Source organism: Hymenobacter sp. BT730, assembly GCF_030542105.1.
Classification (GTDB): Bacteria; Bacteroidota; Bacteroidia; order Cytophagales; family Hymenobacteraceae; genus Hymenobacter.
The window spans coordinates 1-115,343 of record NZ_JAUOFB010000004.1 but is presented as its reverse complement, the minus strand read 5'-3'; the positions used below and the strand labels follow the sequence as shown (position 1 = coordinate 115,343).

Annotated in this window: 104 protein-coding genes (1 of these 104 running past the window's edge); 61 read left to right on the top strand and 43 right to left on the bottom strand. The window is 56.1% G+C overall.

The annotated features are described in order from the left end of the window. Positions 1-274: the end of a M20/M25/M40 family metallo-hydrolase gene (locus tag Q4G72_RS13130; RefSeq protein ID WP_303311887.1), read on the top strand. The gene continues 1,091 nt to the left of window position 1, outside the view; only the last 274 of its 1,365 coding nucleotides appear in the window; its start codon lies beyond the left edge, outside the window; the stop codon is at positions 272-274. 174 nt (positions 275-448) lie between these two features. Next, entirely contained in the window at positions 449-1,546 is a 1,098-nt protein-coding gene (locus tag Q4G72_RS13125; RefSeq protein WP_303311886.1) for an AI-2E family transporter, read from the top strand. A 107-nt stretch (positions 1,547-1,653) separates the two neighbouring features. Here the strand turns inward: Q4G72_RS13125 and Q4G72_RS13120 are convergent, their stop codons facing one another. Next, positions 1,654-2,829 (bottom strand): MFS transporter, encoded by a 1,176-nt coding sequence (locus Q4G72_RS13120; RefSeq protein WP_303311885.1) that lies wholly within the window; start codon positions 2,827-2,829, stop codon positions 1,654-1,656. Between the two features lie 221 nt (positions 2,830-3,050). Here Q4G72_RS13120 and Q4G72_RS13115 point away from each other — a divergent pair, with 221 nt between their 5' ends. The 8 genes from Q4G72_RS13115 (at position 3,051) to lysA (ending at position 11,155) form a co-directional block, all read left to right on the top strand. Further along, the gene (locus tag Q4G72_RS13115) at positions 3,051-3,488 is read left to right on the top strand and encodes a GNAT family N-acetyltransferase (RefSeq protein WP_303311884.1); all 438 of its coding nucleotides are present in this window, start codon (positions 3,051-3,053) and stop codon (positions 3,486-3,488) included. Between the two features lies 1 nt (position 3,489). Beyond that, entirely contained in the window at positions 3,490-4,464 is a 975-nt protein-coding gene (locus Q4G72_RS13110; RefSeq protein WP_303311883.1) for an MBL fold metallo-hydrolase, read from the top strand. Between the two features lie 156 nt (positions 4,465-4,620). Further along, on the top strand, positions 4,621-5,163 hold the full coding sequence (locus Q4G72_RS13105) for a hypothetical protein (protein ID WP_303311882.1): 543 nt from the start codon (positions 4,621-4,623) through the stop codon (positions 5,161-5,163). Between the two features lie 24 nt (positions 5,164-5,187). Further along, positions 5,188-7,296 (top strand): glycoside hydrolase family 97 protein, encoded by a 2,109-nt coding sequence (locus tag Q4G72_RS13100; RefSeq protein WP_303311881.1) that lies wholly within the window; start codon positions 5,188-5,190, stop codon positions 7,294-7,296. A 115-nt stretch (positions 7,297-7,411) separates the two neighbouring features. After that, positions 7,412-7,744 carry a GIY-YIG nuclease family protein gene (locus tag Q4G72_RS13095; RefSeq protein ID WP_303311880.1) on the top strand — a complete coding sequence of 111 codons (333 nt, stop codon included), beginning with the start codon at positions 7,412-7,414 and terminating at the stop codon, positions 7,742-7,744. An 83-nt stretch (positions 7,745-7,827) separates the two neighbouring features. Next, positions 7,828-8,184 (top strand): hypothetical protein, encoded by a 357-nt coding sequence (locus Q4G72_RS13090; RefSeq protein WP_303311879.1) that lies wholly within the window; start codon positions 7,828-7,830, stop codon positions 8,182-8,184. Between the two features lie 404 nt (positions 8,185-8,588). Continuing rightward, entirely contained in the window at positions 8,589-9,926 is a 1,338-nt protein-coding gene (locus tag Q4G72_RS13085) for an aspartate kinase (protein WP_303311878.1), read from the top strand. An 83-nt stretch (positions 9,927-10,009) separates the two neighbouring features. Beyond that, positions 10,010-11,155, top strand: coding sequence for a diaminopimelate decarboxylase (gene lysA / locus Q4G72_RS13080; protein WP_303311877.1), 1,146 nt, complete (start codon positions 10,010-10,012; stop codon positions 11,153-11,155). A 110-nt stretch (positions 11,156-11,265) separates the two neighbouring features. Here the strand turns inward: lysA and Q4G72_RS13075 are convergent, their stop codons facing one another. Further along, positions 11,266-12,918: an ArnT family glycosyltransferase gene (locus tag Q4G72_RS13075; protein ID WP_303311876.1), complete on the bottom strand. Its 1,653-nt coding sequence runs from the start codon at positions 12,916-12,918 to the stop codon at positions 11,266-11,268. A 128-nt stretch (positions 12,919-13,046) separates the two neighbouring features. On the opposite strand from Q4G72_RS13075, the gene Q4G72_RS13070 reads away from it, so the two are divergent. From Q4G72_RS13070 to Q4G72_RS13060, 3 genes are all read left to right on the top strand, one after another. Further along, the gene (locus Q4G72_RS13070; protein ID WP_303311875.1) at positions 13,047-13,655 is read left to right on the top strand and encodes a sce7726 family protein; all 609 of its coding nucleotides are present in this window, start codon (positions 13,047-13,049) and stop codon (positions 13,653-13,655) included. Between the two features lie 81 nt (positions 13,656-13,736). After that, the gene (locus tag Q4G72_RS13065) at positions 13,737-15,245 is read left to right on the top strand and encodes an SDR family oxidoreductase (RefSeq protein WP_303311874.1); all 1,509 of its coding nucleotides are present in this window, start codon (positions 13,737-13,739) and stop codon (positions 15,243-15,245) included. 262 nt (positions 15,246-15,507) lie between these two features. Beyond that, positions 15,508-17,346, top strand: coding sequence for a prolipoprotein diacylglyceryl transferase family protein (locus Q4G72_RS13060; RefSeq protein ID WP_303311873.1), 1,839 nt, complete (start codon positions 15,508-15,510; stop codon positions 17,344-17,346). Here Q4G72_RS13060 and Q4G72_RS13055 read toward each other — a convergent pair. From Q4G72_RS13055 to Q4G72_RS13045, 3 genes are read right to left on the bottom strand one after another with little or no spacing between them, the layout of a single operon-like run. After that, on the bottom strand, positions 17,343-17,570 hold the full coding sequence (locus tag Q4G72_RS13055; RefSeq protein ID WP_303311872.1) for a DUF2905 domain-containing protein: 228 nt from the start codon (positions 17,568-17,570) through the stop codon (positions 17,343-17,345). The genes Q4G72_RS13060 and Q4G72_RS13055 overlap by 4 nt on opposite strands. 4 nt (positions 17,571-17,574) lie before the next feature. Beyond that, a complete protein-coding gene (locus Q4G72_RS13050) occupies positions 17,575-17,844 on the bottom strand; it encodes a hypothetical protein (protein ID WP_303311871.1) in 270 nt (89 codons plus the stop codon). A 47-nt stretch (positions 17,845-17,891) separates the two neighbouring features. Then, the gene (locus tag Q4G72_RS13045; RefSeq protein WP_303311870.1) at positions 17,892-20,438 is read right to left on the bottom strand and encodes a type IA DNA topoisomerase; all 2,547 of its coding nucleotides are present in this window, start codon (positions 20,436-20,438) and stop codon (positions 17,892-17,894) included. A 177-nt stretch (positions 20,439-20,615) separates the two neighbouring features. On the opposite strand from Q4G72_RS13045, the gene Q4G72_RS13040 reads away from it, so the two are divergent. Together Q4G72_RS13040 and Q4G72_RS13035 are read left to right on the top strand one after the other, a co-directional pair. Beyond that, complete coding sequence (locus Q4G72_RS13040) at positions 20,616-21,950, top strand: S41 family peptidase (protein WP_303311869.1); 1,335 nt, start codon at positions 20,616-20,618, stop codon at positions 21,948-21,950. 70 nt (positions 21,951-22,020) lie between these two features. Further along, on the top strand, positions 22,021-22,851 hold the full coding sequence (locus Q4G72_RS13035; protein WP_303311868.1) for a DUF1206 domain-containing protein: 831 nt from the start codon (positions 22,021-22,023) through the stop codon (positions 22,849-22,851). Positions 22,852-22,928: 77 nt separating this feature from the next. Here Q4G72_RS13035 and Q4G72_RS13030 read toward each other — a convergent pair whose 3' ends face one another. The 4 genes from Q4G72_RS13030 to Q4G72_RS13015 all read right to left on the bottom strand — a co-directional run bounded on the left by Q4G72_RS13030 (position 22,929) and on the right by Q4G72_RS13015 (position 30,141). Further along, positions 22,929-23,468, bottom strand: coding sequence for a DUF1573 domain-containing protein (locus Q4G72_RS13030; protein WP_303311867.1), 540 nt, complete (start codon positions 23,466-23,468; stop codon positions 22,929-22,931). Positions 23,469-23,657: 189 nt separating this feature from the next. Beyond that, positions 23,658-25,070, bottom strand: coding sequence for an ATP-dependent DNA helicase (locus Q4G72_RS13025; RefSeq protein ID WP_303311866.1), 1,413 nt, complete (start codon positions 25,068-25,070; stop codon positions 23,658-23,660). Between the two features lie 237 nt (positions 25,071-25,307). Beyond that, entirely contained in the window at positions 25,308-29,174 is a 3,867-nt protein-coding gene (locus Q4G72_RS13020; RefSeq protein ID WP_303311864.1) for a M36 family metallopeptidase, read from the bottom strand. A 520-nt stretch (positions 29,175-29,694) separates the two neighbouring features. After that, positions 29,695-30,141, bottom strand: a complete 447-nt coding sequence (locus Q4G72_RS13015; RefSeq protein ID WP_303311863.1) for a PaaI family thioesterase — start codon at positions 30,139-30,141, stop codon at positions 29,695-29,697. A 99-nt stretch (positions 30,142-30,240) separates the two neighbouring features. Here Q4G72_RS13015 and Q4G72_RS13010 point away from each other — a divergent pair, with 99 nt between their 5' ends. The 4 genes from Q4G72_RS13010 to coaD all read left to right on the top strand — a co-directional run bounded on the left by Q4G72_RS13010 (position 30,241) and on the right by coaD (position 32,977). Next, positions 30,241-30,843 carry a DUF4126 domain-containing protein gene (locus Q4G72_RS13010; protein ID WP_303311862.1) on the top strand — a complete coding sequence of 201 codons (603 nt, stop codon included), beginning with the start codon at positions 30,241-30,243 and terminating at the stop codon, positions 30,841-30,843. A 15-nt stretch (positions 30,844-30,858) separates the two neighbouring features. Next, on the top strand, positions 30,859-31,365 hold the full coding sequence (locus Q4G72_RS13005) for an NUDIX domain-containing protein (protein WP_303311861.1): 507 nt from the start codon (positions 30,859-30,861) through the stop codon (positions 31,363-31,365). Positions 31,366-31,528: 163 nt separating this feature from the next. Then, positions 31,529-32,425, top strand: a complete 897-nt coding sequence (locus Q4G72_RS13000; protein ID WP_303311860.1) for a DUF3822 family protein — start codon at positions 31,529-31,531, stop codon at positions 32,423-32,425. A 78-nt stretch (positions 32,426-32,503) separates the two neighbouring features. Then, positions 32,504-32,977, top strand: coding sequence for a pantetheine-phosphate adenylyltransferase (coaD, locus tag Q4G72_RS12995; protein WP_303311859.1), 474 nt, complete (start codon positions 32,504-32,506; stop codon positions 32,975-32,977). Positions 32,978-33,037: 60 nt separating this feature from the next. On the opposite strand, the gene Q4G72_RS12990 is transcribed toward coaD, so the two are convergent. Both Q4G72_RS12990 and Q4G72_RS12985 read right to left on the bottom strand, forming a co-directional pair. Further along, positions 33,038-33,523, bottom strand: coding sequence for a hypothetical protein (locus tag Q4G72_RS12990; protein ID WP_303311858.1), 486 nt, complete (start codon positions 33,521-33,523; stop codon positions 33,038-33,040). 16 nt (positions 33,524-33,539) lie between these two features. After that, on the bottom strand, positions 33,540-34,241 hold the full coding sequence (locus Q4G72_RS12985; RefSeq protein ID WP_303311857.1) for an NUDIX hydrolase: 702 nt from the start codon (positions 34,239-34,241) through the stop codon (positions 33,540-33,542). A 162-nt stretch (positions 34,242-34,403) separates the two neighbouring features. Here Q4G72_RS12985 and Q4G72_RS12980 point away from each other — a divergent pair, with 162 nt between their 5' ends. Continuing rightward, the gene (locus tag Q4G72_RS12980) at positions 34,404-34,910 is read left to right on the top strand and encodes a metallophosphoesterase family protein (protein WP_303311856.1); all 507 of its coding nucleotides are present in this window, start codon (positions 34,404-34,406) and stop codon (positions 34,908-34,910) included. A gap of 83 nt (positions 34,911-34,993) precedes the next feature. Here Q4G72_RS12980 and Q4G72_RS12975 read toward each other — a convergent pair whose 3' ends face one another. Beyond that, positions 34,994-35,296 carry a hypothetical protein gene (locus tag Q4G72_RS12975; RefSeq protein ID WP_303311855.1) on the bottom strand — a complete coding sequence of 101 codons (303 nt, stop codon included), beginning with the start codon at positions 35,294-35,296 and terminating at the stop codon, positions 34,994-34,996. A gap of 97 nt (positions 35,297-35,393) precedes the next feature. Here Q4G72_RS12975 and Q4G72_RS12970 point away from each other — a divergent pair, with 97 nt between their 5' ends. Continuing rightward, positions 35,394-36,413, top strand: a complete 1,020-nt coding sequence (locus Q4G72_RS12970; RefSeq protein WP_303312005.1) for a threonine aldolase family protein — start codon at positions 35,394-35,396, stop codon at positions 36,411-36,413. A gap of 14 nt (positions 36,414-36,427) precedes the next feature. Here the strand turns inward: Q4G72_RS12970 and nhaA are convergent, their stop codons facing one another. Then, positions 36,428-37,600, bottom strand: coding sequence for a Na+/H+ antiporter NhaA (gene nhaA / locus Q4G72_RS12965; RefSeq protein WP_303311854.1), 1,173 nt, complete (start codon positions 37,598-37,600; stop codon positions 36,428-36,430). A gap of 116 nt (positions 37,601-37,716) precedes the next feature. Here nhaA and Q4G72_RS12960 point away from each other — a divergent pair, with 116 nt between their 5' ends. Further along, positions 37,717-38,367 (top strand): metallophosphoesterase family protein, encoded by a 651-nt coding sequence (locus Q4G72_RS12960; RefSeq protein WP_303311853.1) that lies wholly within the window; start codon positions 37,717-37,719, stop codon positions 38,365-38,367. Between the two features lie 15 nt (positions 38,368-38,382). Then, positions 38,383-39,003, top strand: coding sequence for a DNA-3-methyladenine glycosylase family protein (locus Q4G72_RS12955; RefSeq protein ID WP_303311852.1), 621 nt, complete (start codon positions 38,383-38,385; stop codon positions 39,001-39,003). A 19-nt stretch (positions 39,004-39,022) separates the two neighbouring features. On the opposite strand, the gene Q4G72_RS12950 is transcribed toward Q4G72_RS12955, so the two are convergent. After that, positions 39,023-39,214, bottom strand: a complete 192-nt coding sequence (locus tag Q4G72_RS12950; RefSeq protein ID WP_303311851.1) for a hypothetical protein — start codon at positions 39,212-39,214, stop codon at positions 39,023-39,025. Positions 39,215-39,235: 21 nt separating this feature from the next. Beyond that, positions 39,236-40,150, bottom strand: coding sequence for a DUF58 domain-containing protein (locus tag Q4G72_RS12945; protein WP_303311850.1), 915 nt, complete (start codon positions 40,148-40,150; stop codon positions 39,236-39,238). Between the two features lie 265 nt (positions 40,151-40,415). Here Q4G72_RS12945 and Q4G72_RS12940 point away from each other — a divergent pair, with 265 nt between their 5' ends. The 3 genes from Q4G72_RS12940 (at position 40,416) to Q4G72_RS12930 (ending at position 43,064) form a co-directional block, all read left to right on the top strand. Further along, positions 40,416-40,748, top strand: a complete 333-nt coding sequence (locus Q4G72_RS12940) for a DUF3276 family protein (protein WP_121238259.1) — start codon at positions 40,416-40,418, stop codon at positions 40,746-40,748. Between the two features lie 227 nt (positions 40,749-40,975). Further along, positions 40,976-42,076: a redox-regulated ATPase YchF gene (ychF, locus tag Q4G72_RS12935; RefSeq protein WP_303311849.1), complete on the top strand. Its 1,101-nt coding sequence runs from the start codon at positions 40,976-40,978 to the stop codon at positions 42,074-42,076. Between the two features lie 223 nt (positions 42,077-42,299). After that, positions 42,300-43,064: an MlaE family ABC transporter permease gene (locus Q4G72_RS12930; RefSeq protein WP_303311848.1), complete on the top strand. Its 765-nt coding sequence runs from the start codon at positions 42,300-42,302 to the stop codon at positions 43,062-43,064. Between the two features lie 108 nt (positions 43,065-43,172). Here Q4G72_RS12930 and Q4G72_RS12925 read toward each other — a convergent pair whose 3' ends face one another. The 4 genes from Q4G72_RS12925 to Q4G72_RS12910 all read right to left on the bottom strand — a co-directional run bounded on the left by Q4G72_RS12925 (position 43,173) and on the right by Q4G72_RS12910 (position 49,053). Continuing rightward, on the bottom strand, positions 43,173-44,603 hold the full coding sequence (locus tag Q4G72_RS12925; protein WP_303311847.1) for a M48 family metalloprotease: 1,431 nt from the start codon (positions 44,601-44,603) through the stop codon (positions 43,173-43,175). Between the two features lie 120 nt (positions 44,604-44,723). Continuing rightward, entirely contained in the window at positions 44,724-46,187 is a 1,464-nt protein-coding gene (locus Q4G72_RS12920) for a M48 family metalloprotease (RefSeq protein WP_303311846.1), read from the bottom strand. A gap of 127 nt (positions 46,188-46,314) precedes the next feature. Then, entirely contained in the window at positions 46,315-47,643 is a 1,329-nt protein-coding gene (locus Q4G72_RS12915) for a cation:proton antiporter (protein WP_303311845.1), read from the bottom strand. Between the two features lie 84 nt (positions 47,644-47,727). Then, entirely contained in the window at positions 47,728-49,053 is a 1,326-nt protein-coding gene (locus tag Q4G72_RS12910) for a type IX secretion system plug protein (protein ID WP_303311844.1), read from the bottom strand. 490 nt (positions 49,054-49,543) lie between these two features. On the opposite strand from Q4G72_RS12910, the gene Q4G72_RS12905 reads away from it, so the two are divergent. Further along, complete coding sequence (locus tag Q4G72_RS12905) at positions 49,544-49,894, top strand: potassium transporter KefB (RefSeq protein ID WP_303311843.1); 351 nt, start codon at positions 49,544-49,546, stop codon at positions 49,892-49,894. Between the two features lie 117 nt (positions 49,895-50,011). After that, the gene (locus Q4G72_RS12900; protein ID WP_303311842.1) at positions 50,012-50,743 is read left to right on the top strand and encodes a DoxX family protein; all 732 of its coding nucleotides are present in this window, start codon (positions 50,012-50,014) and stop codon (positions 50,741-50,743) included. A gap of 95 nt (positions 50,744-50,838) precedes the next feature. Here the strand turns inward: Q4G72_RS12900 and Q4G72_RS12895 are convergent, their stop codons facing one another. Next, complete coding sequence (locus Q4G72_RS12895; protein WP_303311841.1) at positions 50,839-52,746, bottom strand: ABC-F family ATP-binding cassette domain-containing protein; 1,908 nt, start codon at positions 52,744-52,746, stop codon at positions 50,839-50,841. A gap of 579 nt (positions 52,747-53,325) precedes the next feature. Between Q4G72_RS12895 and Q4G72_RS12890 the strand changes: the two genes are divergently transcribed. Together Q4G72_RS12890 and Q4G72_RS12885 are read left to right on the top strand one after the other, a co-directional pair. Continuing rightward, positions 53,326-53,865, top strand: coding sequence for a hypothetical protein (locus Q4G72_RS12890; protein WP_303311840.1), 540 nt, complete (start codon positions 53,326-53,328; stop codon positions 53,863-53,865). Positions 53,866-53,917: 52 nt separating this feature from the next. Next, on the top strand, positions 53,918-54,151 hold the full coding sequence (locus Q4G72_RS12885) for a hypothetical protein (protein ID WP_303311839.1): 234 nt from the start codon (positions 53,918-53,920) through the stop codon (positions 54,149-54,151). A gap of 100 nt (positions 54,152-54,251) precedes the next feature. Here the strand turns inward: Q4G72_RS12885 and Q4G72_RS12880 are convergent, their stop codons facing one another. From Q4G72_RS12880 to Q4G72_RS12870, 3 genes are all read right to left on the bottom strand, one after another. Further along, positions 54,252-55,883: an amidase gene (locus Q4G72_RS12880; RefSeq protein WP_303311838.1), complete on the bottom strand. Its 1,632-nt coding sequence runs from the start codon at positions 55,881-55,883 to the stop codon at positions 54,252-54,254. Positions 55,884-55,984: 101 nt separating this feature from the next. Beyond that, positions 55,985-56,176 (bottom strand): DUF2256 domain-containing protein, encoded by a 192-nt coding sequence (locus Q4G72_RS12875; protein WP_303311837.1) that lies wholly within the window; start codon positions 56,174-56,176, stop codon positions 55,985-55,987. A 188-nt stretch (positions 56,177-56,364) separates the two neighbouring features. Then, positions 56,365-58,629: an AsmA family protein gene (locus tag Q4G72_RS12870; RefSeq protein ID WP_303311836.1), complete on the bottom strand. Its 2,265-nt coding sequence runs from the start codon at positions 58,627-58,629 to the stop codon at positions 56,365-56,367. Positions 58,630-59,143: 514 nt separating this feature from the next. Between Q4G72_RS12870 and Q4G72_RS12865 the strand changes: the two genes are divergently transcribed. The 3 genes from Q4G72_RS12865 to Q4G72_RS12855 all read left to right on the top strand — a co-directional run bounded on the left by Q4G72_RS12865 (position 59,144) and on the right by Q4G72_RS12855 (position 60,686). Beyond that, positions 59,144-59,710: a 2'-5' RNA ligase family protein gene (locus Q4G72_RS12865; protein WP_303311835.1), complete on the top strand. Its 567-nt coding sequence runs from the start codon at positions 59,144-59,146 to the stop codon at positions 59,708-59,710. A 93-nt stretch (positions 59,711-59,803) separates the two neighbouring features. After that, positions 59,804-60,262: a hypothetical protein gene (locus tag Q4G72_RS12860; RefSeq protein ID WP_303311834.1), complete on the top strand. Its 459-nt coding sequence runs from the start codon at positions 59,804-59,806 to the stop codon at positions 60,260-60,262. Positions 60,263-60,506: 244 nt separating this feature from the next. Then, complete coding sequence (locus tag Q4G72_RS12855) at positions 60,507-60,686, top strand: hypothetical protein (protein ID WP_303311833.1); 180 nt, start codon at positions 60,507-60,509, stop codon at positions 60,684-60,686. A gap of 196 nt (positions 60,687-60,882) precedes the next feature. On the opposite strand, the gene Q4G72_RS12850 is transcribed toward Q4G72_RS12855, so the two are convergent. The 5 genes from Q4G72_RS12850 to Q4G72_RS12830 form a co-directional block, all read right to left on the bottom strand. Continuing rightward, on the bottom strand, positions 60,883-61,854 hold the full coding sequence (locus Q4G72_RS12850) for a deoxyhypusine synthase family protein (protein ID WP_303311832.1): 972 nt from the start codon (positions 61,852-61,854) through the stop codon (positions 60,883-60,885). A gap of 135 nt (positions 61,855-61,989) precedes the next feature. Further along, complete coding sequence (gene hslV, locus Q4G72_RS12845; RefSeq protein ID WP_303311831.1) at positions 61,990-62,526, bottom strand: ATP-dependent protease subunit HslV; 537 nt, start codon at positions 62,524-62,526, stop codon at positions 61,990-61,992. Between the two features lie 183 nt (positions 62,527-62,709). Beyond that, positions 62,710-65,268, bottom strand: a complete 2,559-nt coding sequence (locus tag Q4G72_RS12840) for a TonB-dependent receptor (protein WP_303311830.1) — start codon at positions 65,266-65,268, stop codon at positions 62,710-62,712. Between the two features lie 217 nt (positions 65,269-65,485). Then, the gene (locus Q4G72_RS12835; RefSeq protein WP_303311829.1) at positions 65,486-67,237 is read right to left on the bottom strand and encodes a pyruvate dehydrogenase complex dihydrolipoamide acetyltransferase; all 1,752 of its coding nucleotides are present in this window, start codon (positions 67,235-67,237) and stop codon (positions 65,486-65,488) included. Between the two features lie 144 nt (positions 67,238-67,381). Then, positions 67,382-68,002: a histidine phosphatase family protein gene (locus Q4G72_RS12830; RefSeq protein ID WP_303311828.1), complete on the bottom strand. Its 621-nt coding sequence runs from the start codon at positions 68,000-68,002 to the stop codon at positions 67,382-67,384. A 79-nt stretch (positions 68,003-68,081) separates the two neighbouring features. Between Q4G72_RS12830 and Q4G72_RS12825 the strand changes: the two genes are divergently transcribed. The 11 genes from Q4G72_RS12825 to Q4G72_RS12775 all read left to right on the top strand — a co-directional run bounded on the left by Q4G72_RS12825 (position 68,082) and on the right by Q4G72_RS12775 (position 79,235). Next, entirely contained in the window at positions 68,082-68,525 is a 444-nt protein-coding gene (locus Q4G72_RS12825; RefSeq protein ID WP_303311827.1) for a hotdog fold thioesterase, read from the top strand. Between the two features lie 20 nt (positions 68,526-68,545). After that, positions 68,546-69,751 (top strand): chorismate-binding protein, encoded by a 1,206-nt coding sequence (locus Q4G72_RS12820; RefSeq protein ID WP_303311826.1) that lies wholly within the window; start codon positions 68,546-68,548, stop codon positions 69,749-69,751. A 68-nt stretch (positions 69,752-69,819) separates the two neighbouring features. Further along, positions 69,820-71,697, top strand: coding sequence for a 2-succinyl-5-enolpyruvyl-6-hydroxy-3-cyclohexene-1-carboxylic-acid synthase (gene menD, locus Q4G72_RS12815; protein WP_303311825.1), 1,878 nt, complete (start codon positions 69,820-69,822; stop codon positions 71,695-71,697). Positions 71,698-71,839: 142 nt separating this feature from the next. Further along, positions 71,840-72,664, top strand: a complete 825-nt coding sequence (gene menB / locus Q4G72_RS12810; protein WP_121238304.1) for a 1,4-dihydroxy-2-naphthoyl-CoA synthase — start codon at positions 71,840-71,842, stop codon at positions 72,662-72,664. A gap of 299 nt (positions 72,665-72,963) precedes the next feature. Next, positions 72,964-73,533 (top strand): hypothetical protein, encoded by a 570-nt coding sequence (locus Q4G72_RS12805; RefSeq protein WP_303311824.1) that lies wholly within the window; start codon positions 72,964-72,966, stop codon positions 73,531-73,533. A 96-nt stretch (positions 73,534-73,629) separates the two neighbouring features. Then, the gene (locus Q4G72_RS12800) at positions 73,630-74,169 is read left to right on the top strand and encodes a hypothetical protein (RefSeq protein ID WP_303311823.1); all 540 of its coding nucleotides are present in this window, start codon (positions 73,630-73,632) and stop codon (positions 74,167-74,169) included. A gap of 61 nt (positions 74,170-74,230) precedes the next feature. Then, complete coding sequence (locus Q4G72_RS12795; protein WP_303311822.1) at positions 74,231-74,587, top strand: DUF6370 family protein; 357 nt, start codon at positions 74,231-74,233, stop codon at positions 74,585-74,587. Between the two features lie 59 nt (positions 74,588-74,646). Next, on the top strand, positions 74,647-75,150 hold the full coding sequence (locus Q4G72_RS12790) for a hypothetical protein (RefSeq protein ID WP_303311821.1): 504 nt from the start codon (positions 74,647-74,649) through the stop codon (positions 75,148-75,150). A gap of 273 nt (positions 75,151-75,423) precedes the next feature. Then, positions 75,424-76,557 carry an AMP-binding protein gene (locus Q4G72_RS12785; protein ID WP_303311820.1) on the top strand — a complete coding sequence of 378 codons (1,134 nt, stop codon included), beginning with the start codon at positions 75,424-75,426 and terminating at the stop codon, positions 76,555-76,557. A gap of 91 nt (positions 76,558-76,648) precedes the next feature. Next, a complete protein-coding gene (locus tag Q4G72_RS12780) occupies positions 76,649-78,793 on the top strand; it encodes a dipeptidyl-peptidase 3 family protein (RefSeq protein ID WP_303311819.1) in 2,145 nt (714 codons plus the stop codon). Between the two features lie 67 nt (positions 78,794-78,860). Then, on the top strand, positions 78,861-79,235 hold the full coding sequence (locus Q4G72_RS12775; protein ID WP_303311818.1) for a hypothetical protein: 375 nt from the start codon (positions 78,861-78,863) through the stop codon (positions 79,233-79,235). A gap of 247 nt (positions 79,236-79,482) precedes the next feature. Here the strand turns inward: Q4G72_RS12775 and Q4G72_RS12770 are convergent, their stop codons facing one another. Beyond that, the gene (locus tag Q4G72_RS12770) at positions 79,483-80,154 is read right to left on the bottom strand and encodes a hypothetical protein (protein WP_303311817.1); all 672 of its coding nucleotides are present in this window, start codon (positions 80,152-80,154) and stop codon (positions 79,483-79,485) included. Between the two features lie 178 nt (positions 80,155-80,332). On the opposite strand from Q4G72_RS12770, the gene Q4G72_RS12765 reads away from it, so the two are divergent. The 4 genes from Q4G72_RS12765 (at position 80,333) to Q4G72_RS12750 (ending at position 84,092) form a co-directional block, all read left to right on the top strand. Next, complete coding sequence (locus Q4G72_RS12765; RefSeq protein WP_303311816.1) at positions 80,333-81,178, top strand: hypothetical protein; 846 nt, start codon at positions 80,333-80,335, stop codon at positions 81,176-81,178. A 43-nt stretch (positions 81,179-81,221) separates the two neighbouring features. Then, a complete protein-coding gene (locus Q4G72_RS12760; RefSeq protein ID WP_303311815.1) occupies positions 81,222-82,166 on the top strand; it encodes an alpha/beta fold hydrolase in 945 nt (314 codons plus the stop codon). 121 nt (positions 82,167-82,287) lie between these two features. Beyond that, on the top strand, positions 82,288-83,325 hold the full coding sequence (locus Q4G72_RS12755) for a sensor histidine kinase (protein ID WP_303311814.1): 1,038 nt from the start codon (positions 82,288-82,290) through the stop codon (positions 83,323-83,325). 5 nt (positions 83,326-83,330) lie between these two features. After that, complete coding sequence (locus tag Q4G72_RS12750; protein WP_303311813.1) at positions 83,331-84,092, top strand: LytR/AlgR family response regulator transcription factor; 762 nt, start codon at positions 83,331-83,333, stop codon at positions 84,090-84,092. Positions 84,093-84,101: 9 nt separating this feature from the next. On the opposite strand, the gene Q4G72_RS12745 is transcribed toward Q4G72_RS12750, so the two are convergent. After that, positions 84,102-86,072, bottom strand: coding sequence for a beta-L-arabinofuranosidase domain-containing protein (locus Q4G72_RS12745; RefSeq protein WP_303311812.1), 1,971 nt, complete (start codon positions 86,070-86,072; stop codon positions 84,102-84,104). 163 nt (positions 86,073-86,235) lie between these two features. Continuing rightward, a complete protein-coding gene (locus Q4G72_RS12740) occupies positions 86,236-86,952 on the bottom strand; it encodes an HAD family hydrolase (RefSeq protein WP_303311811.1) in 717 nt (238 codons plus the stop codon). 75 nt (positions 86,953-87,027) lie between these two features. Here Q4G72_RS12740 and Q4G72_RS12735 point away from each other — a divergent pair, with 75 nt between their 5' ends. Continuing rightward, positions 87,028-87,663, top strand: coding sequence for a chloramphenicol acetyltransferase (locus Q4G72_RS12735; protein ID WP_303311810.1), 636 nt, complete (start codon positions 87,028-87,030; stop codon positions 87,661-87,663). A 25-nt stretch (positions 87,664-87,688) separates the two neighbouring features. Here Q4G72_RS12735 and Q4G72_RS12730 read toward each other — a convergent pair whose 3' ends face one another. The 6 genes from Q4G72_RS12730 to Q4G72_RS12705 all read right to left on the bottom strand — a co-directional run bounded on the left by Q4G72_RS12730 (position 87,689) and on the right by Q4G72_RS12705 (position 94,672). Beyond that, the gene (locus Q4G72_RS12730; protein WP_303311809.1) at positions 87,689-88,306 is read right to left on the bottom strand and encodes a hypothetical protein; all 618 of its coding nucleotides are present in this window, start codon (positions 88,304-88,306) and stop codon (positions 87,689-87,691) included. A gap of 80 nt (positions 88,307-88,386) precedes the next feature. After that, the gene (locus tag Q4G72_RS12725; RefSeq protein ID WP_303311808.1) at positions 88,387-89,175 is read right to left on the bottom strand and encodes a LytR/AlgR family response regulator transcription factor; all 789 of its coding nucleotides are present in this window, start codon (positions 89,173-89,175) and stop codon (positions 88,387-88,389) included. 10 nt (positions 89,176-89,185) lie between these two features. Next, positions 89,186-90,274, bottom strand: coding sequence for a sensor histidine kinase (locus tag Q4G72_RS12720; RefSeq protein ID WP_303311807.1), 1,089 nt, complete (start codon positions 90,272-90,274; stop codon positions 89,186-89,188). Positions 90,275-90,483: 209 nt separating this feature from the next. Continuing rightward, positions 90,484-91,197: a hypothetical protein gene (locus Q4G72_RS12715; RefSeq protein ID WP_303311806.1), complete on the bottom strand. Its 714-nt coding sequence runs from the start codon at positions 91,195-91,197 to the stop codon at positions 90,484-90,486. Between the two features lie 139 nt (positions 91,198-91,336). Further along, positions 91,337-93,559 carry a TonB-dependent receptor gene (locus tag Q4G72_RS12710; protein ID WP_303311805.1) on the bottom strand — a complete coding sequence of 741 codons (2,223 nt, stop codon included), beginning with the start codon at positions 93,557-93,559 and terminating at the stop codon, positions 91,337-91,339. A 168-nt stretch (positions 93,560-93,727) separates the two neighbouring features. Then, complete coding sequence (locus Q4G72_RS12705; RefSeq protein WP_303311804.1) at positions 93,728-94,672, bottom strand: polyketide cyclase; 945 nt, start codon at positions 94,670-94,672, stop codon at positions 93,728-93,730. 129 nt (positions 94,673-94,801) lie between these two features. Between Q4G72_RS12705 and Q4G72_RS12700 the strand changes: the two genes are divergently transcribed. The 3 genes from Q4G72_RS12700 to Q4G72_RS12690 all read left to right on the top strand — a co-directional run bounded on the left by Q4G72_RS12700 (position 94,802) and on the right by Q4G72_RS12690 (position 97,076). Beyond that, on the top strand, positions 94,802-95,257 hold the full coding sequence (locus Q4G72_RS12700) for a GNAT family N-acetyltransferase (RefSeq protein WP_303311803.1): 456 nt from the start codon (positions 94,802-94,804) through the stop codon (positions 95,255-95,257). A gap of 121 nt (positions 95,258-95,378) precedes the next feature. Next, positions 95,379-96,677, top strand: coding sequence for a PAS domain-containing protein (locus Q4G72_RS12695; protein ID WP_303311802.1), 1,299 nt, complete (start codon positions 95,379-95,381; stop codon positions 96,675-96,677). A 42-nt stretch (positions 96,678-96,719) separates the two neighbouring features. Next, the gene (locus tag Q4G72_RS12690; RefSeq protein ID WP_303311801.1) at positions 96,720-97,076 is read left to right on the top strand and encodes a histidine kinase; all 357 of its coding nucleotides are present in this window, start codon (positions 96,720-96,722) and stop codon (positions 97,074-97,076) included. Positions 97,077-97,119: 43 nt separating this feature from the next. Here the strand turns inward: Q4G72_RS12690 and Q4G72_RS12685 are convergent, their stop codons facing one another. Further along, positions 97,120-97,332: a hypothetical protein gene (locus Q4G72_RS12685; RefSeq protein WP_054411882.1), complete on the bottom strand. Its 213-nt coding sequence runs from the start codon at positions 97,330-97,332 to the stop codon at positions 97,120-97,122. 128 nt (positions 97,333-97,460) lie between these two features. Between Q4G72_RS12685 and Q4G72_RS12680 the strand changes: the two genes are divergently transcribed. After that, positions 97,461-98,801 carry a YfcC family protein gene (locus tag Q4G72_RS12680; protein ID WP_303311800.1) on the top strand — a complete coding sequence of 447 codons (1,341 nt, stop codon included), beginning with the start codon at positions 97,461-97,463 and terminating at the stop codon, positions 98,799-98,801. 110 nt (positions 98,802-98,911) lie between these two features. Here Q4G72_RS12680 and Q4G72_RS12675 read toward each other — a convergent pair whose 3' ends face one another. Further along, positions 98,912-99,496 (bottom strand): hypothetical protein, encoded by a 585-nt coding sequence (locus Q4G72_RS12675; RefSeq protein ID WP_303311799.1) that lies wholly within the window; start codon positions 99,494-99,496, stop codon positions 98,912-98,914. Positions 99,497-99,624: 128 nt separating this feature from the next. Then, on the bottom strand, positions 99,625-100,026 hold the full coding sequence (locus tag Q4G72_RS12670) for a DUF6960 family protein (protein WP_303311798.1): 402 nt from the start codon (positions 100,024-100,026) through the stop codon (positions 99,625-99,627). 253 nt (positions 100,027-100,279) lie between these two features. Here Q4G72_RS12670 and Q4G72_RS12665 point away from each other — a divergent pair, with 253 nt between their 5' ends. Together Q4G72_RS12665 and Q4G72_RS12660 are read left to right on the top strand one after the other, a co-directional pair. Continuing rightward, positions 100,280-102,100 carry an alpha-amylase family glycosyl hydrolase gene (locus tag Q4G72_RS12665; RefSeq protein ID WP_303311797.1) on the top strand — a complete coding sequence of 607 codons (1,821 nt, stop codon included), beginning with the start codon at positions 100,280-100,282 and terminating at the stop codon, positions 102,098-102,100. Between the two features lie 204 nt (positions 102,101-102,304). Further along, positions 102,305-104,131: a glycosyltransferase gene (locus Q4G72_RS12660; protein WP_502213681.1), complete on the top strand. Its 1,827-nt coding sequence runs from the start codon at positions 102,305-102,307 to the stop codon at positions 104,129-104,131. Here the strand turns inward: Q4G72_RS12660 and Q4G72_RS12655 are convergent. Continuing rightward, positions 104,128-104,622 (bottom strand): hypothetical protein, encoded by a 495-nt coding sequence (locus Q4G72_RS12655; protein WP_303311795.1) that lies wholly within the window; start codon positions 104,620-104,622, stop codon positions 104,128-104,130. The genes Q4G72_RS12660 and Q4G72_RS12655 overlap by 4 nt on opposite strands. Before the next feature lie 323 nt (positions 104,623-104,945). On the opposite strand from Q4G72_RS12655, the gene Q4G72_RS12650 reads away from it, so the two are divergent. The 6 genes from Q4G72_RS12650 (at position 104,946) to trpS (ending at position 109,839) form a co-directional block, all read left to right on the top strand. Further along, positions 104,946-105,788, top strand: a complete 843-nt coding sequence (locus Q4G72_RS12650) for a DUF4198 domain-containing protein (RefSeq protein WP_303311794.1) — start codon at positions 104,946-104,948, stop codon at positions 105,786-105,788. Positions 105,789-105,859: 71 nt separating this feature from the next. Beyond that, a complete protein-coding gene (locus Q4G72_RS12645) occupies positions 105,860-106,234 on the top strand; it encodes an STAS domain-containing protein (protein ID WP_044517066.1) in 375 nt (124 codons plus the stop codon). A gap of 121 nt (positions 106,235-106,355) precedes the next feature. Further along, positions 106,356-107,291, top strand: coding sequence for a ribonuclease Z (locus Q4G72_RS12640; RefSeq protein WP_303311793.1), 936 nt, complete (start codon positions 106,356-106,358; stop codon positions 107,289-107,291). A 75-nt stretch (positions 107,292-107,366) separates the two neighbouring features. Then, positions 107,367-108,134, top strand: coding sequence for a queuosine precursor transporter (locus tag Q4G72_RS12635; protein ID WP_303311792.1), 768 nt, complete (start codon positions 107,367-107,369; stop codon positions 108,132-108,134). A gap of 36 nt (positions 108,135-108,170) precedes the next feature. Next, positions 108,171-108,914 carry a hypothetical protein gene (locus tag Q4G72_RS12630; RefSeq protein ID WP_303311791.1) on the top strand — a complete coding sequence of 248 codons (744 nt, stop codon included), beginning with the start codon at positions 108,171-108,173 and terminating at the stop codon, positions 108,912-108,914. Beyond that, positions 108,862-109,839: a tryptophan--tRNA ligase gene (trpS, locus tag Q4G72_RS12625; RefSeq protein WP_303311790.1), complete on the top strand. Its 978-nt coding sequence runs from the start codon at positions 108,862-108,864 to the stop codon at positions 109,837-109,839. The genes Q4G72_RS12630 and trpS overlap by 53 nt, the downstream gene beginning before the upstream one ends. A gap of 73 nt (positions 109,840-109,912) precedes the next feature. Here the strand turns inward: trpS and Q4G72_RS12620 are convergent, their stop codons facing one another. Further along, positions 109,913-110,794, bottom strand: coding sequence for a hypothetical protein (locus tag Q4G72_RS12620; protein WP_303311789.1), 882 nt, complete (start codon positions 110,792-110,794; stop codon positions 109,913-109,915). Between the two features lie 259 nt (positions 110,795-111,053). Next, on the bottom strand, positions 111,054-115,343 hold a 4,290-nt coding region (locus tag Q4G72_RS12615), incomplete at its 5' end, for a PKD domain-containing protein (protein WP_502213680.1).

Genomic DNA, 115,343 nt, shown 5'->3' with positions numbered 1-115,343 from the left:
GGCGCCTGCCTCTCCGGAAAACGTAGGCGTGCTCACCGCCGACCTCACCAACCGCACCCAGCTGAAATGGGATGCTCCTAAACTGGGTGAGCGGCCAGCGGGTTACTATGTACTGATGCGCGAAACCAGCGCGCCGCAGTGGCAGCAAAAATTCTTCGTAACGGATACCAAAGCCGACCTGCCCCACAGCAAGGATAACTTCATTTTTGGCGTAGTATCCGTGGATGCAGAAGGCCACGAAAGCCTGCCGGCCCTGCCAAAGCCCATTCGGTAAGCCCGCGCCACGAAGGCCCTCTATACCGTGACAGGGCAGCTACGCTCCTACTGCTCTGTTATGGCAGGGGAATACTATCCGTACTGAGTGGTGGAAGGAATTACAACCTTCCGCCGGAACCTGACGATACAAGCCGTACCTCAGGAAAATTTAGCTTCCTGGCAGACTCTCCCTATGCCCGAAAACAACGAGCTTAAGTTCCCGCTCTACGTCAAAGCGCCGCTGGTGATGCTGGGTGTAGCTCTTGTGATTTTCACGCTGCACATTGCCAGCAACATTATTTTTCCGCTGTTCTTCGCGGCCATTCTGGCCATTCTGCTACACCCTGTGGAGCAGTTTCTGCTGCGCTGTGGCGTACCCCGGCTGCTGGCTATTACCCTCACGGTGATTCTGGGCGTGGCCACGCTCGTGGGGCTGCTCTATTTCATTTATGTACAAGCTGCCCAGTTGGGCGCCCAACTCCCGCAGTTTAAAGCCCGGCTCATTCAAACTAGCCTGGAACTGCAGCAATGGCTTGCCTCCCGCTTCGGTATTTCCAATCAGCGCCTGATGGGCTGGCTACGGGAAGCCGGCAGCCGCACTACTACCCTGGCCGGCGGCGCCGTTACAGCCATTTCGGGTTTGTTGGTGGTAGCTACGCTGATTCCCGTTTATATTTTTCTGCTGCTGCTGTATAAGCGTAGGCTGATTGATTTCCTGACCCAGGTGTTTTCCGGGCGGCGGCAGGACACCAATGTGGCCGAGGTGCTGCACGAAAGCAAAGCTACTATTCAGAGCTACATGGTAGGGTTGCTGATTGAAGCCAGCATTGTAGCTACGCTGAATACGGTGGCGCTGCTGATCATTGGTGTGCCCTATGCTCTGCTACTGGGCGTAGTGGGCGCCCTGCTCAATTTTATTCCCTACATCGGGGGACTGGTGGCGGTAGCCCTGCCTATGCTTATGGCCTTTGTAAGCACTGACGGGTACGGCCCGGTAATGGCAGTACTGGGTGCTTACCTGCTGATTCAGTTCATCGACAACCACTACCTGATTCCGCGTATTGTGGCGTCCAAGGTGAAGGTAAACGCGCTGGTGGCCATTGTGGGCGTGCTGGTGGGCAACTCTATTGGCGGGGTGGCGGGCATGTTCCTGGCCCTGCCCGTTATTGCTATCCTGAAAATCATCTTCGACCGGATTGAGCCGCTAAAACCCTGGGGCCTGCTGCTAGGCGACGAAGAAGCCACGCGCGGCCGCCGAAGAAAGCCTCAAGCGCTGATGGAGGAAATGTAGGAAGTGACGGCCGCCAGGCAACCGCAAGCGGCAGAGACGCAACATCTTGCGTCTCTGCCTCATTTTGCCCTGTAAAACAACCTGAAAAGCTAATCAGCTCTGTAAGGCTATCCTTCCATCGGCAACGGCACGGGCTCTAATTCCTCTTTCGTATTGGGCATGCCCACGGCCAAACCACCAATAGCCGCGCCCATTAGCGCCACAAAGGCAAAAGACAGACGAAGGCTGGAAGCCTGAGCCAGAAGCCCAATCATAGGCGGACCGGCCAGAAATCCGAAGAAGCCCACCGTTGAAACCAGGGCCAGCGCAATACCCGGCGACATACCCTTCACGCGCCCTGCCGCACTGTATGTGAGCGGAATAACCGAGGAGGTACCAAAACCTACCAGCAGAAAACCCAGAATGGCCGTGGGCAAACCCGGAAACAGGACCGCCGTGAGCAGCCCCAGGCAAATGAGCGCACTGCTGAGCTGCAGCACGCGCGCCACGCCCAGGTGGCTGGCCAGGTAGTCGGAGCCGAAGCGGCCGAGGGCCATGGTGCTCATAAACGCCACGTAGCCACTGGTAACCCAGGCTTTATCGGCGTGCACTACCTGTTGAAAGTACACCCCGCTCCAATCAAACATACAGCCTTCGCACAACAAACCGAACAGGGCAATAAGGCCGAGCCGGAGCAGGTAGCCATCGGGCATACGCAGTACCAGGCCGGAACCGGCCGCGTGTTCCGTGGAGTGGGGCAAACTGCCCCGCACTACCAGGAGCAGCAGCAGCAACGCGGCGCTGATGGTAGTAAAATGCACCAGGGGCGTTTGTTGCCAACCCACCAGCCACGCGCCTACTACGCCGCCCACAAAGCCGGCTAAGCTCCACAGGCCGTGGAAAGAGCCCATAATAACTTTATCCTTAAAGGATTTTTGCACCTCCAGTGCCTGGGCATTCACAGAGATATTGAGCAGGTTGCCGCCGCTGCCGAAGAGCACCAGACCAGCCGCCAGCGTCCAGGCCGTGGGTGCCCAGCCCAGCAGCGGCAGCGCCAGGGCATACATAGCCGCCGCTATCTGCACCACCCGGCGGCTACCGTAGGTATCAACCAACCAACCTGCCAGCGGAAGCGCGGCCACCGATCCTACCGGCATAGCCAGCAGCAACTGGCCCAGTTGCCCTTCTGAAAGGCCCAGGTGCAAGCGAATATCCGGAATACGGGAAGCCCAGCTGGCAAAGCACAGGCCGCTAAGGAAAAAAAGCGCGCTAACGGCAGCGCGGCTCCGTTGTGGAGAAGTCATACAAATCGAGGTTGCAAGGCCGTGGGAATTTTAGCGAAGCGCCTCTTGGGTTAAAAATCAGCTGCAAGTTACGATGAAGTGCGGCAGGGGTTGTGTGCTGACTCTGTACCGATCCTCAACTAAGCCCGTACTGAGTAACGGAATAACCGGTTTTCAATCGGTGCGTTTGCATACCGCCTCTCCCCGTCCCAACTTACGCCGCTCATTTATTCTTAGCCAGCATGATTTTCCGCGAAGCACAGGTCACTGATATTCCACAGCTAATAACGGTGCGGCTGGCGGTACTTGAAAACCGCCTCTCAAACCCTGATCGGGTGACGGCGCAGGACTATGAGGACTATCTTACCAGGCGCGGCAAAGGCTGGGTGTGTATAGTAGCAGACCAGATAGTAGGTTTCGCCATTGCCGATTTGCAGGACCACAACATCTGGGCGCTGTTCATTCAGCCGGAATTTGCCGGGCGAGGCGTTGGTAAACGGCTGCATGATTTGATGCTGGACTGGTATTTCCACCATACCACCGAAACCGTCTGGCTCAGCACTGGGCCCGGCACCCGCGCCGAGGAATTTTACCGCCGCCAAGGCTGGCAGGAAACCGGCCGGACCCAGAGCGGAGAAGTGCGGTTTGAGATGCATAACTGGCCAACCCATACCTTGTAAGATGAAACTGGCCCTGCGTTTCCCAGCCTGGTTTCTCTTACTTCTGCTGTCTTTTCTTGCACATCAGACCCAGGCCCAGCGCAGTATTCCATATGCTTTTACCGTAGTGCCGCTGGGAGTGAAAGGGGGCATTGATGAAAGTAACCTTTCCGCCTATCTGGTGGCCCCGACGGGCTCTAACGCTTACGCCTGCCTCGATGCGGGCAGCCTGCAGCAGGGCATTGAAAAAGCCATTGCCAACAAGGTCTTCACTACCTCGCCCGATACGGTACTGCGGCAGTACATCCGCGCCTACCTCCTTTCCCACGCCCACCTCGACCATGTGGTCGGCATGCTTCTCCATGCGCCCGATGATGCACCCAAGCCTATTTATGCGCTGCCGGAGTGCATTGCTACGCTGCAGTCCAGCTATTTCAACTGGCAGGCATGGCCGAATTTCGGGAACGAGGGTGCTAAACCGGCCTTAAGCAAATACCATTACCAACGGCTGGTCCCCGGCCAGGAAACTCCTGTGGCTGGCACCAGTATGAGTGTGCGGGCATTCCCATTAAGCCATTCTGCCCCGCACCAGAGTGCGGCCATTTTGCTGAAAAGTCAGGACAGCTACCTGTTGTACCTGGGTGATACAGGCGCCGATAAGCTGGAAAAAACCCACAACTTGCGGGGGCTTTGGCAGACCATTCAGCCGTTGGTGGTTTCCCGCCAACTCAAAGCCATTTTCATAGAGGTTTCTTACCCGAATGAGCAGCCCGCCAATCAGCTTTTCGGCCACCTGACGCCTGCTTTACTGCTGCAGGAACTGGCGGTGCTTGGTCAGCTTACCGGCGCGGAAGCGTTGCGGGGTTTTCCGGTTGTCATTACCCATATCAAACCTACGGCGGGCAATGAAGCAGCTATTAAGAAGCAATTGAATGATGCTAATAAGCTACAGGTGAAGTTTGTGTTTCCGGAGCAGGGGGAGCAGTTGGAGTTTTAGTTCTATGGTTTAATACGACCTTAGAAATCATTTTGAATAACCTTCACTCTGTCACCTGCTGTAACGAACCGGCCCGACGAAATTCGGGTATCACACATTGAGTCAATAGCAATATTTATTTAAAGCAAATCAAAATAAAATATTTTTTAACTACTCATGATATATTCAAAAACCAGAATAATAGCCTTTATATTTCATATAATATTATTAACCATCGGGGTTTTTATCACAATAATATTTTCTGTATTAATTAACGAACATTCATCAACTCAAAAATCGTATTTAGCACCCGCATTATTCTGCCTTTTAGCCGCTGCATTAGCCATATATAGTTTTTTAATTTCTATTAATGCAATTCAAATTGACACCCAAAAAAGTATTACTGTCATCAATAAGTATTTTACAATAAAAACAATTATAAACTCCGGAAATAGCTTAGGCTATAAATCGTATACCCATCAAACAAGATTTAACAGTTATCGAGCATTTTTTTTACAAACTACAGACGGTACACAATACAGCTTTAATGAATTCCAAATAAAAAACTTCGACCTTATTAAGAAAAATCTCTCTGCCATAATTCCCTACAACGAGGACTTAGATAAAAAAATTTGGCTCCCGGGCGACAAAAGCTCAGCTTGGCTTACGGCTGTACTAATAGCCTTTATCCATTTAACAGTGACCATTTTAGGAATTTAGGCTTTGCACAAAATCAACCGAACCATGAGATTTATATATCCTCTTTTTCTTCTTGGGGCATATCTGGCTGAAGTTCCGGCCCAGGCCCAAACCGTCCACTCCCCCTCTAATAAGCTCACGCTGAATTTCCGCCTGAGCCCGAGCGGGGAGCCGACCTACCAGCTGCAATTCGGTACGAAGCCCGTGCTGAAGCCCAGCAAGCTGGGCATGTTGCTGCAGGGCCAGCCGGGCATGGACCAGGGCTTTACCATTGCCCAGACGGATTCCAGTCAGCACGACGATACCTGGACCCCGGTGTGGGGCGAGGTGAAGCAAATCCGCAACCGCTACAAAGAGCTGGCCGTTACGCTGGCGCAGGCGGGCAAAGATGGGCACCGCATGGTGGTGCGCTTCCGCCTCTACAATGACGGTCTGGGCTTCCGCTACGAGTTTCCCGAGCAGCCCGGCCTTACCTACTTCACGGTGCAGCAGGAGAAGACCGAGTTCAACCTCAACGGCAACCACAAAACCTTCTGGATTCCCGGCGACTACGACTCCAATGAGTACGCCTATAAAACCACCCGCCTGAGCGAGATTGATGCCGCCGCCATTACGCCCATCCAGGAAAAATCGGCCCCGGACCGCGTGCAGACGCCGCTCATGATGAAGGCCGACGACGGGCTGTACCTCAACATTCATGAGGCGGCGCTGGTGAACTACCCGGCTATGATGCTGACCGTAAACCGCCAGACCTTCGGGCTCACCAGCACCCTGGTGCCCAGCGCTACCGGCGCCGCGGCCTACCTGCAAACCCCTGAGCACACGCCCTGGCGGACCATTGTGGTGAGCGACAAGGCCCCCGACGTGCTGGCCAGCAAACTCATTCTAAACCTGAACGAGCCCACCAAGCTCACCGACACGGGCTGGATTAAGCCCCAGAAAATGGTGGGCGTGTGGTGGGAGATGCACGTTAATAAATCCAGCTGGAACTACTCCGATACCGGCAACCTCAAGCTGGCCGACACCGACTGGAGCCAGCTGAAGCCCAACGGCCACCACGGCGCTAATACTGCCAACGTGAAGCGCTACATTGATTTCGCCGCCAAACACGGCCTGCAAAGCGTGCTGGTAGAAGGCTGGAACGTGGGCTGGGAAGACTGGGCCGGCAACTGGAAGGAAGAGGTATTCGACTTTGTGACCCCCTACCCCGATTTCAATGTAGCAGAGCTGCAGCAATACGCTACCAGCAAGGGCATTAAGCTCATTATGCACCACGAAACCTCCGGCTCCGTGACCAACTATGAGCGCCGCCAGGATGAGGCATTCCGCTTCATGAAAGCGAATGGCTACGATGCAGTGAAAACCGGCTATGTGGGCCGCATTATCCCACGCGGCGAGCATCACGATGGCCAGTGGATGGTGAACCACTTTAACCGCACCGCCGACCACATGGCCCGCCAGAAGATTATGGTGGATATGCATGAATCGGTGCGGCCCACCGGCCTGCACCGCACCTACCCCAACTGGCTGGCCAATGAGGCGGCCCGAGGCAACGAGTTCAACGCCTGGAGCGAGGGCAACCCGCCCGAGCACGAAACCATTCTGCCCTTCACCCGCCTCATGGGCGGCCCCATGGACTACACGCCCGGCATCTTTCAGATTCAGCTGGAAAGCTGGAACCCCGAGCGGAACAAAGGCCGGCAGGTGCACACCACCCTCACCAAGCAGCTGGCCCTGTACGTGACGATGTACAGCCCCCTGCAAATGGCCGCCGACCTGCCCGAAGCCTACGAAAAGCACCTGGACGCCTTCCAGTTCATTAAAGACGTGCCCGTAGATTGGGACGATACCCGTATCCTGGCCGCCGAGCCCGGCGACTACCTCACCATAGCCCGCCAGGCCAAAGGCAAAGACGAGTGGTACCTGGGCGCCATCACTGATGAAAACGCCCGCAACCAAACCGTGAAGCTGGATTTTCTAAAACCCGGCCAGCGCTACGAAGCCACCATTTACGCCGATGGCAAAGGCGCATCCTGGGACAAAAACCCAATGGCCTACCAGATTCGGAAGATGAAGGTAAACAGCAAATCAGCGCTGAAGCTGCAAATGGCCGCCGGTGGCGGTACGGCCGTGAGTATTAAGCCGGTAAAGTAGCTTAACGCACTAAAATAGAACGTCATGCTGAGCGCAGTCGAAGCATCTCGCATGCTGATGTTGTGGTGCTAATCAATAGTTACCACACTTGCGAGATGCTTCGGCTGCGCTCAGCATGACCTTTTTATATTATCAATACCAAAAAGCAAAGCGTCCTATGTATATCTATATCCTAACAAATCCGATTCGAACCGTGCTCTATATTGGAATGACTAACGACTTGCAACGACGATTGGAAGAGCACAGTTCAGGACTTGGTGAAGCAGGAAAATTTACTGGGCGGTATCAGACTAATCTTTTAGTCTATTTCGAACTGTGCGCTGACCCAATACAGGCTATAGCACGGGAGAAGCAATTGAAGGGATGGGTTCGGGCCAAGAAAGAGGCGTTAATTCAGGATTTCAACCCAACATGGGCGGCAATTGATCCACTTACTTGGGATGGATGATTTGGCACAAAGACGCCACGCAAGATGCTTCGACAAGCTCAGCATGACGTTCTACTTTCACTTTCTATAAGAACTCTTTCCCAATGGTCGAAGTAACCAAAGAAGGAAGTAACATCCTCTTCAATGTGAAAGGCCTGCACAAGCTCTGGGCCTTCAAAAGCCAGCTGCAAATTCCGGCGGAGCATATCCGCAGTGCCCGACAGGATGTGGAAGCGGTGAAGGGTTGGTGGAAAGGTTGGCGCATGCCCGGTACCAGCATTCCGGGCTTATTTAATGCTGGTACTTTCTTCAAGGATGACCGGCGTATTTTTTGGGACGTGTACCACCAGGAAAAGGCCGTGGTTATTGAACTGGAGCACGAGGAGTATGATCAGCTGATTATCGAAGTAGAAAACCCAGCAGCCGTAATTGCTTTGCTTTCAAGCCCACAAACAGTCTAGGCTTCTCCAGATATAAATAGCTTTAATCCTATCCACCTTATTCACCGGGTAGTGCCTGCTAAATATTTTTTCTAGCCGAAAGGCACCGAAATTATTCGCAATGCGTTACTTTCGCCCCGAACACTACTTCCCGCTCCGGGAAGGCTGATTTTCTGCTGATGATTTTTGCCTCGTTCCGTCCTATTTCCATTGCTCTGCTGCTGGCCGCTGCCGGGAGTGTGAGTGCGGACGTCTCAGCAGCAAAGAAGATGGTCAAGAAACACAAGAAATGCCGCCTGGCATGACCGTCGCCCCTGTTCGAAACTCTCTGCCTTGAACTACACGCGCCGGTCCTCCCAGACCGGCGCTTTTTTTGCCCTCATTGGCCTTTCCTTCGTACCTGAGTAAGCACACCAGAATAGCATATGAAAGTTTTAAAGTTTGGCGGTACGTCCGTCGGAACGGCGGAGCGGATGCGCACCGTTGCGGAATTGATTCACGCCAACGAGCCGCGCATTGTGGTGCTGTCGGCTATGTCGGGTACTACCAACGCTTTGGTTACGGTGGCCCGTTTGCTGTATGACGGCGAAGTAACGGCTGCCACGGCCCAAACCGAGATTCTGCGGCAGCACTACCTGATGGTAGCCCGCGAGCTGCTACCCCAGGCTGAGGTGGCCGCGGCCACCATTAGTCAGCTGGATGCCTGCTTCCGGGCTATTTTTGACCTGATGCGAAACCCGCTTACGCCCGTGGGCGAGCGGCTGATTCTGGCCCAGGGCGAGCTGCTGAGCACCCAATTGTTCCACCGCTATGTAACAGATATTCTGGGTCGCGAGGCCGTGCTGCTGCCCGCCCTGGACTTCATGCGCCTGGACAAAGACGAAGAGCCCGACGCCGACTACATTCAGGAGCACCTTACGCAGCTGCTGGCCGAGCATTCTGGTCAGAAGCTGTTCATCACCCAGGGCTACATCTGCCGCAACGCACAGGGGCTCATCGACAACCTCAAGCGCGGCGGCTCCGACTACTCGGCTTCGCTGATTGGCGCGGCGGCCCGCGTGGAGGAAATCCAGATCTGGACTGATATTGATGGCCTGCACAACAACGACCCGCGCGTGGTGAAGGACACGTATCCTATCCGGGAGCTGTCGTTTGATGAAGCGGCCGAGCTGGCTTATTTCGGAGCGAAGATTCTGCACCCCAGCTCCATTCTGCCCGCCCGCCAGCACGGTATTCCGGTGCGTTTGCTGAACACGCTGCAACCCGAGGCGCCTGGCACACTTATCTCGGCCAAAACCGGCTCGGAAGCAATTAAAGCCGTGGCCGCGAAGGACGGTCTGGTAGCCATTAAGGTGCGCAGCAGCCGTATGCTGCTGGCTCACGGCTTCCTGCGTCGGCTGTTTGAAGTATTTGAGCGGTACCGCACGCCTATCGATATGATTACCACCTCGGAAGTGGCTGTGTCGCTCACCATTGATGACTCCACACACCTGCCCGATATCCTGGAGGAGCTGCGCAGCTTTGGCACCGTGGAAACCGATGAAAATCAGACCATTGTTTGCCTGGTCGGCAACCTGATCCAGGAAAATCACGGCGCGGCGTTTAAGGTGTTTGAGGCGCTGCAAAACATTCCGCTGCGTATGATCAGCTACGGCGGCTCGCCCAACAACATCAGCATCCTGATTAATACCCCGGATAAAGTCAGGGCGCTAACCGCCCTGAATGAAGGTCTGTTCCGTCGTAAAGCGGAAGCCTTAGCGTAACCCGCCTTCCCGCGCTGATTTCACTTGTTTCGGCCGGGGTCAGGAAATAGCCCTGACGCCGGCGTACCGCCTCTATTGCTCCAATGGCTTTCACCTTGCCCGCGGGCGTCCTCGACCGCCCCACTCCTTTTTATTACTACGACCTTCACCTGCTGGACCAAACGCTGGCGGCGCTGCAGCGCGCCGCCCGGCCGCGGGGCTTCCAGGTGCACTACGCCCTGAAGGCCAACACCAATGGCCCAGTGCTCGCGCACATTCGGGAGCATGGCCTGGGCGCCGACTGCGTGAGCGGCAACGAGGTACAGCGCGCCCTCTCCGCCGGCTTCAAGCCCGACCATATTGTGTTTGCCGGCGTGGGCAAGTCGGATGCGGAAATGAACCTGGCTCTGGCCGCGGATATATGGTGCTTTAATGCCGAATCAGTGGAAGAGCTGGCGGTGCTGAACGAGCTGGCTGGTGCCCAGAACCGTAAGGCCCGCGTGGCCCTGCGCATTAACCCCAACGTGGATGCCTACACGCACCCGCACATCACCACCGGCCTCGACGCCAACAAGTTCGGCATCAATATTTCCGACTTACCGGCCGTGATTGAGAAGTTTGAAACCCTGACGAATCTGGAGCTGATTGGTCTGCACACGCACGTGGGCTCCCAGATTACCAACCTCACGGTGTTTGAAAAGCTCAGCCACAAGCTGAATGAGCTGCAAACCTGGCTGGAAGACCGGGGCCACTTCCTCCCCCACCTCAACGTGGGCGGCGGCCTCGGCATCGACTACCACGCCCCCGATACCAACCCTATTCCGGAGTTTGAGCGGTATTTCCGGGTGTTTGAAAAATACCTGGTGCGCCGCCCCAACCAGCAGGTGCACGTAGAGCTGGGCCGTTCCGTAGTAGCGCAATGCGGCTCCCTGGTAAGCAAAGTTCTCTTTGTAAAGCGCAGCCAGCAAACCAATTTCGCCATTCTGGATGCCGGCATGACGGAGCTCATCCGTCCGGCTTTGTATGGTAGCTACCACGCCATTCAAAACCTCACCAGCCAGGGCGAGGCCCAGCCCTATGACGTGGTGGGCCCAATCTGTGAGTCCTCGGACACTTTTGGCCGGCAGGTGCTGCTGCCCGAAACCCGCCGCGGGGACATCGTCGTTATCCGCTCCGCGGGGGCGTATGGGGAGGTTATGTCTTCGGGGTATAATCTGCGCGAAAAGGCAGAGGCAGTGTATTCGCTGTAAATCGTGTAGCGGCAGTACAGAAGCACCTTTAAAGCAGTAATCTAAAAAGACGTGTCCTCCGGAGTCAGCTCCGGAGGACACGTCTTTTTAGATTACTGCTTTAGCAGATCCTACCACCATACCGTCCACTTGCCTAGTTGCTCGTGCTGCTGGAAGTAGCGCAGCATCCACTGCCGTTGCGCGGGCAGCTCGCCTTTCACTAAGAGCACCGGCTGGCGCAGGAGCAGGCTGCCCAGATAAGGCTCTTCCGAGGGGTTTTGCAGATTAATCAGGGTCCGTTTCCACGTATCATTCGGCTCAAACTGCGTTTCGCGGCTCAGGTTGTGGTTGCCATCGAAAATAGACACCGGAATGCGCCCCGATTCAAATGCAAGGGAAGGCAGCAGCTCATTATAAACCAACACCTGCCGCTGATCTAAATGCTTGCTGCGCATAAACTCGGCCAGTGGGCGGCTGCCGTTAAAGGCCAGCTCATTCTGCTGCAACAGGGGTTTAGCGGCCAGCAGCAGGGTAATGGTGAACAAGCCAGCAACCAGCAGCATCCGCGGCGCTATCCGCACTTCATCCCAGAGCGTGAGCAACAGCACCATAAGCACCACACCACCGCCCGCCAGGCCGGCCGTAAGCGTACCGGCCTCCAAGGGCAGGCGGCTATCTATGCTGAGAATAGGCAGCAGACAAAGAGTACCTAATAGTAAGCCCCAGAACGCCAGAAAACCCACATACCAACGGTGCAGAACCGCGTCGGTCAGGCGCCCGAGGTAATACACCGTGAGCAGAGCCATACCCGGGAAAATCGGCAGCACGTACAGCAGCAGCTTGGATTTGGAAATCGAGAAGAACACCAGGGGCACCACCACCCAGAAGATAAGGATGTTGCGCCACTGCTGCGGCACCGTGCTCCAGCGGGTGCGTACGGCCTGTGTAATCAGCGCCACAGACCACGGCAAACTGGTAGCCGGGGCCAGTAGCAGGTAAAACCACCACGGCTTCGCCCGGTTAAACGTAGCTGCATTGGCAAAACGGTTTACCGTGTGCTCAAAGAGGAAATACCGCAGGAAAGCCGGGTTTTCGGCCATCAGATACAGATACCAGCTCAGGCCCACCAGCAGAAACACCACTATACCCATAACATGGTGGCGCGTGAAGGGCAGACGGGTCTGCTTCTGTTTGAAATAATGACCGATAACCACCATCAGCGGCAGCACAAAGCCTACCGGCCCTTTCGTGAGGAAAGCCAGCCCCAAACCAATCCAAAACAGATACAGCCAGCGCGCGCCGCCTTTATTGTAATAGCGGAGAATGCCGTAGGCCGAGGCCAGCTCCAGCGTGGCCAGATAGGCATCGGTGGTGACGTTGAGCGCGGAAATAAGAACAACGGGCAGGGTTCCGTAAATAATTGCCGCCGCCAGGGCCCGGGCGCGGTCCTGCTGAAAAAGCAGCAGACCCTGGCCATATACCAGCCAAATCTGCAGCAAAACCGCCAGCACCGGCAGCACGCGCACGCCCAACGCTGTTTCCCCGAACAGCCCCAGTCCGGCGGCGGTCAGCCAGTAGGTTAGCGGGGGCTTATGAAAATGCTGAATCCCCAGCAGGCGCGGGTGCAGCCAGTCCTGACCCACCAGCATTTCGCGGCCAATTTCGGCGTAGCGGGCCTCGCTGCTTTCCAGCGGCCCCCACACGCCCAGCCCTATCAGAAAGGATAACCCCAGGGCAGCCAGAAACAACCAAAGCCAGGTGCGGGAAGTAATGGGCAGCGGCATACGATGAGCAAAAATTAACAACCAAAACGGAGGCGAAGGTAGCGCACCAGGGCATTTCGGGCCGCGCTTTTATTTCCAGAGGCCTTCTAACCGCCGTATCTTGCGGCTTGGTAATGACCTAATTTGTTGTGAACGACCCCGAAATACGCGCCTTATTGTACCCGCTGCTGCAGGGCGGAATGTACGTGGATGAGCTGCCCACCGGCACCACCCGCGCCGATGTGGTGCACATTACCGAGCACTTTATGCACGGCTATGAGTTGAAAGGCGACGCCGACACCCTGCTGCGCGTACCCCGGCAACTGTCCTGCTACAGCCAGGCCTATGATTTCGTTACCTTCGTTATCACGGAAAAGCACATTCTAAAGCTTGTGCCCTTGCTCCCAGAATGGGTGGGTATTCTGGTGGCTTCGGCCGATGGGCTGCAGCTGCACCGCCCGGCCTTGTACAATGCTACCGTGGAACGTCCCGCCGTGGCAGCTTTGTTAAGGCTGGAAGAAATAAAGCAGTTCCTGCTGGCTCGCGGCCTGGCAGGCGTAAGCACCTTGCGCCGCCGCGAAGTATTGAGCTTTCTGCGCACCTCGCAACTGGTACCGCTCTCGGAGCTGGCGAAGCATGTGCGCGAGCGACTGATGGAACGCATGGAAGAACGGCTGGCTTTTCGGGCGGAGCGCAAAGCCGAACGAGAGAAACGCCCTGTCCGCAAGAGCCGGCGCCCGAAGAAGCGCAAGAAGTAGCCCGAAGAAAGCGCGGCAATAAGGCGCTTGAACTATGTGCCAGGCTGCTGGTTAGCAATTTGTTCACTTGCGCGCCTTCCCATGAAAATCCTTCTCACCGGGGCTACCGGCTACATAGGCCAGCGCCTGCTGCCGCTGCTGCAAGCCGCCGGCCACGAGGTAGTATGCCTGGTGCGTGATGCTCGCCGCTTTCAGCTGCCCGCCGCGCAACAGAACAGCGTCACCGTAATTGAAGGCGACCTGCTGAAGCCCGAAACGCTGCATACCTTCCCCACTGACCTAGAGGCGGCGTATTACCTGGTGCACTCCATGAGCGGCCACACCAAGGATTTTTTTCGCGCCGAGCAGCAGTCGGCGGAAAATTTTGCCGCAGCGCTAAACCAGACGGCAGCCCGCCAGATTATCTACCTCTCCGGCATTGCCAACGACCGAGCGTTAAGCACGCACCTTCGCTCCCGCCGGGCGGTAGAAAAGGAGCTGAAAAAGTCGGCGCGGGCGGCGCTTACGGTGCTGCGGGCCAGCATTATTATTGGGTCCGGGTCGGCCTCTTTTGAGATTATCCGGGACCTGGTGGAGAAGCTGCCCATTATGATTACGCCGCGGTGGCTGAACTCGCGCTGCCAGCCCATTGGCATTCGGGACGTCATGTTCTACCTCACTTCGGTGCTAGACAACCAGGCCAGCTTTGGGCGCAGCTTTGATATTGGCGGGCCCGATATACTCACGTACCGGGAAATGCTGCAGGGCCTGGCCGCAGTGCGAGGCTACCGCCGCTACATTATTACCGTGCCGGTGCTTACGCCGCGCTTGTCCTCGTGGTGGCTGTTTCTGGTGACCAGCACTACTTTTTCATTGGCCCAAAGTCTGGTAGAAAGCCTGCGGAACGATACCGTAGCCGACCCCAAACGCAGTATCGAAACCATTATTCCGCATACCTGCATGTCGTACCATGCTGCCCTGCAGCTGGCCTTCCAGCGTATTGAGCAGAATGAGGTACTCAGCAGCTGGAGCGATGCGCTGAGCAGTGGGGTGATGCCCCGCAACTACATGGATCATATTCAGATGCCCCAGCATGGCATCCTGCAGGACCGCCAGACCCTGCGCTTCACCCGCGACCCGGAAGAAGTGCGCCGTAACATCTGGCAGATTGGCGGCGACCGGGGCTGGTACAAAGTAGACTGGCTGTGGCGGGTGCGCGGCCTGTTGGATAAGCTGGCCGGTGGCGTAGGTCTGCGCCGCGGCCGCCGCTCCCCCACCGACCTGCGCGCCGGTGACCCGCTGGACTTCTGGCGCGTGCTGGTCGCCGACCAGGAAGGGCGCCGGTTACTGCTCTACGCCGAAATGAAGCTCCCCGGCGAAGCCTGGCTGCAGTTCCGCATTCTGGATAATGACGACGGCTCTCATACGCTGGAACAGCTGGCGGCCTTCCGCCCCTACGGCCTGGCTGGGCGCCTGTATTGGTTTGCTATGCTTCCCTTCCACGCCGTTATCTTCAAAGGCATGATTGAGAATATTGTGGAATATGAGGCCCCGGCAAAGAAACCACAACCCACACTGAGCGTGGGCATTTCACCATCCGCCAAAGATTAAGCCCATGATTTATTGTGCAGTCTGATGAATAATTAAAGTCTAATTTATTTTATATAAGCATCAATTAGTCATTTATATATAACACAATCTGATATCTGAATGGGGTCTGAAAGGGCGGTCTTTTAGAATAGCAATCAACAGCATCTCCCTTATTATTGATTCGGCTTAACAGCGGGATTTAACGCTTGCAGAACCCTTCTTTCTGGGGTTGCGGCTGCCTGTAAGCTGGTTAAATCTTTGAATCACCGTCTATATTCTATCCATGGGTCCTGTACTCAGCCTGCTGTGGGCTATTCCTGCTAATCCGCATTTCGATTTTTATACCCTGTTCTATGTCCTGGCTTTCACGCTAAACCTAGGTATGCTGATATGGGAGGGGCATCGGCGGGGGTACCCGTTGCGCTCCTGGTTGGTGTTGTTGGCCGTCACTACCCTCATGTTCATTATTGGCACCAAACTACTGGCGTTTTCGGGGGCCGAGTGGCGTGCCCTTCTCTACTCCGGGCACTGGCCGGCTTCTGAGGCGCGAACAGTATTAGGCGGCGCCCTGACCGGCACCCTCACGGTATTGCTCCTGCGCCGGCCTTTTGGTTTTAGCTGGCATGTGTTTGATGCCTTTACGCTACCCATGTGCGCTGCCCTGATGGTACAGTGTGTGGGTTGCCTGCTCACCGGATGCTGCTTTGGGGAGCTGACGCACAGCAGTTGGGGCGTTACCTATCCACCCGATACGCAGCCCTATTTATGGCAGGTTTCGCAGGGGTTGCTTTCGGTCGGGGCTCAGCATTCGTTGCCCGTGCATCCCACGCAGCTCTACACCCTGCTGGCGTGTGCGGCAGTAGGCGGGGTGCTTTTATTGACCCGAAACCGAATCTGGCCGGGCGGCAGCCGCCGGCTTCTGCACATGGGCCTGCTACTGGCGGCCCGGTTTCTGATTGAGTTCTGGCGCAACCCGGCCGGCGAGCAGGTAGGAGCCGCTGAGCATATGCATGGCGGCCTGGTCCTAAAGCAACTCCAATGGGCGCTCTTGCTGTTAGCGCCCCTATTCCTGGCAGGGTGGGCTTTCCTGATTCGCTGTCCGGCCCAACCGGAGCGGGTGCCTGGTAATTCTCCGGTGCGCAACTTATTGGGTGTGGCGGGAATGCTCCTGCTTACTGCCTGGCTGGGGCAGTGGGCCCTCACGTTACCCGAAGTGCTGGTTGTGAAGGCACTCCTGCTGGCGGTGGTCCTTCTGGAAGGTGGCGCCTTGCTGTGGAGCGCGCCACAGGCGGAGCGGCCCTACCGCGTGTCAGTACCGCTAGGGCTTGCCTGCTGCTTGTTTCTACTCACCAGTCAAACCCCTGCCGATTCCGCCCAAGCCACCCGGAAAAGCTATTATACCGTAGTGGCAGCCTGGAGTCAGGGGTCCTTTCAGCGGCAGCAAAACACCTATGGAGGCGGCTGTGGCGGCAACAGTGCGCTACTCCCTTACCAACATGACTACACCACTGGTTCGCTGGATATTTCTAAAACCATAATGCCCGGCTACGATGCTAGCGGGAGCCATAAGGCGGAGAAAACCTTTGGCCTGCGCCTACACCTGGGCAGCGACCAGCAAGTACCCCTGTTCGATGATTCGCTGCAGATTTCGTCCGGAAAAAAACGCACTTCCCTTTATGGCCTAAACCCCTACATGCAAGCCGACCGGCGGTACTTTGGCATGGGACTGGGCTTGATGTTTGGCAATCTGGGCTACCACGAGAAGGAATACGGCGACGAAATAAGCCTGGTAGAAATACAAGGCACCTTACGCCTGGGCCAGCGCCAGTCCGTTTATGCGCAGGCTGACTATAATTTTTTGGGCTATGGCCCCGCCAACCCGCAGCATCGATTAGGGGTAGGCACTGGATTTGGCGGTACCCGTTGGGGCCTGTTAGTAGGGGGCGCGCGAGCTAAACCATATAAGCTATTACCCGGAGCCAGTGGGTGGTCAGGTTTTGCGGAAGCCCGGGGGCAGTTGGCCCCTCACTGGGGAGTAAATGCCTTTGCGCTATTTGGCAATGAGTCCCAGCGCCAGGTAGGTATTCAGGTGAGCCGACGCCTCGGCGAGAAAAGCCGCTAGCCCAGCCGCCGCACCAGCCACATAATAAGGCTGATCAGCAAGCTTACCAGCAGCATAGAAACCAGCGGCACATAGAGCCGAAAGCCCGGCCGCTCCACCCGAATATCACCCGGCAAGCGGCCGAACCAGCTCAGCAGGCTCCCGCCGCCAAGCCAGATAAAGGCACCTACTGCCAGTAGGGCAATGCCCGCTATTATAAAGAATTTACCAAACTGCGGATTCATCGGTTTAATGGATAAAACGCATTAAAAAGACGATACCAACTACGACTGCGGCATAAACGCCTAGCGCCAGCCACTCGGCGCGTTGCTTGAAATCATACGGAAAACGAGTGCGTGCCTGTTGCTGCATCCAGATAGAAGCCACCATGCCACCCGCCGATAAGGCCAAACCAAGACCTTGCGGAATGGCTTTCTGAAACATCAGTAATAAAGCCACCAGCGGTACCAGGCCTACCAGATAGCCAAGCAAACGGGCCGTAAATAAGTTGGAAGGCATCAGGCAAAGTCTAGAAACGCACCTGGTACATTAGGCGCGTTAAGTAGTTAATTTTTTTCGAATACTGGCTCAATCCGCCCTTCGGCCCCTATCTGCAAAGCCGCCTCATAGCGGTTGCCGGTTTTGGAGGAAACGAAGCCCCGAATAACGCCGGTTTTGCCTTTGCGCAGCAGCTGGTTCATCTGCACTTCGCTCAGGGTTTTGCCGCCCCACTCAAAGGGCACGCGGAACTGGCAATCCTCGCGGAAGCGCGAGCAGCCCCAAGCGGCCTTGCCCTTCAGCATCTGGCCAAGGCGGCACACCGGGCACGGAATCTGGCCGGGGTCGGTAGCGGTGGTGGGTTTGCTTTCGGCAGCACGGGCCAGCTCAAAAGTACGTTGGGGCGTGAGGCGAATGGCGGCGTCGAACTTCTGGCCGGCATCATCCAGGAAGCCTTTCATTACGGAGGTACGGCCTTTCTTTAACAGGTCGCCCATTTGTTTGTCCGTAAGCTTCTTGCCCTCGAACTCTGTTGGTAAGCGGAACAGGCAATTCTCCCGGAAGCGTGAGCAGCCAAACGCCGATTTGCCGCGCAGCACGTGGCCGCTGCCGCAGGCCGGGCAAGGGCCCAGCGCTCCGGGAATGGCCGGGGTAGCGGCGGCTTTGGTCGGGTTTGCTTTAGCGGCTGCCCCGGCTTTCTGCCCCGTCAGGTCGGCCAGCTCGGCCTTGTGAATGCTGATGCCGCGGCCGGAACCATCCTGCTTCACCTCCTGCACCATTTCCCGCACCAGGCCTTTCAGCTCGTTCAGGAACAGGTCGGAGTCGAGTTGGCCGCCTTCAATCTGCCGCAGCTTCCGCTCCCACTGCCCCGTCAGCTCTGCCGATTTTAGGGTGGGGTTGCGGATGAGGCCGATGAGCTCTACGCCGGTAGCGGTGGGTACAATGCGCTTTTTCTCGCGCACAATGTAGCCGCGCTTAAACAGCGTTTCAATGATGGCCGCGCGCGTACTGGGACGCCCGATGCCGTTTTCCTTCATGGCCTGGCGCAGCTCTTCGTCATCTACGTTGCGGCCGGCCGTCTCCATGCCGCGCAGCAGCATGGCCTCGGTGTACTCGCGCGGGGGCTGCGTTACTTTCTGGTCGAGGCGGGGCTTGTGCGGGCCGCTTTCCCCCTTCTCAAAAGAAGGCAGCACCGTGTTTACCACGTCATCGTCGCCTTCGGTGGCGGCTTTCGGCGTGGCGGGTGCCTGCTGTTCTTCGGGGTTGCCGTACACCACGCGCCAGCCTGGGTTCAGGATCTGGCGGCCGCGCACCCGGAATGGGTACCCGGCCGCTTCTGCCAGCACCGTGGTATTGGACACTTCACAATCGGGGTAGAAAGCCGCCAGGAAGCGCCGCACGATGATATCGTACACACTCTGCTCAAAGCTTCCCAGCCCTCCCGCACTAGCGCCAGTAGGAATAATGGCGTGGTGATCGGTGACTTTGTTATTGTTGAAGACCTTGGTGCTCTTCTTGATTTTATTGGCCAGCAAGGGCTGCGTAAGGCTGCGATACGCGCCCAGCCCCTGCAGAATACCCGGGATTTTGGCGTACTGGTCATCGGGCAGAAAGGTGGTGTCTACGCGCGGGTAGCTGACAACTTTCTTCTCGTAGAGGCTCTGCACGGTTTTCAGCGTGTCTTCCGCCGAGAGGCCCAGCTGGTTGTTGCACTGCACCTGCAAAGAGGTCAGGTCAAACAAAGAAGGCGGCGTTTCCAGCGCCTTCTTGATTTCTACGCCCGTGACGGTGAGCGGCACATCCTTCACGGCGGCCATGGCCACATCAGCCTCTTCCTGACTCACGAAGTAGCCGCGGGCTTTCAGGCGCGCCTTTTCGTCGGGCTCATCGTCCTCCGCTTTGCCTTTTTTGACGGGCGCTACGTGGCTGAACAGGGTGCCCCGATACTCGGTGCGCAGCACCCAGTAGGGCTCGGGCTTGAAGTTGCGGATTTCGTGGTAGCGGTCTACCAGCAGGGCCAGCGTGGGGGTTTGCACGCGGCCAATGCTGAGCACCTGGCGCTGGCCGGGCGCGTATTTGAGGGTGAACAGGCGCGTGGCATTCAGGCCCAGCAGCCAGTCGCCCACAGCGCGGCTCTTGCCGGCCTGGTAGAGCTTATCGAACTCGCTGCCCTCGCGCAGATTGGCAAAGCCCTGGCGGATGGCTTCTTCCGTCAAAGATGAAATCCAGAGGCGCTTGAAGGGTTTACGGTATTTGGCCTCCATCAGCACCCAGCGCTGAATTACTTCGCCTTCCTGGCCAGCGTCGCCGCAGTTTATCACTTCCTCGGCGGAGGCCAGTAGGTTTTTGATGACGTTGAACTGCCGCACCACGCCGTCGTCGCGGCGCATGAGCTTAATGCCGAATGACTCCGGCAGCATGGGCAAATCATGGATGCTCCAACGCTTCCACTCAGGGCGGTAATCCTCAGGCTCGCGCAGCTGGCAGAAGTGGCCGAACGTCCAGGTCACCTGGTAGCCATTGCCCTCAAAATAGCCATCCATTTTGCGGTTGGCACCCAGCACGTGGGCAATTTCGCGGGCTACGCTAGGTTTTTCGGCAATGCAGACCTTCAAGATCAGTAAGGCAAATAATGAGACAAATAACGCTGATGCTGGTCAGCGAGGAATCAACAAAGATACAGAGAGAAAAAGTCGCTGGCAGTATGCAAAAAGCCACCTTGGGCTATCCTGCTGAGGCTCACAGGCAACCTTTCCCTGCTTCTCTCATCTGTGCTTAAAACTCTGCACTCTATGCTGTTTTCTACTCGTTTTCTGCTGATACTGAGCCTGTTTGGGCTGTTACAACTCCCCGCCTTGGCGCAGCCCAGCTTGACGCCCGCGCAATGGCGGCAGGATTTGCAGATTGCCTTGGATTCTTTTCTGCTGAAAGACCGCACCTTTAGCCCGGCAGCCGCATCGGCTTTTCGCACCCGCCTGACGCAATTGCGGGATTCAGCTGAACTAAAAACCACGCCCCAGCTGCTGGTGGGCCTGGCCAAAGCGCTGGCCCTAAGCGGCAACGGACATACCCGCCTGTATCTGCTACGCAACCGCACCGAACTGCGCCGCTACCCTATTCGGGTATGGTGGTTTCCGGAAGGATTGTACATCGTGAAAACCACGCCGGAACACGCCAGTCTGCTGGGTGCCAGAATAGAGCTGCTGGCTGGCCAAAAGCCTATGCTCCTACGCCGACAAGTGGCTTCCTTGTATGCGGGCAGCCCTACCTGGGCCGATTACATGAGCACCTACACGCTGACGAGTCCGGAAATTCTGCAGGGGCTGGGCCTGGTTGGGGCCGATGGTATGCTGACTATTCAAGTGAAGGACAAGCGCGGCCGCCGCCAGCACCAACAACTGGCGCCGCTGCCTTTTCAACGCACTACACAGCCGACGGAGGCGTGGTGGGATTTGGCCCCCGGCCACCCGGGCCGGGGCGCCACCTGGCAAAGCGCCCTGCCTACTGATACTACCCGCTTGCCCCTCTATTTACGGCGGCCCCAACAGCAATATTGGATGCAATACCTACCGGCCGATAAAACATTGTACGTGCAATACAATCGGGCCGGGAATCAGCCGGGCGTGGCGCCGCTGGATTCGCTACGGCGGCGCGTATTAACGCAGCTACGGCAGCAGCCAGTTTCCAAAGTGGTGGTTGATCTGCGCTTTAACACAGGGGGCAACCTGCTGGTTGGAGCGCCATTTTTTGACGAATTAGCCACGGCATCCAAAAAGCGCGGAGCGAAACTATATGTGCTTAGCGGGCGGGCTACCTTCTCGGCTGCCATTTTTCATGTGGCGCAATTGCGGCTGGATGGGGCTACTGTGGTAGGCGAACCAGCCGGAGATGCTATGGATTTCTGGGCCGAAGGCGGCAACCTGATTCTGCCTAACTCCGGACTGGCACTACATTATGCTAACCGCTTTCACAGCTACTCTCCTACCCCTCATCCAAACCTGCAGCCGGCCGATATCCTGGTGGATATTGCTGCCCCAGATATCACGCCAACCGTGCCCGTACAGGTGCGGGCCAAAGACTACTTTGCCGGCCGGGACCCATTGCTGGAGACTGTCCTGAAACGCTAAGCTACTCCGGCGTACCCCAGAAAGCCTCCCTACGTAAGAGCCATACGCTTCAAGTGGTTCTACTACCGATATGCCTTCTATTTCCTCTCCGGCGGCGGATATTCTGCCCAGCCCTGCCACCAGTATAAAAGCCCTGGCCCGGTATGGGTTTGCCTCCATTGGGTTTGTGTACGTGGTGCTGGGGGTACTCACGGCCATGGCCGCCATTGGCATACGGGGCAGCAATACGCCCAATCAGCAGGAAGTATTTCAGACAATTCAGCGGATGCCGCTGGGCCAACTGTTATTGTGGCTGGTGGCCGTAGGCCTTTTGGGCTATGTAGCCTGGCGGTTTGCTCAGACCCTCCTCGATACGGAGCAAAAAGGCACATCAGCAACCGGATTGGCCTTTCGGGGGTTTTATGCCTTCAGCGGCTTACTATATGCCTTATTAGGAATTTATGCGGCCCGAATGGCCTGGTATGGACACCGCCCGCCAGAGGAGCATACTACTGATTTCCTGCTACACCAGGCCGTTCACCATTTGTATGGCCAACGTCTGCTTGCCTTTACCGGCCTGGTTATTCTCGCGGCCGGGCTTATCCAGCTCTACCGGGCGTGGTCCGGCAAGTTTGATACTGATATTAACCCTTCTCCTTTTACCAGCGCCCAGTGCCGGCTGGTATATCATATGGGGCAAGTAGGTTTTAGCGCCCGGGGCTTGGTGCTCTGCCTTATGGGATACTACTGCTTTCTGGCGGCGCATCATGCCAATGCCAGCGAAATTAAGGATACCGAAGGCTGCTTTCAGGTACTGCAGGACATGGGCCCCGGGGTTTTGGACATAGTGGCGTTGGGGCTGGTAGCATACGGCATATATATGCTGATACAAGCCCGATTCCCTATCCTGCGCGGCCTCTAATCTGGGTACTGATAAATCAAAAAGCCCGCTCGTTGGTACGAGCGGGCTTTTTAGTGGCATGGCTGTCGAATTTCAGCTTATGACTTCTTCTTGTGCTTGGCTTTGATTTTGGCCTCACCCAGCTTGGTTTTCTGCTTGGCATCGGTATCAGCAGCCGTGGTAACATCAGTCTTGGCGGGAGCTGCCGAAGCCTGCGTCATGCTGGCAGCGTCTTTCACCTCTCCTACCAGCGCTACCATGGTGTTGCCGGCCGTGGAATTCGACTCAATGGTCAGCACTTTATTCTGCATGCCCATTTTGCCCGTGCTGTTGAACTTGGCCGTGATGGTGCCGGATTTACCGGGCATTACTGGCTCCCGCGTCCAATCAGGAGTGGTGCAGCCACAGCTAACCCCAATATTGGAGATGATGAGGGGCGCGGTGCCGGTGTTCTTGAATTTAAAAGTGTGGTCTACGATGTCGCCCTGCTTAATAACGCCGAAATCGTACTTCATTTCCTCAAACTGAATCAGCGGGCCGGCCACTTTTTCCTGAGCAGGCGCCGTGGTAGCCGTTTGAGCGTGGGCCGCAAAACCGCCCAGCGTGAGCGACAGAGCCAGAACAAGTACTTTTTTCATGACTGGAGATGGTTAGTGAGGTTGAATAATCAAAAATACAGGTTTTGCCGGGCGGGCCAATTATCCTGCCAATTTTCCGGCGGTTAGTTATTACTTATAAGGTACTGGTTTGTACGCAGCAATGTAACACTGGCAACGGAAGAAACCGTGAGCCTCCGCAACAGTCACCCAATAAGGGGCAATAGTTGCTTACTCCGCCAGCATCTTCGGGTTAAAGTTTAATAGAAAAAGCTGTTCCGAAGCGCGGGTAACGGCGGTGTATAGCCAGCGGGCAAACTCGGAGTTTACCATATCTTCTTTCAGGTAGCCGTGGTCTACGAAAACCGCCTGCCACTGGCCGCCCTGCGCTTTGTGGCAGGTAAGGGCGTAGGCAAACTTCACCTGCAGGGCGTTCAGGAAGGGGTCTTTACGCAGACCGGCGGCCCGGTCCTTCTTCTTTTCCAGGTGAGAGTAATCCGCGTTAATGGCTTGGTAGAGGGCATTGCTACGGTCGGCGGGCAGGGCGGGGCTTTCCGTATGCAGCGTATCCAGCAGCAGCTTTACTTCAATATCGGGCTCGTCGGGGTAGTCTACCAGCCGCACCCGGGCATCGGCAAAGCGGAAGCCGAATTCCTCGGTGCGCCGGATGATTTTGACCACCTGCACGAAGTCACCGTTGGCCAGGAAACCAATTTCAGAGTCCTTGGGCAGCCAGAAATAGTTGTTGCGCACCACCATCAGATAGTCGCCGGATTCAATTTCGTCCTCGGCATCAAAGAGGATGCGGCGGATAAACTGGTTGTACTGATTGGCGTTCTTGTTGGAACGGCAGATAATGGTGGTGTTCTCGTGGCCGAAGTTCTTGTACGCCCAGCGCAGGCCGTCCTCCAGCTTGTCGCCGTTCATCTTGAAGATGTCGGGGTAGCCTTTGGTGTGAAACTGAATGTTGGGCTGCTCCTCGCGCAGCTCCTCCCGCAAGGTGGTGGCATTCATCAGAATCCCGGAAGCCTCGGCCTGGCGCATTACCTGCCGCAGCTCTACGGAGTTAACGGTGGCCCGAAAACGGTGCGCCAGCAGCTCCGGGTCGAGCGCCGGGGAAAGCAACTGGCCCACCGGCGGCAGCTGGGCCGTATCGCCAATAAGCAGCAGGCGGTTGGTGGGCTTCTCAAACACGTAGCCCATCAAATCGTCCAGCAGGCCGTTTTCGCCGAAGGCCTTTTCATCCGATATCATGGAGGCCTCATCCACGATATAAAGCATATCGGCCGTGCGGTTGGGCTGGCGCTGGAATGAGAGCCGCTCGGAAGGCGTGCCGCTGGTTTGGCGGTAGATTTTCTTGTGAATGGTGCTGGCCGCCACGCCCGAATAGGTACCCATTACCTTGGCCGCACGGCCGGTGGGCGCCATGAGGGTGTATTTGCGCTGGCGGCTGTAGAGCCACTGCACCAGGGCACTTACCACGGTGGTTTTGCCGGTACCGGCATAGCCGCGCAGCACAAATACCTTGCGGCCCGGCAGCTCATCACGCAGAAACTCATCCAGCTGAAAAAACAGCGTGGCCTGGTCCTGCGTGGGCTCGTAGGGGAAAAAGTCGCGGACGGAGGGAGTTCTTACAGAGAGCATAGCAGGGAATTCTAGTCAACAAAGTTACGCCGGTTTCAGGTCCGCTGCTTGGTGTAAATCATGGGCTAACACAACAGGCTCAACTTCCGATTATTGAAAGCCTCAAACGGCAGCCCATCAGCATGTTGCTAAAGCGGTATGTACCAACCTGGGGCAGACGAAAAAGGCCCGCTTAATATCAGCGGGCCTTTTCAAATTATCAGCAGAGATACGGCCTGGGCAGCCGCTTCACGGGAATTACTCCCGGACTACCCGCACCATAGTGCCAGAGCCGTTGGGTAGCTGCATCCGCACCAGGTACAAGCCAGCCGGCAGCCGGGCTGCCTGTGGCCAAACTACGGTAGTGCTACCTGCCGCTAACGGCGTTATCGTTTGCTGCATTAATTGCTTACCCGCCGCGTTATGTAGGGTGAGGTAAGCACGGGGCTGGGCCGCCGGTACGCGCAGCTGCAGGCGCAGGCCATCGGTACCGAAGGGGTTAGGCTGAGCTGCCAGCTGCACCATATCCTTGGTTGCCGGGCGGGCCACCGTCCGCACCAGGGAATAGCGGGCTTGCCCATCCCGGTCTACCTGCCGCAAGCGGTAATACAGCAAGCCGCTTGGCTGGTTCTGCGCCAAAGCATCCAGCAGTTGATAGTCGTGGCGGGAAGTGCTGGTACCGGCAGCCTTTACCTGGCCTACGGTGGTCCAGCTATTGATTCCATCCAGGCTACGCTCCACCTCAAACCGGTCAGACTTCTCTTCAAAGGCCGTAGCCCAGGTCAGAAGCGCCCCGGCAGACTGCCAGCGGCCATCAAACTGCATGAGGGTTACGGGTAGGGTTACCGGTGAGGGTGGCGAGAGGAAAGTGGCAATGGAGGTACTGGATACCAGGGAGCTCGTGGACGTATCCGTGAGCTTTACCACCTGGTCGCCACCGCAGCCATTACTTACCTGAATATCATCCACAAACCAGCCTTGGTTGCCTGTACCTCTGTCGCAACGCACCCGGAATCTTACTTTAATGGCTTTACCACTAAATGAGGAAAGGTTAATAACTGACTTGATGAACTTGGAACCATCTGCATTCGCCGGTAATAAACCGGTAAAGCAAGGCTGATTGGGGGCAGCACCATTGGCACTATAGGCAGAATTATAGCCATTGGATATAAAATACGGTGCGGCGTCGGTCCAGGTAGTACCGCTGTTCGAGCTAATCTCTACGGTTCCGCCGTCATAGCCGGACTCGAAGCTATAAAAGTGGTAGAAGGAAAGCGTAGAAGCTGTAGTGGGCGTAAAAGAGCCAGACACCAGACTAAAATCCTTGGATTGTGTTGGTGCGCCGGATGCCCAGGATTTAGTACCGCTATTGGCGTATGTATTGCTGGTGCCCCAGCTAGTACTTCCAGCCTTAGGCGTAGTAAAGGAAGTGGTAGCCGCATCTGCATTCTCATTTACTGCCACAATAGTAGCGCAGCCGGCATCCTTGTCTGTTTGGGCATTGATGCTGAAGCTTAGGCTTTGGTTGATGGCCGTAAACTTTACGTTTGAGAAAGTAACGGTGCTTCCACTCAGCGTACCACCGGTGCTGCTTACATACTGCAGTCCGGCAGGCAGATCATCGGTGAGCTTGTAGGTGCTAGCCGGAACGGCACAGTCACAGGTGGCGGTGAGAGCAATGCTAAAGGAATTTCCGGATAAGGCTTCCGTTGCTTTCTTCAGGTTTACACTAGAAGGCACATTGAATCCGGCCGTCTGGTCGGTGGCACTGGTAGAAAGTCCCTGCTTGGCATCTACACCCATTCCGCGGCGGGCAAAGGCGTTCCAGATGGCACAACGGTGCTTGCCTTTGTAGAGTAATTCGTCAGCTGCCAGGATAGCATCACGCGCATCCAGGAAGCCTGGCTGGCAGGGCTGGAGTTTGAGGCCCTGCACTACCAGTTGCATCGCAATGATGTTACCGGAAGTGCTGGCGCTGTTATAGAGATTAGGCTCAATAGTGCCCTCCTGCTGAATAATGTTCCAGGTCATGTCCCAGAGTGCGGCACACCAGACTTCCCCAATGCTGTGTACTTCCGGATCAATGGCCACATCCGTGTACGTCAGTGGGTTGATGCTCATAGAAGTACTATAGGGATACAACCGGATACCACTACCCGTCACTGGTTGGCCAGAAGCATACGTGCCCATTGGCCGGGACTTTGGCCCATCGGTTAGTTGGGCCGTCTGCCAGTCCGTGGTTAGCATCAGGGCAAAGAAGTCGCTCCAGCCTTCGCCTCCCTCCTCGGCATTGTTGAGGCAGCTGCTATTGGCAGGGCCACCCGTGAGGCGAGTGGAAATGCCGTGGCCATATTCGTGTACGACTACTCCATTGTCCAGGTCACCGTCCAGTTGTGGATCTGTAGCTAAGGGCTTGGGCAGAGTAACCGATACCCCATTAGCCAACTGCCCTACAAGCAGCGCACCATCTTCCTGGGAAACCATGATGGCAGGAATTGTAATTGTATTGTCGGTGCCGCCCATGACGCCCGGCGACCCGGCGACATTGTTGACTACAATAACGGCCTTCGCGCCGGCCGTCTGGGCCTGTTTTACTTTCGTAACAAAGTCACAGTTGCCGCGGTCAATCAGAACAATTTTGCCCGATAAGGCAGCGGCGGATACCGGCGTGGTGCAGGCCTGGTGAGTCACCGGGTTAGTCCCGGCGTCATCAAAGCGTACCACCTGCCCCGAAATGGGACCTTTGTTTACCAGCTTATTGGCGGTGCTGAAGCCGCTTTCCGCCATATAGTAGGAGCCGGCAATAGCCGCTGGCGCCGTTACCTGCAGTTTTGGGGGCGCGGCCGTAAACAGATACATCTGCATACGGCCACTGCTACCATCGTTGGGCGTGCTGAAGTTGGCATTGTCTGTCCCGCTACCATCCTGCGCTTCGGCCAGCACATGGTCGTTGCCGGTTCCGCCGCGGCTCAGGTTGTCTTTCTGAAAGTTGCCGGCGGCTTCAGTAAAGCCATACTGGTACATGATATCATGCGTGATATTGTTCCAATAGAACAGGTTCACTACTGCCGCGCTGCGGTTCGTAGCCGTGGTGGGCGACAGGCTAAAATCGGGAACGTAGTTAAAGGTGAGGGAGGGGGCGCTGGTAGAGGAAGACGCATAGCTGCCGGTTCCCGTAGCGGGCAGGTTATTAGCGTCACTGTCCTCATAGGCCTGCACATTGTTACCCCGGGTATACAGGTAGTTCGTGGTACCGTCAAAATGCCAGCCGTGGGTGGTAGCATTATTACTGCTGCCGGCTTTCAACCAGGGGTTGGTTTCGGTGGCATAGGTATTACCTGCGGGGCTCTCCTTAGGGAAAGGCACCACATAGTAGGTAGAGCCGGTGGTAGTGGGCGGTAACAGCAAGGGCTGAATAAGGGCAGCCGGCAAGGCAGCACCGTACTCCGCGGGCTTGCGCTGGCTGGCCCGGTTGCGCTCATGCACCGTCCAGTTGTCTTTCTCCACAAACGCGCCGGTAGTAGCATCTATGCGCACGTTCCACCAATCCGGGGTGCTGGCTACATCAATGTTAATGTTCCAGGCCAGATGCAGCTGTCCGTTTTTGTCGGGAGCCCACACCAAGCTGGCAACAATGTCGCGCCGGGCCACGTCGCCGCCGGCAAAGGTCTGTTGCTGCTCGGTGCCGCTTGGGCCCGCCAGTGGTGAGGTAGATACCGTACCACTGAGTTCTAATACCTGGATGGCACGTGCTACAGCAGCCCCGGCGGGTATAGTGGGTGCCGTAGGGAGGCTCGTCAACTCGCTGTCTGCGAGAAACTTTCCGGCATGATGTACCAGCTTCTCATCCACGAAAGCCAACGCGGAAATGCGGTTATACACCGGAATGCCTTGGTGTATTTGCTGCACGTGCACATAGTCCAGATGGCTACTGGCATCGGAATGTGCGCTGGAAACCCGTAACTGTGCATTGGTCAGGCCGGAACTGGCCCACTGGGCGCGCGTTTGCATGGCTCTTTTCAGGCCGTCCTGCGCATTCACAGACTGCGCCAAAGTGGCTTGCAGTGGCAGTAACAAACCCAGAGTAAGGGCACTAGTACTTAGTAGAGTAGAGGTTTTACTCATATGCAATAGGTGAAGAGGATGAAGCAGGACAGGTCGAAGGCAGGTACCCAGTAACTTATAGGAACCTACAACAGATGGATGTCAGCCTTATAACTGAAACCCAAGCTCGCAAAGTACAAATTATCATCAAGTATACCCACTACTATATGCCGTCAGCGTAAATAATTATTCCAATAAATGTCCTAATGCTTTATTTAAACACTTTTTGCTCATTCAATTCACTTTAATGAGTATTTCATAAAAATGGCATTGATTATAGATGATAAATCATCATTTACATAGGGTTTAGTATCGATATTATAATTATTTATTACTCATATTTAATATAATAATTACAATAACAAAGGTTGATCATGCGCATATAGATATTTTTATATATTATTATATAATACAATATCCTTTGATTCTGTTAGTCAAAAAACGTCAGAAGCGGCAACAGAAACTTACTGTCCTGTGCCGTTTCTGACGTTTTTTTATCAGAGCCTTATTACGCTAGCCCTGGCTTCCTAGGAAATTTTTCTTATTCCTGCGGTTCAAGCACGGCCATAGTGGCCGATGCCTTGGCTATTAGCAGGTCATCACACCAGACCTCGGCCTCGCAGAAATGCAGGCGGCGGCCTGCTTTCAGCACCCAGCCAATGGCGCGCAGCTTCTCGCCTATACCAGGGTGCAGGTAATTGGTTTTCAGCTCCACCGTTACTAAGCCATGCGTATCCGGAATGAGCGTGACACCGGCAAAGCCGGCCACCAAATCAGCCATGGTAGCGGTAAGTCCGCCGTGCACGAAGCCCTTTTGCTGTTGGTGCTGGCGGTCCAGCGTCAACTCGGCTTCCACGCGGCCGGGCTCGATGCGCGTGAGGTCGGCACCGATGAGGTGCATAAAGTGCTGGCGCTCCAGCTTGCGGCGGATGCGGGTTTCGAGCGACTCTTGTGCGGCCGCTACCGGGGAAGTAAGTTCATCAGACATTAAAGCAAAGATACCGCCTTCTGAAGAGGTGCACCAAATGCGGGAGTTCCGTACCTTTTGGCCGCGGCCGCAACCCAGCGGCACCCTACCTTCTAACCTATGCAACCTACCGATTTCCTGATTCCGGGCGCGCTGGGACTGGCGCTGGCTGCCTGCAGCGGTTTTCGGGTATTTGTGCCCCTGCTGGCAGCCAATGTAGCCTACCTCTCCGGCTACCTCTCCCCTTCCCCGGGGTTTGCCTGGCTGGGCACCTGGGTGGCCTTCGCCGTACTGGCTACTGCCACGCTGGCCGAGATGCTAGCCTACTACGTGCCCGTAGTGGATAATATCCTGGACACCATTACCACCCCCGCTTCCTTTATTGCCGGCACGCTGCTGATGACCTCGGCACTGCCTGAAATGAGCCCGATGGTGCGCTGGGGCCTGGGCGTGTTAGTAGGAGGCGGCGCTGCCGGGCTGGTACAAACCGGCACCGCATTGCTGCGGGCTGGCTCTACCGTTACCACCGGCGGACTGGGTAATCCTCTGCTAGCTACCATCGAAAATATGCTGGCCGTGGTGGGCTCCCTGTTGGGGCTACTGCTGCCGCTAATTATGGCAGGGCTGGCCGTGGTGCTGGTACTCTATCTTGCAGGCCGAATCCGGCGGCGGGTGCGCCGAACTCCCTCGGCGAATACGGCTTCTTCGCCACCGGTTCGCTGATCTTACTTTCTCTCCATGACGCATTCCACTGCTGATTTTTCGGATTCTTTGCTGCAAGCCTATACTGGCCAGGTGCGCGTGCGCGTGGGCGGTTTGTTGGTCCAGAATGGCGCTATTTTACTGGCGGCCCACCGGGGGCTGTTGCCTGCCAACGTCCCTTTTTGGTCACCGCCCGGTGGAGGCTGGGAGTTTGGCGAAACCATTCGGGCATGCCTACGGCGCGAGTTTCAGGAGGAAACCGGCATGAGCGTAGAAGTAGGCCGTTTTCTACATTTGCACGAGTTTATGAACAAAGACTTGCAGGCGCTGGAGCTGTTTTTTGAAGTAAAACCGCTTGACTCTACCGCCGTCCCGCGCCTGGGCTCCGACCCGGAGCATCCTCATGAAGGGCAAATCCTCACTAAGCTGGCTTACTTTACCCCGCGGCAACTGGTTTCTATGCCCGTGGCTCAGGTGCATCCGGTCTTGCGCCTTATTCTTAGCCCCGATGACGTATATATTCCCCTGCAGCTATTCAAATAAAGCAGCTGGCGCTGTACTAAAACCAGCGCGCTGAATGAAAAGCTAATTCCCAGGAATTCAGCCTTAAACACCGCCTGCTCCTGCTCTATCCTCCCGGCCGCACTACAAGGCCCGCGTCTTTCTGTAACTTTAGGGGGCTGATTTTGCCCTACCTGTTTTGCCTGTGTCTGACTCTGTTTCTGCTCCTGCCCTGCCTATTCCTTCACTTTCGGGCATTCTGCCTCGCCTGCGCGACGAAACCCTGGACCCGGACAATCTGACCGCCTATAACCTGTACCTCTCTTTGGGTGCCGCGGGCGTGCGTGTGGGCGTAGCTGATGTGCGCCGCAACAAGTTTGTAGTGCTGGAAGACTATTCCCTGCAACCAGCTACTTCCCTCTCAGGGCAGCTCCAAAGCCTCTCTGCGCAGCATGATTTAGTAGGTCGCACGGGCTGGAACCGGGTACGACTCTCGGTGCAGAACCGGTATTTTACCCTGCTACCCAAGCCTTTGTTCCGGGCCGGAGATGAGGCCGCTTATCTACAACTGCACCACCACCTAGACCCAGCGCACGAGATAGTGCGCAGCTACACGCATGCAGGGCTGGAGATGGTAAATGTATTTGCGGCGGAAAAAAGCCTGACGGAGTGGTTTCAGCGCACCTATCCCACAGGCCAGTTGCTGCACCAAACCAGCGCACTACTGCAGGGCCTGGTACACCAGAGCGACCGGGGCGCCCCCCGCCGCTGCTACCTCAGCATTGGCCACCAAGAGCTCACGGTGGTGGTTATCCGAGACAAACGGCCTGAGTTCTGTAACGTGTTCAGCTTCACTACTCCCGAGGACTTAATTTACTACACCATTCTGGTGATGCAGGAGCTGCAGCTAAACCCCGACCAGGACGCCGTTATGGTGTGGGGCGACCTGCTTCACGATTCGGCTTTGTTTACGGTACTGCGTAAGTATATCCGCAACATTCGTTTCGGCAACCGGCCTTTTGATATCGGCTATAGCTACCGCCTGAATGATGTATTCGAGTACCGGTACTTTGAGCTCTTCAGCCTGCACCTTTGTGAATAATCCTGAAGGATACCGGCTATCCACTTGCTCTGAAAAGCGGATGAGCAGGCCTTCTTCCATTATATTCTTCATTCCAGCGTGACACGCATAGCACTGTTCCCCGGTTCTTTCGACCCTTTTACCAACGGCCACCTGGATGTAGTGCGGCGCGGCACCGCTCTTTTTGACAAGATTATCATTGCTATTGGCAACAACAGTAGCAAAAGCCGCTATCTGCCGGTAGAGCAAATGGCTGCCATGATTTCGGAAGTATTTGCTGATGAGCCGCGGGTGGAGGTACAGGCCTATAAAGGCCTAACGGCCGATTTTGCCCGCGAAACCGGCGCGCGCTTCCTGCTACGCGGACTGCGCAACACCACCGATTTTGAATACGAAAACACTATTGCGCAAGCCAACCGCCACGTGAACCCGGCGCTGGAAACTGTATTTCTAATTACCTCCCCACCGCTGGCTGCTATCAGCAGCACAATAATCCGGGAAATTCACCGGTTTGGCGGCAACGTAGACGACTTTGTGCCTTTCCGGCTACCAGCGCACCCGCAAGAGGCATAATAGCAGGCAGACCCCTAAAATTTACCATAGCCGCTGCTACACTTATAAGTGAGCGGCCTATTACTGTTGATGGGGAATGATGCGCACGCCGCGCACTTTATTGATTTGGCCGGGCTCTGGAATGGAAAGCACAATGTAATGCGAGGCGGTGGGACTCAGGTTGCCCATCCGCATAAGCTCTTCCTCATTAGTACCCATCAGAACAATATCGTTCACCTTGCGGGTGCGGGCGTTAAACGTCACAATCAGGGTAGAGCCTTGCGTCCGGAAGGTGTTAATCCAGCCTTCGCCTTTGGTGGCCTTCAGTTGCGCGGGAGAAGGATCGGCACCAACAATCTCATCGGCGGCTTCCATAGGGGGGCCCAGTTGGCGACGCAGGTAGTCAATGTTGTGCTGCACCAGCTTGGGCAAATCAATGGAAGCCGGCTGAGCCGTCCCGGGCTGCTTTTGCAGGGGCCTTTCCGATTCACTGGAAGTTTGAGACCGGGAACAGGCAGCCAGTAAACCCAGCATTAACCCGGCCAGCAAGAGTGGACGTACGCGCATAGCTGGCCGAGAAAAACTATTTAACGGGTTCTTTTATGGGTTCTGCCACACCGGCCACCTCACTTAGGTAGTGCCGTACCACCAAGGCAATAGAGGCATAGGTATCGGGCAACACGGCCAGCGCTTCCTGAGGCGTCATCCAGCGCACTTCTTCAATGTACTCCTCCGCCTGGGGCTTCATTAGGGAGTCATCTACACAATTCATGATGTACCAGTTGGTTTTCTTCAGCATTTTGTTGCCATTGTAGGCGTACGAATGCCAGGTGCTGGGCAGAGGCTCCCCCAGCTCAACTTTGATATTGCACTCTTCTTCTACCTCGCGCAGGGAGCCCTGAGCCGGATCTTCGTCCTTTTTCAGTTTGCCTTTCGGTAGGTCCCACTTGCCCAGGCGGTAAATCATCAGCACCAGGCCTTCCTTCACTACCAGGCCGCCGGCGGCTTTAGCAATGCGGAACTGGTCTTTGAGGTGCAGAATGAGGCGCTTTTTTTTCCGGGCCAACAGGGTAAGTGAGGTCAGTTTCTTCAGCTTTTTTACCTCCATCAGCCGCAGCAAACGGTCGATAAACGCATCGGTTACGTCGCGCACCAGCACGTCACCTATCAGATCTTTGGAGGTAAATTCGTCCTCCGCGCTCAGGATAAGATCGTAGCGGTGCTTGTACACTTTTTCGCTGGTCTTCTTGATGATCAGCGGAATATCATTGATGAAAACGTTCATCGCGGGGTAATGTGGAGGAGGCAAAAAAATCAAATCGGGCACCAGCGTCCGCTGCAAAACACAGCATAAATATCGTGAAACGGAAATACCGCCGGCCGGGCAAGATACGAGTTGTAACGGGTTACGTTGCCTCGGCGCTCCACAAGTGTTTACCTTGCCGGCATGAAAAAAATCGGCCTTCTCTCCGATACCCATAGCTACCTGGACGAGCGGATTCTATATTATCTGCGGGACTGCGACGAAATATGGCATGCCGGCGACTTCGGCACGGCCGCTGTGGCCGAGGAGCTGGCTACGGTGGCTCCCCTACGGGGCGTATACGGGAACATTGATGGGCGGGACGTGCGCGTGAGCCAGCCCCTGGTACAGGCCTTTGAAATAGAGGGCCTGCGGGTGCTGATGACGCACATTGGCGGCTACCCCGGCCATTATAGCCCGGCAGCCCGGCCCCTGCTCCAGCAACATCGGCCGGGCCTGTTTATCAGCGGGCACTCCCATATTCTAAAAGTGATGCCCGACCCCAAGCTCCACCTGCTACACCTGAACCCGGGCGCGGCTGGGCGGCATGGCTTCCATAAAGTGCGCACGCTGCTGCGGTTTCAGATAGAGGCCGGTCAGGTGCAGCAGTTGCAGGCCGTTGAGCTGGGACCCCGCACTACGGAGCGGTAACAAACGCAAAAAGCGCTTTTCCCAGCTGGGGAAAGCGCTTTTCAACAACTATGTATGCCGACCGACACCGGCGGCGGACTTACTTACAGGGCAATTTCCGGCTTGGGGTGCTCACCTTCCTGACCGTCAGCGTTAACTGGCTTGGTCACAGCTTCAGCATCGTCAAATGCTTCGGCGTTGGCAGCTGCAGTAGCAGTAGCCTTAGCAGTTTTCTCCGACTTGGCAGCAGCTGGCGCGCCAGTACCGCCGTTGAAGCGGGACTTCAGCTCATCCAGGTCCACGTTCTTCAGAACGGGCGTGAGGAGCAGTTGCTTAATGATGCGCTGCTTGTTGTTTTGACGGGCAATGTTCTTGCGGTGCTTCCGCTTCAGTCGGGTGACGCTCATATCCGGGTCGGTTAAAGTCGTTTTAGTAAAGGAGGGGCAAAAGTAAGTCTTATTTTTGAATCCCGAAACCTCCATCCTCAACTCATTAGCTCCTTCCATGATTGATTTACGCTCCGATACCGTTACCCGCCCTACCCCAGCCATGCTGGAAGCCATGTTTCAGGCCCGGGTGGGTGATGATGTATATGAGGAAGACCTCACAGTAAAGGCCCTGGAAGAAACCGCCGCAGCCCGTTTTGGTATGGAGGCCGGTCTGTTCTGCCCCTCTGGCACCATGACCAACCAAATTGCCATCAAAGCCCACACCCAGCCCATGTCGGAGGTTATCTGCGAGCAGACTTCGCATATCTACCTCTGGGAAGTGGGGGGCATTGCTTTTCACTCGGGCGCCTCCGTAGCGCTACTGCCCGGCAACCGGGGCCGCCTCACGGCCGCGCAGGTAGAAGCCGCCATTCGGCCCGATGATAATGTGCATTATCCTATTACCCAGCTTATCTCGCTGGAAAATACCCATAACCGGGGCGGCGGCAGTTGCTACTCGCTTGCAGAAATTGAAGCCATTGCGGAGGTAGCCCGGCGCTATGGCATTCCGCTGCACCTGGACGGCGCCCGAATTTTCAATGCCCTGGTAGCCACCGGACAGGACGCCCGCGAGTACGGCCGACTGTTCGATACCATCTCCGTGTGCCTGTCAAAAGGCTTGGGGGCGCCGGTAGGCTCGGTGCTGCTCGGCAGTCGGGCGTTTATCCATAAAACCAAGCGCATTCGCAAGGTAATGGGCGGCGGTATGCGGCAGGCGGGTTATCTGGCGGCCGCGGGCCTGTATGCCCTGGAAAACAATGTAGAGCGCCTCGCCGATGACCATCGCCGGGCCCGGCAGCTAGGCGAAACCCTGGCCGCCCAGCCTTATGTGGCCGAAGTGCTACCGGTAGAAACCAACCTGGTTATTTTCCGGCTGCAGGATGCGCAGCCCGCTGCTGCTTTTCTGGAGCATCTGAAACAGCACGGTATTATGGCCTCATCCTTTGGCCCACAAATGATTCGTTTTGTGACCCACCTGGATGTGACGGACGAAATGCTGGCCCGCGTTACAGATGCCCTTGGCAGCCTGCGCTAAGCCCTAACTGCCGGCTATTGCCGGGCGGGAGCTAATTCCGTCCCGGCAATAGCCGGCTGCGGGCTGCGCAGCAGAATAAGCGCGCCAACACTGGCCGCCAATACAGAGCCGCACAGCACTGCCAGTTTAGCTATATCCACCAGCTCAGGATGTCGGAAAGAAAGCGTGGCGATAAAAATAGCCATGGTAAAGCCGATTCCGGCTGTAAAGCCCAACCCTAACATCTGCCGCCAGCTGACACCCGTTGGCAGGACGGCCTGCCCGCTACGCACCAGCAGCCAGCAGCTCAGGCCAATTCCGATAGGCTTTCCAAGCACCAAACCCAGCATAATGCCTAACCCCAGTGGCGAAACCAGCTCAAGGCTTATGCCCGGCTGGAGGGCAATGGCTGTATTACACAGGGCAAAAAGCGGCAGAATTCCGTACGTAACGGGTTTATGCAGTTTCTGGTAAAGTCGTTGAATATGGTGGGCTGGAATGACAAAGGCCAGTAGTACGCCCGCTACCGTGGCATGCACTCCCGACTTCAGCATGCAATACCACAACAGAATTCCGAGTATCGCAAAAGCTCCAAGCCAGTCTTTGCGCCAGCGCCCAAGGAGGTATAGTCCTAGCACTAAACCCGCCGCCCCGGCTAAATACAGCAGGTGGAGCTTATCCGTGTAGAAAACGGCAATAACTATAACCGCCAGCAAGTCATCAATAATGGCCAGCGCCGTGAGGAAAACGCGCAAGCCCGCTGGCACCCGTGAGCCCAACAGCGCCAGAATACCCAACGAAAAAGCAATATCCGTAGCCGTGGGAATGGCCCAACCGGTGACGGCCGGTGTACCCCGGGTGAAAAACCAGTGAATGAGGGCTGGTACTGCGGCTCCTCCCACAGCAGCCAACGCAGGCAGCATAGCCTTCCGGGGCACTGCTAGCTCGCCTTCCAGCAATTCATGCTTGATTTCCAGGCCCACCAGCAGGAAGAAGATGGCCATTAGCCCATCATTTATCCAGTGGCTGATAGACTTCTCCAGAAAATCGGGGCCTACCTCCTGCTCCCAGAAGCCGGTATAAGCGGGGCCAGCCGTAGTATTGCTCAGAACCAAAGACAGAATGGTAGCTGCTATTAAGAGTAAGCCGGCCAGGCGGCCGCCTTCTGCCAGAGCCTGCAGCGAAATACCACGCGCAAAAAATTTCATGGCAGCAAAATACTACTCCCTAGGGTAAGCGGGCTGTTAGCAGTAAAACTTCCCTCCGGCCTCCCGTTGGCTTTTCGCTATTGCCATGTGGAATCTTTTCCTTACTTGCCGGCCTGATGAACCTGTTTATTGTGGGCGATGTACACGGCTGCTTCTACACCTTTCTGGAGGTATTGCAGCACTGGAAACCAGCTGAGGAGTTATTGCTTCAGGTAGGTGACCTGGTAGACCGTGGCCATTTTGCACCGGAAACCTTGCAGGTAGCCCTGGAACTCAGCGCCAAGCATCCGGAACAAACCGTTTTTCTGAAAGGAAACCACGAAGCGGCTCTGCTCCAGCATTACGGTCCCGAAGGCCCTCACCCCAGCTGGCTGAGTTGGGGCGGCCGCTCTACCGAGCAGCAGTATCGCAAACATGTGGACTGGCTGGTTCCTCACCTGGAGTGGCTGGCGGAGCGCCCTTTATTCTGGGAAAATGAGCATGTGCTCGTCAGCCACGCGGGCCTGGCCGATACGCCCGACCCCATGAATGAGAATAACCCCGACGGGATTCTCTGGCGCCGGGGGCCGCTGCGCAACATTGGCAAGCTGCAGGTAATTGGCCATACCCCCACCACTGGAGCCCCGGAGTTTTTTACAACCACAAATGTCATGAACATTGACACCGGTGCTTGTTACGGGCGAGGCCTCTCGGCCGTACGCCTAAGCGCAACCGGTCAGCATCTGGATACTATTTTTGTTCCTACTCACCACGCCGATATTGGCTGATTCTATTTGTTGCTGATGGCTGCTTCTGATCCTATCCATCATCTTTCCCAGGCCGACCCCATCCTGGCCGGGCTGATTAAGCAAGGCCGGCCCATCCGGCCCAGTGCCCACGAGGATTTATACCTGGCCCTGCTCAAAGCCATTGTCTCTCAGCAGATTTCCACAAAAGCCGCCGCCGCCATCTGGCGCAAGGTGCAGGCTCTGTTTCCGCCTGATGGCTACCCCGAGCCGGCCGCTATCCTGGCCATGTCGAATGAGGATTTACGGGCGGCGGGAATTTCGCGCCAGAAGGCTGGGTACCTGCGCGCCATTGCTGAGTTTGCCCAACAGGACCAGCTAAGCCATGGCCACCTTAGTCAGCTCAGTGAAGATGCCTTTACCCAGCATCTTACCCAGATAAAAGGCGTAGGCCGCTGGACGGCGCAAATGCTGCAGATGTTTGCCCTGGACCAACCCGATGTATTTCCCGAAGGTGACCTGGGCATTCAGAATGCCATGCGTCGCCACTACGGGCTGGAAGAAACCGGCCGCGCCCTACTCAAGCGCATGACGGAAATTGCCGAAGCCTGGCGCCCACATCGTACTCTGGCCAGTAAGTATTTATGGCAGTCGTTGGATAACGCGCCCGGCTCGTAGCCATGGCGTATTCCCAAATTCAGCCCTGGTCTTCTCCAGCCTTATTGTCGCGGTAGGTTACAAACATGGCCACAAAAATGGAAACGTATGGTAACAGCATTCCCAACAGAAACCACCGCCAGAATGGCCGCCCCTGCGCAATATAAGTAGTTACCAGGGCGCTCAGCACGGTTAGAACAAAGCAGCTGACAATCAGAAAAGTAAGCGACATTCCATCCATAGCGCCTCCTGGTTATTTTACTTTGCCACGCTTCATCATGTAAGCGTACAGCACCTTATCAAACGGCTCCCGGATATCCACCGGCACAAAATCAATCTTAAACTGACCGCAGCGCAGTGCCAGCTCCTGCTCATAGCGCCGCATGGCCGCCTGGTACTGCTCACGCACCTGAGCAGGCTGCAGCTTAATAGTTTCGCCGGTTTCCACATCTTCAAACAGGTAGGGCCGGTCCTGGAAAGCAAAATCCGACTCGGTGGCGCGGTCCATCACGTGAAAGAGCAGGACTTCGTGCTGCTGATGGCGCAGGTGCTGCAGCGCCGCCAAGGCCTGCGTTTGCTCCTCCGGTGCGCGGCCCAGCATATCACTGAAAATAACAACCAACGAGCGTTTTGGAATCTGCTGCGCGATGGTGTGAATGACCCCGGCTACATCGGTGGGGCGGCGCTGCACAGGGCGCTCCAATAGCTGCTGCAGGGTGAGCAGCAACGTATGGCGGTGGGTGCTGGTAGAGCGCACCGGCGTTTGCAGCTCCACCTGGTCGGCGAAGGTGACGAGGCCCACGGCGTCGCGCTGCTTTTGCAGGAGTGTGGCCAGAGCTGCGGCGCACAGCACGGAGAAGCGCAGCTTATCGTGGCCGGGACTGGGGTAGTACATGCTCGGGCTTACATCCAGCAGCAGGTGGCAGCGCAGGTTGGTTTCTTCCTCGTAGCGCTTCACAAAGAGCTTATCGGTGCGGGCAAACACTTTCCAGTCCAGGTGGCGGGTGCTCTCGCCGGGGTTGTAAAGGCGGTGTTCAGAGAATTCGACGGAAAACCCGTGGTAAGGCGACTGATGCAGGCCCGTAATAAAGCCTTCCACCAGTTGCCGGGCCAGAAATTCCAGGTTCTCAAAGGAGCGGACAGCGGCGAGGTCGAGCGGTTGGGCCATAAATGCAGGCATTAAAATCAGTCAAAAGCGAAAGTTACTTGGCCGGGAGAAAGTTTGGCCTACTCCATCAACGCACAAGAAGCACAAAAGCTGCGTTCAAGCCGGGCCAGCCGACTTCTTTCTTCCGTGGCGGTGGTACCTGAATTATAGAACTGCTACCCGACTGGAGAAAAGCGGGCCTTAAAATTTTTATATCTACTGATATGTAGTTACTTTGTCCTGAAATTCAAACATCTTGGAATAAATCAACTATATTGTAGAAACCGTGGAAGACCGTCACGATCAGGAAGAAATCTACTCTCAACGTATTAAGGCCGGCAAGCGCACGTACTTCTTCGACGTGAAAGCTACACGCGGACAGGACTATTATCTCACCATTACGGAGAGCAAACGCAAGCTGCGCGACGACGATACTTTCTCCTACGAGAAACACAAAATCTTCCTATATAAAGAAGATTTCCTCAAGTTCGTAGATGCCTTGCAGGACGCCGTGGACTACGTGCGTGAAGAGCTTCTGACAGAGGAAGAAGTAGCCGAGCTGGACCGTCCCCGTCAGTACGAAGGCGACTCATTCAACCGTAGTGAAGACAACTTCTAGTACCGCAGCCTAGCGAAACACACCTTACTCTCTTTTCATTTGCACAGTGCTTTTGGCGGCGCGCCCGGTTTCTACCGTGGCGCGCCGCTTTGTTAGGCCTTGGCTGCTCGGTGGGCTGTTTTCTAAAACAGGCAGCAAAGCCGCCCAAAACGCCCTACCTTTGCCCCCGAATTAGGTTATCTGCCTGCTTCGCTTATTTGCATTCAAACACTCACACATAAAGAAATATGGGTCTTCGCTGCGGAATCGTCGGTTTGCCGAACGTGGGCAAATCCACGCTGTTCAACGCTCTTTCGAACGCCAAGGCCGAATCGGCCAACTATCCGTTCTGCACCATTGAGCCCAACGTGGGCGTTATTACCGTTCCTGATGAGCGCCTGCAGATTCTGGAAGGCCTGGTGAACCCCAAGCGCGTGCTGCCCACCATTATTGAGTTTGTGGACATTGCCGGCCTGGTGAAAGGTGCTTCCAAAGGCGAAGGACTGGGCAATAAATTTCTGGCTAACATCCGCGAGGTAGATGCCATCATTCACGTGGTGCGCTGCTTTGATGACCCCAACATTGTACACGTGGCGGGTGGTGTAGACCCCGTGTTCGATAAGGACGTTATCGACACGGAGCTGCAGCTGAAGGATCTGGAAAGCATTGATAAGAAGCTGGCCAAATCAGAGCGCAGCGCCAAAGCCGGGGATGCCGTAGCCAAGAAAGAAGTAGTGGTGCTGCAGCGCTTTAAAGCCGCGCTGGAAGCCGGGCAGAACGCCCGCGCTGTAACGGCCAGCGAAGATGAGCTGGAGGCGGTAGCTGATCTGCAGCTGCTCACCATTAAGCCCGTAATCTACGTGGCCAACGTAGATGAGGCCAGCATTGCTACCGATGGCAACAAGCACGTGAATGCTCTGCGGGAGCATGTGAAGGCTGAAAATGCCCAGGTAGTACTGGTTTCGGCTGCCATTGAAGCACAGATTGCGGACATGGAAGACCCCGAGGAAAAAGAAATGTTCCTGGGCGAGTACGGCCTCACGGAGTCCGGCCTCAACAAGCTTATCCGGGCCAGCTACGAGCTGCTGAACCTGATTACCTACTTCACCGCCGGGGTTCAGGAAGTACGCGCCTGGACCATCCACCGTGGCGACAAAGCCCCCGCGGCCGCCGGCGTCATTCACTCCGACTTCGAGAAAGGTTTCATCCGCGCCGAGGTGATTAAGCTGGCCGATTACCAGGAATACAAGACCGAAGTAAAAATCAAGGAAGCCGGTAAGATGGCTGTAGAAGGCAAAGAATACGTGGTGCAGGATGGCGACATTATGCACTTCCGCTTCAACGTGTAGTAACCTTTCGGCAGATTGCCAATGCATAGTACTACAAACGCCCCGCCCGGATACCGAGCGGGGCGTTTGCAGTATATGGGCTGATACGCAACATGCCTGCCTGGTACCGGAGTGCGAATCTTAACTCAGCCTATGTCCCGGCCTGGGTATCTGCCGTATAGAACCTAATGTCATTATAATAGGCTCTGTAACTGCTACTTTACATATTTTTATCCTGGCTCTCATGGCTTTGCCCAAGCATCATTTTCTGGCTGAAACCGGGGGAATGGCCCGCTTTGTGGTGCGCTTTTTCCGCGAGGTGTTCAGCCCGCCCTATGAGTTCCAGGAGTTTCTGTACCAGTGCTATGTGGTAGGCTACCAGTCGCTGCCGCTGGTGGGTGTTACGGGTTTTATCATGGGGCTTGTGCTCACGCTGCGCCTCCACCCTACTATGGTCACGTTTGGAGCAGAGTCATGGATTCCGGCCATGGCCGGGCTCACTATTATCCGCGAAGTGGCGCCTCTGATATCGGCGTTAATGGTAGCCGGTAAAGTCAGCTCAGATATGGGCGCCGAGCTGGGCGCCATGCGCGTTTCAGAGCAGATTGATGCCATGGAAGTGTCCGGCTCCAACCCCTTTAAGTACCTGGTAGTTACGCGGGTACTGGCTACCACCCTGATGCTGCCCATACTTTCCATTCTGGCGGCAGTTATTGGGCTTTATGCCGCTTACCTGGGCGTGAATATGCACACAATAACCCCCCTGCTGATGTTCACGAATGACATTCTAAAGCCCCTCACATTTGGCGACGTGCTGCCGGCTTTACTCAAAACCTTCTTTTTCGGCTTTGCCATTGGCATCATTGGCTGTTATAAGGGCTACTATTGTCAGGAAGGAACGGAGGGCGTAGGCCGGGCAGCCAATTCGGCCGTGGTGGTATCGTCGCTGGTCATTTTTGTGTTGGACTTGCTGGCCGTACAAATCAGTACCCTGCTGGGCTTTAATTAGCAAGCACAGAGTCCGGCGCTGTGTCTCATACCCCTCACTAACAGCTGAGCCCCTGTCGGCCTCAAATTTCTCGAGGTCCACAGGGGCTCCGTTGTTGACAATAGTCTTTTACTTACCCACCACTTTAAACAGCATGCCTGAGGACAGCTTAGTGGAGGTTTGCATGCCGTTCAGGATAGCCATTTCCTCGTAACGCCGGGAAGGAATACCGTTGGCGGCCAGGGCGCTGGCCAGCGTCTGGCTGGCTTTGGCGGTCCGGATGCGGATACGCTCTGGGGCTTTATTGATTTTAGCAGCATCCGTCAGGCGACGAAAGCCTTGGGCCGTGTTCTGGAATGAAGGACCGTAGGTGCCCAAGGTCTGCGGGGCGCACAAGCCGATAAGGGCGTAGATGGTCTGCCCATCCTGAATGAGGTAGCTCAGTGTGCTGGCCGTTACACCCTGCTGCCCTAACTGGTCGCCTTGAATAGCCAGGGCAGGGAAGCTGTTGATAGTGGTGCGGCTGGCCTGCGGCGACTGTAGATTCAGCTGTTTGGCCAGGGCCTGTGCTGCTTCGTCCAAAGAACTGCCTGGGGCCAGGGTCAGAATCTGCACGGCTTTGCCATTGGGCTCGGCCATCTGGAATTGCTGAGGCGTATTTTGGCTTTTCCAGCCGCGTGGTACCGGAAACTGGAGCTTCATTTCGGGATGGTAGAACACGCTGTTTTCTACATAGCCCTGGCGTGGGTCTTCGCCATATACCAGGCCATCGAGGCGACGCAGGTACTGGTTGCGGTTCACGGCCAACTGGCGGCCGCCGACGCTCTGCTTGGCCTGCGCGGCCAGCTTTTTCACCGTACTGTAACGGTCGGCGGAGTTAGGGTGGGTGGAGAGGAACGTAGGGATGCTGGCAGCGCCGCTGGCTTGCTCGGTGCGCTGCAGCGTCTGGAAGAAATCGGCCATGTGGGAGGCATCAAACCCAATTTTAGTCGAGTACTTTACCCCTAACTTATCGGCTTCGGTTTCATCACCGCGGCCATATTTCAGCATGCCCAGGCCTACCACCTGCTGCGCCACACCACCCACCGACTGCATCAGGCGGGGAGCCACGATAGAGCCCAATAGGAACCCAATACCCGCTACTGTGCTGCGGGTTTGCTGCTTCTGGCCATGGTGGGCCGTAATGTGGCCGATTTCGTGCCCTAAAACCCCGGAGAACTGGGCTTCATCATTGAAGTAAGCCAGAATACCGCGCGTGAAATACACGTGGCCATCGGGGGTGGCAAATGCATTGATAACGGGCGAGTCCAGCACGGTGAAGCCTTTTACATCAGCCGGACGGTCGGACACGCGGCCCATGGCCCCGCCCTTTTCGTCCATAAACTGCTGCAGGGCTGTGTTATTAAGCAGGCCAAACATGGCCACAACCTGGGGGTCGGGCTGGGCACCCTGCACCGGGGCGGCCGCATTCACGGTTGAGCCCGTGGTGGAAGAGCTTAACAGCGGCAGAAGTGCCAGCAAAGCACCCACGCTGAGGTTTCGGAAGAGAGACTTTTTCATGGGAGGATAAAATTTAGATCAGGCCGGCAACCGCCGGAACGCCTGCTGCACAGCCGAAAGGCAACATGCAGCAGGGATTTGGCAGGGTATAGACCAATTTCGGGCCAAACCTTATGTAGCCTATTTCTCCACCACTTTAATGAGCGAACCAGCATTTACCTGGTCATTCAGCTGCATGCCGTTGAGAATGGCCATTTCTTCCATGCGCTTTTCAGGCACATTATAAGTGCGCAATGCCGCGGCTAGGCTGCTACGCAGCTTCAGGGTTTTAATGCGCACCCGCTCCGGCTGGCGGTTTAGCTTATCAGGTTCGGTGAGGCGCTGGAAGGCTTCGGCAACGCTCGTGAACTGAGACGCATAGCTGGGGAAATCAGCCGGAGCCGATACGCCAATGAGGGCGAAGATGGTTTTGCCGTCCTGAATGAGGTAAGTGAGTGTGCGCACGCCGGCCACCTGCTGGCCGGTTTGCTGGTCCTGCTGCACCTGGTCGGCTACGAAAGCCAGGGCCGGGAAGCCGTTAACAGTGGTACGCTTAGAATCAGTGGGCTGCAGGCTGAGCTGTTTGGCCAGGGCCTGCGCGGCTTCATCCAGGGAGTTGCCGGGCGCCAGCATCAGCATCTGCATGGCTTTGCCGGCGGGGTCGGCCATCTGGAACTGCTGGGGCGTGTTCTGATACTTCCAGCCCTGGGGCACCGGAAAGCGGAATTTCAGCTCAGGGTGATAGAATACATTGTTTTCGACGAAGCCCTGCTTGGGGTCCTCGCCGTACACAATGCCGTCAATCATGCGCAGGTACTGGTCACGGTTGATAGCCAGCTTGGGGTTGCCATTCTTTTGCTTCCAGTCGGCTGCCAGCTGTTTTACGGTGTTGTAGCGGTCCTCAGGGTTGGGGTGCGTGCTCAGAAAGTCCGGAATGGCCTCGGCGCCGCTTTGCGCCTGCTCGCGGGAAAGGGTCTGGAAAAAGTCGGCCATTTCCGAAGCATCGTAGCCAATTTTGGAGGAATATTCTACGCCCAAGCCGTCCGACTGCCGCTCATCGTCGCGGCCAAACTTCAGAAAGAGCAGCTGCATACCCTGCATAGCCTGCTCGCCAAACTGCGCCAGCTTAGGTGAGGCTATCATGGCCCCCATTAAGCCCACCTGCCCAATAATGGCGCTGGTTTGCTGCTTTGCCGAATGGCGCGCCGTAACGTGGCCGATTTCGTGACCCAACACACCGGCAAACTGCGCCTCGTTGTTGAAATGGGCCATAATGCCGCGGGTGAAGTACACGTAGCCACCAGGAATGGCAAAGGCGTTGATAATGGGCGAATCCACCACCCGGAAGTTATAGGTCAGCTCGGGCCGGTGCGAAATAGCGCCCATCTGCTTGCCTTTTTCATTGATGAATTTCTGCAGCTTATCATCGGGATAAAGCCCGAACTGAGACACAACAGCGGGGTCCGACTGCTGGCCCATGGCCAACTCCTGCCCCTCGGATACCAGCATGACTTCCTTCTTGCCGGTGACGGGATTGGTAGCGCAGGAATTTAGAAACAGAGAGGCCGCGACCGAGCTGCTTAAAAGGAAATGACGAATTTTCATGGAAGGGAGAAATTGTGGGAGGGAAGAGCGGAATAGGGAGCCCGCCGGTGTCAGACCTTCTTATAATGGACAAAGGGCATGCCGTAACGGGTAGCCCTTGCAACGCAACGCCCCGGTAGAGGTTGCGTCAGGCTGGTTTGTGGCTTTGTTCTTCTGCTTTTCCCGCTTCTGCCTGCTCAGCTTCGGCCAAATGCTGCTCTTCCAGCTCTACGGTGGTTGGTCGGCCGTGCCACCGGTCCAGCCAGTTCATGACGGGAGTGGCCAGCATGCCGTGCACGATGATAGATGTAAGGACAGTAAAGCCCGTAATGGCCCACAACTCCCGTATTTGCGGAAAATCTGCCTTTGTGACGGCAAAACCGAGGTAGAAGAACGAGCCAATTCCCCGAATACCGAAGGTGGAAATAACCAGTCGCTCGGGAAAGTTGAGGCGGGAAATCCGGCTGCGCCAAAGCGTGAGCATCCCGCCTAGTGGGCGCAGCATAAACAGGGCAAACAGCCCTAAGGCGGCCCCTTTCCACGTAAGCGGAGCCAAGAGCCCCCGCACCAACGCCCCCCCAAACAAAATGAGAATAACAACGATAAAGAGCCGCTCCAGCTGGTCCGTAAATTCGTGCATCTCGGTATGATACTCGTGGCTTCGCTCGTGGCCCCGCAGGGTAATAGAAGCAATGAAAACGGCCAGAAAACCATACCCGTGCAGCATCTCCGTAACACCATATGCCACCAACGTAACGGATAGCGCCACAAACCCATAGGCATCCGGGTTGATGCGGACACGGTGAGGCAGGTCAAATATCAGATACGAAAGCGCCCGCCCGGCCAGCCAGCCCCCCAGTATGCCAGCACCCAGACGGTAGAGCATATCCATCCAGGCCCAGTGCTGCAACTGCTCTGATAGTGGTGCAATGGAAGGCAGCAGGGCCAGGGCCAGATATACAAACGGGAAGGCCAGGCCATCATTCAGACCAGCTTCGGCGGTGAGGGCAAACCGTACATTGTCTTCCCCACCCTCACCAGGCTTGCCCACCTGCACGTCGCCGGCCAGTACGGGGTCAGTAGGGGCCAGCGTGGCCGCCAGCAATAGCGCCGATGCAGGCAGCAGGCCCGCCAGCCGCCAGGCCACTACCATGAAGCCGGCAATGGACACTATCATGAGGATTAGGACCAGTTGCAGCGGCACACGCCAACGCCAGAACGAAAAGGGCCGATCTATCTTAAGGCCGGTACCGGTGAGAGCCACAATCACGCACATCTCGGTTAGGTGCGTGGTGAAAGAAGCGTAGCGAACGGGGTCCGGATCAGGCAGCCTCAGGGGCAGTGAGTATACCAAAGCCCCCAGCCCGACAAACAGGATAGGGTATGAAAGCGGGTATCTGCGAAGAAGCGAAGGAAGCCAGGCAACAGCCAGAATGGCTACCCCCATTACGACCAACGATAAGTTGTAGAGCGACATAGACTTACACAGGACAGCAAGCGCTATGTACGCAACCCCGTCTGCGGCGGACACTTCCCGCTGCCTCCCTCCTCGCCTGGCACGTTATCGGCGGCCGTTTACAGCAGTGCGCTGGTAGCCGATAAGCAAGTCGGCACGGGAGCCCGGTGGGCGGTAATACACCAGCAGGTCGTATTCATTTTCGGTTTCCTGGTGGCTGCCCTCAAAATAGGCTTCGTTGGGCAGTGCGGCACCGCCTACGGCATAGGAGTAGTTGTAGTACCCCTGTTTCAGCAGCGCGTGGCCGGAGTATTCCTGCTGGGTAGCATCATACGTCAGCTTAAACTCCTCCCGAAGCTGCCAGTCAGACAAAGCGCCCAGCACATAGACCGGGCCCGGGGCCGCCTGCGGGGCCCGCAGGCGGAAGGTAACGTCCAGATAGTCGGCATTGGTGGCACCGTTGCCGTAGTCGCGGCTTTCAAACACGCGCTGGCCGTTTACGTCTTCATATTGGGAATAGGCCTGCTCACGGCGGGTAGCTTCGGGCTGCAACAAGGCAGTGCGGGGCGAGGCATCGGCATTCAGCTTAGCCACCCCTACCCCCAGTGCCCGGTAGCTGCGCAAATCCACAAACCGATACTCGGAAAGGCCAGGAAAAGCGTTTTCAAAGTTGAAGTACTGATAATCGAGTCGGCGCTCCGCATCGCGCACAAAGGTGGGCCGCAGATTGTAATGGGCATTATCCCAACGGAAGTTTTGGCGCAGAACCACTTTTACCTCCTGCGCCGGATTAACCAGATTTACTCCACCGTAGCTAATGCCAAAGTTGAGCTGCTGCATGGTATAGCGCTCCTGCCCTGCGGCCAGGGGTCCGGGCTGCAGGAACGTGCGCACCTGATCTTCATACACCAGCAAACGGCGTGAAAGCAGCGGCGTGCCCGCCCCGTTCTGCACCACCAGCAGGTAGTTGCCGCTCAGCTTCACGCGCGGCACACGCAGCCGGTAGTGAAAGTAGGGCACCTTGGTGTTCACGGAGGTCCGGTAGTCGGTGAGCAAAAACTCGTTGATGTCACTCAGAAACTGAATATCCGTGAGAATAGAAGGCGTCCAGTCCACATTGCAATGCACCAGCCGGGCCGTGAGGCGCTGGCTTTGCTGGCCCAGTACATCAAACTCCAGCATTAAGGGCTGTGCCTGGGTCAGAGACACTACCGCTGGCTCAAAGACCTCCGTAGGCTGCCCCGTAGCCACATAGCACTGCACGGAGCGGACCTCACTGGCGTAGATATAGTCCTGATAGCGCAAGGCTACTTTTGGCGCTTGTACCGGGCTACTCTGGCCTGTACGGGCGGCGTTAGGGTCGGTGATGGGCGTGCCCAGAGGTACGCAGGCGGTGGCGAGCAGCAGCAGAGTAAGGGGCAGAAGGCGCATAGGACGAAGGTAAGGCCGGTTGGGCACTCTTACACTTTCTATAGGAGGCCAGCAGTTGGGCGCCGTTCAGAGTGCACAGCCCACCATAGCGACCCGGCAAGCTAGCGGGCGGAAAAATCCTCTACCATTTTACAAGCCTTACACAGGCTTTGGTATAGCTTTTAAACAGAAATAGTGCAGGTATAGTACTCCGTAAAAGGCCGCCCAACATCTACTGCTCGGGCCATTCTCCTAAGGCACACAGCGTATAAATATTTTTTACCAAGTACTTGATATTACACAAATATTGACTTGCTTTGCATCACAAAGTACTTTTATAACTAGTCCACAGCAAGGTCTATTGGCTGCTCTACCTGCAACCTAGTGGAATGGGGTTGTCTGCTGAAATAGTTGTCCTTACTTGGCTCTTATAGCACCCATTCAAGCCGCTATTTTTTTACACGTACACTTTGCATCTCAAAGCACTTTCAACAACAAAACCTAGGTAACCATGACACCGACAATCAACTCACCAACACAGCCAATCCATCAAGGCTCATTAAGCAAACGGATGCTGCAGGGCGCAGCCATTGCGCTAGTTTGTATCTCGCTATTTATAATTCCTGCTGGGTGGTTCACGCAGGTTGCTAAGCCAGAATGGGGAAAACTCTGGATGATTAAGCCATTCCTAGTTGTGCCCATAGCCGGTGCATTAGGCGGGGTATTTTACTATTTCATGGATCATTTGCGCTATCAGGGCGGCTGGAAAAAAGCATTGGCTTATGTAATAAGCCTGCTTGGCTACCTCGTAGTGCTGTGGCTAGGCACCGTGCTGGGATTGAACGGCACCTGGTGGGATTAGCAATTCTAATTGATTCAAATTGAACACTATGTCTTTGCAAAGACATTTTGCCTGCTATTCAATTTTCAGCTTAATGACTGCATAAAAACACAGGCAAAACCAATATTTTAATCCTGTATGAGTATTTCTGCTACGCTTGACCAACTTCATTTAAAAGCCAGAAAAAATAAATGGCTTTGGTTGTTTTCGATTTTTAATCGAGTAGCACTAGCAGCCGGGTTTTTACCTTCGGGGTTTGTGAAAATAATGGGTGAACGTTTCACTTCATTATCCTCCAACCACCCGATGGGCAATTACTTAGAAGCGCTGCACCATACAGGTTATTATTACACCTTTATTGGAGTTGCGCAAGTAACCGCCGCTATTCTATTATTAATACCCCGCACGGCAACGCTCGGAGCCATCCTCTATTTTCCCATCATTTTAAATATCTGCATTCTGTCCCATGCCGTGCGTTTCGATGGGTCATTACTCACCTCTCCGTTAATGGTTCTGGCAAACCTATACCTACTTTGCTGGGATTACCACAAATTAAAATTCATTTTCCCCTTCAACCATTTCAGAGCAAATACTGAAGTCCCCAAATGGCAGGAACTTGACAGAAAGTTCCCAGTATTCTTCTTCGGAGGCGTAGCCGTAACTTTTTTAATTGTTATTGCGGCCGTTACGAAGGGTTATGATATCAAACCCTATAATACTACTGCAGATTGTTTGCAGCAATTTAAAAGCAGCAGCAACGCCGAAGCTGGCTGTAACTTTTGTGATTGTATCCATAAAGACGGCCGGCCTTTTAATGAATGTCTGGAGAAATACCATCGAGCATCCAGCACCGCAATTGAAAAGCTGTAATAATTTCCAATTGCCGCCATTACCAAGCCGCCCTGCAAGCCATAAAAAAAGCCCCGCTGTTTCCAGCGGAGCTTTTTTTATGGCTTGGTGTTATGTTACATCTCTGCCAGCATTTCCCAACGGTCGTTGAGCTGGGCCAGCTCTTTTTTCACCTGCTCAAACTTGAGGGTGGTGTCTTTCAGCTGGGCGGCGTTCTGGTAAATCTGCGGGTCGGCCAATTGGGCTTCGTACTGGGCCAGCTCCTTTTCCCGCTCATCAATTTTCTTTTCTACCTCGGCCAGCTCGCGCAGGGCTTTTTTCTGGTCGGGTGAGGGGGTTTTGGCGGGCGAAGCGTCCACCTTTTTTTCCTCTTTTGGCGCGGGCTTAGGAGCAGGCGTCAGCAGGCCGGCTTTCTTGGCGGCTTTCTCCCGGTCTTCCATCCACTGCTCCCACTCGGCGTAGGTGCCGGGGTATTCCTTCAGCTGGAAATCCTCGATGTACCAGATTTTGTTGGCCACGTTCTCCACAAAGAAACGGTCGTGGCTGATGACGATGTAGGTGCCCTGATACTGATCCAGCGCCTGGATCAGGATGTTCACCGACTGCATGTCCAGGTGGTTGGTCGGTTCGTCGAGTAGCAGGAAGTTGGCTTCCGAAATCAGGGTTTTGGCCAGGGCCACGCGGCTTTTCTCGCCCCCCGACAGCACCTTGATTTTCTTGTATACCTCGTCGCCAGTGAACAGGAACGAACCCAGCACCGAGCGCAGCTCCATTTCGGAGCGCTTGGAGCCGGCTTCTACCATTTCCTGCAGAATCTCATTCTCAATGCGCAGGCTTTCCAGCTGGTGCTGGGCGTAGAACGACATGATGACGTTGTGGCCCAGCTGGTGGTTGCCGGCAGTAGGCGCCTCCGAGCCGGCCACCAAACGCATAAGGGTAGATTTACCCTTACCGTTGGCGCCGATGAGGGCAATTTTGTCGCCCCGCTCAATGTGCACGTGCGTATCGCGGAAGATGATTTTCTCGCCGTACTTCTTGCTCACGTGCTCCATGCGCAGAATGTGGCGGCCGGGCGTGACGGTGAAGTTGAACTTGATGTTCACCTTGGCGTCGTCGCCGGCCACGTCCTCAATGCGCTCCAGCTTGTCCAGGGCCTTCACGCGGCTTTGGGCCTGCTTGGCTTTGGAGGCTTTGGCTTTGAAACGCTCAATAAACCGCTCGGCCTGCTTAATCTGGGCCTGCTGGTTTTCAAAAGCGCCTTTCTGAATGGCGTTGCGCTCCTCCTTTTCTTCCAGGTAGAAGCTGTAGTTGCCGGCGTAAGGCACCAGCTTGCCGCCCGTTACCTCCACCGTGGTGTTGGTGGTGCGGTCCAGGAATTCCCGGTCGTGGGATACAATAATAACGGCGCCTTCGTAGCCGGCCAGGTAGTTCTCAATCCACTTAATGGAGGGCAAGTCCAAGTGGTTGGTAGGTTCGTCGAGGAGCAGCAAAGAGGGTTGCTGCAGCAGGATTTTAGCCAGCATCACGCGCATGCGCCAGCCGCCGGAGAATAGCTTCAGGGGCTTCTGCAGCTCCTCCGTGGTAAAGCCCAGACCTTCCAGAATTTCTTCGGTGCGGGCCTGCATGGTGTAGCCGCCCAGCGCCTCAAAGCGCTCCTGCAGCGTGGCCAGCTTATCTACCAGGTCGTCGGTGTAGTTGTTTTCGAACTCCAACAGCACCTCGTCAATCTTCTTCTGCACGTCCAGCGCCTCGGCGAAGGCCTGCATGGCCACAATCAGGATGGGCTCGTGCGAGTCGTAGGAGAGCAAATCCTGGTTAAGGAAGCCCAGGCTCACGTCCTTGCTCATGGAAATGCTGCCGCCGTCGGGCTTGTACTCGCCCACCAGAATGCGCAGCAGCGTGGATTTACCCCGGCCGTTCAGCCCAATGAGGCCAATCTTATCCTTGGGCTTAATATGAAGGCTGGCCTTGTCGTACAGGGTACGCGAGCCAAAGTGAAAATCGAGGTCAGAAATGGAAATCATCTACTTTGCGAGGTATCAGGCCGCAAAGGTACGGGTTTGAGGAAGGACATCACTATGGATATCTGCTTCTCGAACTCATTGGCAAGGCAAGAGCCAACTCCAAGCCTATCAACTTTATCCACTAAATCAGCAGTTAAATTTCAGGTTATGGGTTTTTTGAGTGCCCTATTCGATATAGCAGGCCTATTTCTGGAGGTGAGTTCAAGTAATGCCCTTAAATCCTCACCTAAGAAAAATGGGCTACTGTCAGGATGGGGTATTGCCTCGCTAATTTTCCTTATTCTAGAAATACTATTTATGATAGCCAAAGGAGGGTTTTGGGAGAAGCACTATGTTTCAATAGGTACAATGGCTTTGTATTTCTTGCTGGCAGCCCTCCTTTGCGCAACAACTTTCTATGTACTTGTTCGAATGAGGATTATAAGCAGCTTCAGATTCTTGGACTTTATTGCGCTGGTAATTTCTTTATCTCTCTTACTAATGATGACAGCTGCGTTTCTACTACATACGTCTTAATTTCTAAGGATACACCGTTTTATAGACCCCAGCCTGAGCACCATTTCTCCGTACAACTTCCGCATGCATAAATACCTCCTGCCGCTCTCCCTCCTACTCACCTTCGCCAGCTGCCGCTCAACGGAGCAGGAATCCGACAATGGCGGCGCTACGGAAACCGTGCCCGCCGCGGTAAAAGGTGAAGTATCCACCACCGAAACCGTGGGCGAAACCGGCCGCAACCACGCCTACATTAAGCGCTTCTATCAGGATAAGGGCCGTTACTACGTTACCGCCGACTACATCCAGTTTCTGAATGGCGAAGCAGCCATAGCCGCTGCTAAACGCAAAGGCGACGCCGAGCTGACCGTGCAAAACGGCGACTCCGTATACTCGGTCTTCAACGACTACTACATTGTGAACGACGACCCACGCCAGCGCACATTTCCGCTCAGCGAGCAGGCCGTGCTCACCGTTTGGGACCGTACCGCCGACTTGCATCAGAAAACCATTACTGCTGAGCAGCTACAAGCTAAAAGCCCGGAGTTGCTGGCCGCCACGCCCTTTATCATCGAAACAAAGCAAGGAGTAATTATCAGCCTGACGGAGCAGTATATTCCCTAAAGCTGCATCAGCCGTATACAGGGTTTTCTGTCACTCTAAATCCTGTAACATAATGGCTATTACCCCTCCCTTAGTTGAACCAGATGAAAATGAAGACTTCGCGGCTCAGGCTGCTCAAGGCAAACAAGCCGGTAGTGCCGTAGGGCAGTCTTCGGGACGCCCTAGCTACGGAGCCGGCGGCTACGAGCTAAACCTGGACGCAGAAGCCGGTGACGAAGGCGGCTCCGGCAGTGCGGCCTCTACCAATGAGCGCACCAGCCGCGAGGAAACCTCCGATTCGGAATAAGCCTCCTTATTTCACTTTTGCTTTACACACCACCGCCCGGTGACAGCCCTGAAGAAGCTGCCACCGGGCGGTGGTGTGTATACTGGGTCTATGGGCAGCGTTAGCCCATAAATGGCGTTTTAAACTCCGGAGCTACGCGCTTTTTGGAGGCTTGCTCGTAGGCATAAGCCAGAGTCAGCAACGCTGGTTCCTGCCAAGCGCCGGCCACAAACGACAGGCCTACGGGCAGGCCGTGGGCGTGGCCCATGGGCACGGTAATGTGCGGATAGCCCGCCATAGCAGCTGGGGAAGAAAAGCCGGGACCTGGCCAGTAGTCGCCGTTTACCAGGTCGATGCAGGGTGCGGGGGCGTTCGTAATGGCGACGATGGCCGTGAGCTTGTGGTCCCGCATAATGGAATCCAGGGCCTTGCGGGCGCCGTTCTGCGACTTACTGAGCGCGGCTTTGTATTTGGGGCTGTCCAGACCATCCAGCTTTTGCGAGGCTTCCAGAATTTCTTGCTGGAAGTAAGGCATGGACTTGGGCTTGTTTTGCTGGTTAAAAGCAATGACATCGGCCAGGTTTTTAACGGGCGCTCCGGCGGTAGCCAGGTACTTGTTTACGCCATCCTTAAATTCGTAGAGCAGCACGTCATACTCGGCAGCGCCCAGCGGGTCGGTTTGCTTTTGCACCTCTACCTCCACAATGGTGGCACCCTGGGCCTTCAGAAACTCTACGGCCTCTTTCAGAAGCGCTACGGCATCGTTGGTGCCTTCCAGGTGGCTTTTCTCTACGCCGATGCGCTGCCCTTTCAGACCGTTGGCATCCAGGAACTTGGTATAGTCGGGGTGCAGCTTACCGGCGCTTTGCTGGGTAATGGCATCAGCGGGGTCTGGGCCGGCCAGGGCCGAAAGCAGAATAGCCGCGTCGCGCACGGTGCGCGTCATGGGGCCAGCCGTGTCCTGGCTGGCAGAAATGGGTATAATGCCCGTGCGGCTGAGCAGCCCCACGGTAGGCTTAATGCCCACCAGCCCGCTGCAGGAAGACGGCGACACCACGGAGCCGTCGGTTTCCGTGCCTATGGCAACAGCGCACAGATTGGCCGATACCGCCGCACCCGAGCCTGCACTGGAGCCACTGGGCGTACGGTCCAGAATATAAGGGTTTCGCGTCTGGCCGCCTACGCCGCTCCAGCCGCTGGTAGAGCGCGTGGAGCGGAAGTTGGCCCACTCACTCAGGTTGGTTTTGCCAAGAATAACAGCGCCGGCTTCGCGTAGCTTTTTGATGATGAAAGCATCCTGTGCAGCCTTGTTTCCAGCCAGGGCCAGGGCGCCAGCGGTGGTGGGCTGCTGGTCGGCGGTGTTGATGTTGTCTTTCACCAGCACCGGAATACCATGCAGAGGGCCGCGCACTTTCCCGTTTTTACGCTCCTGGTCCAGCTGGTCGGCTATTTTAAGAGCATCGGGGTTGGTTATAAGTACAGAGCGCAGCGTGGGGCCGCTACGGTCAATGGCCTCAATGCGCTTCAGATACAGCTCCGTAATGGCCCGGGAAGTCAGCTTGCCACTACTCATCTTTTCCTGCAGGTCCTGGATAGTAGCTTCCTGCAGCTCGAAAGCTTCAGCCGAGTTATCATCGGCCTTTGTAGCGCCGGTTTTTTCTTCCTTGGCTTCCGGGGCGCAGGCACTGAGGGAGAGAGTAGAAAGGGCCACGCCGGCCAAGCTGCTGTTTCGCAGAAATAGTCTTCGATTCATCGGTGGATTTTTGCTGGTAAGATAGCCCGACCGATGGGACTTTTTCATTGTTTCTGCCGGAATAAAACGAAAAAAAGCGTCCGGAGTACAGCCCTCTGCCGCTAGCCGCTCAGTGGCTTTCCTGCTGCCTCATCCGGTGGCGCTTTGCCGCGGTGACGCTGGCATTTTTCACCACAATATTTCACCTCCTCCCAGCAGTTTCGCCACTTCTTGCGGTAGGTGAACGGGCGGCCACAGGTAGCACATACTTTGGCCGGTAAATCATGCTTGCTCCGGGTTTTGGATCCTGCCATTTCACGCACGTTTTTCACTTATGATCCACAGGAAGCTTCCGGCCGAATCGGGATTTACCAGCATCTATCCTCTGCAGAAGGCAAACAAAACCACTCGCGCAGGTAATCAAGGCCCAATCCATGATGGGACTTAAAACAGGTTCAAAAAGAGCCCGATGCGCTTTAACAAGCAGCACGCTCGTTCCATTTTATTTTCCGCTTTCCAAAGTAACCCGTTTGCTCTCCACTGGCTGCCCTCCCTTCCCAATGGCTGGCATGGTTTCCGGCGCTGGTATGGCTTCACTCATCTTCTTGGCCAGTTTGCCCGGTACGCCTATGCTATTCAGCATGCCACTTACCAGACCTTGCTGCCAGATGGCAAATACTGATACGCGCGGATTGCGCGATGACTGGATGGTGCCGGGCTTCAGCGCCTCCTTGGCCTGCCGGGGGTTATTGTCCCGGATGACCAGCGCATTAGCCACCTTAGAGCCCACTTTGGTTACCAGGGTAGAATGCGCTTCTCCGCCTTTTTGTGATAAGAAAGCCACTTTCAGGTCAGAATAGGCCGCTTTCATGGTACCCTGCACACCTTTTTGGTCTACTGTCATGGCGAAATCTACACGCTGCACGCTGCCGCGGGAGAACCTTAACGAGCGGGACGACTCCGTAATGGAATTCAGAATACTAAACGGAGCCGGCCCAAACGAGCCCTTAATCCAATGACGCCCGTTGGGCTGCAGTAATGGAACATAGGCGGTAGCCCGTACAAAGCTGCGGCGCTGAAACCACGCGCTGGCCTGTGCTACTGCTGGCTGTGCTGCCCGGCGGCTACCAACCAGGGTGTTGATGTTTCGGATGGTGCCATTGAGCTCCGTAATGCTGGTGCGCGAGGGTTTTGGGCTGTTTAATGCCCGGAACACAAAAAACAAATTACCATTCTGCACCTTCAAAAGCCCGATATCAAGGGGCAGTGGCAGCTTCCTGAGATTTTCCGGCGTTACCAGGGAAGGTTTGGGATTAATGGGGTAGCGTCCGTCGCCGGCCAGGTGCAGCAACAGCCGCTGCAAAACCACCTCCCGCACCTGCAGAACTCCCCGATGCTGCAGCGCAGCAAAATCCAGCCCGGTAGCCTGCACCCTAGGAAGCTGCATGGTAATGTGCGACACCTGATGGCCTTTGCGCTGAGACAAAGCCGCCAACGACATAGTAGGTGCCAGCTTGCTTTGGGTAATGGAAAGCCGTTGCTGTGCGGTATTGAGGCGCAGCCCCTGGTACCTCAGCTTGTAGAAGGGTGCATCAATTGCCACGGACCCCGGGCCACTGCTTAGCTGCCAGGCACGGGCATACAGAACCCGGGAAGCCTTCTGAGCGCTGGCCGCATCTATCTGAATATCGGAGCCCTGCAGCCCCAGCTGCTCTACCTGCGGAGCCAGGGCCAGACCGGCCACCCGGACTTTTCCGGCCGATACCACCAGACTTTGCAGCGAAACCTGTTTTAGCCACGGCGCCAGGAGCTGGTGCAGGGCTTGTGGTGCTACCAGCGGGGCTACCACTGCCACCTCAGGATGGGTTAGCCGGAGCGTATCCGCTTGAAACCGCTGCCGGAAGAGGCGGGCAGCCCGCCACCCCGTAAGCCTCAGCTGGGGGAGTTGCAGGGCTAAGCGTGCCGAACGGCTTTGCTGGTTGCTGATAGGCTGAAAAGGATTGATGCGCACGGAATCTACCCGCAGCTCCCGGGTTTGAGAGGAGAACTGAGTACGGGCTATTTGCAGACGGTGGCCAGCTCCCCGGGCCTGCACCCCGGCCAATTGCAGCGCTACGCGGGCAGCATATCCGATGCGCTGGGTATCGGCAGCACCTGCCTGGCTGATCAGGATATCATGCGCCGTAAAGTCGCCTCGCTGCAGGCGTATAGAATCCTGCTGTGCTATCTGGTAGGCGAGTTTTACCCGTTGCACCCCCACATACCTCAGCCGCAACCCGGGCACTCGCGCGGGCAGGTGGGCATACAGCGGCGCTGCCGTCGGCTTTGGGGCAGGCCAGGTAGCCGATTCCAGGCGCACCGCGTCGATTATTAAACTATCAACCGGCACCTCCTGCCGGCGCAACAGCTTCCACAGGTCCACCCCAGCCACGCGCACCCGGCCTACATCCAGTGTAAGCGTGGGGAGTGTACTGGCTACTGCCGGGCGGGTACGAAGCTGAATCCCCTTCATCTCCAGTAAGCCCTGCCACAGGTCAGTGCGCAACTCCCGGATATGCAGCTGATAGCGGCCGTGGGTACGGGAGGCTACCTCCTGTTCTGCCTTACGGCGAAGCCAGGGGTCCAGCGCCAGCAGCAGAATAGCCACTAGCACCGCTACAGTTGTCAGTGCCAACGCCAGCCATTGCCACCAAGCCCATCTGCTGCGGGGTGCTTCCGGTTGGTGCGTGGGTGCGGTTTTCAGAAGTACGGGAGAAGAATCAAACACTTGTCAGATGTCGGACGAGGAGAAGGGAATAGCTAGGATATCATTTGCCGGTAGCTGATACACAACGAAAGGCAAGCCTGAAGGTTTGCACATAGGGTGTTGCGTAAAGGAGAGAGTTTCAGCGCCGGCTCAGGCCGCCAACAGGAGCTTATGAAGCGGAAAGCGTACCCTGCTTGTAAAGCCCGGCCCTATTCGTCACGCCGGAACACCTACCTTAGTAACGCTAGCTGCTCGACTTTCCCCTTCCGGGACCGGAAGCGAGAGAATTCAGGCCTTTTGCCACCCTGACAAAATTTCCTTCTCCAAGAGTTACGCCGGCTCGTAAACAGAGCATGCTCAAGCACGAAAAGAATTTAAAAAATCAGATGCTGGCTTCTCTCTTTTTTGTTCTTTTATCTGATTGTTGAATTTAGTGTATGCTTCAAAGTTAATGGCCGTGTCAGATCCAAGCTCCTGCGAGCCAAGACGTTCTAAACAGGCACCGGCAGTCCCCTCCGCTGCTCCCAACCGCCCAATGCTTGCAATTACCTCGCTGCTCAACCCACAAAGTGCTGCCCGCATCAACAGCATTATAAAAAGCCTGGAGGTAGAGTTTGGGCTGGATGATGTGCAAGCCACCCCCGACCCCCACATTACCTACCAGCTGGCCGGAGTGCGCAAGTTGTCACTGCTGAAAGCAGTGCTGCAGGACGTAGCCCGGCATACGCAGCCCTTTTCCGCCTTCACTACGGGCCTGGGGGTGTTTCCCGGCCCCAACCCGGTTATTTATATCCCGGTGCTGCGCTGCGATGCTCTCAACGACCTGCACCGGCGCATTCTAAAAGCCACCGCGCCCCTTTGCCTGCGCACTGATAAATTCAGTGGGCCCGACTGCTGGCTGCCGCATATTTCCCTGGCTCTGCACGATACTACCCCTGATTTACTGGGGCCTGTGTTGCAGTACCTCAATCAGCAAACCTTTAACCTGCGCCTCACCATTAACAACCTCACCATTCTGCGGCAGGAGGGCGACTTATTTGTGCAGGAGAAAACCTTTTCTTTTGCCGGGCACAAGCAGCAGAAAACCCCACAGCTGTTTTAATACCGAGCGTGGCAGGCAAAATTTACCGGCCCGCTGCGGTAATATGCCCCTCCCCTCCGACCTTTACCCGCTCCAACCACCTTACTTTCCCTTATGTATCAAATCGTACTTCTCCTGCACTCCTGGACGCGCTGGCTGGTGCTCATTTTTGGTCTGATTGCCATTTTCCGCGCTTTCGGTGGCTGGCAGGGTCGCCGTCCCTGGCTAGGGGCCGATAACGGCATGGGTGCCTCCTTTGTGGGCTCTATGCACCTGCAGCTGCTCCTGGGCCTGATTCTGTACCTGACCGGGCCTCTGGGCATGAAAGCTTTTGATGCCGGCAGCGCGGTAATGAAAGACCCCGGCAGCCGCTTCTGGGCAGTAGAGCACTTGGCAGGCATGCTGCTGGCCGTTATCTGCGCGCAGGTAGGTCGTACGCTCTCCAAAAAAGCTACCAACCCCGTTCTGAAGCACAAAAAAGCCTTCACCTGGTTTCTGATAGCGCTACTATTGGTACTGGTTATGATTCCCTGGGGTATATGGAACCCGGCCCGGCCTTTGTTCCGCTTCTAGCCTAGAATAATATTTCATGGCTAACCGGAAAGAGTTCTGCTAGATTTTCCTGGCAGAACTCTTTTTCTTTACAGAGAGTTAGTCTCCAGTTAGAACTTAATAAATATGTTTTATAATATATATTATCCATTTATAGTTATAATGGATGTCCCTATCTTTAACCCCTTCGTATAGATTGGCATACAAGGCAGTCTAACTGCCCCTGTTGTATATTTTCTTCCCTGTCTAAGTCTTATTAACAGCCATGATGATCAAAGCCCGGTATTCACCGGAGGAATTCCAGCAGCGCATGGTTGTTCGAATTAGGGAGCTGGAAGAACATCAGGATGCCCGTCCTTACTCGCTCATGCTGGCGGCCATTCGGCAAAGCCTGCAGGAACTGCAGCGAGAGCCAGTCAGGCAGAATGCCCGCACAAAGTCTTAACCTGAAACGGGTTTTAGATATACAGAGGTCCGCCATAAACATATGGCGGACCTCTGTACGTTTTTGATTGGTTGTTCTGAAGAAAATAAAGACCAGAGGCATGAAGCCATGTCTCTCCGCTAGCTTAAATCGGAAAGTAAAAAGCCCGCCGCTGAATTCAGCGGCGGGCTTTTTACTTAGCAGCTTCAGACAGGAATTACTGCCCCAGTACCATAGCAAACACCAGCGGCGCTACAATAGTAGCGTCCGACTCGATGATAAACTTGGGCGTATCCTGGCCCAATTTACCCCAGGTGATTTTCTCGTTCGGCACGGCGCCGGAGTACGAACCGTAGGAGGTGGTGGAGTCCGAAATCTGGCAGAAGTAGCCCCAAAGCGGCACCGAAGTGCGGCCCAGGTCCTGGTGTAGCATGGGCACTACACAGATGGGGAAGTCACCGGCAATGCCGCCGCCAATCTGGAAGAAGCCTACTTTGCTTTCATCGGTAGCCTGCTGGGTGTACCAGTCGGCCAGGTAAATCATGTACTCGATACCGGTGCGCACGGTGTGCACGTTCTTAATATCACCGCTGATAACGTGGCCAGCGAAGATGTTGCCCAGCGTGGAGTCTTCCCAGCCGGGGCAGATGATGGGCAGGTTTTTCTCAGCGGCAGCCAGCATCCAGCTGTCCTTGGGGTCAATCTGGTAGTACTGCTCCAGCTCACCCGACTTCAGGATCTGGTAGAAGAACTCGTGGGGGAAGTACCGCTCACCGGCCTTATCGGCATTTTCCCAGAACTTCAGTACCGAGTGTTCCAGACGGCGCATAGCCTCTTCCTCCGGAATGCAGGTGTCGGTTACGCGGTTCATGTGGCGCTCCAGCAGGGCCTGCTCGTCGGCAGCGGTCAGGTCGCGGTAGTTAGGTACCCGCTCGTAGAAGTCGTGGGCTACCAGGTTAAAGATATCCTCTTCCAGGTTGGCACCGGTGCAGCTGATGATCTGCACTTTGTCCTGCCGAATCAGCTCGGCCAGTTGAATGCCCATTTCGGCGGTGCTCATGGCGCCGGCCAGGGTAATCATCATCTTGCCACCTTCAGCCAGGTGCTTGTTGTAGCCTTCGGCGGCATCAATCAGGGCAGCAGCGTTGAAATGGCGGTAGTGGTGCTTGAGGAAGTTCGTTACGTTCATCGAATCGTGGGTTTCAGTAGTATTAGGTATGCGGTGTACAATCAAGTTATAGCCCGGAATCGTTCAATACGGGTGCGCTATGTCAAAGATTCTGAATAGCGCACAATTGCGGCTGGGTTGCTCACAAAAGCAGCCTTAGCCAGGCTCCTCAATCATGAGGTTGTGGTTGGTGTAAATGCAGATGTCGGCGGCAATGTGCAGGGCATCTTCTACCATCTGGCGGGCCGTGAGGTGGGGCGCGTGCTTCTTCAGGGCCAGTGCGGCGGCCTGGGCATACATGGCGCCGGAGCCAATGGCGGCCACATCGGAGTCGGGCTCCAGCACGTCGCCGGTACCGGCAATAATGAGCAGCTCGTCTTTATCGGCTACTACCATCATGGCTTCCAGCTTGCGCAGGTACTGGTCTTTGCGCCACTCCTTGGCCAGCTCAATGGCGGCCCGGCGCAGCTGGCCGTTGTAGCTGCCCAGCTTCTCCTCAAACTTATCCAGCAGCATAAAGGCATCGGCGGTGGAGCCGGCAAAACCAGTTACCACTTTGCCATCGTGCAGCTTGCGCACTTTGCGCACGTTGCTCTTGGCCACGTGCTTATCCATGGTTGCCTGGCCGTCGGCGCCCAGGGCAATCTGCCCGTTGTGGCGCACACCCAGCACGGTAGTGGAGCGTATTTTCATATCGGTAGTCAGTTAGCGTTAATCCGTTTTTGCCTCTAGATGCCGGCTGGCAGAAAAATGCTTGTCATCCTGACGAAGGAAGGACCCTATCCCTCACGAGCCACCGACGCCCTAACGCCTTGTTTCGCAGGAATAAGGTCCTTCCTTCGTCAGGATGACAGGTACTTCTATGCTGACACCTACTTAGAAACGGGCCTGCAATTTAGCGAAGTAATACCGACCGTTAGCACCCATTTGCACCGGGTCCCAGGCACCGCCGGTTTCCGTGAGCTGCGGGTTAAACAGCGTAGGGTACTTATTAAACAGGTTGGAGCTGCCTACTGAGAACTGCAGTTTGTTGGTCAGGGCGTAGCTCAGCGTGAGGTCAGTGGTTACGCGGGCCTCATAGTTCATGGGGGCGCCATCCCAGTCAATCAGCTGAACCTTGTCAAAGCGCACAAAGCGCACCAGCGTGCCGAAGCGGCCCAGCTGATAGTCGAAGGTGAGGTTGATTTTGGATTTGGGAGCCGATGCTTTTACGAATGCCTGTTCCCGCGCCCCAAAGAACTCTTCATCGCGCCCAGCCAGTCGACCCGAAGTCCGCACCCGGTCGATGCGCAGGCGGTTGAAGTTAGCGGCCAACGACGAGTTCAGACGGCCCTTGCCTACGGAGGCACTGTGGCTCAATACCACATCCAGGCCCAGCGAGCGGGTATCGGCGGCATTAGCAAAGAACTGGGCCTGCCCCACGTTCAGCGCCTGCAGGTCGGGCCCGATTACTGGGTCATCCGAAGAGAACTGACTGGTCAGTACCACCCGGTCTTCTACCTTGATATAGTAGCCATCCAGCGTCAGGCTGAAGCCCGCACCCAGGCGGCTGGTCAGGCCCAGGCTGGCATTCTTGGAGGTTTCCTGCTTCAGACTGGGAATCCCCAGCTTCTGCGTGACGGCGCTATTGTTGCGGGCAAGCAGCACTTCTATCGGCTCCCCATTAATAAAGTTGGTGAAGGTGGAGTTGAAGTTGATTTGAGCCAGGGAAGGCGCCCGGAAGCCTGTGCTGTATGTGCCACGCAGTGTCAGGAATTCCGTTAGGTTGTAGCGGGTAGCGGCCTTGTAGTTGAAGGTGCTGCCAAAGTCGCTGTAGTTCTCAAAGCGCACGGCTCCGGCCAGCAGCCACTGCGGCGTTACGTTTAGCTCCGCATCTACATAAGCGCCAAAGTTGTCCCGGTCGGCCTTAATTTCATCGGTGGGCTGGAAGCCGGGGAAACCCTGCGAACCACCCGCAACGCCCGATTCGGGGTCATAGTTTTTGTAGGATGCTTCCTCGCCGGCAAACAGCTTGTACCATTCGCGGCGGAACTCGGCCCCGGCGGCCAGGTTAAGGCCGTTCAGCACCGTAGTGTAATTGCGCGAAGCCCCCAGGCTCACTACATCCTGCTGCAGTTGAAAGCCGCCCGCATCAAAGGATTTAGGCGAAGCAGCTCCCAGCGTAGCATTCAGAGTGTTGCGTAGGCCGTAGTGGAAGCGGTTGGAGCCGAAGTTATTGCTCAGATCAAAGTCCCAACCACTTATGGTGGCCCGCACGCCGGCTACCGCCGAGGCATCGTCAATATTACTGGTGATGATGGGGTCGAAACCGTTGGGGTAAATGGCCGGCACGTTGCGGTCATCATCGGCGAAACGCGTCCAGGCATAGGCGTCGCCTTTACGCTTGTTGTAGCCGCCAAACACATACACGTGGGCTTTGTCGCTGAGCGGGAATTTGGAGTTGAGGTAGGCCGAGGTATTGGACACCTCCGGGTCGCCGTACTCACGGCGGGCCAGGCCATCGGGGGCCGGTACCGCGGCGCGTTGGGTATGCTCCCGCTTATTGTAATCTAGCGTGGCGTTGACAAATCCGCCCTTTTCGCCCAGGCCAATACCATAGTTGAGGTTGGCGTTGAAGTTACCGCCGTCGAATTTTTCATCGTCGCGACGGTATTTGGCATCGTAGGCGCCATAGTTTACGCTGGCCGTCAGCTCTTTTACCGAGCTTTTCAGCACGATATTGATAACACCGGCAATGGCATCGGAGCCGTACTGGGCGGCGGCCCCATCACGCAGAATCTCAATCCGCTCAATGCTGGCAGCAGGAATGACGTTGAGGTCGGTGCCGGTATTGCCGCGGCCGCGGGAGCCAAACAGGTTTACCAGCGCCGACTGGTGCTGGCGCTTGCCGTTCACGAGCACCAGGGTCTGGTCGGGGCCCAGGCCGCGCAGGGTGGCAGGGTCTACGTGGTCGGCGCCGTCTGAGCCGGTCTGTCGGTTGGAGTTAAAAGAAGGCGCCACAAATTGCAGCAGCTGGTTTACATCTAGTTGGCCGGTTTTGGTGGTCACTTCCCGCAGGTCAATGATATCTACCGGCGAGGGTGAATCGGTAACGGAGCGGTTCTGGCTGCGGGAGCCCACTACCTGCACGGCACCCAGGCTGGTGGTCGACTCAGCCAGCCGCACACTCAAGGCGCTGCCGGTAGCCTCTACCTCCTGCGTGGCAAAGCCAATGGAGCTCACCTGCAACCGCGGGCTGGCCGTGCGGGCCTGCAGTGAGAAGCGGCCATCGTTTCCGGTGGCAGTGCCGTTGTTTGTGCCCTTTTCTACTACGGTGGCGCCTACTACCGGCCGGCCATTGGTATCGAGCACCTGACCCGTAAGGGCCTGCCCCTGCGCAAAGGCCGATGTAGCACTCACGACGCACATCGTGACAGCAAGTACGTGTTGTTTCATAACTCTTGGTAAGGGATAAAGAGATGGAACCCACAGAAAGCCTATTGCCTCCTGCATCTGCTGGTAAGTATATACTTTTTGTGATGATATATTCTTTTTACAACATATAACTTTTGGTATAAAGCAGCTTAATCAGCTATGAAGTACAAAATACCAGAAACAACAACGCCCCTTCCTGCTGAGCAGAAAGGGGCGTTGTTTATTAGTGTCAATCAACTCAGATAAGCATACGCATGGGGTCTTCCAGCAGGCTTTTCAGCGTTTGCAGGAAGGCCGCGCCGGTAGCGCCATCTACCACGCGGTGGTCACAGCTCAGGGTCACTTTCATGACATTGCCAATAGCCAGCTGACCATCTTTTACCACGGCCGTCTGCTTGATGCCGCCCACGGCCAGGATGCAGGCATCCGGCGGGTTGATGATGGCCGTGAATTCTTCAATGCCGAACATACCCAGGTTGGAGATAGTGAAAGTGCTTCCCTCCCACTCGGCGGGCTGCAGCTTCTTGCTCTTGGCTTTGCCGGCCAGCTCTTTTACTTCGGTTGCAATGGTAGACAGGCCTTTGCCATCGGCGTTGCGTACTACGGGAACCAGCAGACCTTCGTCCACGGCCACGGCCACGCCAATATTCACCACCTTGTTCTGGCGAATTTTGTCGCCCAGCCACGAGGAGTTTACCGCCGGGTGTTGCTTGAGCGCCACGGCGGCGGCTTTGATCACCAGGTCGTTAAACGACAGCTTCACCGGGGAAAGGGTGTTGAGCTGCGTGCGAACTTCCATGGCGCGGTCCATCAGGATTTCCATCGTGAGATAGAAATGCGGTGCTGTAAACAGGCTTTCCGAGAGGCGACGGGCAATTACCTTGCGCATCTGCGAAACCGGTGTGTCGGTGTAAGTGCCTTCGGCTGCCACTGGGGCGGGAGTAGCGGCCGGAGCTGGTGCTGCTGCCGAAGGAGCAGATGGTGCCGGGGCAGGAGCCGCAGCAGGCGCGGCAGCCGGCTGGGCTGCCGGAGCGGCACCGGGCTGGAAGCCTTCAATATCCCGGGAAACGATACGGCCATTGTCGCCGCTGCCTTTCACCTGGTTCAGGTCGATGCCTTTTTCTTTGGCGATGCGCTTAGCCAGTGGCGAAGCCAGCAGGCGGCCGCCGGTAGGGGCAGGTGCCACGGCTACTGCTGAGGATGCGGGGGCGGCGGCAGCCGGAGCGGCGGCAGGAGCTGCTGGCGCGGCTTCAGGAGCTGCCTCAGGGGCCGGGGCAGCGGCCGGAGCCGCACCGCCCGACTGGCCACCCAGCAGGCTTTGAATATCAGCGCCTTCTTCCCCGATAATGGCCAGAATGCCATCTACGGCTACGGCTTCGCCTTCTTTCGGACCAATATAGAGAAGAGTACCGTCGTCGTAGTTTTCCAGCTCCATGGTAGCCTTGTCGGTTTCCACTTCGGCCAGCACGTCACCGGACTTCACTTTATCACCTACTTTTTTCTGCCAGGAGGCAATGGTGCCTTCCGTCATCGTGTCGCTCATTTTCGGCATCCGGATAACGGTAGCCTTTTTACCGTTGCCAGCCGGGGCCGCTGCGGCAGCAGGGGCTGGGGTTGGTGCGGGAGCAGGTGCTGCAGCAGGTGCCGGAGCCGGGGCCGCAGGCGCCGCCGCAACTGGGGCAGCAGCAGCAGCCGGTGCCGGAGCAGCCGCGCCACCCTGAGCGCCGCTCAGCAGGCCGGAAATATCTTCGCCGGCTTTGCCTACAATAGCCAACAGGCCATCTACTGGCACGCCTTCGCCTTCTTTCGGACCGATGTAGAGCAGGGTGCCATCCTCGTAATTCTCCAGCTCCATCGTGGCCTTATCGGTCTCGACTTCTGCCAGAATATCCCCGGACTTAACGGTGTCTCCTACCTTCTTGAGCCACGACGCAATAACCCCTTCGGTCATGGTGTCGCTCATTTTGGGCATTTTTATGATTTCGGCCATCTGCTTCTTCGGTTGAGTTGTGGGGTCAAAATTAGCCCGAAAATCCGGGGGCGCAAACGAGAGTTATTCCCCCATGCTACGCGAAATTTCGCCGGGCAGACGGTTAGGTCCGCCGTTACCCAGCTTTTACCTGCCTGCTAAACGCTATACTGCGTGCAGATGGCGTACGTCCAGAAAGTTGCGAACGGTGAACATGCTGCCCGTGTAGTGCAGCTTATATAGGCACAGGTTGTGGTGCTCAAAGGCATCCATGCAGCCCAAAGGGTAATTTAATAACTGGCAGAGCATCACGCGCATGGCCCGCCCGTGCATGCACACCAGCACGTTTTCTTCCTCGGGCCGGGATTTCAGCAATTCAATAAAGGGGCGCTGACGGGCCGCTACTTCATCGGGGCTTTCACCACCCAGCAGGCGGGCACTGGTCTGGCCCTGTTTCCATTGCTGCAGCACGCCGTGATATTCTTCGTCTTCATCCGGGGTGATGCGCGTACCTTCCCGCTCGCCCCAGCTTATTTCGTTGAGGCCGGCATGTATCTCGTGCGGAATGCCCCGCTGCAGAAAATCATGCACCGATTGATGGGTGCGCTGCAGTGTAGAGGTATATACCTTATCGAAAGGCACGTGCTGATAGGCCGCGAAAAACCGTGCGGCCTGCCGCATGCCGGCCTCATTCAGACTGGAATCTACGCCGCTGCCCTGCACGATGCCGCGCACGTTGAAGTCCGTCTGTCCGTGACGGATAAGGTATATTTTTTTGACGCTCACTTTAGCCCTAGCTTTGCTGTTTGCTACCTCGAAAGTAGGATTTTTAGGGCAAAAAGCGTCCTTTTTGGTTTGTTTCTGCATGGAAAATACTCCTCATTCCCTGGCTAAGCTCAACGAGTGGTGCCAGAATACCCTGGGTGCACACTTGGGCATCGAGCTAACCGCCGTGGGCGAGCGTAGCATTACAGGCCGCATGCCCGTAGACCACCGCACCCACCAGCCCATGGGTTTGCTGCACGGGGGCGCTTCTGTGGCCCTGGCTGAAACCTTAGGCAGCATCGGCGCTTTTCTACAGGTAGACCAGAGCAAAAAAGCCTGCGTAGGCCTGGAAATCAATGCCAATCACCTGAAAGGGGTGCATTCCGGTTTTGTAGTTGGCCACGCTACCGCCCTGCACGTGGGCCGCACTACCCAGGTATGGGAAATCCGGATTACGCACGAAGAAACCGGGGCGTTGGTATGCATCAGCCGAATTACTATGGCGGTGATTGACCTGCCCGCCAAAAAGGAGAAAACCGCGTGAGTAACTCCTCGCAAGGAAATTTGCTGATTTGGCCCAATGCTGAGCTATCTGTAACGGAGCGCCTCCGGCAATTGGTAGGCTTTGCGCTGCACCATAAGCTGCCGGTAGCGCTATGGCGGCTGCCTAATGCCACCGCGCCGCAGCTCTGTTTGAGCTTCTCAGCGGAAGCGGCTTTAACGGGCCTTCCTCCTGCCCTGGAGCCAAATGCGCCGGCGGGCTTTGCTTTTTTTCCCTTCCGCGACTCCGACCATAATCCAGCGCTTTTCCTTCCGGCCGATGTTCTCTATGACACGGCCCGCCCCGACGAGCTGCACCTGACGGACGCCAGCAAGGCAACCTGGCTCACTGATTTTCTGCAGAACTCCGCTACTCCGCCGGCTCTGCTTTCCTGGCCGGTTAGCCCCCAGCCGGCGCCACACGCGGCTACCCAGGAAGAGTATACTGCCCTGGTAGAACGGGGCGTGCGCGCTATTGAAAAAGGCAAAGTGCAGAAAGTGGTATCGTCCAGAGCAGCGCGGTGGCCTTTGCCGGCTGATTTTGATGCCCTGGCGGCTTTTGAAGAGTTGATGGAGCGCTACCCGCGGGCGTTTGTGTCGTTGGTGAGTGCGCCGGGCGCGGGCACCTGGCTGGGCGCCACGCCGGAGGTGTTGGTAGAGCTTACAGCTGATGGCCGCTTCTGCACCATGGCCCTGGCCGGCACCCAGCCACTTCTTCCCGATCATCTGCCCCAGCATGCCATCTGGCGGCAAAAGGAGATTGAGGAGCAGGCCCTGGTAGCCCGCTACATCGTGAGCTGTTTTAAGCAGCTGCGGCTGCGCGAATACGAGGAAACCGGTCCGCGCACCGTAGTGGCCGGCGAGCTGCTGCACCTGCGCACCGATTTTTCCGTGAACCTGCGCGCCGTGCCCTTCCCTACTCTGGCTACCGATATGCTGCGGCTGCTGCACCCCACCTCCGCGGTGGGTGGCATGCCTCGGCAGGCAGCATTGGAGTTTCTGCAAAAGTATGAAGGCTACGACCGGGCGTATTACAGCGGTTTCCTCGGCCCGGTAAACCTACCCGCTCCCGGCGTGGCCCAACTCTTCGTGAACCTGCGCTGTTTTCAGGTGCGCCCTCAGGAAGCTATCCTCTACGCGGGCACCGGCCTTACCATCGACTCCGACCCCGCCCGCGAATGGCAGGAAACGGAGCTGAAGCTGACAACCGCCGGCGCTATTTTGAGTTAATGCTGAGTACTGTTCTGGTTTGGGCGTGCTTCGCTCTACCACTTCAGCATTCATAATTAGAGAGAACTATGCAGTCCGTTTATAACATTGCTGAAATCTGCGCCCGGCACGGCATTACGGATGTGGTTTTGTCGCCGGGCAGCCGGTGCGCGCCGCTTACCATTGCCTTTGCCCGCCACCCCGACATCAGGGTGCGCACGGTGCCGGATGAGCGAGCAGCGGCGTTTATTGGGCTGGGGCTGGCGCAGGCGCAACGGCGGGCCGTAGCGCTGGTATGCACCTCTGGCACGGCTGGTTTAAACTATGCTCCGGCCGTGGCAGAAGCTTATTTTCAGCAGATTCCGCTGGTAGTTTTCACCGCCGACCGCCCGCCGGAATGGATTGACCAGCTGGATGGACAGACCATTCGGCAGAGCAATTTGTACGGGGCCCACGCCAAAGGTGCTTTTGAATTCCCGGCTGATACTTCCCACGCTGATGCCCACTGGCACTCGGAGCGGCTGGTTTCCGAAGCCATTAACCTGGCCCAGCAATTTCCGGCCGGGCCCGTGCAGGTAAATGTGCCGCTGCGGGAGCCTTTTTACCCAAAAGCTGGCGAGCCGCTGCACTTTGATAAAGTGAAGGTGATTCAGGAGCAGGCCGGACAACCTGCCCTTTCTGCCACCGAGCTAGCCACCCTCCGCACCCAGCTGCGCCAAACGCCGAAGATATTGGTAGTAGGCGGCCAGCACCGGCATCAAAACGAGCTTTTGCTGGCCTTGCGCCAGTTTGCCGCCGCATATCAGGTGCCGGTGGTGGGGGATGTTATTGCTAACCTGCACCAACCCGTGGGCCCTACGTATGACCTGCGCGCCGCCCCCATTGGCCGGCAGGACGTATTTCTGGCCGTGCCCGAAAAGGGTTTAAAAGAGGCACTGCGCCCCACGCTGCTCATCACCTTCGGCCAGTCGCTCATATCCAAAGCGCTGAAGCTGTACCTGCGCGAATACGCGCCGCAGCAGCACTGGCACATTCAGGCCGCCGGCCCCGTGGCCGATACCTTCCGCTCCCTTACGCGCATAATTCGGATGGAGCCAGCCGCATTTTTTACAGCTATGCTTTCCGAGCCAGGCGCTGTAGCAGCGTCCGACAAGGACGAGCTGGCACTAGCAAATCCGCACGAAATGCCGGCCGATGCTACCCGCGTAGCGCGGCCCAAAATGCCAACGGGAACCGTGCGCCTAACCTGGCCTAAAGCGGGCTGGGTGTTGGGTGATGACGCAACGGTGCGCAACTCCTTTGCCACACCCTGGCAGAAAGCAGAGGGCTGGGCTACGGGTTTCCTGCAGGATTTCTTTGCCGAGCCGCAGCAGCCATTTAACGAGTTTTCAGCCTTCTACTACACCCTGCGTTTCCTGCCCCAACACACGGCGCTGCATCTGGCTAATAGCATGGCTGTACGCTACGTGAATATTCTGGGGCTGCCCACTACGCAGACTGTGGAAGTGTTTGCCAACCGTGGCACCAGCGGCATTGATGGCTGCACCAGCACAGCCGTAGGCGCTGCCCTGGCCCAGCCGGAGCGCCCGGTGGTGGTGCTTACCGGCGACGTAGCTTTCTTTTACGACCGAAATGCTTTCTGGCAGAACTACCCCACGCCCAATCTGCGGGTGGTCCTCTTCAATAACCACGCGGGCGGCATTTTCCGCCTGATTGACGGCCCACGCCAGCAGCCGGAGTTGGAAGAGTTTTTTGAAACCCATCAACCCCTCACAGCCGAGAATACTGCCCGTGATTTTAACCTGCGTTATTTCACAGCCCGTAGTATAGAGGAGTTGGAATCGGCGCTACCGGTTTTCTTTGCACCCGGAAACAGCGCGGCGCTGCTGGAAATCACTACCGACAGCGCCACTAACGCGGCTTTCTTTGAACACTACCGCGCAGCGGTAAGAACTGCTTTTGCGTAACCTATGCCTTTGTTAATCTGAGCCTGCGAAGGACCTTCTCCCGCTGGAATGAGTTGTGGTTGCGACAGCCGTGCCAGCAGGAAAGGCGTTTCGAAAAGCTCATGATGACAAGCGTTTTTGCATTTTTCTTCAACTTCTATTTATGGCCGAACAACTCACCTGGACTCCCATCAAAGAATTCCGCGAGATTATCTTCTCGCAGGCTGGGGGTATTGCCAAAATCAGTATTAACCGTCCGCACGTGCACAATGCCTTCACGCCCCTCACGGTGCAGGAGATGATTGAGGCCATGGACATCTGCCGCAACCGCACCGATATTGGAGTAATTATCCTCACCGGCGAGGGCGGCAAAGCCTTCTGCTCCGGCGGCGACCAGAGCGTGCGGGGCCACGGCGGCTACGTGGGTGAAGACACCATTCCCCGCCTGAACGTGTTGGATCTGCAAAAGCAGATTCGCTCCATTCCCAAGCCCGTTATTGCCATGGTGGCTGGCTGGGCCATTGGGGGCGGCCACGTGCTGCATGTGGTTTGCGACCTGAGCATTGCTGCCGATAATGCCCGTTTTGGACAGACTGGCCCCAATGTGGGTTCCTTCGATGGTGGTTTTGGTGCTTCTTACCTGGCCCGCGTGGTGGGTCAGAAAAAGGCCCGCGAAATCTGGTTTCTCTGCGACCAGTACGATGCGCAGGAGGCCCTGGACATGGGCTTGGTGAACAAGGTAGTGCCGCTGGATAAGCTGGAAGAAACCACCGTGGCCTGGTGCCACAAAATCCTGCAGAAAAGCCCCTTGGCGCTCCGCATGCTCAAGTCCTCGTTCAACGCGGAATTGGATGGACAGGCCGGTATTCAGGAGTTGGCCGGTAATGCCACACTGCTGTACTACCTCTCCGAGGAGGCCAAAGAAGGTCGCAACGCCTTTGTGGAGAAGCGTAAGCCAGATTTCGACAAGTTTCCTAAGTTCCCATAACCTACTTAGCACTCTATTTAGGAGAGGCCCGCGCAACACAGTTGCGCGGGCCTCTCCTTTTGTAAAATATCATGTTACCTAAGCCGCTAACCAGCAGTTTTGGACAGCTGCTACTCCCTCATTTTATAACCATCCAGCTTTATTACAAACTGATTAATCATCTACTTATCACCCATTTATGTGATTGCGCCCGGTAAGTAAGGCCTCTACTTTTGCAGAGTAATCACGGAGAAACCACTAGGAATACTGACTAAGAGTTACGCCACCTATCGTCCACTATTTAACTACACCCCAAGCAAATGCAAACGCCTCCTTTTGACAATGTAACCGAGTTTCTGGAGCTTTTTGGTGGCCCCATCGCGCTGGTCAGTGCCATTGCCTTCAGCAATGGAGTAGCGTACCGATGGAAAAAAGAGCGCAACCAGCAGGTTCATAAACACATGGCGCCGGTGCTGTATTGGGGTCCTTTGTTTTTGATGACCTGTATGGTAATGCACTGCCTCCGCAACGGCTATGAAACGTATCATTTCATAACCACTGGAATAGCATCGTTCAAATTCTATCACTATTCACTGCAGATGTTTGGGGCGTTTTTATTCTACCAGGCCTATTTACTGCTCCAGGAGTGCCGCCGGTACGTGCAGGGCGACCAACGCTTCAACCTGCGCTTGTACGGGTATATGCTGCTGATTATTGCTACCACGCTGCCTACCTGGATTTTTACCCCCATCGGCCTCGTTCCCACTATCGTGCTAACGCTTACGCTGGTGTTTAGCTTCTTCGTGCACAAATTTTCTTCCCGGAAAGCTGCCGTGACGGAAGAGCCGGTTGTGGAAGAGTTACAACAGGCAGAGGCAGTGCTGGCCTAATTCCTGGTAGTGAGAAGTTACATTTACATTTAACCAGAATATGCTTTGCTAATACAGCCGTAGCTGAATCACTATATTAAGTAAGTACCCAGAAGCATGGGATTTGGCTTCAACCTGTTTGTTCTGTTCATTCTAATTCCACTTAGCCTGGTATTGGCTCTTCTATGGAACATTTCAGGCAAAAGATTCTTTGGAAAAGCACTGGGGCTACTTTGGGGGGGACTAATAGGGTTGATTTTGGCCGGACTGGTTATTCGCCCATTCACAGAGAAAATAGATCTGGCGCAAGAGGATATCTACGGAGACTATGTCATTGACAGAACCAAGTTTCCGGGTAAGCAAGCGGATTGGCAATACAACCATTTCCGCTTTACGCTCAACAGGGATAACGAATTCATTTTTTACCAGACAGAGCAGGAGAAGATTCTCAAAGTCACGAGAGGAACTTTCTCCTTTCTAAATGGGTACCGAAGGCCCCGCATTGTGTTGCAGGTCGCTGAGCCGAGGCATCATATAATTGAGGATACGCCCACTCTTTATCGGGCAATCTGGAGCTTTTATTACGTGTTTCACTCGCCAGAATTTGGCAACGTGTTTTTCACTAAAGCAAAGTGGAAGCCACTGGAAAGCAAGTAAAAAATGCTTCCTTTACTCTGGATTAACGCCTTAGTTAACAACCAACCTGCCGCCGAAAAATATGAAGCACCTTCTCATAGCCACCTTCCTCGTTTTTTCGGCTGCTCTAACCACCCAGGCACAGGATAAAGCCGCTACCACAACTGCTCCAGATAAGAGTAAGAAAGTAATGGTAGTAGAGGCCGCCTGCGGGCAGTGCCGCCTGGGCCTGGAAGGCAAGAGTTGTGACTTGGCCATTCGCATGGATGGCAAGTCCTATTTTGTGGATGGCACTACCATCGATTCGCACGGAGATGCGCATGCAAATGACGGCTTTTGCAACTCTATCCGGAAGGCCAAAGTGCAGGGAAAGCTGGTAGATAACCGGTTTAAGGCAACGTATTTCGAGCTGATGCCAGAGCCCGCCAAAACGAAATAGTAAAGGGGATATAGTACCTGCTTCACTGTCTATTTCTCAGCGCCTCTTCTTAAAGCATCATGGCAGATTATAACGTAACCGCCAACGGCACCCGTGACTTTCAGCTACTGGCTGATGGCAAGCTACTAGGCGCGTTACACTACACGGAATGGTTTTCCCTTAAAGCTGTTTTGAAGCTGACAGATAACTCAACTTTTCAGATTGAGCCCAGGGGAGTTTGGGGAACTACTATCGAGCTAAAAGATCAGCAGACGGTGCTCCTTAACTTCAAGATGCACTGGAATGGCACTATCGTTATTAAGTCCAAATTCAACCGCAAAGCCTTCCTGTTCAAGCAGAAAAGTATGCTCAAAAATACCTTTGTTTTACAAGACAAAGATGAGCAGGAGCTATTAGTAGTGCAGCCCGCTTTTAAATGGAGCTCCTTCAACTACGACTACACCCTCTCTACTACCGAGGAGTTTGAGGTACTTGAAATGAAAGCCTTTCTTCTGCTCACTGCTGTTCACTGTGCTAATTACTATATGACGATGGTAGCGGCTTCTGTTGTCCTAGCAACTTAGTATTCCGGCCCTCATTTTTGAGTAGATAATTCGAATTATGGGATGGTATCAATACAGCTCTTAAACCAAGCGCGCCTCCTGAATCAGGAGGCGCGCTTGGTTTAAGAGCTGTAGTTTTAACTATTGATCCGCCGGCAGTGGAGCGACTAAACAATAAACCGTTTTAACCGGCTCAACGTCAAGCCCCAACAGATTTTTGTTGTCGGATTTGCGGCAGCTTCGTATGCTTTTGCAGTTATAGCTCCGAATATTTGCTCCTCCTTTTACCCATTTATGTCTGCTGCCACGCTCCTCCCCGACTCCCTCCTGCTCAACGGCCGCGAATTCCTATACGCCGATATTCAGCAATACCCCACCAACGTACCCAGCGACCTGAACGGTTATGAAGGCAAGGTGCTGGACTTTTGCCGCCAGTGGCTGAACGGGGCCCAGGAGTTTGGCCTGCGTACCTCCGGCTCCACGGGCAAGCCACAGCTGGTTACCATGTCGCGCCGCCAGCTGGCCGCCTCCGCCAACCGCACCGGCGACTATTTTGACCTGGGCCCCGGTGACCGAATGCTGGTATGCCTGAACTGCGAGTTTGTGGGCGGGCTCATGATGCTGGTGCGGGGCTTTGAGCGCCGTATGCATCTCACCATCGTAGAGCCCCACGCCGACCCGCTGGCGCTGGTGCCCCCTACGGCCCAATTCGACTTTGCTTCCTTCGTGCCCCTGCAGTTGCGCGCTGTGCTGGAAGCCGGCCACGCGCCCCGGCTGGATAAAATGAAAGCCATTCTGGTGGGCGGAGCCACCGTGGAAACCAGTCTGGAAAAAGCCCTGCAAACGCTGAAAGTACCCGTCTACCTCACCTACGGCATGACGGAAACGGCCTCACACATTGCTCTGCGCCGCCTCAATGGCCCCGATGCCTCCCCGTATTACCGGGTACTCTCCGGCATTGGAGTGGGTCAGGATTCCCGTGGCTGCCTCACCGTGCGCGCCGACGTGACGAACGACGTGCTCATCACTACCAACGACCGGGTGCATTTCCTGGAAGAGCACACCTTTGAGTGGCTGGGTCGCGCCGACTTCGTGATTAACTCCGGCGGCGTGAAAGTGCAGGCCGAAAAGGTGGAAAAAGTGCTGGAAGTGGCTCTCCTGGAGCTGGGCATTAGTGGGCGCCGCGCCTTTGTATCCGGCCAACCCGACAGCCGCCTGGGCGAGCAGGTAACAGCCTTTGTGGAAGGCAAACCGCTGCCCGCCGCTCAGGAAAAACAGCTGCTCACGCTGCTCACGGAGCGACTGGACCGCTACGAGCGGCCCCGCGGCATCATATACGCCCCGCAGTTCCGCACCACGGCTTCCGGCAAGCTGGACCGGCTCAGCACTATTCGCTCTTTAAGTCCGGCGCCGCCTTCGCAGCGCTAGGGCCCTAGCTGGTTGTTTTCGGGGCTGGGAATGTGTTGCTTTGCGCTCAGCCAGCAGTCTGTTTGCTTGTTCGTTCTCCCCTTATCCTACTATGTCCCGTCCTCTCCTCTCGGCCGCGGCCTTTTTGGTAGCGGCCCAGCTTAGCGGCTGTGCCAGCTCATCGCCCACCGTTACTACCACCCCAGAAGTTACCGCCGCCCCGGCTACCCCCGCAGACGCGGCCCCCGCTACACCGGCCACGCCTGCAGCCGCTCCTTTCCAGGTAGTAAGCGAGCAGTTTGCTGACCTACGTATCCTGCGTTATGAAGTACCCGGTTTTGAAAAGCTGGAGCCTCAGCAAAAAGAGCTGCTCTACTATTTGTATGAGGCAGCCCTGAGCGGCCGCGACATCATTTACGACCAGAATTACAAAGAAAACCTGCGGGTGCGCCGCACCGTGGAAGCCCTTTGGGAAGCTAACCAGGAGCGCCTGGCCGCTACTACAAACACGCAGCAGGTGGAGCAAGCCACCCGCTTTAACGTGTATGCCAAGCGCGTGTGGTTTTCCAATGGCATTCACCACCACTACTCCACCCGCAAGTTTGTACCGGAGTTCACGCCCCAGTACTTCAAGGACTTGGTGTACAGCGTAAATGAGCAGAGCCTGCCCTTGCTGCCCGGCGAAACGCCGGCCAAGTTTGTGGCTACCATGACGCCCATTCTGTTTGATGCGAACCTGGCCGCCAAGCGCGTGAATCAGGAAGCCGGCAAGGATTTGGTGGCTACCTCGGCCAACAACTTCTACGAAGGCGTAACGCAGGCGGAAGTGGAAGCTTACTACGCCAAGAAAATCAACAAAAAAGACACCCGCCCGATTTCCTACGGCCTCAACTCGAAGCTGATGAAGGACAAGCGGGGCAACATTGTGGAGGTGCCGTGGAAAGTAGGCGGCATGTATGGCCCGGCTCTCACGCAGGTAGCCTATTGGCTGAATAAGGCGCTGGACGTGGCCGAAACGCCCGAGCAGCGCGCCGCCCTTACCAAGCTGATTCAGTTCTACAGCACCGGTGACCTGAAGCTGTGGGATGCCTACAATATTGCCTGGGTGCACGATACGCAGTCGGAAACCGATGTGGTGAATGGCTTTATTGAGGTGTACGGCGACCCACTGGGCTACCGCGCCTCCTATGAATCAGTGGTATCGTTTAAGGACCTGGAGGCTACCAAGCGCATTAAGGCTATTGGCGACGAGGCCCAGTGGTTCGAAAACAACTCCCCCATCAAGCCCGAGAACAAGAAGAAAAACGTGGTGGGCATCACGGCCAAGGTGATTACCACTGTGGTAGAAGCCGGCGACGCGGCTCCGGCCACTCCCATCGGCATTAACCTGCCCAACGCTACCTGGATTCGCAAGGAGCACGGCTCTAAATCCGTCAGCCTGGGCAACATTGTAGATGCCTATGACCGCGCCAACGCGGGCGGCATGCTGGATGAGTTTGCCTATGATGAAGCCGAGAAAAACCGGGCCCGTCAGTACGGCTCCCTCGCTGGCAAGCTGCACACCGATATGCACGAGGTAATCGGCCACGCTTCGGGACAGATTAACCCCGGCGTGGGCACTACCAAGGAAACCCTGAAAAGCTACGCCTCCGCCATTGAGGAAGGTCGCGCCGACCTGGTAGCGCTGTATTATCTGCTGGACGAGAAGCTGGTGCAGCTAGGCGTGATGCCGAGCCTGGAAGTAGGCAAAGCGGAGTACGACAACTACATGCGCAACGGCCTGATGACCCAGCTGGTGCGCCTCACCCCCGGCGAAACCGTGGAGGAATCTCACATGCGCAACCGCCAGATGGTGGCCAAATGGGTCTTTGAGAAAGGCAAGAAAGACAAGGTAGTAGAGATGGTGACGCGCGACGGCAAAACCTACGTGCACATCAACGACTACGCCAAGCTGCGCACCCTGTTTGGCCAGCTGCTGCGCGAAACCCAGCGCCTGACGAGCGAAGGAGACTACGCCGCCGCCAAAAACCTGATTGAAACTTACGGTGTGAAGGTAGACCCCACCCTGCACAAGGAAGTGCTGGCCCGCTACTCCAAGCTGAACATTGCCCCCTACGCCGGCTTTATCCAGCCTAAGCTGGTGCCCGTAGTGCAGGAAGGTAAGATTGTAGACGTGAAGGTGGAATACCCCTCGGACTTTGCCCAGCAGATGCTGGAGTACGGCCGCAAATATTCCTTCCTGCCGCTGCATAACTAATCCTGACAAAGGCCGGCTGGAATTACCAGCCGGCCTTTTTTATTTCGAGACCCTCCACTTTGCCTTCATGAAAAAACTACTCCTCCTGACTGCGCTGGTGCTGGCCCTGGGCACCCAGCGCGCCACGGCTCAGGTAACCAACACCACTGCCGGCCGCTACGAGTATTGCGAAATGCTCACCACCGATAACCTATTCTCCACTACCGACGACAAAGCCGGCGACATTTACGTGGATTTCGGTTACGGTTTTGAGAAGCTGGGCGGCGGCACCCTTTCCCAGCGCGAGGCCGGCAAGCTGCAGGTGTTTGCCACCCACGTCAGCGCCCTTACCTACATGGGCAAGCTGGGCTGGGAAGTGGTACAGATGTATCAGCAGCCCAAAGTGAACAAGGAGCCAGTGCGCACGCTGTTTGTGCTGCGCCGCCCGGCGCGAGGGAATTAGGAATTTTACCTTCAGCCCGTCATGTCGAGCGTAGTCGAGACATCTCGCGTGCTGACGTTGTGGTAGTAACTGTCATGCTGAGCGAAGTCGAAGTATCTCGCCCGCTTCGTTGCAGTGGTATACCACACTAGCGAGATGTCTCGACTTCGCTCGACATGACGGACTATAACTCTTCAAATAAAAAGCCCGCTGCTCTTACAAGTAGCGGGCTTTCCATTTATCAAAATCTCCTGGATTTGCTGGTGCCCTACCGCTTCCGCTTCAATCCTTCTTGCGTGAACAGAGGCTGTCGGCCGCGCACAATTTTGTAGAAGTCGCCGAGGAATAGCTTGGCCCGGCCGAAGAAGATGAGGCCGCTCAATTCGTTTTCCAGGTCATCATTAATGAACACCATTTGACGGTAGCCCACGCCCGCGCCTAGCCCCACCCAGCGGAACACGCGCACGTGCCCGGCCACGGAGGGCTCTACAATAAAAATATTGCGTTTGGGAGTGCGCGTTACCTGTCCGTCGGGCTGCTGGTAGCGGGCGTAGTAGCGGCCCACGCCCAGCTGGGTGGGCGTGCTGAGCTCCCAGCGCGGCGTGCCGATGAGCACGTATTCGGCGTAGGCCACTCCATAGCGGAAACGCAGCTCGTCGCGGGTGCCGGCGGGCATGGAGGGCGGCAGAGGGGCGCGGGTGGGCACGCCGCCGCTGAGCATGTAGAAGCCCAAGCCGGTGCGCAGGCGGCCGCGCCATTCCACGCCCAGCTTCAGGCCATTGATGCCCACAACTTTCTGGTTAAGCAGGGAGAAGCGCTGGTCAAATTGAAACACGAGGCGCCGGTGGGCCTGCCGCACGCGGCTGCTATCGGCCCCCGGGCCGGCCTGCGCGGCTAGGGCCCACAGCAGGAAAAGCAGACTGCACCATACTTCCTTCATAACGCCGCAAAGGTACGCAGCCATCCCGGGCATGTGGCATGCCTGGCCGCAATACACTTCGCCCGGCGGCGCTTACCGTTCGCCAGGTTTTGCTGTCGGTTCACCCTTTTTTCGCTTCTGCCGGGGCAGTTGGCGGGCTAGTTTTGACTTAATCAACAGCCACTAACTGCCTACGGCCATGACTTCGGTTTCCTTTTCTCACTCGTCAGACATTGCCCAATCCCTTCCTGGTCAGGTGCGCCAGGGGTTGCGGGTGCTGAACCAGGTAAATCCGGTTCTGTCCTGGGTTGGCTGGACAAACGTGGCCTTGCTGCTGCTGGCTGTGGTACTACTGCCGCTGGATGGCCGCATGGTAACCGGCCTGCCGGTTTGGGTAAAGCCCATCAAATTCTGTCTGTCGGTTATTGTGTATGTCTGGACGCTGGGCTGGTTGCTGGCCGATTTGCCGGCTCCTGCCCAACGGGCCGTACGCCGCATTAGCTGGGCTGTAGGCCTGAGCATGGTGGCCGAAATAGGCTGCATCTATATTCAGGCAGCCCGCGGCACTTCGTCCCATTTCAACGCCGCCACTGCCTTCGACGGCATGCTGTTCAGCGTGATGGGCTTCATGATTATGGTAAACACGCTGGCTACGGTGGCGGCCGTGTGGCTGGTGTGGCGCCACCGCCCCTATGGCCCGGCCGGCTATGTGTGGGGTGTGCGCCTTGGTCTGCTGTTGTTTCTCATTGGCAGTGTGCTGGGTGGTATGATGATTCACCTGAACCAGCACACGGTGGGTGCCCCCGATGGCGGCCCCGGCTTGCCGGGCCTGGGCTGGAGCACCCGCGCCGGCGACTTACGCCTGGCCCATTTTCTGGGCCTGCATGCGCTGCAATTGGTGCCGCTGCTGGGCTGGTGGCTGGCCCACCGCCTACCCCGGCGCGCCGTGCTGCTTACCTGGCTGGGAACAGCCTGCTACGCCGGTCTGGTAGCCTTCCTCTTTGTGCAGGCCCTCCAAGGTCAGCCCTTTATTGCGCTTCGCTAAACGACTTCTAGTGTTCATTCTTCTACCCTCCCTTTCCTCCGTTATGAACTCTCTCTTCCGCTCCGCCCTGGTATTGTTTGGTTTGATGTTCCTGCTCAGCCAGCCCCTGCACCTGCAGGCCAGCGCACTAAACAATGGCTTTACCCCGGTTACTACTTCTGATGGCGTGGCGCTGTATGTGCGGGTAGCGGGTAAAGGCACGCCCTGTGTGTTTGTTCACGGCGGCCCCGGGGCCGGCAGCTACGGGTTTGAGAAGCTGGCTGGCCAGCCACTGGAAGAAAAGCTTCAAATGATTTATGTGGACCAGCGCGGTAGTGGCCGTTCGGCCAGCCACACTAAGCTCAACTATTCCCTGGAGCGGCAGGTAGAGGACCTGGAGGAAATACGCCAGCAGCTGCACCTGGAAAAATGGGTGGTAATGGCCCACTCCTTCGGCGGTATTATTGCCACGGCCTATGCTCAGAAGTATCCCCAGCATGTGCAGGCGCTTATTCTGGTAAACAGCATTCTGAACCTACCAGCTGCCATGGAAAGCACCACCGCCTACGGCTACAATCTGTTGCCCGCTGCTACGCGCCCTCCGCTGGATGCCGCCGCGCCCCTACCCCAGCGTTATTTCATGGTTTCGGCCATGCTGCAGCAGCAAAAGCTTTACAACCAACTGCAATACGCCTCCGATTCTACCGCCGCCCGCGTGAACCGCGTAATGAAAGGCCAGACCAGCAACCGTGACTTCGCCGCCAATATGTTTAAAGCCCCCGGCCGCTACGTGCAGGACTTCACCCCGGCCACGGCCTCCCTCACCATGCCAGTCCTGGTGCTCACCGGCCAGCGGGATTACATGACCGGCCCCGAGCACTATAAGTCCTTCCAGTTCCCGCAGCAGCGCGTAGTGATACTGCCGGGCAGACACACGCCCTTCCTGGATAATCCCAAAGAGTTTAACCAGGCAGTACAAGGGTTTGTGCGCAAGCTGCCCCGCCGTTAGTAAATTGAGTCATAGTCCGTCCTGTCGAGCATTAGCCAGACAGGACGGACTATTTCGTATCGGTAAGACAGCCTTTTAGAAACGCTTAGCGCAGCTCCCATATTCTTCTACTTTTGCCGGTATGAATGACCGCCGCTTTCTGCTTCTGGGCATCCCGATTCTCTCCATACTGGTCATGCTGCCGCGGGGCCTGCTGCACATCAATTCCCTGACGGAGTTTCTGATAGCCTGGCCGATATCGATGGGCTTTACGGCCTGCTTCTGGCTGACCGGACGGGCCTTGTGGCGGTACTTGTTTCGGCGCTATCCGCGGGTGGAGCAAACGCGGAAGCGGCTGTGGCTGCTGGCCATTACCAACACCCTGATTACGGCCGTCGTCACGCTGGTTTTGGGCTCCATTGAAGCACGCACCCATGGCGGCCAGCTCAGCCTGCCCACGTTTTTCTTTGAGTTCGGGCTGAACATGGTGCCGACGGTAGTGGTGCAGCTGATTTACGAAAGCTGGAATTTCTTCCGGCAATGGGAGGAAAACGTGCGCCGGGCCGAGCAGCTGCAAAGCGCCAGTCAGCGGGCCCAGTTGGAAGCCCTGCAGCAGCAGCTGGACCCCCACTTTCTCTTCAACTCTCTTAATACCCTTTCCGCTTTTATTGAGCCCGAGAATGAGCCGGCCCAGCAGTTTGTAGAGCAGCTGGCCGATGTATACCGCTACGTGCTGCTAAGCCGTGAGCAACGCACCGTGCCCCTGCGCGACGAGCTGGCGTTTGTGGAAGCCTACGTGGCACTGCAAAAAGCCCGGCTGCGCGACAACCTGCAGGTAGAAATACAAGTCCCGCCCACGTTGCTGGACCAGCAGGTGGCCCCGCTAAGCGTGCAGCTTCTGATAGAAAATGCGCTCAAGCACAACGAAGCCTCGCGCCAATATCCCCTTCAGGTAGAAGTATCGGCGCACGATGGCTGGCTGGTGGTGCACAACGTCCGCCGCCCCCGCACAACTCTGGCCCCCAGCACCGGCATGGGCCTGCGCAACATCCGCGAAAGGTATGCGCTGCTCGCCCCGCAGCTACCCGTACAGGTACTGGATACCGCTACTGATTTCACCGTTCATTTGCCGCTCCTCCCGCCCACCGCTAACGCTCAACCCCTGGCAGGCACAGCATAAAACCTATGCGCGTTTTAATTCTCGAAGACGAATATCCCGCCGCTGAGCGGCTGCAGCGCCTGCTCAATCAGGCCGCGCCCGAAGCGCAGGTAGTGGCCCAGCTGGATACTGTAGCCGGGGCTGTAGCGTGGCTACAAAATAACCCGCCCCCCGACCTGATTCTGGCTGATATTCATTTGGCCGATGGTATCAGTCTGGATGTGTTTGATCAGCTGGTGGTTTCCAGCCCGGTCATCTTCACCACCGCCTATGATCAGTATGCCCTGCAGGCGTTTAAAACCCACAGCGTAGACTATCTGCTGAAACCCATTAAGCTGACGGAGCTGCAGGCGGCTCTGCAAAAGTTGCGGCAGTGGCACCGCCCGGCCGCCTCGGAGGTAGCCGAGCAATTGCAGCCCCTCTTGAATACCTCATCCAACAGCCAGGCTCCCAAAACCCGTTTTCTGGTACGCCAGGGAGAGCAGCTGTTACCTATTCAAACCACCGACATTGCCTGGTTTCAAAGCCGCAACGAAACTGTGACGCTGGTTACCCGCAACGGCCAGCGCTACTTGGTAGACTACACCCTGGAGCAGCTGGAACAGCAATTGGATGCTCACCAGTTTTTCCGCCTCAACCGCCAGTTTATAGCGCAGCTACCGGCCGTGCAGCGCCTGCACCCGCATTTCAACGGCAAGCTGAAACTGGATCTGCAGCCTGCGCCCACCGATGAGGTGCTGGTAAGCCGGGAAAAGGCTGGGGCCGTGAAAAGCTGGCTGGAGGGCTAATTAGGCTGACTACTTGCTGAAAGTGACGCGGCGCAGGATGGTGCCGCCCATCGGCACCAGCGTTACTTTCTCCTCCTGCTGACTGCCTTCATTCTGGAGCATAGCAGTTACGGTTGGGGTACTGCTCCAGGGTGTGCCGCCTGCAGCCACGGGTGCTGTTTGCACGCGCAGACTGGCCGCTGTGGCGGGCGTTATTTTCCAGTTGGTGTTGGTGGCTTTCGGGTAGTACACGTCGCGGAACCCGGGCACGGGGAAGGCCTTGCCGGGCTTGGGCTCAGTGGTAAACGGCAGAGCCATTACCAGTGGCCCTAGGCTGAAATAGGTGTCGCCCTGCCCATCCTGCTGCATTTTAGGCGTGGTGGTAAAGCGCAGTTGGACTTTGTCTCCGGTGCGCCAGGTTTTAGTGAGGATGACCCGGTCGGCCAGCTGCTGCACCTTGGCTCCTTTCGCCACCACTTTTACCCCGGAGGCCCAGCGTGGCTTCCGGAAAGCCAGCTCCAGTGCCGTGGGCTGCTGAATGGTAATGGTAAACTGGCTGGTGAAATCAAAAGGGTACCGGGTGGCCTGCTCTATTTTCAGCTTGGTGTTGCGCACCTGAGTCTCCAGCACATTGGGTCCGTAGAGTGTACACAGCAAACCCTGGTTATTGCGCATCCACATGGCCTTCACGAAATACGGATACAGGCGCCCGGCATTCGGCACGCAGCAAACGGCCGCATCCTGGTGGGCAGGCGAGTACTTAAAGCGCGTTTGCGGGTCACTGGCGGAGGGCGTCAGCGGCCCAGTCATGGAAAAGGAGTTGTCGGTTTTTAGATAGGCAATGCTGGGCTCTTGCGGATGGCGCGCCCCTTGTCCGGCGTTATACAGCAGCCATTCCATACGGTCAGCATACTGCAGGTCGCCGGTTTTCTGCAGGAGTTGGCTGTAAGAATCCAGCAGCTCATGTATGGAGCAATACTCGTAGCCGGTAGTGCTGGCATTGGCGGTGCGCTTTACAATCCATTCGTCGCCGATGGGGCCGCCGCTGGGGCTGAGCGTAGCTTGCAGTTTCTGCTCATAAGCCGCCAGCGGTGCCTGCAGAGCTACCGCGGCCTTGCCCTGGCCCGCATAATAAGCCGTGAGGAGCGAGCGAAGATGCTCATAGGTGTGCACCCCGTGACCTTTGAAGGCATACATCGGGTTGAGCAGGTTTTGCCAGGCAATATCCTCCTCCATGGGCGGATGCTCGCAGTAATCCTGATACAGCCAGGCGGCATATTCCAGATACTCGGCGCGGCCTGTGAGTTGATAGAGCCGGTCCAGCACGTCAGTGAAAGCCAGGCCGTGCGCCAGGCCCGCAAAGGGTTTTTCGGCCTTAAAAGGTGTGGCCTTTCGCAACGGATAAGCCCGCATGGTAACGGCTACCGCCCGCTCAATGGCCTTCAGCACCCGCGGCTCCCGGGTGGCTTCATAGTAACCCAGCAGCATGCGGAACAAGGTAGTTTGCGCCCACAATTCGCCGTTTTCGCCGGTGAAACGATAGCGCAAATCGGGAGCGTACACGCCCAGGTAACCATCTTTATCCTGAGTAGCCAGTAGCCGGTTTACTTCGGTGCGGGCTTTCTGTAGATAGGCCGTGTTATCCGTTAGCAGAGCGTGGCGCACCATGCCGTCGCGCCAGTTCGACTGGGTTTCGGAGTTCCACCATAGGTACTGCACATCCCACTCGCCGCTGCCAATGGCGCCCACATCTTTGCGCTTTACTTCCTTGGTCAGGCGGTGCTTGCCATAGATGTCATCTTTCACGATGAGGTCAGGCACCAGCTCATCCAAATGACCCACAAAGCCATCCTGCAGGTCGTGCTGCATTTGCTGAAGTAGCCAGCCGCGGGGCTTTACTTCCGCGAAATATAGCCACTGCAGGGCCTGTGGGCGGGGTTGCGCCCAGGTTAGTACCGTTGGCAGGCATACGCTGCACACCAACAAGAGAATTCTCCGCATCGAAACCAAAAACGGGCGTTTCACAAAGGATGAAAGATACGGAGCCGGAATCGTCCTGCCAGTTTTTCGGCCTATCCGGGCCATTAGTTTTCTTGTGCATTCGGCTACTCCAGCGTTGAAAAACAGATTTCCTTCACCCTTAAGAGCAGCTACCCTCAACGTCCTATCTGACTGACAGACCCTTTGTATTTAACAGCTCCAGCACTTCGCTTAGCGCCGTTATCTGATGAAAGGGCACGCCTACCAATTGCTCTGCGGGCACCTCTTCCATTACCCAGGTAGTGTGGTAGGGAACATGTACGGCGTGGGCACCCAGCCGCGCCACCGGCAGAATATCAGATTTCAGGGAGTTGCCAATCATGATAAAATTCTCCGGCAGTACCTGATAGCGGCTTAGAATGCGCTGGTAAGTGGCCTCGTTCTTCTCGCTTACAATTTCTACGTGGTCGAAGTAGTCGCCGAGGCCGGAGCGGGCCAGTTTGCTTTCCTGGTCGAACAGGTCGCCTTTGGTGATGAGCATGAGGCGCTGACCGCGCTGGCGCAGCGTGTGCAGCACTTCCTCCACGCCCGGCAATAGCTCAATGGGAAATTCCAGCAGGCGTTTGCCCTCCACCAGAATATGGTGAATTTCGGTACCTGTCACTGCTCCATCGGTCAGCTGAATGATAGTCTCAATCATCGACAGCATAAACGACTTAGCCCCGTAACCGAACAGGTGCATATTCTGGCGATGCATGTCATTAAAACGGTTTCCCAGCGTGCCGGCATCGGCGTAATGTGTGAGCAGCGTGTAAAGCTGCGCCTCCGCATAGTCGAAGTGCGGCTGATTGGGCCACAGGGTATCATCAGCATCGAAGGCAATGAGCACGGGAGCAGGCATAAGGCAAGTCAAAGTAGAGCCCTGTCCAGGAAAGACAGGCAGAAAAGGCCCGTAAAGTTATCGAACTTGCCGCCCATGAAGCAGCAGATTGACCTTTCGACCTGGAACCGCCGCGAGCATTTCACGTTTTTTTCGGCCTTCAATGAGCCCTTTTTTGGAGTGGTAGCGGAGGTAGATGGTACCCTCGCCTACCAGCAGGCCAAAGCGCGCAACGAGTCATTTTTTCAGCACTACTTACACGCCGCCCTGAAAGCCGTGAACCAGGTGGAAGCCATGCGCTACCGCGTGGAGGAGGGCCGGGTATACTTGTACGACCAGATTCACGTTTCCGCAACCCTCACCCGCGAAGACAATACCTTCGCCTTTTCCTTTATTCCCTTTGCCGAGTCGCTGGCCGATTTCACCGTGGGGCTGCGCCAGGAAATGGCCGCCGTGGCCCAGTCTACCGGGCTGCGCCTGAATGAAAATGCTGCCCGCCCCGATGTCATCCACTTTTCGGCCCTGCCCTGGATTGCCTTTACCAGCCTCACCCACGCCCGCCACTTTGCTCACCCCGACAGCATACCCAAAATCTCCGTGGGCCGCTACCGCCGCGAGGGAGAAAAGCTGCTGCTGCCGGTGGCCGTAAACGTGCACCACGGCCTGGCCGACGGCTACCACGTGGGGCTGTTTCTGGAAGCATTTCAACGGGAGCTGGATACTGCCTGGTAAAGCGGCCGGCCCTTCTCTGGCCGCACTAATGGAGCAGTACATACACCACTACAGCGGCAGCGCACCCTACTGCGCCGCCCACTGCTAGCTCCGGCAGCGTATGCCGCCCCAGTACCAGCCGGGACCAGGCCACCAATATGGCTAAACTCAGCGCTACCACCCCGCTTAACGGATGCAGCAAGCACAGTACTCCGCCCAGAAAAAACGACATGGCAGCGTGCAACGACACTTTCAGCCAGAAGTTGAGCAGATAGCAAATACCCAGCATGGCGGTACTGATGGCCATACCTGCCTGTAGCCGTTGCGCGGTATCGGTGAAGGACAACAGGGCGGTAGCCAGGCATAACAACCCCAGCAGACGGGGATAGAACGAGTGGCGATGCTGACGCTTAGACACGTCAAAATTGGAATACCGGCCGCGGCGCACCTGTACCTGATTCCACAGCGCAATGGGCCCCATCACCCCTGCCATCAAAAGTAAAACCACCCACCCTGCTGTGCGGGAACCAAGCATTCGAAAAGAAACGAAACCCGCGAAGAGTACGCTGGTAATAAGCGGGTGCCCCACCACCGAAACATAAGTGGCAAAGCGGTGTAACCAGGGGCGTGCCTCTGAGTTGGCAACTGCAGACGACTTATGCATCGGAAAGCAGGGTTAAAACTTTTTCTTCCAGTTGCCGCTACCCCGTCAGCCGAAAGTAAAAGGCCGATTTTCGAGCCTGGTTAGCGCTCCAGCCAGGCCCGGAAGGCGGGCACCCGCTCCCGGCTTACCAGCACGTCGCCCTCGGGGCTGGCGGGCTGCAGGGTGGTTTTCAGGCGGCTGTTGGTGTAGTGAATAATGTCCTGAATGGCATCGTGCTGCACCAAGTAGCCGCGATTAATGCGAAAAAACTGGCCCGGGTCCAGCAGCTTTTCCAATTGCTCCAGGGTCTGATCCAGCACAAAGCGTCGGTTTTCGCGGGTTTGCAGGAAGGTGGCTTTCTCTAGGCTAAAAAAGTAACTAATCTGCTCCACAGGAATCACCTTCAGGTGCTCCCCTACCTTTACCACAAACTGCTTTTTATACTGATTTTGGGTTGGCTGCAGCTGTTGCAATACCTGCGTGAGCATAGCGGCATCAAAAGCAGGAACGGGGGCGTTGGTCGGGACGGTGCCCCGCAGGTTGCGGAGTTTTTGCAGGGCGGCCTGCAGCTCTTCGGCGTCAATAGGTTTCAGCAGGTAGTCAATGCTATTCACCTTAAAGGCCCGCAGCGCATACTGGTCGTAGGCGGTGGTGAAGATGACGGGGCTGCGCACTGTGGTTTTTTCGAACAGCTCAAAGCTTAGTCCATCGGCCAGGTGAATATCCAGAAACAGCACATCGGGCGGCGTAGCGGCGGTTTCCAGCAATACGGCGGCAGCTTCTACCGTATCGGCGGTGGCCAGCACAGTTACGGGTGGCTCCTGGCGGCGCAGCAGGTCGGCGAGGCGCTTGGCAGCCAGGGGCTCGTCTTCTATAATGAAGGCATTCATGTGGGGAGAATCAGGCTGTCGTCAGTTCCAGCACCGGCAAGGTTACTACAAATTCAGCATCACTGCGTACCACCTGCACCGGCTGCTGGGTGAGGTGTCGGTAGCGGGCCGTAAGGTTGGGCAAGCCAATACCCATGGACTCACCGGGGGCCACGCGGCGGGGACGCAGCGTATTCTGCACACGCAGTTGGCGGCCGGATTCGTCTAACTCAATTCGCAATTGCAGGGGTTGGCTGGCCGTAGCTACGTTGTGCTTCAGGGCATTTTCGATGAGCAATTGAAGACTCAGCGGGGGCACCACAGCCTGGGGGGGTACACTGTCTGGGGTGGGCAAGGTTACCTGCAGAGCCTCCCCGTAGCGGATGCGCTGCAAAAACAGAAAAGACTCCGCAAATTCCAGTTCATCGCGCAGCGAGACTACCTCCCGCCCCCTAGCATCCAACACATAACGATATACCTGCGAGAGTTGCCGGATAAAGCGCACCGCCAGCTGCGGTTCTTCTTCTACCAGTGAGGTCAGCGCATTAAGGGAATTGAAGAGAAAGTGTGGATCCAGCTGCTGGCGCAGGGTTTCGGCTTCGGCCTGTGCCATTTCCTTCTGCAGCCGCTCATTGCGCAACAGGGCTTCGCGCCAGCTCAGCAGGAAAGAGCGACTGTGCATTACCAGCGAGCAGATAACAGTTATCAGCAAGGGAAAAGCATACCTTTCCCACGCCGGCGCCGCCACCAACGAAGCCAGCGTGGCATCCAGCAGAATCATTCGATACACAGCGTTGATGGCCACAATAACAAGCAACGAGCCGAACAACGATACCAGAAGCGTGAGAAGCAGCCGTTTTATAAGATTTTCCTTCCAACTGGCATAGCGGTTCAGCCAATTCACGGCAAAGCCATTGGTCAGCCACAAGCCTGCGCTATAGGCGAAGGTGATGCAGAAGGTAATCAGCTGCCGCTTCCAGTCTCCCCAACAATGGTTGCAGGTAAACGCCGTGATAACCACCGACAACAAGACCAATAACACCAGCAAGCGCAGCCATTTACGTGAAGCACGCAGGGCAGGCAGAGTGGTTTCAGGCAGACACAAAGCAGGAGCAGACATAATAAAAACGGACAACAGCATGTGGCGGCTCTGCCGGCACGGCAAGATACAGCCTGCAAGTGAGGATGGACCTTAGCGCATGCCGGAAATAGCACAGCCCCTGGCCATAAGCTGATTCTGGGAAGAACGATACTACCAGTCCCGGCAATAATGATTCCTTTATTCAGCCGTTGCCCCGCGAAAATCCTTCCCGGGGCAACGGCTGCGCTTTACTTGGCCGCAGCCTGAGTAGGGCTTGGCTGCTCATAAGCCTTCAGACGGCTGAGCAGCTGTCTTTCGCCCCAGTTGGGTGCCAAGCTGTTGGCCGGCTTAAAGGCGGCAAACCGGGCTTTGCCTTCTTCAAACACCGGCTTGGCCACCTCGGGGCCACCGCCAAACATTTTGGGCGTGAAGTGCAGGTTATTTCCCTCTACCAGATAAATACGTGGGTTAGCCGGGTTCAGCCCTTTCGCCTGTCCCAATACTTCCGCAACCATGCGGGAATACTTGCCCGAGCGGGCCATGGGCGAAATACCCAGTCGGGCCTGATAAATATAGGCCTGCAACACCAACAGTTCGGACTCGTCGCCGCCCAGTTTGCGGGCCTGCGCCAGGGAAGCTTCGGCCTGGTCGAGGTATTTGTCTTTCACGTCGCCTTCTTCCTTGCTGGTGAAGCAGGCCAGCATTCGGCCGTACGCCTGGTAGTACTGTGGCAGCCAGTCGGTGGGGGCAGCGGCGGCGGCCCGCTCCAGCTTGCTGACTATTTCCAGGAGCTTAGCCGGGTCGCCGGTGCTGGTTAACTCCGTGATGGTAGCCGCCATCATATCGGTGTAGCCGGCAGGTGCTGCGGCCGTGGTGGCTACGGGGACTTTCGCAGCCGACTGCTGGGCCGTGGCGGATAAAGAAGAGGCAGCAAAGGCGAGAACAAGCAGCGCGTTTTTCATGGCAGTTTACGGGGTTAAGAAGAAAGATTTCTGATGAGGTGAAAGAGTATGCTCCAAAGGTGGCCGGCCGCGCATGAGCCTGAAACTTAATGTTGCTGAAGCGTCGGATTAGCCGGACGAACCGTCGAATGCCGCCGATTTATTCAGGGGCTTCGTCCGTATTGGCGGGCCGTTTTTTGTTGATGGAAATCAGCAGCGCCACGAACACCATGCGCGGGGCCGAGGGCAGCACGGCTACGCTGGGGTACTGGCCGCTGGCATCTTTGGTAGCGGCGTAACGGTAGCCGTACACGTTTTGCCGCCCCAACACATTGGTGCACGACACATGCACAATGGTGAAGTTCTTCCACAGCGTTGTCACGTAGCTGGCGTTCAGGCTGAAGTCCTGAAAGCTGGGCAGGCGGCCCTGGTTGTAGCCCTCGGCGGTGTTGGGGTTGAAGTAGGCGCGCGGACTGTTGTAGGTGTAGGTAGCTCCTACCAGCGTGTGCACCTTGCTCAGCCAGTATTTGCCTACCAGGGAAAGGTTGTGCCGGGCGGCGAAGGTGGGCACAGCCAGCACGGGGTCCAGGCGCTGCTGGCGGCGGGTATCCAGAAAGCCATAGCTTATCCAGTAGTCGCCGTTTTTAATGGTTTTCTTGTCACGCCACAGCACATCTACTCCGCGGGCATAGCCGTTTCCGGCGCTGCGGTAGGTGGTGGGGTCGTAGGGTGTGAGTGGGGTTGCTAGGGCGGTCTGGTCGTAGCGCACCAGATTGGTATAGGCTTTATGGTAGGCTTCTACCCGCAGGGTGCGGTTATTATGACTGCGGAAGTAGGTAAGCTGCCAGTGCCGGGCGCGCTCAAACAGCAGTTGCGTGGGCTGGGCCGCGCGCAGCAATAAGTCGTTGGCAGGCGTTTGGTAGAAGTACCCGAACGCCCCCGAAAGCTGCGTTTTTTCATTCAGCTGATACGCCAGCGCCAACCGCGGCACGGCATTCCAGCGCTGCAGAATACCGGAGTATTCCATCCGGCCGCCCACGCGCCCCACTAGCTGGTTACTGAAGGCAATATCCGACTCCACGAAGCCTGCGACCCGCTGTTCCTGAAACTGAAATGCAGTATCAAATTGAGCTGCTTCAAAGCGTTGCTCATTATGCTGTAGCAGGCCTTCCACGCCCAGCTTCAGATTCCAGTAGGCACTGGCCGAGTCATTGGTCAGCACCAGCCGCCCCACCACGGACCGCTCCAGCTCGCGCATGGCCTGCTCACCGGCTTCTTTGGTGGCGATATGCGAGGTCTGCACGTCGCGCGTAGCGGCCACGCCCGATTGCACTGACCAGCCCCGCACTACCGGGCTGCGGAACGTGGTATTCACGTAGCCATTGCCGGCATTCAGCCCCACCGGCCGGCCTCCCGCCCATTCCGCATCGGGCTGGCGGGCTTCTATGTGCTGCGTGGTGAAAGCCCCGTAGGCCTTCAGCATACCCATAGAGCCGGTTTTCTGGCGCAGCGCCACCGAGCCGCCACCCGACTCAAACGCCCGCAACATACGCTGCGGCACCAGCCCAAAGTAAGGCCGCATGTTCATATAGTCGGCTGTTACGGCCACCGAAGACCGCTCAAACCGCTGCTGATGCGACAAGCTCAGCCCACCCAACGACAGCAGCGAAATGCCCGTCTGCGTCTCGGATGCCAAGTCCTCTGAGTTCAGCGCCACTATAGCTGATAAGGCCTGGCCATACTCGGCGGAGTAGCCGCCCGTGCTGAAGGCCATGCCTTTAAACAGCATCGGCGAAAACCGCCCCCGGGCCGGTACCCCTGACACCGATGCATTGTAGGGACTTTGCAGCGGCACGCCATCCAGGTACTGCCGGGTTTCACCGGCCGCTCCCCCGCGCACGAAAAGCTTGCCTTCTTCCCCATTGCGGGTGGTGCCAGGCATGGTATTAAAAGCGCCGGCCACATCCGCTGAGGCCCCGGCCGTGGTCACGACGTCCCGCGCCGTGAAAACCGTTTTGCGCTTATCATCACTGGCATCGAAGGTGCCCGAGGTGATGACCACGTCGCCGAGTTGGTTGCGCACTGGTTTGAGCACAATGGCCAGTTGCCGGGGGCTACCGCTCAGCGTTACGGGTTGCTCCTGCAGCTGATACCCCAGCAGCGTAGCCACCAGCGGCAGCGTACCGGTTTGGCGGGTACTGAAGCGGAAGCGGCCCAGGGAATCGGTGCTGGCGCCATCAAAGGTGGTTTTGAGAAACACGTTTACGCCAGGCAGCGGGTGGCCGGCGTTGTCTCGCACGGTGCCGCTGAGCGTGGTGGGCGTTTGCGCGGCCAGTTGCAGCGTGGTGGCCAGCAGGAGCAGCAGGGGTAGCAGTCGTTTCATCGGGTAGCGGTAGAAGTATGGGCCAAAGGTGCCCGGCTGCTACCGCCGATGAAATTTTAGGTTGCTGAAGTGTAGGATGAGTAGGATGAAGTGTGTGTATGCCGGAGCAAGCGGGATGCTGTGTTGCGAAAGAAATAGACTTTACTCTGCCTGCTCTACCTTCCGCTGTTATTCCCGGCCCTTTTGCTGACCGTAATTCTGCTTCAGATCATTGGCCAGATTATCGAGCACATAGGCGTGTTCCTGCTCAATGCCTAATTTCTCCAAGGGCTCCCAATAAAATCTGGGTGTTAATTCGGAGGTGTACGTTGTGACACGCGTCAGCTTGCAGCTGTTCTTGCCTACCTTATCGAAGTAGTAAATAGCTTCCTTAAAGCCAATCCAATTTCTACCCACCATATTGTAGTCAATCACATCCATTCGTAGCATTTTTGCTTTTTCGAGCCGGGTAATTTTCTCCACAATGGTTCCGCCCCCGAAATCGGAATTACTCATGCTGCCTGCTTTGAAATAGCAGGTGCGCAAACCACCTACTTCTTCCTTTTCCAGAACGCATTTTACCGGAACGGGCAAATCAAACTGCATCAGGAAAGGCTTTTCCGCCACCAGCGTATCCACTGATTTTATGGCGTCATACACCTGCTCGGGGCTATAGGGATACACCTGCTCCGTGCGCACCTCCACAATTTCCTGTTGGTGAGGATGCATAAAATATTCTACCGGCGCGCCAACCATAAAAGGCAGCAACAGCACCGGCAGATTAGTCGTTGATTTTAGCGCTTTGTATTTTTTCAGCAGATGCGCAACAACGTATCCCAGGAAAATAAGCGGAATAAGAATCGGCAGTGTCATAATGATGCATAACAGGCCCGAAAGACCGGGAATGTACATGGCCATCAGGAAAATAACGGCAGCAAACACGGCACCCCAAAACGTGTATTTGCCATTCGGCATCGCGCCAATGGAAATGCCCAGCACAATGGGCAGCAGCACAAACAGTATCCAGCTGTAATTGGCCAGCCCCATAAATAGGAACCCAACCCCGGTTCCCATAAAAATTAGCGTCAGAATAATAGAGAGCTGAAAGCTGCGGTCTTGTAGGATTCTTTTCATGTAATAGCTAGTCGGGTTTTGCCAAACCATTAATACCTGGCTTACCCCGGCCATCAAACTACGGCAATCCTCCGGCAGGCTACAAACCGCCCCACCCCTACCTTTGCCGCGTACTTTACCTACTTTCCCATGACCCTTACCTGGACCACCAAATCCTTCGCCGACCTTACCCTGACAGAACTCTATGACCTGCTACAGCTGCGCAGTGAGGTATTTGTGGTGGAGCAGACGTGTGCGTTTCAGGATATAGACGGGCAGGACCAGGCCGCCTGGCACCTACTGGGCTACACATCGGCCGGCGAGCTGGCCGCCTATGCCCGCCTGTTTGAGCCGGGCATCAGCTACCCCGAGGCCAGTATTGGGCGGGTGGTAGTCAGCCCACTTTTCCGGCGCTTTGGACTGGGTCGGGAGCTGTTGCGCCAGGCAATTAATGCCGTAAACACTCTAGTTGGAGCGCAGCCTATTCAGATTGGTGCGCAGCTTTATCTGCAGGCCTTTTATGAAAGCTTCGGCTTCCGGCAGGTGGGCGAAGGGTATCTGGAAGATGGTATTCCGCACATTCATATGGTGCGCGCAGGCAGTTAACCCGTGAAGTAGTGTAGCTACATTGTTTTGGCAGCGGGCTTTTTCCAGTACTGCTCAGGTTGTAGCTTTGTTGAATTGCGTCCCAATGGTTATGGGCGCTTACTGCTGCTTTTCTACCTCTATGCCTACCCGCAACCTTCCCATCGATTATCAAAAGCTATTTCGGGCGCTGCCGGAGAATTTTCTGCTCCTAGCGCCCGATGGCCTGGTATTGGATAACACCGACGGCCACGTTGCCGCGTCGCTGAAGCCCCGGGAAGAGGCCGTGGGCAAAACCATTTTTGAAGCGTATCCCACTCCCGATGAGCAGTCAACGCAGGTCATCCGGGACTCGCATGATTATGTGCGGCAGCACCTACAGCCGCACACCATGCCCATCATTCGCTACAGCCTGGAACGGCCTGCTGAGCAGGGTGGTGGCTATGAGGAAATGTACTGGCAGGCCACCCACTACCCTATTCTGGATGAGCAGGGGCAGTTGGAATTTATTCTCCAGCGCACCCAGAACATTACCGAGCAGTACCGGGCCCAGTTGCGCGCGGAGCAGGTACAACAGGAACTGGCCGAGCAGCAGGAGCGCAACCGCTTTATCCTGGAATCGTTGCCCATTCTGGTGTGGACGGCTCTGCCCACCGGCGAGCGGGACTACTTCAGCTCCCGCTGGCTGCAGTTTACCGGCCGCCCCCTGGAAGCGGAGCTCAACAACCAGTGGATCCATAACATCCATCCCGATGATCAGGCCCGGGTACAAAAGCAGTGGAATGAAAGCGTGGCTACCGGCCAGCCCTACCAGGTAGAATACCGCCTGCGTCGTCACGATGGTCAGTATCGCTGGGTACTAATGCGTGCTATGCCGCGCTACAATGCCAACCACGAAATTACCATGTGGGTTGGCGGGGGCACCGATATTCAAGACCAGAAGCAGATGGTGCAGGAGCTGCTGGAAACCAACGAGCAGCAGGCCTTACTCTCCGACCAGGCCTACCAGGCGTATCAGCTGGCCGAAACCCAGCGCGAAACGTTCTACAACCTGTTTATGCAGACGCCAGCCATGATCTGCATTCTGCGCGGGCCGGAGCACCGCTTTGAGTTCGTAAACCCCGAGTACCAGAAGCTGTTTCCCCACCGCCAGCTCATCGGCAAAACCGTGGCCGAAGTTCTGCCCGAAGTAATAGAGCAAGGGTTTGTGACCCTGCTCGACAACGTGTATAACACCGGCGAGGCGTTTGTTGGTAATGAGCAGGAAATTATGCTCGACCGGGACGGCAGCGGCCAGCTGCAGCGCAGCTACTTAAATTTCACTTATCAACTGTTTATGGAGGGCGGGCAAAAAGCCGGTATCACGGTATTTGCCTTTGATGTCACGAATCTGGTGCTGGCACGCCAGGCCCTGGAGCGTCCTGATTCTACTGTCCAGTAAGATGAATTCCCTTTTTACTTTCAGACAGTTACCCGCGCCCTCATGGACATAAACAGCCTGGATTTTCAACAAGCCAGGATTAAACAGGTACTCTTTAAGTCCAGGCTGCGCTCCGTGCTCTACGGGGTGCGCGAGGCGGATGATGCCTTGTTTTCCTTATACCATAACCCTTTGGGGGAATGGCTGCGCACGGTAGTGAAGCCCCGCTACAGCATGCGCCCGGAAGTGCGCGAAATTGAGCGTACTATCCAGCAAATGCTGGATACCGGCTATGAACTTTCCACGCAATACAAGCGGGGGCACATCGAGGAGGCCCGTGCCGGCCTGGAGAAAATTAACGCTTATTCTGACCAGATTGAAGCCTTGCTGCAAACTCTGGAGCAGCATACCAGAGCATAAAAAGCCGCTCCCAGGATATGGGAGCGGCTTTTTTATAATGCATTTATACCTCGGGCAATTGCACCGCTTCCAGCCAAGGGTGCAATTGGGCGGGGTTCTGAAACAGATTGATAAACAGTACCCGCTCCTCGCCTGCCAACCGCCATATTTCTGCATAAAAGTCGCCCAGCGCATATAGCTGCAGCCGGCAGCCGTACTCGGCACGATCGGCCAGGTGGTGGCCTGCCTGTAGCAGGCGTTCCGTTTGCTGGCCCATGGGTAGTTGTTTAAAAGCAGCGAGATACATCCTGTCAGCACATGGTCTTTGCCGAAGATACAAAGTTGTGGGCAGTAACCTTGCCCTGGCTCGACGGCAGAACCATTTAGCCGTGCTACTTTCACGGCATGAAAACCATTCGCTTTCCGCACCCGCTGGTTTTGCTGGTTGGGTTTATCCTGCTGGCTACTCTCCTCACCTACCTGCTGCCCGCCGGCGTATTTGAGCGCCACCCCGATGCCGCTACAGGACGCGACATTGTGGTTCCTGGTTCCTACCATAGTGTACCCGCTTCGCCAGTACATCCGCTGCAGGCCATAGTAGATATCCCGAAGGGAATGACGGAAGCGGCGTCCGTTATTTTTCTGGTGTTTCTGGCGGGCGGCGCTTTCACGGTGGTAGACCAGACCGGGGCCCTGCGCCGTGGGGTAGACTGGCTGCTGGATAAATTCCGGGGCCGTGAGGCCGTGGTGATTCCCATTATCTGCGTGCTGTTTGCTACTATGGGGGCGCTGGAAAATATGCAGGAGGAGATTGTGCCGCTCATTCCGGTGCTGCTCATTCTAATGCGCCGTATTGGCTACCCGCCCATTATTGCAGCGGCTGTCAGCATAGGCTCGGCGGCGGTTGGGGCGGCCTTCAGCCCGCTCAACCCCTTCCAGGTGGGCATTGCCCAAAAGCTGGCCCAGCTGCCCCTGCTCTCCGGCGGCGGATTCCGTATGATTTTCCTGGCCCTGGCCCTGGCCATCTGGATTGGGGGCACCGTGCGGTTTGCTATGCGCCACCGGATTGTGCCCGAGGTAGATGAGGTAACCGGCGAGGCTACGGGCGTGGGTCGCCACGGCCTGGTGCTCCTGCTGCTGTTTCTCACTTTTGCCTTCTTCGCCTACGGAGTACTCAAGCTGGAATGGGATTTTGATCAGATGGCCGCGCTGTTCTTTGGGCTGGGCGTAGCGGCTGGCCTGGTGGGGGGATTGGGTCTTACAGGCACGGCCTCCGGCTTTATTGACGGTTTCCGGGACATTGCTTTTTCGGCTCTGCTGATTGGCTTTGCCCGCGCCATTTTTGTGGTGCTGGAGCAAGGCCAGATTGTGGATACCATTGTAAATGGCCTCTCTGCCCCACTGGCCGGGCTGCCGGTTACGCTTTCCGCGCTGGGCATGGTAGGCGTGCATACCGCGCTGCACCTACCGGTACCCAGCGTGAGCGGGCAGGCCGTGCTCACCATGCCCCTGCTGGTACCCCTTTCTGATTTAATTGGCCTTTCCCGCCAGGTAACGGTACTGGCCTACCAGTATGGTGCCGGCCTTTGCGAAATCATTACGCCGACAAATGGCGCCCTGGTGGCTATTGTAACCGCCTGCGGTGTGCGGTTTGATCAATGGTGGAAATTTGTGCTGCCGCTATATCTTTTGCTGCTGCTGCTGGCAGTGGTAGCCATTATCACGGGCATTGCCGTGGGGATATAAGCGCAAAGCCTGTCATTTGGATTCCTGCTGATAGTTTAAGCGCCCCTGCCTGATGTATATAGGCAGGGGCGCTCTGTTTTTAAATATCCTGGAGTGTGACTGTTCTTAGCTTACAACCCGCTACTTAGGGAGTATGGCACACCTGGCTCCGTTGCCTCCGCCTCCGGGCTTTGGCGCACCGCCAACCCCAGCAGCGCCCACATAACAAAGCTGTAGGCCTCAAACAAATCGGCTCCGGCTTTGCGGTAGCCCAGCGCAACCAGAAGGAAGAATATCGGCAGTGTAATGCCGCATAGAATGGGCACCCAACGCCGCCAGCTGGTCCAGACGCGTGCTTGCAGCACCAATAAGCCCACCACCAGCATACATACCATACTGGCTGGCCAGCTTAGGTCGGCAATGTGATAGAAGATGGGGTTATGCGGCCCGGGCAGCAAATCCATGACCTGCTGGCAGGCGGCCAGGGTTAATAGCACTAACTGCAAGACAAACACGCCTAGCGCTACCCGGCCGTGGCCGGTAGCCCGGGCGCGGCGCAGGCCCAGAGCGGCACAAAACCAGCCCACTAAAAAAGCCAGCCCCAAAAGGGCCGAAGCTTTATTGTCCCACTGACCGTTCGATTTGCTGGCCAGGCTGGCCAAGGCGAGGGTGGGGCTTAGCAGGATGGTCAGGGTGCCCAAGGTTCTGTTATTCATAGCTGTAAAGTGTAAGGGTTTAATCCACTACAATTTACAACTCGCCCCTCCCGGCTGTCAATCACATATTAGGGTGAGTAATACCAAAAATCGTTTGGCCCCGTCGGAAAGCGCATAGCTGGTGTGAGCTAGGCCAGCCTCAGCTCATCGGCCTCAAAAATGCGCGGCAGCTTACGCTTACGCTCCACCATCTGAAACCGGGCAGTATCGTTCTTTTCATCCCAGTATACATCCGAAATCAGGCCCCGGTGCGCGGGTTTGCCAGGGGCCGGGTGGGCTTCTTCCACTACATCCCCAAAGCTGAAGGCGGGCTTTTCGTACAACTCTTTAAATAGCTCGGGGCTTACCTTAAACTGCTGCTCATCGTAGCGCAGCAGCATCCAGTCCTCAGTTTCGCCAATCTTCTCAAACACTTTACCCAGCGGCTCCAGCCACTCAAAAGAGCGGCGGTTGGCCGGGTGAATGTAGCGGAGGCCATAATCGGGCGTCCAGGAATACAGGCCAAAAACTACGGGAACAGGACGACGCACAGCAGCAATAGAAAAGGTAAAGCAGGAAAGTACCTGCAAAGCTACGCATCCTCGTTGGCAGTGTTACCGCCCTTTCCGCCTACTAATTCGCACTCAGGTAAGCAGCTGCAAAAATTTCATCGGAGATTTTTTGCACTATTACAGCTTCAAAAGCCTTTCTATCAAAAGCTTACAATCAAAATATAACCAAACAACTAGGCAATCAGTAGAAGCAGCACCTGTTGAGTCTTTGTGCTGATTTTCCTCTACAAGCATGCCTGAAACCGATACCCTTTCCGCCCCTACGCTGCAAGTTGGCATGGGCGCTATTCCCCATACCCAGGGTACTACCTTCCGGGTGTGGGCACCTTACGCCGACGCCGTAGCTGTTATAGGTACTTTCAACGATTGGAGCCCTGATACGCACCCCCTCTTGCCCGAAGAAGGGGGTTACTGGGCCATAAATGTACCCGGTGCCACTGTGGGCGCGGAGTACCGTTTCTGGTTGAAAACGCCTACCGGCGAGCTTACCCGCAACGACCCCTATGCCCGTGAAGTAACCCATTCTGCTGGCAACTCAGTAGTGCCCGATCTGGCTTTTGATTGGGGCGACCACCAGTTTGAGATGCCGGCCTGGAATACGCTGGTTATCTATGAGCTTCATGTAGGCACTTTTCATACCTCCACCGAAGACCAGCCCGGCACTTTCCTGGATGTGATTGAGCGGTTGCCTTATCTACGGGATTTGGGCATTAACGCGATGGAAATTATGCCGCCTACGGAATTTCCCGGTGGCCGCTCCTGGGGCTACAACCCATCCCACCCCTACGCTCTGGAAACGGACTATGGTGGGCCTAAAGCTTTTAAAGAGCTGGTGAAGCGCGCCCACGAGCACGGCATTGCCATTATTTTGGATGTGGTATACAACCACTTTGGCCCCGGCGACCTGGACTTGTGGCAGTTTGATGGCTGGCAGGAAAACGACGGGGGCGGTATCTACTTCTACAACGATTGGCGGGCCGAAACACCCTGGGGCCACAACCGCCCCGACTATGGCCGCGCCGAGGTGCGCCAGTATATCCGCGACAATGCCCTGATGTGGCTGGAAGACTACCAGGTAGATGGCCTGCGCTGCGACGCCATTGCGCATATCCGCAATGTGCGCGGCACCAGCAACCCCACCGACGACCTGCCCGATGGCTGGAGCCTGATGCGCTGGATTAATGAGGAAATCCGGGAGAAAATGCCCTGGAAAATCACCATTGCCGAGGACCTGCTGGGCAACGAGTACATCACCCGCGCCCCGGAACAGGAAGGCCAGGGATTCTCTGCGCAATGGGATGCCGGCTTTGTAAATCCCATACGGGAGGCTCTGGTGGCATTTTCTGATGATGAGCGGGACCTGGAGGCCGTAGCGGCTGCTATCAGCAGGCGGTACAATGACGATGCTTTTCAGCGCGTTATCTATACTGAGTCGCACGATGAGGTGGCTAACGGCAAGTCTAGGGTGCCCGAGGAGATTATGCCGGGGGAAGCGCACTCCTGGTTCCCCAAAAAGCGGGCTATTCTGGGCGCGGCACTGGTATTTACCGCGCCGGGTGTGCCCATGATTTTTCAGGGTCAGGAGTTTCTGGCTGATGGTTTCTTCTCCGATGACCTGCCCTTAGACTGGCAGCGGGCCGAAGACTTGCGCGGCCTGGTGCATCTCTACCGCGACCTGATCCGGCTGCGGCGCAATCTGGAGGGCCATACGCGCGGCCTTACGGGTCAGCATATCGAGGTTTTTCACCTCAACCACGAAGATAAAACTCTGGCCTTCCGGCGTTGGGCTGATGGGAATGGTGGGCCCGGCGACACCACCATTGTGCTGTGCAACTTCGCCGACCGCACGCATGAGTCCTACACGATTGGTTTGCCGGCCGCCGGCCACTGGCGCGTACGCTTTAACAGCGACTGGCAGGGCTATGACCAGGAGTTCGGCAATTTCGAAAGCCTGGATACGCTGACGGTAGAAGGCGAATATGACGGCTTCCCACAGCATGGCAGCTTTGGCCTGGCCCCGTATTCCGTGATAATCATCTCCCAGGAACCTTAAAATCCAGGTAAAAGCCACCAGCCACCAGCGCTGCGGGCTGCGCACCGTACCCTGGCTTACGGCATATTACTTCTGCTTTTCAGGCAAAAAATACCCCGTAGTTGCTGCGGGGCCATTTTTTTTCTGCTAATTCCAGCCTGAAGTACGCTTCTCCCGCTTACCTTACGCTGCTCCCCACCACCTTCTGTTCTGTATTCTGTGCAAGTGCCTCAATCTACCCCCGATATAGTTGCGCCCGATGCCCTGTTGGTTGAAGTAGCCTGGGAAGTTTGTAATCAGGTAGGCGGTATTTACACCGTTATACGTTCTAAAGTACCCGCCACCGTGCAGGGCTGGCAAGACCGGTACTGTTTGCTGGGGCCTTATTTCGCCAATCAGGCGCAGGCTGAATTTGAGCCTTTGTCGGAAACGCAGCTGGCTGCCGCCCGCGACCCATTTGCCCGGGCCGTGCGCCGGATGCGGGCCGCCGGCTACGATGTGCAGTATGGGGTGTGGCTGATAACGGGGCGTCCCCGGGCAGTGCTATTAAATCCTTTCCAGGCCTATCCGCGCCTGGGAGATATCAAGCGCGACCTGTGGGAACACCATGGTATTCCTACCCCCGATAATGACGACCTGCTGCACCAGGTAGAAGCTTTTGGTGTGCTGGCCAAAGTGTTTGTGCAGGAGCTTACGGCCGAGGTTACGCAGCAAGTGCTGGTGCATTTTCATGAATGGATGACTGGCGTTGCCATTCCGGATCTGCGCCGCGAGCAAACACCAGCGCACCTGCTCTTTACCACCCATGCCACCCTGCTGGGCCGCTACCTGGCCATGAACGACCCCAACTTCTATGACCACCTGATGCAGGTGGACTGGGAAGCAGAGGCGCGGAATTTCAACATTGAAACGGCGGTGCGCATTGAGAGGGCCGCGGCCCACGGTGCCCACGTCTTCACCACCGTGAGCGAGCTGACGGTGCGGGAGTGCATTTACTTGTTAGACCGGATTCCGGACGCGGTGCTGCCCAACGGCCTGAACATTGAGCGGTTTGTGGCCCTGCACGAGTTTCAGAATCTGCATCAGCAGTACAAAGCCAAGATTCATGAGTTTGTAATGGCTCACTTCTTTCAGAGCTATTCTTTCGACCTCGATAATACACTATACCTTTTTACCTCCGGGCGCTACGAGTATCACAACAAGGGCTTTGATTTGACCCTGGAAGCCCTGGCCCGCCTCAACCACCGCATTCAGCAGAGCGGGGTAGATGGGCAGGTGGTCATGTTCTTCATCACTAAACGGCCCTTCCATAGCATTAATCCGCAGGTGCTGCAAAGCCGGGCTATTCTGAACGAAGTGCGCGAAACCTGCGAAGCCATTGAACAGCAGGTGGGTGAGCGGATGTTCTACGCTGCCGCCGCCAGCACCGACCACCGCCTGCCTGACCTCAGCGCCATGGTAGATGACTACTGGAAGCTGCGCTACCGCCGCACGCTGCAAAGCTGGAAAACCACCAGCTTACCCCCGGTCATCACCCATAACTTGATAGACGACCACAACGACGACATTCTGGACTTTGTGCGCCGCGCCAACTTGGTGAACAACCGCCACGACCGGGTGAAAATCGTGTATCATCCCGATTTCGTCTCGCCTACTTCTCCCCTGTTTGGCATGGAGTACGGCCAGTTTGTGCGGGGCTGCCACCTGGGCATCTTCCCCAGCTACTACGAGCCCTGGGGCTACACCCCCCTGGAGTGCGTGGCCCGCGGCGTGCCCGCCATCACCAGCGACCTGTCGGGCTTTGGTGACTACGTGATGCAGCATGTGCCCGACAACGAGGATAAAGGCATTTATGTGATTGAGCGCAAGGAGCGCAGCTTTGATGAAGCCGCCGAGCAGCTTACCTCCGTGCTGTGGGATTTTGTGCTCCAAAGCCGCCGGGAGCGAATTATGCAGCGCAACCAGGTGGAAAGCTCCTCGGAGATGTTCGACTGGAAACACCTGCGCGTGTACTATGACCGGGCTTATGCGCTGGCACTGGAGCGCAGCTAAGCTACAGGCTGCAGCTCCTCAATGGGCTTATACACCAAGCGTAACCCTACCACAGAAACCACGCAGGCCAGCGTAGGCAGCAGCCCTATGGGCGTGAACACCACGGTGGGCGCGCTCAACCCGCTCAGCAAAAGCGCGGCCCACCAGATTTGTCGCCCGGCCCGGGAACGTCCGCGGCAGAGCAGCCACACCTGCCCGAGCATGTAGCTGCTGATACCCAGAAACACCACGCCCATTTGCAATAGAGCGTAGAAATGAAAATCGAAATGGAAGGTATCCTGCTCTATTCGCTCCAGCGCATGAAAGAGGATTTCGACCAGATGAGCCCCCATGCTAAGGGCCACTAGCATAGGCCCCAGAATAACCGCAAACAAAGCGCCGGGGCGCATAGGCGGCCGAAAGGTGACATAGGCCCGGCGGCAATACCAGGCCGAAGCCAGCACCGTCGCTCCCATTACCAATTGATCAATATACTGAAGCAGAAATTTCATGGGAGGGGCTCTGGATTACCTTCCAAAAATACTGTCCCCTTCTGCCCGCGTCAATCACATAAGCATGTGGCAATAAGCCGTTACGGCTAATGCCATTGAATTTCTCCAGCTGATCTTGCCGCTGTCTGCTTCTCTACTTGCCACCAAGCAGCTTGAATTGAAGTCAGGTAAATCCGCAATTTTGTTTAATTTTTTAGTATAAAATGTTAAACAAATTAAACTCCTTTGCGTTTCTTTTTTAGCAAAACAGGAAAGCTTGTTCTGGCTTATGCTGGCATCTTGTACCTTGTGAGACTTTCAGCTATCCGGCATTTTCTTTTCGCATGCATCCCTTTCCCCGCTTCTCTAAGGTTTCGATGCTATGCGCAGCTTTTCTGCTGGGCCAGGTCGCTTTGGGCAATGATTTCTGGCTGCGTCCCAGCCAATATCACGTCTCGCCGGGTGCCACTGTTTACGTACAGCGGCTGGTAGGCCAGCAGTTTAAGGGGGAGCGGTGGAGCGGCACCAGCCAGCGCGTGGCGCAGCTACTGCACTATGCTCCCAACGATACCGTGGACCTTACCCAAATTGCCACCCAACACGATACGCTGCAGACCAGCCTGGCACTGAATGAGTCTGGCACCCATCTGCTGGGCTTTACCAGCAACGAAGTCAGCCTGACCCAAAGTGCCACTGAGTTTAATAACTACCTGAAAGCAGAAGGTCTGGACCAAGTGCTGCTAACGCGCCAGAGACGCAAGCAGCTGGAAAAGCCTGCCCGTGAAACCTACCGCCGCTGTGCCAAAACGCTGGTACAGGTAGGTACTGCCTCCGATGGTCCATTCAATGCGGTGCTGGGCCAGCCCCTGGAGCTGGTACCGGAGCAAAACCCTTATGCCCTGCGCCCTGGCACTTCTATTACGGTACGGGTGCTGGAAAACGGCCAGCCCGCGCGCGGCCAGTTGGTGCGCGTGTGGCTGAAAGCAGGCCTGCCTACCCAGCCCGCTACTGTGCAAAATATGTACACTTCTGGTGAGGGCCGCGTGCTCGTGCGGCTGCCTCCTACCCCTGTGGAAGTGCTGGTAACTGCGGTACGCATGCGCCCCCATCCCGACTCTAAAACGGCCGATTGGCAAAGTGCCTGGGCAAGCCTTACCTTCGGGCTGGGCAAGTCAGCCCGACGCTGATTCGCACGCTTTATACAACCATTTTTTTTACTACCTTCGCAACTCTCGCAACCACCGAATTTCCCGACGGCATGAAGTACACGATTGATAAAAAAGAAACTTACACAATCATCACGATTGACGAGAAGAAGCTCGACACCACCGTTGCGCCAGACCTGAAATCGGAGTTTGTGAAACTGAATGCCGAGGGGATTAATAACCTCATCCTGGACCTCACCAATGTGAAGTACACGGATTCCTCGGGCCTGAGCTCTATCCTGATTGCCAACCGCTTGTGTAATTCCACGGGTGGGTTGCTGGTTCTCACCGGCCTGCAGGACCACGTTATGAAGCTCATCACCATCAGCAAGCTGGAGTCGGTTTTGAACATTCTGCCCACCGTGGAAGAAGGCATTGACCGTATTTTCCTGCACGCCATTGAGCGTGACCTGACCAGCAAAGAATAGCTTTCTATGCCTGGAGCTGTTGGCCGTTAGCTGTTAGTCTTTATAAGCTAACGGCTAACGGCCAACAGCTTTTTTTATTCCCCACGCACACAGCCGCTAGTAGCGGCAGCCCGCAGCCGCCTTGGAGTTTGAGCTAAGAATACTAGGCAGTGGATCGGCCACGCCGGTTCCCAATCGTCATCACACGGCCCAGGTGCTGACCGTGGGCAACATGCTGTACCTGCTGGACTGTGGCGAGGGTACGCAGCGGCGGCTACTGGAGCACAAGATTAGCCCCCACCGCCTCAAGGTTATTTTTATCAGCCATCTGCACGGCGACCATTTCTTTGGGCTGTTTGGTCTGCTGGGCACCATGCACCTGCAGGGCCGCACTGAGCCGCTGCACCTATTTGGGCCGGCCGGCCTGGATGAAGTGCTGACTACCCAGTTTCGCCACTCCGGCACCGAGCTGGGCTTTGAGCTGGAATATACTTTGGTAGACCCTACTCAGCACCTGCTGGTGTATGAGGACCGCAACGTAACGGTGCATACCATGCCCATGCACCACCGCATTCCGTGCTGCGGCTACCTGTTCCGGGAGCAGCCGCGCCGCCGTTCCCTGGTACGGGAGCTGTTACCTGCCGGCCTCACCCCAACCCAGCTGCACCAACTAGCCCAGGGCGAAGATGTAGTAGATGAAGCCACCGGCGCAATGCTGGTGCGCCACGCCGATGTAGCTGGCCCACCCAAGCACGCCCGCAGCTATGCCTTCTGTTCCGATACCGTCTTTACGCCCTCTATGGCGGAGATGGTGCACAAGGTGGATATTCTGTATCATGAAGCCACTTTTCTGGAGGAGCTGCGGGAGCGGGCCGCGGTTACGCTGCACTCTACTGCCCGCCAGGCCGGCGAGTTAGCACGCCTGGCTGATGTAGGACAGCTCCTAATCGGGCACTTTTCCTCTCGCTACCGCGACCTGGAGCCCCTGTTGCGCGAAGCGCGCACGGAGTTTTCCAATACGCAGCTGGCCCTGGAAGGCACTATAGTCAGTGTGCCTACTACGGCCATTCTGGCTTGATCTAAGTTGCAACTACTTTACTGGCTTACTCCCACTTTGCCCCGGCGCCTGGTTCCGGGTGCCTGATTTTCTTCTATGCTTCCTGTATCCTCCTATGCCCGTAAAAAGCAGCAGCTATATCTGGTTCTGAGTGGCATTTTTGTGGTTAATGCCCTGCTGGCGGAAATCATTGGGGTGAAGATTTTCTCGGCCAACGCCTTGCTGGGCATACCCAACACTATTCCCGGCGACCTGACTGCCGGGGTACTGATCTGGCCTGCAGTGTTCATCACCACCGATATTATCAATGAATACTTTGGGCGGGAAGGTGTGCTGCGGGTTAGCTTTCTGACTGTAGCGCTGATTCTGTATGCTTTCCTGATTATTCTGCTGACCACCCACTTGCCTCCCGCTGCCTTCTGGCTGGATGTAAATAAGGTAGATGCGCAGGGCCAGCCTTTCAATATTGACTTTGCCTATCAAAGCATTTTCCGCCAGGGCTTGGGCATTATAACCGGCTCAATCACAGCCTTCCTAATAGGTCAGGTGCTGGATGCCACCGTATTCCAGGCGTTGCGCCGCATTACGGGCAGCCGCATGGTGTGGCTGCGCGCTACGGGCTCTACGCTTATTTCGCAGCTGGTTGATTCGTTTGTGGTGCTCTTTGTGGCGTTCTACCTTTTTGGCAATTGGTCTTTTGAACAAGTGCTGCGGGTGGCTAACACCAATTACTGGTATAAATTCGCGGCGGCTATTCTACTCACGCCGGTGCTTTACCTGGCCCATTTCCTGATTGACCGGTATCTGGGCCAGGAGGAAACCACGGAACTGCAGCAGGAAGCGGCCGCTAATGTGAGTGTGTAACTGAAATAATAATCTACAATCCTTATTCTGTTATCCTTGATGCGTTTCCCTCTACTTATTCTATTTGTTGGGCTTCTATTCCCACAGTTAGTATTAGCGCAGATATTTTCTCAGTTCGAATCAGGATCCTATGTACTAAAAAGCAACCAAAACCAGCGCCATAACTGTGAACTCAAGCTACGAGGCAACTCAGTATTAATGGTTAAGGACTCGACAGTTGGCAAGAACTTGAAGCTTACTCCTAACGAAGTGAGTTCCTTTCGTATAGGCCAACATAAATTCATTGTAGCTCAAAATTTTGACGTCCCCGCCAGCATTGCTAGCGGCTTTGAGGACCAAGCCTTTGTGGAATTACTCGACAGTGGGCAGGTTATTCTGATGCGCTATGAATTCACATCCGGTTCGGCAGTTATGATGGGTGCTGGTGGTACAATGAGCCCCGGTGGTAGTACTAGTTCTGAGCTTTACTTGCTGCGTTGGGCAACTGGACACGAAATTTCACCTATCCCAGCCAATCAAGTAACACACGGTGGTCCGAAATTTCGAGAGGCTCTTCTGCCATTTTTTAGCACCCGCCCTGATTTAGCGAAGCTATTAAAGGAAAAGCGTATTATACTGGACGACCTTCCAGGTGTTATTCATGCTTTGAATACCAACCAAGAATTTACTCCAACTAATTGGAGCCCTCCTTCTAATACCAGTAACTGGACCGACTTACCTACTAATTATGTCCCGAATACTAACCGGCATTCAGAGCACAGGCCGCCCTCACTTAGGTAACCTGCTGGGTGCTATTTTTCCGGCCATTGAGCTGTCGAAAAACACCGCCAATGACTCCTTGTATTTCATTGCTGATTTGCACTCCCTCACCACAGTGCGTGATGCGGAAACGTTGCGGCAAAACACCTACGCGGTAGCCGCCGCCTGGCTTGCCTGTGGCTTCGATACAGAGAAGAACTTGTTCTACCGTCAGTCGGACGTGCCGCAGGTAGCGGAGCTGACGTGGTACCTCTCCTGCTTCACGCCTTTCCCGATGCTGGCTAATGCCCACTCGTTTAAGGACAAGTCGGATAGACTCTCGGACGTGAATGCGGGCCTGTTTACCTATCCTGTGCTGATGGCGGCCGATATTCTGCTATATGATGCCGAAGTGGTACCCGTAGGCAAAGACCAGATTCAGCACCTGGAAATAGCCCGCGACATTGCCTCGGCCTTCAACAACCGTTATGGCGAAACCTTCGTGCTGCCCCAGGCCCGCGTAGACGAGCAGCTCATGACCATTCCGGGCCTCGATGGGGCCAAAATGAGCAAGAGCTACGGCAACATCATCGACATCTTTGCCGAGGAAAAAGCCCTGCTTAAAACGGTGCGCAGCATTGTTTCAGACAGTACTCCGCTGGAAGCACCTAAAAACCCGGATACCGATACTACTTTCAAGCTCTTCTCCCTGCTGGCCACGCCCGCCGAAACCGAGGATATGCGCCAGCGCTACCTGGCCGGCGGCTACGGCTACGGCCATGCCAAGCAGGCACTGTTTGAGGTGATAATGCGCCGATTTGCCACCGAGCGGGAGCAGTTCAACTTTTACATGAATAACCTGCCGGAGGTAGATGCCCGCCTGGCCGAAGGAGCCCGCAAGGCCCAGGCTTACGGTTCCGAAGTACTGAACAAGGTACGCGAGAAAGTAGGCTATCTGCGTCGTTAATCCGTTTGCTGGCCTCCTTCACCACAAAAAAGGCTTTCCGAAACGGAAAGCCTTTTTTGTGGGTGGGTCTCTACTAGTAAATCAAGCCGTCTACGCCGGGGCGTTGCTGGTGCGAGAAGCTGAAGCCTACTTTGCTGCCTCGGCTTACCTGCTGGTTTTCTATTTTTTGCTTTACCGTAATCTTTTGGATTTCCGGCAGGGGCGGCGCAATCAGGTCGTTGTTGACGGCGGCAATCATGGCGCTTTCCACAAAAAGCTTCATGGCATCGGCCGTGACTTGGTTATCCGACATATCCAGATCCGGCATTTCCAGCTGCTGCACGCCCTCCAGAAAATAATGGCTGTCGATGTTGATGAGCAGGCGGCCTACCAGGTAGCCGGGGTCGTTCATGCGCTGGTATTTGATGCTGTCGGCCATAAAGTTGTAGGCCATAATATGCCCGAAGAAGCGCCTGCGGAAATCAGCCTCTACGTAGTCAGTGCGCATAGGCCCATAGTCATCAGGGAAGGTGACGATGTTGGAGTGAAGCACGAAAACGAGCAGGTCGCCGGAAAACCGGATGTGAAACTCCATTTCGTTTACGGGAACATATTCAATGGCTACGCTGGCATCTACGGGCGTGAGCTTGCTGCTGAGCTCCACTACCAGTTCCCTAGAGACCTTCCGCAGCAGTTCAAAGGCAGCCAGGGTGTTGCGGTATATAGCTTGCTTGGCGGTAGATTTTTGCCGAAGCCCTTCGAAAATAAGCTCTAAACGCTCGTTTACGGCTTCCGGCGTAATAGAATCTATGTGATGGAGAGCTTCCGATTTGCCACTGGTATCAGCCCCATTCTTGGGGACCAATTGTTTAGCTTTCACTCGCTTTTCAGGAACGGGCGCGGTTACTCCCGGGTCAGTGGGCTGAGTTTCTATCAGCGCTTCGGTCGAGGTCTTTTTGGATGTGCGTTTGGCCATGCGTGCAATAGAGGTGGCAGGCAAGAGAAAGGCCTGCGAAGGTGAGATGAGTATCCTACGCGGAGAAAAGGCGCGGGTTAAAGCTCCCTATGTACGAAAAACCGGCCTATTATGGTACCTCAGGTGCCAATATTGGATAGTACTGCCCCGGTGGCTTACTTTCTCCTCAGCGCTAACTCTTTAAAAAATAGCCCGGACTGCTTCCCAGGTTAGGGAGAGCAGCCCGGGCTATGATTGGGCAGCCAGTAGAAGGCGGACCTTACTGGCGCAGAAGCTTCATCTGGGTGTTCAGGCCGTGCCCGTTTTCCAACTGGAGGTAATACATGCCCACCGACGGCATTTCCCGCGAGAAATTAAAAGGAAGCGTAGCCGTTGGTGCTTTGAGTTGCAGCCTGCCAGTAGCAATTCTGGCGCCCAGAGGCGAGAAAAGCGTGTAGATAACCTCCCCCTGTAATGGCTCTGCTAACCCCACTACGTACTTCCCATCGGCCGATGGGTTGGGATACACGCTTATGCCTATGTACGAAGAGGTGACAGGGTGTTTGGCCGTGAGCGTGGCAACGGTTTTGGCCGCCGCTATTGCATTAACGCCTTTCAATGTGAGGTTAAAAGAAATATCCGGGCTACTGCGACTTTCCTGGTGCACCTCTGCCGCTACCACGTTGGTGCCCGTTACAAAAGCAGAGGCCGGAATGGTAAAGGAGATGGATGAAGCACCATCATCAGAAGCCACGGCGGCTAAGGAATTGCTTGAGATATTGCCGGTAGGCAGATTATTGCGGTACACCTCCGTCCCATTCACATACATCACTACCCCATCGTCGCGCTTCAGGCTGGCTGTGTAAGAGCTGAACGCACTGGCATCACTAATACTGATGCTTTTGCGGAAATACGTGGTAATATGTTTTCTATTGGGATTTGTACCGTAGCTCACAATGGTGGCCTCGTCGCCATCCCCATAGCCCAGCTCCGATGGCCCGCTTTTCCAGCTGGCGTCGTTAAAGCTTTTCGCCCGCCAGCTGTTGCCCTGATTGGTGCCATTGTCGAGATATTTCCACGTATCTCCAAAAGCAATGAGCGAACTGCTGGCCGGCTCCGGATTCACCGTTAAGGTTATTTCATCGGCGGCACTTACCCCGCCTTTATCGTCCGTTGCCGTTAAGCTGAACACATAGCTACCAGCTACCAGGTCACTGACGGTAGGCGTGGCGGCGGAAAAACTACTGAACGTAGCGGTATTCGGGCCGCTCACCTGTGTCCAGGCATAGGACGCAATGCTGCCATCGGCATCCGTGGCCGAGCCATCCAATACCACACTGCTCGTAGGCAGCGTAATGCTCTTATCCACCCCGGCATTGGCGACAGGCAACTGGTTAACTGCTTCGGGACTTACCGTAACGGTTACCTGATCAGCGGGACTGGGGGCACCGTGGTTATCAGCTACAACCAGGCTGAACACGTAGCTGCCCGCTATCAGACCGCTAACAGTAGGCACAGCTTGTGTATTGCTTGAGAAAGTAGCCGTATTAGGTCCACTCTCCTGACTCCAGGTATAGGCGCTGATGCTGCCGTCAGCATCGGTACCCGAGCCATCCAGACTCACACTATTGACGGGAAGGGTAATTGATTTATCGGCGCCAGCATGGGCAACAGGCACCTGGTTCACCGCTTCCGCATTCACGGTAATACTCACCTGATCGGCCGCACTGCTGGCACCCAGATTGTCTTTCGCCGTTAGGCTGAAGACATAGCTGCCGGCTACCAGGTCACTGACGGTAGGCGTGGCGGCGGAAAAACTACTGAACGTAGCGGTATTCGGGCCGCTCACCTGTGTCCAGGCATAGGACGCAATGCTGCCATCGGCATCCGTGGCCGAGCCATCCAATACCACACTGCTCGTAGGCAGGGTTATGGTTTTATCCGCGCCAGCATTGGCCACCGGCAACTGATTACTGCTGCCGGCACCGGTACCCGTGCCGGTTAAAGAGAAATCAAAGGACAAGTCGGAGCTGACTACATCATTCTGGTGGATTTCCACAGCAATGAGGTTGGTGCCCGATACAAAAGCGGAGGCTGGAATGGTAAACGCCTGGGCAGTGGCGCCGTCATCAGGGGCCTGCGTTTGGGCTAGCGTGGTGTAGCTGACGGTGCCCGTGGGCAAATTACTGCGGTACACTTCCGTGCCATTCACGTAGACCACGGCCCCATCATCCCGCTTAATGCTGGCCGAGAATGAGCTATAAGTACTGATATCGGCTAGCGTAATAGCGCGGCGGAAGTAGGTGGTAACATACTTGTTGCTGGCATTGGGTCCGTAGCTGACGAGAGTGGCTTCATCTCCGTCGCCATAGCCCAGCTGCCCGGGCCCGCTTTTCCAGCTGGCATCATCATAACTACTGCCGCGCCAAGTAGTGCCTTGATTGGTGCCATTGTCCAGATATTTCCATGTGGCCCCAAAGGCCACTAATGTGCTGGTAGAAGAGCTACTATTCACCACCACGCTCACCTGATCTGCTACGCTGACGCCGCCCTGGTTATCCGTTGCTATTAAGCTGAACACATAGCTGCCGGCCACCAGCCCACTGACCGTGGGCACGGCCACCGTGCTACTACTGAACGTGGCGGTATTCGGGCCACTGACCTGACTCCAGGCATACGACGCAATACTGCCGTCGGCATCGGTCGCTGCACCATCCAATACCACACTGCTCGTAGGCAGGGTTATGGTTTTATCTGCACCGGCATTGGCCACCGGTAGCTGATTGGCAGTGGCAGCATTCACGGTAACGGTTACCTGGTCTGCTGCACTGGCCGCACCTTTGTCATCCGTTACCGATAAGCTAAACACATAACTACCCGCAGCCAATCCGCTAACGGTAGGCGCGGCGGCGGAGAAACTACTGAACGTGGCGGTATTGGGTCCACTGACCTGTGTCCAGACATACGACGCAATACTGCCGTCGGCATCCGTAGCCGAGCCATCTAGCACCACACTATTGATGGGCAGGGTAATCGATTTATCTGCACCGGCATTGGCGACCGGTGCCTGATTAGTACCTCCGGTGGGCCCGGTACCAGTTAGGGAAAAATCGAAAGAAAGGTCGGAGCTGACCACATCATTCTGATGGATTTCCACAGTAATGACGTTGGTGCCCGATACAAAAGCCGAGGCCGGAATGGTAAATACCTGGGCAGTGGCGCCGTCATCAGGGGCTTGCGTCTGAGCTAGCGTGGTGTAGCTGACGGTGCCCGTGGGCAAATTACTGCGGTACACTTCCGTGCCATTCACGTAGACCACGGCCCCATCATCCCGCTTAATGCTGGCCGAGTACGAGGTAAAACCTCCCGGATTACTAATGGTAATGGCCCGACGGAAATAGGTAGTGATGTAGCGGTTGCTGGCATTGGGTCCGTAGCTGACGAGAGTGGCCTCGTCGCCATCGCCATAGCCCAGCTGCCCGGGTCCACTTTTCCAGCTGGCATCATCATAACTACTGCCGCGCCAGGTAGTGCCCTGGTTGGTGCCATTGTCCAGATATTTCCATGTGGCCCCAAAGGCAATCAGGCTGCTGGTGGAGGTAGTTCCGTTAACCGTCACCGTCACCTGATCGGCCGCACTGCTGGCACCCAGATTGTCTTTCGCCGTTAGGCTGAAGACATAGCTGCCGGCTACCAGCCCACTGACCGTGGGCGCGGCCACCGTGCTACTGCTAAAGGTGGCGGTATTGGGCCCGCTCACCTGCGTCCAGGCATAGGACGCAATGCTGCCATCGGCATCCGTGGCCGAGCCATCCAATACCACGCTGCTCGTAGGCAGCGTAATGCTCTTATCCGCGCCCGCATTAGCTACCGGTAGCTGGTTACTGCTGCTGCCCTTACTGAGGCCAACCAGGGAGAAGTCGAAGGACAGATCCGAGCTGCCCGGATCGGACTGGTGCACCTCCACGGCAATGACATTATTACCCGAGACAAAGGCCGAGGCCGGGATGGTGAAGGTTTGCGGCGTGGCCCCGTCATCGGTAGCCCCGGTAGCCCGGGTGGTATAGCTGATGGTGCCCGTGGGCAGGTTACTGCGGTAAACTTCTGTTCCATTGACATACACCACCGCCCCATCATCCCGCTTCAGATTAGCCGTGAAGGAAGTGAAGGCACTGATATCAGCAATACTGAGGCTATTGCGGAAATAGGTAGTGATGTAGCGGTTGCTGGCATTGGGTCCGTAGCTGACGAGAGTGGCTTCATCCCCGTCGCCATAGCCCAGTTGCCCGGGCCCGCTTTTCCAGCTGGCATCATCATAACTACTGCTGCGCCAACCGGTGCCTTGGTTGGTGCCATTGTCCAGGTACTTCCACGTGGCGCCATAGCTGACCAAATTCACAGGCGTGGTATTACAATCCGGATTCAGGCGCACTTCCTGCCTGGTGGACAGCCCGGCGGCATCGGTCACGGTCAGCTCAATGCGGTAGTAATATTCCTCGTCCACGCAGCCCAACGGCTCGACGGTGGTCGTCGTCTGCCGGGCCGTGTCCACTGGCTCGGGGTGCTCGTG

Coding starts and splice junctions, on each gene's coding strand:
- Q4G72_RS12905 (WP_303311843.1), top strand. CDS start 49,544: ATGACACCGACAATCAACTCACCAACACAGCCAATCCATCAAGGCTCA.
- Q4G72_RS13055 (WP_303311872.1), bottom strand. CDS start 17,570: ATGAATCCGCAGTTTGGTAAATTCTTTATAATAGCGGGCATTGCCCTA.
- Q4G72_RS12950 (WP_303311851.1), bottom strand. CDS start 39,214: ATGTCGCTTACTTTTCTGATTGTCAGCTGCTTTGTTCTAACCGTGCTG.
- Q4G72_RS13050 (WP_303311871.1), bottom strand. CDS start 17,844: ATGCCTTCCAACTTATTTACGGCCCGTTTGCTTGGCTATCTGGTAGGC.
- Q4G72_RS13100 (WP_303311881.1), top strand. CDS start 5,188: ATGAGATTTATATATCCTCTTTTTCTTCTTGGGGCATATCTGGCTGAA.
- Q4G72_RS13060 (WP_303311873.1), top strand. CDS start 15,508: ATGGGTCCTGTACTCAGCCTGCTGTGGGCTATTCCTGCTAATCCGCAT.
- Q4G72_RS12850 (WP_303311832.1), bottom strand. CDS start 61,854: ATGAACGTAACGAACTTCCTCAAGCACCACTACCGCCATTTCAACGCT.
- Q4G72_RS12795 (WP_303311822.1), top strand. CDS start 74,231: ATGAAGCACCTTCTCATAGCCACCTTCCTCGTTTTTTCGGCTGCTCTA.
- Q4G72_RS13085 (WP_303311878.1), top strand. CDS start 8,589: ATGAAAGTTTTAAAGTTTGGCGGTACGTCCGTCGGAACGGCGGAGCGG.
- Q4G72_RS12990 (WP_303311858.1), bottom strand. CDS start 33,523: ATGCGCGTACGTCCACTCTTGCTGGCCGGGTTAATGCTGGGTTTACTG.
- Q4G72_RS12885 (WP_303311839.1), top strand. CDS start 53,918: ATGGCTATTACCCCTCCCTTAGTTGAACCAGATGAAAATGAAGACTTC.
- Q4G72_RS12800 (WP_303311823.1), top strand. CDS start 73,630: ATGGGATTTGGCTTCAACCTGTTTGTTCTGTTCATTCTAATTCCACTT.
- Q4G72_RS12910 (WP_303311844.1), bottom strand. CDS start 49,053: ATGCGCCTTCTGCCCCTTACTCTGCTGCTGCTCGCCACCGCCTGCGTA.
- Q4G72_RS12635 (WP_303311792.1), top strand. CDS start 107,367: ATGCTTCCTGTATCCTCCTATGCCCGTAAAAAGCAGCAGCTATATCTG.
- Q4G72_RS13040 (WP_303311869.1), top strand. CDS start 20,616: ATGCTGTTTTCTACTCGTTTTCTGCTGATACTGAGCCTGTTTGGGCTG.
- Q4G72_RS12860 (WP_303311834.1), top strand. CDS start 59,804: ATGTATCAAATCGTACTTCTCCTGCACTCCTGGACGCGCTGGCTGGTG.
- Q4G72_RS13090 (WP_303311879.1), top strand. CDS start 7,828: ATGGTCGAAGTAACCAAAGAAGGAAGTAACATCCTCTTCAATGTGAAA.
- Q4G72_RS13115 (WP_303311884.1), top strand. CDS start 3,051: ATGATTTTCCGCGAAGCACAGGTCACTGATATTCCACAGCTAATAACG.
- Q4G72_RS12755 (WP_303311814.1), top strand. CDS start 82,288: ATGAATGACCGCCGCTTTCTGCTTCTGGGCATCCCGATTCTCTCCATA.
- Q4G72_RS12865 (WP_303311835.1), top strand. CDS start 59,144: ATGCTTGCAATTACCTCGCTGCTCAACCCACAAAGTGCTGCCCGCATC.
- Q4G72_RS13095 (WP_303311880.1), top strand. CDS start 7,412: ATGACCTTTTTATATTATCAATACCAAAAAGCAAAGCGTCCTATGTAT.
- Q4G72_RS12700 (WP_303311803.1), top strand. CDS start 94,802: ATGACCCTTACCTGGACCACCAAATCCTTCGCCGACCTTACCCTGACA.
- Q4G72_RS12775 (WP_303311818.1), top strand. CDS start 78,861: ATGAAAAAACTACTCCTCCTGACTGCGCTGGTGCTGGCCCTGGGCACC.
- Q4G72_RS12890 (WP_303311840.1), top strand. CDS start 53,326: ATGCATAAATACCTCCTGCCGCTCTCCCTCCTACTCACCTTCGCCAGC.
- Q4G72_RS12750 (WP_303311813.1), top strand. CDS start 83,331: ATGCGCGTTTTAATTCTCGAAGACGAATATCCCGCCGCTGAGCGGCTG.
- Q4G72_RS12960 (WP_303311853.1), top strand. CDS start 37,717: ATGAACCTGTTTATTGTGGGCGATGTACACGGCTGCTTCTACACCTTT.
- lysA (WP_303311877.1), top strand. CDS start 10,010: ATGGCTTTCACCTTGCCCGCGGGCGTCCTCGACCGCCCCACTCCTTTT.
- ychF (WP_303311849.1), top strand. CDS start 40,976: ATGGGTCTTCGCTGCGGAATCGTCGGTTTGCCGAACGTGGGCAAATCC.
- Q4G72_RS12710 (WP_303311805.1), bottom strand. CDS start 93,559: ATGAAACGACTGCTACCCCTGCTGCTCCTGCTGGCCACCACGCTGCAA.
- Q4G72_RS13020 (WP_303311864.1), bottom strand. CDS start 29,174: ATGAGTAAAACCTCTACTCTACTAAGTACTAGTGCCCTTACTCTGGGT.
- Q4G72_RS12680 (WP_303311800.1), top strand. CDS start 97,461: ATGAAAACCATTCGCTTTCCGCACCCGCTGGTTTTGCTGGTTGGGTTT.
- Q4G72_RS12725 (WP_303311808.1), bottom strand. CDS start 89,175: ATGAATGCCTTCATTATAGAAGACGAGCCCCTGGCTGCCAAGCGCCTC.
- menB (WP_121238304.1), top strand. CDS start 71,840: ATGGCCGAACAACTCACCTGGACTCCCATCAAAGAATTCCGCGAGATT.
- Q4G72_RS12825 (WP_303311827.1), top strand. CDS start 68,082: ATGGAAAATACTCCTCATTCCCTGGCTAAGCTCAACGAGTGGTGCCAG.
- Q4G72_RS12835 (WP_303311829.1), bottom strand. CDS start 67,237: ATGGCCGAAATCATAAAAATGCCCAAAATGAGCGACACCATGACCGAA.
- Q4G72_RS12770 (WP_303311817.1), bottom strand. CDS start 80,154: ATGAAGGAAGTATGGTGCAGTCTGCTTTTCCTGCTGTGGGCCCTAGCC.
- Q4G72_RS12980 (WP_303311856.1), top strand. CDS start 34,404: ATGAAAAAAATCGGCCTTCTCTCCGATACCCATAGCTACCTGGACGAG.
- Q4G72_RS12880 (WP_303311838.1), bottom strand. CDS start 55,883: ATGAATCGAAGACTATTTCTGCGAAACAGCAGCTTGGCCGGCGTGGCC.
- Q4G72_RS12920 (WP_303311846.1), bottom strand. CDS start 46,187: ATGAAAATTCGTCATTTCCTTTTAAGCAGCTCGGTCGCGGCCTCTCTG.
- Q4G72_RS12985 (WP_303311857.1), bottom strand. CDS start 34,241: ATGAACGTTTTCATCAATGATATTCCGCTGATCATCAAGAAGACCAGC.
- Q4G72_RS12925 (WP_303311847.1), bottom strand. CDS start 44,603: ATGAAAAAGTCTCTCTTCCGAAACCTCAGCGTGGGTGCTTTGCTGGCA.
- Q4G72_RS13010 (WP_303311862.1), top strand. CDS start 30,241: ATGCAACCTACCGATTTCCTGATTCCGGGCGCGCTGGGACTGGCGCTG.
- Q4G72_RS12665 (WP_303311797.1), top strand. CDS start 100,280: ATGCCTGAAACCGATACCCTTTCCGCCCCTACGCTGCAAGTTGGCATG.
- Q4G72_RS12785 (WP_303311820.1), top strand. CDS start 75,424: ATGTCTGCTGCCACGCTCCTCCCCGACTCCCTCCTGCTCAACGGCCGC.
- Q4G72_RS12740 (WP_303311811.1), bottom strand. CDS start 86,952: ATGCCTGCTCCCGTGCTCATTGCCTTCGATGCTGATGATACCCTGTGG.
- Q4G72_RS13065 (WP_303311874.1), top strand. CDS start 13,737: ATGAAAATCCTTCTCACCGGGGCTACCGGCTACATAGGCCAGCGCCTG.
- Q4G72_RS12790 (WP_303311821.1), top strand. CDS start 74,647: ATGGCAGATTATAACGTAACCGCCAACGGCACCCGTGACTTTCAGCTA.
- Q4G72_RS12765 (WP_303311816.1), top strand. CDS start 80,333: ATGACTTCGGTTTCCTTTTCTCACTCGTCAGACATTGCCCAATCCCTT.
- Q4G72_RS12780 (WP_303311819.1), top strand. CDS start 76,649: ATGTCCCGTCCTCTCCTCTCGGCCGCGGCCTTTTTGGTAGCGGCCCAG.
- hslV (WP_303311831.1), bottom strand. CDS start 62,526: ATGAAAATACGCTCCACTACCGTGCTGGGTGTGCGCCACAACGGGCAG.
- Q4G72_RS13025 (WP_303311866.1), bottom strand. CDS start 25,070: ATGCTCTCTGTAAGAACTCCCTCCGTCCGCGACTTTTTCCCCTACGAG.
- Q4G72_RS12840 (WP_303311830.1), bottom strand. CDS start 65,268: ATGAAACAACACGTACTTGCTGTCACGATGTGCGTCGTGAGTGCTACA.
- trpS (WP_303311790.1), top strand. CDS start 108,862: ATGTCCCGAATACTAACCGGCATTCAGAGCACAGGCCGCCCTCACTTA.
- Q4G72_RS13035 (WP_303311868.1), top strand. CDS start 22,021: ATGCCTTCTATTTCCTCTCCGGCGGCGGATATTCTGCCCAGCCCTGCC.
- Q4G72_RS13005 (WP_303311861.1), top strand. CDS start 30,859: ATGACGCATTCCACTGCTGATTTTTCGGATTCTTTGCTGCAAGCCTAT.
- Q4G72_RS12855 (WP_303311833.1), top strand. CDS start 60,507: ATGATGATCAAAGCCCGGTATTCACCGGAGGAATTCCAGCAGCGCATG.
- Q4G72_RS13075 (WP_303311876.1), bottom strand. CDS start 12,918: ATGCCGCTGCCCATTACTTCCCGCACCTGGCTTTGGTTGTTTCTGGCT.
- Q4G72_RS13120 (WP_303311885.1), bottom strand. CDS start 2,829: ATGACTTCTCCACAACGGAGCCGCGCTGCCGTTAGCGCGCTTTTTTTC.
- Q4G72_RS12645 (WP_044517066.1), top strand. CDS start 105,860: ATGAAGTACACGATTGATAAAAAAGAAACTTACACAATCATCACGATT.
- Q4G72_RS13030 (WP_303311867.1), bottom strand. CDS start 23,468: ATGAAAAAAGTACTTGTTCTGGCTCTGTCGCTCACGCTGGGCGGTTTT.
- Q4G72_RS13110 (WP_303311883.1), top strand. CDS start 3,490: ATGAAACTGGCCCTGCGTTTCCCAGCCTGGTTTCTCTTACTTCTGCTG.
- Q4G72_RS12715 (WP_303311806.1), bottom strand. CDS start 91,197: ATGAAAAACGCGCTGCTTGTTCTCGCCTTTGCTGCCTCTTCTTTATCC.
- Q4G72_RS13105 (WP_303311882.1), top strand. CDS start 4,621: ATGATATATTCAAAAACCAGAATAATAGCCTTTATATTTCATATAATA.
- Q4G72_RS12875 (WP_303311837.1), bottom strand. CDS start 56,176: ATGGCAGGATCCAAAACCCGGAGCAAGCATGATTTACCGGCCAAAGTA.
- Q4G72_RS12900 (WP_303311842.1), top strand. CDS start 50,012: ATGAGTATTTCTGCTACGCTTGACCAACTTCATTTAAAAGCCAGAAAA.
- Q4G72_RS12735 (WP_303311810.1), top strand. CDS start 87,028: ATGAAGCAGCAGATTGACCTTTCGACCTGGAACCGCCGCGAGCATTTC.
- Q4G72_RS12650 (WP_303311794.1), top strand. CDS start 104,946: ATGCATCCCTTTCCCCGCTTCTCTAAGGTTTCGATGCTATGCGCAGCT.
- Q4G72_RS12745 (WP_303311812.1), bottom strand. CDS start 86,072: ATGCGGAGAATTCTCTTGTTGGTGTGCAGCGTATGCCTGCCAACGGTA.
- menD (WP_303311825.1), top strand. CDS start 69,820: ATGCAGTCCGTTTATAACATTGCTGAAATCTGCGCCCGGCACGGCATT.
- Q4G72_RS12805 (WP_303311824.1), top strand. CDS start 72,964: ATGCAAACGCCTCCTTTTGACAATGTAACCGAGTTTCTGGAGCTTTTT.
- Q4G72_RS12760 (WP_303311815.1), top strand. CDS start 81,222: ATGAACTCTCTCTTCCGCTCCGCCCTGGTATTGTTTGGTTTGATGTTC.
- Q4G72_RS12690 (WP_303311801.1), top strand. CDS start 96,720: ATGGACATAAACAGCCTGGATTTTCAACAAGCCAGGATTAAACAGGTA.
- Q4G72_RS12705 (WP_303311804.1), bottom strand. CDS start 94,672: ATGAAAAGAATCCTACAAGACCGCAGCTTTCAGCTCTCTATTATTCTG.
- Q4G72_RS13015 (WP_303311863.1), bottom strand. CDS start 30,141: ATGTCTGATGAACTTACTTCCCCGGTAGCGGCCGCACAAGAGTCGCTC.
- Q4G72_RS12655 (WP_303311795.1), bottom strand. CDS start 104,622: ATGAAATTTCTGCTTCAGTATATTGATCAATTGGTAATGGGAGCGACG.
- Q4G72_RS12620 (WP_303311789.1), bottom strand. CDS start 110,794: ATGGCCAAACGCACATCCAAAAAGACCTCGACCGAAGCGCTGATAGAA.
- Q4G72_RS12685 (WP_054411882.1), bottom strand. CDS start 97,332: ATGGGCCAGCAAACGGAACGCCTGCTACAGGCAGGCCACCACCTGGCC.
- Q4G72_RS12930 (WP_303311848.1), top strand. CDS start 42,300: ATGGCTTTGCCCAAGCATCATTTTCTGGCTGAAACCGGGGGAATGGCC.
- Q4G72_RS12955 (WP_303311852.1), top strand. CDS start 38,383: ATGGCTGCTTCTGATCCTATCCATCATCTTTCCCAGGCCGACCCCATC.
- Q4G72_RS12945 (WP_303311850.1), bottom strand. CDS start 40,150: ATGGCCCAACCGCTCGACCTCGCCGCTGTCCGCTCCTTTGAGAACCTG.
- Q4G72_RS12970 (WP_303312005.1), top strand. CDS start 35,394: ATGATTGATTTACGCTCCGATACCGTTACCCGCCCTACCCCAGCCATG.
- Q4G72_RS12975 (WP_303311855.1), bottom strand. CDS start 35,296: ATGAGCGTCACCCGACTGAAGCGGAAGCACCGCAAGAACATTGCCCGT.
- Q4G72_RS12730 (WP_303311809.1), bottom strand. CDS start 88,306: ATGCATAAGTCGTCTGCAGTTGCCAACTCAGAGGCACGCCCCTGGTTA.
- nhaA (WP_303311854.1), bottom strand. CDS start 37,600: ATGAAATTTTTTGCGCGTGGTATTTCGCTGCAGGCTCTGGCAGAAGGC.
- Q4G72_RS12915 (WP_303311845.1), bottom strand. CDS start 47,643: ATGTCGCTCTACAACTTATCGTTGGTCGTAATGGGGGTAGCCATTCTG.
- Q4G72_RS12675 (WP_303311799.1), bottom strand. CDS start 99,496: ATGAATAACAGAACCTTGGGCACCCTGACCATCCTGCTAAGCCCCACC.
- Q4G72_RS13125 (WP_303311886.1), top strand. CDS start 449: ATGCCCGAAAACAACGAGCTTAAGTTCCCGCTCTACGTCAAAGCGCCG.
- Q4G72_RS12895 (WP_303311841.1), bottom strand. CDS start 52,746: ATGATTTCCATTTCTGACCTCGATTTTCACTTTGGCTCGCGTACCCTG.
- Q4G72_RS12695 (WP_303311802.1), top strand. CDS start 95,379: ATGCCTACCCGCAACCTTCCCATCGATTATCAAAAGCTATTTCGGGCG.
- Q4G72_RS12720 (WP_303311807.1), bottom strand. CDS start 90,274: ATGTCTGCTCCTGCTTTGTGTCTGCCTGAAACCACTCTGCCTGCCCTG.